Origin of the sequence: Chitinophaga sp. RAB17, from assembly GCF_052114225.1 — a bacterium.
Taxonomy (GTDB): Bacteria; Bacteroidota; Bacteroidia; order Chitinophagales; family Chitinophagaceae; genus Chitinophaga.
Window position 1 is genome coordinate 461,372 of the sequence record NZ_JBFREI010000002.1, and the last position, 115,343, is coordinate 576,714.

At 44.7% G+C, this 115,343-nt stretch carries 107 protein-coding genes and 1 tRNA gene (1 of these 108 cut by a window edge); 56 read left to right on the top strand and 52 right to left on the bottom strand.

What is annotated here, in order from left to right:
- Nucleotides 1–56: 56 nt before the first annotated feature.
- Nucleotides 57–635 carry a Crp/Fnr family transcriptional regulator gene (locus AB4Z08_RS07880; protein WP_441573180.1) on the bottom strand — a complete coding sequence of 193 codons (579 nt, stop codon included), beginning with the start codon at nt 633–635 and terminating at the stop codon, nt 57–59.
- 271 nt (nt 636–906) lie between these two features.
- Here AB4Z08_RS07880 and AB4Z08_RS07885 point away from each other — a divergent pair, with 271 nt between their 5' ends.
- Together AB4Z08_RS07885 and tssD are read left to right on the top strand one after the other, a co-directional pair.
- On the top strand, nt 907–1,599 hold the full coding sequence (locus tag AB4Z08_RS07885) for a response regulator transcription factor (protein WP_441573181.1): 693 nt from the start codon (nt 907–909) through the stop codon (nt 1,597–1,599).
- Between the two features lie 180 nt (nt 1,600–1,779).
- A complete protein-coding gene (tssD, locus tag AB4Z08_RS07890; RefSeq protein ID WP_133806803.1) occupies nt 1,780–2,169 on the top strand; it encodes a type VI secretion system tube protein TssD in 390 nt (129 codons plus the stop codon).
- 94 nt (nt 2,170–2,263) lie between these two features.
- Here tssD and AB4Z08_RS07895 read toward each other — a convergent pair whose 3' ends face one another.
- Complete coding sequence (locus AB4Z08_RS07895) at nt 2,264–2,974, bottom strand: hypothetical protein (RefSeq protein WP_441573182.1); 711 nt, start codon at nt 2,972–2,974, stop codon at nt 2,264–2,266.
- A gap of 81 nt (nt 2,975–3,055) precedes the next feature.
- Here AB4Z08_RS07895 and AB4Z08_RS07900 point away from each other — a divergent pair, with 81 nt between their 5' ends.
- From AB4Z08_RS07900 to AB4Z08_RS07920, 5 genes are all read left to right on the top strand, one after another.
- A complete protein-coding gene (locus tag AB4Z08_RS07900; RefSeq protein WP_441573183.1) occupies nt 3,056–3,610 on the top strand; it encodes a GNAT family N-acetyltransferase in 555 nt (184 codons plus the stop codon).
- 277 nt (nt 3,611–3,887) lie between these two features.
- Nucleotides 3,888–4,805 (top strand): helix-turn-helix domain-containing protein, encoded by a 918-nt coding sequence (locus AB4Z08_RS07905; protein WP_441573184.1) that lies wholly within the window; start codon nt 3,888–3,890, stop codon nt 4,803–4,805.
- A gap of 70 nt (nt 4,806–4,875) precedes the next feature.
- Complete coding sequence (locus tag AB4Z08_RS07910; protein WP_441573185.1) at nt 4,876–5,316, top strand: DUF6010 family protein; 441 nt, start codon at nt 4,876–4,878, stop codon at nt 5,314–5,316.
- Between the two features lie 467 nt (nt 5,317–5,783).
- Nucleotides 5,784–6,125: a DUF3817 domain-containing protein gene (locus AB4Z08_RS07915; RefSeq protein ID WP_441573186.1), complete on the top strand. Its 342-nt coding sequence runs from the start codon at nt 5,784–5,786 to the stop codon at nt 6,123–6,125.
- A 55-nt stretch (nt 6,126–6,180) separates the two neighbouring features.
- Nucleotides 6,181–6,609 carry a 5-fold beta-flower protein gene (locus AB4Z08_RS07920; protein WP_441573187.1) on the top strand — a complete coding sequence of 143 codons (429 nt, stop codon included), beginning with the start codon at nt 6,181–6,183 and terminating at the stop codon, nt 6,607–6,609.
- Nucleotides 6,610–6,646: 37 nt separating this feature from the next.
- Here AB4Z08_RS07920 and AB4Z08_RS07925 read toward each other — a convergent pair whose 3' ends face one another.
- Together AB4Z08_RS07925 and AB4Z08_RS07930 are read right to left on the bottom strand one after the other, a co-directional pair.
- Nucleotides 6,647–7,021 carry a hypothetical protein gene (locus AB4Z08_RS07925; RefSeq protein ID WP_441573188.1) on the bottom strand — a complete coding sequence of 125 codons (375 nt, stop codon included), beginning with the start codon at nt 7,019–7,021 and terminating at the stop codon, nt 6,647–6,649.
- 1 nt (nt 7,022) lies between these two features.
- Nucleotides 7,023–7,217 carry a hypothetical protein gene (locus AB4Z08_RS07930; RefSeq protein ID WP_441573189.1) on the bottom strand — a complete coding sequence of 65 codons (195 nt, stop codon included), beginning with the start codon at nt 7,215–7,217 and terminating at the stop codon, nt 7,023–7,025.
- A 65-nt stretch (nt 7,218–7,282) separates the two neighbouring features.
- On the opposite strand from AB4Z08_RS07930, the gene AB4Z08_RS07935 reads away from it, so the two are divergent.
- Nucleotides 7,283–7,891, top strand: a complete 609-nt coding sequence (locus AB4Z08_RS07935; RefSeq protein ID WP_441573190.1) for a TetR/AcrR family transcriptional regulator — start codon at nt 7,283–7,285, stop codon at nt 7,889–7,891.
- A 51-nt stretch (nt 7,892–7,942) separates the two neighbouring features.
- Here the strand turns inward: AB4Z08_RS07935 and AB4Z08_RS07940 are convergent, their stop codons facing one another.
- The 7 genes from AB4Z08_RS07940 to AB4Z08_RS07970 all read right to left on the bottom strand — a co-directional run bounded on the left by AB4Z08_RS07940 (nt 7,943) and on the right by AB4Z08_RS07970 (nt 12,208).
- Nucleotides 7,943–8,080, bottom strand: a complete 138-nt coding sequence (locus AB4Z08_RS07940) for a hypothetical protein (protein WP_441573191.1) — start codon at nt 8,078–8,080, stop codon at nt 7,943–7,945.
- A gap of 171 nt (nt 8,081–8,251) precedes the next feature.
- Nucleotides 8,252–8,389: a hypothetical protein gene (locus AB4Z08_RS07945; RefSeq protein ID WP_441573192.1), complete on the bottom strand. Its 138-nt coding sequence runs from the start codon at nt 8,387–8,389 to the stop codon at nt 8,252–8,254.
- Between the two features lie 269 nt (nt 8,390–8,658).
- A complete protein-coding gene (locus AB4Z08_RS07950; protein WP_441573193.1) occupies nt 8,659–9,042 on the bottom strand; it encodes a hypothetical protein in 384 nt (127 codons plus the stop codon).
- 307 nt (nt 9,043–9,349) lie between these two features.
- Nucleotides 9,350–9,436 (bottom strand) — tRNA-Ser (locus tag AB4Z08_RS07955).
- Between the two features lie 91 nt (nt 9,437–9,527).
- Nucleotides 9,528–10,220 carry an aquaporin Z gene (gene aqpZ / locus AB4Z08_RS07960; RefSeq protein WP_441573194.1) on the bottom strand — a complete coding sequence of 231 codons (693 nt, stop codon included), beginning with the start codon at nt 10,218–10,220 and terminating at the stop codon, nt 9,528–9,530.
- 138 nt (nt 10,221–10,358) lie between these two features.
- Nucleotides 10,359–11,411, bottom strand: coding sequence for an asparaginase (locus AB4Z08_RS07965; RefSeq protein WP_441573195.1), 1,053 nt, complete (start codon nt 11,409–11,411; stop codon nt 10,359–10,361).
- A gap of 26 nt (nt 11,412–11,437) precedes the next feature.
- Complete coding sequence (locus AB4Z08_RS07970; RefSeq protein ID WP_441573196.1) at nt 11,438–12,208, bottom strand: TatD family hydrolase; 771 nt, start codon at nt 12,206–12,208, stop codon at nt 11,438–11,440.
- A gap of 104 nt (nt 12,209–12,312) precedes the next feature.
- Between AB4Z08_RS07970 and AB4Z08_RS07975 the strand changes: the two genes are divergently transcribed.
- On the top strand, nt 12,313–13,230 hold the full coding sequence (locus tag AB4Z08_RS07975) for a hypothetical protein (RefSeq protein ID WP_441573197.1): 918 nt from the start codon (nt 12,313–12,315) through the stop codon (nt 13,228–13,230).
- Nucleotides 13,231–13,273: 43 nt separating this feature from the next.
- Here the strand turns inward: AB4Z08_RS07975 and AB4Z08_RS07980 are convergent, their stop codons facing one another.
- The gene (locus tag AB4Z08_RS07980; RefSeq protein ID WP_441573198.1) at nt 13,274–13,897 is read right to left on the bottom strand and encodes a polysaccharide deacetylase family protein; all 624 of its coding nucleotides are present in this window, start codon (nt 13,895–13,897) and stop codon (nt 13,274–13,276) included.
- Nucleotides 13,898–14,032: 135 nt separating this feature from the next.
- Between AB4Z08_RS07980 and gltX the strand changes: the two genes are divergently transcribed.
- Nucleotides 14,033–15,562 carry a glutamate--tRNA ligase gene (gene gltX, locus AB4Z08_RS07985; protein ID WP_441573199.1) on the top strand — a complete coding sequence of 510 codons (1,530 nt, stop codon included), beginning with the start codon at nt 14,033–14,035 and terminating at the stop codon, nt 15,560–15,562.
- 45 nt (nt 15,563–15,607) lie between these two features.
- Here gltX and vapC read toward each other — a convergent pair whose 3' ends face one another.
- From vapC to AB4Z08_RS08000, 3 genes are all read right to left on the bottom strand, one after another.
- Nucleotides 15,608–16,024: a type II toxin-antitoxin system VapC family toxin gene (gene vapC / locus AB4Z08_RS07990; RefSeq protein WP_441573200.1), complete on the bottom strand. Its 417-nt coding sequence runs from the start codon at nt 16,022–16,024 to the stop codon at nt 15,608–15,610.
- Nucleotides 16,021–16,239 carry a type II toxin-antitoxin system VapB family antitoxin gene (locus tag AB4Z08_RS07995; RefSeq protein WP_441573201.1) on the bottom strand — a complete coding sequence of 73 codons (219 nt, stop codon included), beginning with the start codon at nt 16,237–16,239 and terminating at the stop codon, nt 16,021–16,023. The genes vapC and AB4Z08_RS07995 overlap by 4 nt, the downstream gene beginning before the upstream one ends.
- A 97-nt stretch (nt 16,240–16,336) precedes the next feature.
- Nucleotides 16,337–18,007 (bottom strand): glutamine--tRNA ligase/YqeY domain fusion protein, encoded by a 1,671-nt coding sequence (locus tag AB4Z08_RS08000; RefSeq protein ID WP_441573202.1) that lies wholly within the window; start codon nt 18,005–18,007, stop codon nt 16,337–16,339.
- A 95-nt stretch (nt 18,008–18,102) separates the two neighbouring features.
- On the opposite strand from AB4Z08_RS08000, the gene AB4Z08_RS08005 reads away from it, so the two are divergent.
- The 7 genes from AB4Z08_RS08005 to AB4Z08_RS08035 all read left to right on the top strand — a co-directional run bounded on the left by AB4Z08_RS08005 (nt 18,103) and on the right by AB4Z08_RS08035 (nt 24,903).
- Nucleotides 18,103–18,522: a cobalamin B12-binding domain-containing protein gene (locus AB4Z08_RS08005; RefSeq protein WP_441573203.1), complete on the top strand. Its 420-nt coding sequence runs from the start codon at nt 18,103–18,105 to the stop codon at nt 18,520–18,522.
- Nucleotides 18,523–18,610: 88 nt separating this feature from the next.
- Nucleotides 18,611–19,453: a hypothetical protein gene (locus tag AB4Z08_RS08010; RefSeq protein WP_441573204.1), complete on the top strand. Its 843-nt coding sequence runs from the start codon at nt 18,611–18,613 to the stop codon at nt 19,451–19,453.
- 98 nt (nt 19,454–19,551) lie between these two features.
- A complete protein-coding gene (locus tag AB4Z08_RS08015) occupies nt 19,552–20,307 on the top strand; it encodes a porin family protein (RefSeq protein ID WP_441573205.1) in 756 nt (251 codons plus the stop codon).
- Between the two features lie 28 nt (nt 20,308–20,335).
- Nucleotides 20,336–21,511: a S41 family peptidase gene (locus AB4Z08_RS08020; protein WP_441573206.1), complete on the top strand. Its 1,176-nt coding sequence runs from the start codon at nt 20,336–20,338 to the stop codon at nt 21,509–21,511.
- A 43-nt stretch (nt 21,512–21,554) separates the two neighbouring features.
- Nucleotides 21,555–22,331 carry an enoyl-CoA hydratase/isomerase family protein gene (locus AB4Z08_RS08025; protein ID WP_441573207.1) on the top strand — a complete coding sequence of 259 codons (777 nt, stop codon included), beginning with the start codon at nt 21,555–21,557 and terminating at the stop codon, nt 22,329–22,331.
- A gap of 52 nt (nt 22,332–22,383) precedes the next feature.
- Complete coding sequence (gene fumC, locus AB4Z08_RS08030; RefSeq protein WP_441573208.1) at nt 22,384–23,784, top strand: class II fumarate hydratase; 1,401 nt, start codon at nt 22,384–22,386, stop codon at nt 23,782–23,784.
- Between the two features lie 126 nt (nt 23,785–23,910).
- Nucleotides 23,911–24,903, top strand: coding sequence for a 2-hydroxyacid dehydrogenase (locus AB4Z08_RS08035; protein ID WP_441573209.1), 993 nt, complete (start codon nt 23,911–23,913; stop codon nt 24,901–24,903).
- Here AB4Z08_RS08035 and AB4Z08_RS08040 read toward each other — a convergent pair.
- From AB4Z08_RS08040 to AB4Z08_RS08075, 8 genes are all read right to left on the bottom strand, one after another.
- Nucleotides 24,886–25,911 (bottom strand): sulfite exporter TauE/SafE family protein, encoded by a 1,026-nt coding sequence (locus AB4Z08_RS08040; protein WP_441573210.1) that lies wholly within the window; start codon nt 25,909–25,911, stop codon nt 24,886–24,888. The genes AB4Z08_RS08035 and AB4Z08_RS08040 overlap by 18 nt on opposite strands.
- On the bottom strand, nt 25,880–28,747 hold the full coding sequence (locus AB4Z08_RS08045; RefSeq protein ID WP_441573211.1) for a TonB-dependent receptor: 2,868 nt from the start codon (nt 28,745–28,747) through the stop codon (nt 25,880–25,882). Before AB4Z08_RS08045 ends, AB4Z08_RS08040 begins: the two co-directional genes overlap by 32 nt.
- A 402-nt stretch (nt 28,748–29,149) precedes the next feature.
- The gene (locus AB4Z08_RS08050; protein WP_441573212.1) at nt 29,150–29,803 is read right to left on the bottom strand and encodes a lipoprotein signal peptidase; all 654 of its coding nucleotides are present in this window, start codon (nt 29,801–29,803) and stop codon (nt 29,150–29,152) included.
- A gap of 60 nt (nt 29,804–29,863) precedes the next feature.
- The gene (locus AB4Z08_RS08055) at nt 29,864–32,368 is read right to left on the bottom strand and encodes a bifunctional UDP-N-acetylmuramoyl-tripeptide:D-alanyl-D-alanine ligase/alanine racemase (protein WP_441573213.1); all 2,505 of its coding nucleotides are present in this window, start codon (nt 32,366–32,368) and stop codon (nt 29,864–29,866) included.
- A 58-nt stretch (nt 32,369–32,426) separates the two neighbouring features.
- Nucleotides 32,427–33,395 (bottom strand): TerC/Alx family metal homeostasis membrane protein, encoded by a 969-nt coding sequence (locus AB4Z08_RS08060; RefSeq protein ID WP_441573214.1) that lies wholly within the window; start codon nt 33,393–33,395, stop codon nt 32,427–32,429.
- Nucleotides 33,396–33,518: 123 nt separating this feature from the next.
- Entirely contained in the window at nt 33,519–35,222 is a 1,704-nt protein-coding gene (gene gldG / locus AB4Z08_RS08065; protein ID WP_441573215.1) for a gliding motility-associated ABC transporter substrate-binding protein GldG, read from the bottom strand.
- Between the two features lie 22 nt (nt 35,223–35,244).
- On the bottom strand, nt 35,245–35,985 hold the full coding sequence (gene gldF / locus AB4Z08_RS08070) for a gliding motility-associated ABC transporter permease subunit GldF (RefSeq protein ID WP_441573216.1): 741 nt from the start codon (nt 35,983–35,985) through the stop codon (nt 35,245–35,247).
- Between the two features lie 62 nt (nt 35,986–36,047).
- On the bottom strand, nt 36,048–37,253 hold the full coding sequence (locus AB4Z08_RS08075) for an IscS subfamily cysteine desulfurase (RefSeq protein WP_441573217.1): 1,206 nt from the start codon (nt 37,251–37,253) through the stop codon (nt 36,048–36,050).
- 133 nt (nt 37,254–37,386) lie between these two features.
- Here AB4Z08_RS08075 and mce point away from each other — a divergent pair, with 133 nt between their 5' ends.
- Nucleotides 37,387–37,788 (top strand): methylmalonyl-CoA epimerase, encoded by a 402-nt coding sequence (gene mce / locus AB4Z08_RS08080; protein WP_441573218.1) that lies wholly within the window; start codon nt 37,387–37,389, stop codon nt 37,786–37,788.
- A 590-nt stretch (nt 37,789–38,378) separates the two neighbouring features.
- Here mce and AB4Z08_RS08085 read toward each other — a convergent pair.
- Both AB4Z08_RS08085 and AB4Z08_RS08090 read right to left on the bottom strand, forming a co-directional pair.
- On the bottom strand, nt 38,379–41,726 hold the full coding sequence (locus tag AB4Z08_RS08085) for a TonB-dependent receptor (protein ID WP_441573219.1): 3,348 nt from the start codon (nt 41,724–41,726) through the stop codon (nt 38,379–38,381).
- Between the two features lie 192 nt (nt 41,727–41,918).
- A complete protein-coding gene (locus AB4Z08_RS08090) occupies nt 41,919–43,199 on the bottom strand; it encodes a UDP-N-acetylmuramoyl-tripeptide--D-alanyl-D-alanine ligase (RefSeq protein ID WP_441573220.1) in 1,281 nt (426 codons plus the stop codon).
- 130 nt (nt 43,200–43,329) lie between these two features.
- On the opposite strand from AB4Z08_RS08090, the gene AB4Z08_RS08095 reads away from it, so the two are divergent.
- The 5 genes from AB4Z08_RS08095 to apaG all read left to right on the top strand — a co-directional run bounded on the left by AB4Z08_RS08095 (nt 43,330) and on the right by apaG (nt 46,012).
- Nucleotides 43,330–43,701, top strand: a complete 372-nt coding sequence (locus tag AB4Z08_RS08095) for a hypothetical protein (protein WP_441573221.1) — start codon at nt 43,330–43,332, stop codon at nt 43,699–43,701.
- An 18-nt stretch (nt 43,702–43,719) separates the two neighbouring features.
- The gene (locus tag AB4Z08_RS08100; protein ID WP_441573222.1) at nt 43,720–44,268 is read left to right on the top strand and encodes a YceI family protein; all 549 of its coding nucleotides are present in this window, start codon (nt 43,720–43,722) and stop codon (nt 44,266–44,268) included.
- A gap of 12 nt (nt 44,269–44,280) precedes the next feature.
- Nucleotides 44,281–45,228 (top strand): DUF5777 family beta-barrel protein, encoded by a 948-nt coding sequence (locus AB4Z08_RS08105; RefSeq protein ID WP_441573223.1) that lies wholly within the window; start codon nt 44,281–44,283, stop codon nt 45,226–45,228.
- Between the two features lie 50 nt (nt 45,229–45,278).
- Nucleotides 45,279–45,542, top strand: a complete 264-nt coding sequence (locus tag AB4Z08_RS08110) for a DUF4157 domain-containing protein (RefSeq protein WP_441573224.1) — start codon at nt 45,279–45,281, stop codon at nt 45,540–45,542.
- Nucleotides 45,543–45,625: 83 nt separating this feature from the next.
- Nucleotides 45,626–46,012 (top strand): Co2+/Mg2+ efflux protein ApaG, encoded by a 387-nt coding sequence (apaG, locus tag AB4Z08_RS08115; protein ID WP_106526994.1) that lies wholly within the window; start codon nt 45,626–45,628, stop codon nt 46,010–46,012.
- Between the two features lie 28 nt (nt 46,013–46,040).
- Here apaG and gldB read toward each other — a convergent pair whose 3' ends face one another.
- Nucleotides 46,041–47,078 (bottom strand): gliding motility lipoprotein GldB, encoded by a 1,038-nt coding sequence (gene gldB / locus AB4Z08_RS08120; protein ID WP_441573953.1) that lies wholly within the window; start codon nt 47,076–47,078, stop codon nt 46,041–46,043.
- Nucleotides 47,079–47,151: 73 nt separating this feature from the next.
- Here gldB and AB4Z08_RS08125 point away from each other — a divergent pair, with 73 nt between their 5' ends.
- The 6 genes from AB4Z08_RS08125 to AB4Z08_RS08150 all read left to right on the top strand — a co-directional run bounded on the left by AB4Z08_RS08125 (nt 47,152) and on the right by AB4Z08_RS08150 (nt 53,593).
- Nucleotides 47,152–47,850, top strand: coding sequence for a porin family protein (locus tag AB4Z08_RS08125; protein ID WP_441573225.1), 699 nt, complete (start codon nt 47,152–47,154; stop codon nt 47,848–47,850).
- Between the two features lie 99 nt (nt 47,851–47,949).
- Nucleotides 47,950–49,617 (top strand): NAD+ synthase, encoded by a 1,668-nt coding sequence (locus AB4Z08_RS08130; protein WP_441573226.1) that lies wholly within the window; start codon nt 47,950–47,952, stop codon nt 49,615–49,617.
- 142 nt (nt 49,618–49,759) lie between these two features.
- Entirely contained in the window at nt 49,760–51,028 is a 1,269-nt protein-coding gene (gene serS / locus AB4Z08_RS08135; protein ID WP_441573227.1) for a serine--tRNA ligase, read from the top strand.
- 141 nt (nt 51,029–51,169) lie between these two features.
- Nucleotides 51,170–51,718, top strand: a complete 549-nt coding sequence (locus AB4Z08_RS08140; protein ID WP_441573228.1) for a GNAT family N-acetyltransferase — start codon at nt 51,170–51,172, stop codon at nt 51,716–51,718.
- A 43-nt stretch (nt 51,719–51,761) separates the two neighbouring features.
- Nucleotides 51,762–52,847, top strand: a complete 1,086-nt coding sequence (locus tag AB4Z08_RS08145) for a ThiF family adenylyltransferase (RefSeq protein WP_441573229.1) — start codon at nt 51,762–51,764, stop codon at nt 52,845–52,847.
- 2 nt (nt 52,848–52,849) lie between these two features.
- Nucleotides 52,850–53,593, top strand: coding sequence for a sulfite exporter TauE/SafE family protein (locus AB4Z08_RS08150; RefSeq protein WP_441573230.1), 744 nt, complete (start codon nt 52,850–52,852; stop codon nt 53,591–53,593).
- A 67-nt stretch (nt 53,594–53,660) separates the two neighbouring features.
- Here AB4Z08_RS08150 and moaA read toward each other — a convergent pair whose 3' ends face one another.
- Nucleotides 53,661–54,632: a GTP 3',8-cyclase MoaA gene (moaA, locus tag AB4Z08_RS08155; protein WP_441573231.1), complete on the bottom strand. Its 972-nt coding sequence runs from the start codon at nt 54,630–54,632 to the stop codon at nt 53,661–53,663.
- A gap of 5 nt (nt 54,633–54,637) precedes the next feature.
- Nucleotides 54,638–55,009: a DUF7009 family protein gene (locus AB4Z08_RS08160; RefSeq protein ID WP_441573232.1), complete on the bottom strand. Its 372-nt coding sequence runs from the start codon at nt 55,007–55,009 to the stop codon at nt 54,638–54,640.
- Between the two features lie 79 nt (nt 55,010–55,088).
- Here AB4Z08_RS08160 and AB4Z08_RS08165 point away from each other — a divergent pair, with 79 nt between their 5' ends.
- Nucleotides 55,089–55,322 (top strand): MoaD/ThiS family protein, encoded by a 234-nt coding sequence (locus AB4Z08_RS08165; RefSeq protein ID WP_441573233.1) that lies wholly within the window; start codon nt 55,089–55,091, stop codon nt 55,320–55,322.
- Between the two features lie 123 nt (nt 55,323–55,445).
- Complete coding sequence (locus tag AB4Z08_RS08170; RefSeq protein ID WP_441573234.1) at nt 55,446–55,847, top strand: molybdenum cofactor biosynthesis protein MoaE; 402 nt, start codon at nt 55,446–55,448, stop codon at nt 55,845–55,847.
- A gap of 39 nt (nt 55,848–55,886) precedes the next feature.
- Here AB4Z08_RS08170 and AB4Z08_RS08175 read toward each other — a convergent pair whose 3' ends face one another.
- Both AB4Z08_RS08175 and moaC read right to left on the bottom strand, forming a co-directional pair.
- Entirely contained in the window at nt 55,887–56,486 is a 600-nt protein-coding gene (locus tag AB4Z08_RS08175; protein WP_441573235.1) for an NTP transferase domain-containing protein, read from the bottom strand.
- The gene (moaC, locus tag AB4Z08_RS08180) at nt 56,470–56,955 is read right to left on the bottom strand and encodes a cyclic pyranopterin monophosphate synthase MoaC (protein ID WP_441573236.1); all 486 of its coding nucleotides are present in this window, start codon (nt 56,953–56,955) and stop codon (nt 56,470–56,472) included. The genes AB4Z08_RS08175 and moaC overlap by 17 nt, the downstream gene beginning before the upstream one ends.
- A gap of 47 nt (nt 56,956–57,002) precedes the next feature.
- Between moaC and AB4Z08_RS08185 the strand changes: the two genes are divergently transcribed.
- From AB4Z08_RS08185 to AB4Z08_RS08195, 3 genes are all read left to right on the top strand, one after another.
- Nucleotides 57,003–58,211: a molybdopterin molybdotransferase MoeA gene (locus tag AB4Z08_RS08185; protein WP_441573237.1), complete on the top strand. Its 1,209-nt coding sequence runs from the start codon at nt 57,003–57,005 to the stop codon at nt 58,209–58,211.
- A 258-nt stretch (nt 58,212–58,469) separates the two neighbouring features.
- Complete coding sequence (locus AB4Z08_RS08190; protein WP_441573238.1) at nt 58,470–59,918, top strand: DUF1800 domain-containing protein; 1,449 nt, start codon at nt 58,470–58,472, stop codon at nt 59,916–59,918.
- A gap of 123 nt (nt 59,919–60,041) precedes the next feature.
- Nucleotides 60,042–61,247: a DUF1501 domain-containing protein gene (locus tag AB4Z08_RS08195; RefSeq protein WP_441573239.1), complete on the top strand. Its 1,206-nt coding sequence runs from the start codon at nt 60,042–60,044 to the stop codon at nt 61,245–61,247.
- Nucleotides 61,248–61,381: 134 nt separating this feature from the next.
- On the opposite strand, the gene AB4Z08_RS08200 is transcribed toward AB4Z08_RS08195, so the two are convergent.
- From AB4Z08_RS08200 to AB4Z08_RS08210, 3 genes are all read right to left on the bottom strand, one after another.
- Nucleotides 61,382–61,894 (bottom strand): hypothetical protein, encoded by a 513-nt coding sequence (locus AB4Z08_RS08200; RefSeq protein ID WP_441573240.1) that lies wholly within the window; start codon nt 61,892–61,894, stop codon nt 61,382–61,384.
- 123 nt (nt 61,895–62,017) lie between these two features.
- Entirely contained in the window at nt 62,018–64,069 is a 2,052-nt protein-coding gene (locus AB4Z08_RS08205; RefSeq protein ID WP_441573241.1) for an OPT family oligopeptide transporter, read from the bottom strand.
- Nucleotides 64,070–64,254: 185 nt separating this feature from the next.
- Nucleotides 64,255–65,973, bottom strand: coding sequence for a peptide MFS transporter (locus AB4Z08_RS08210; protein WP_441573242.1), 1,719 nt, complete (start codon nt 65,971–65,973; stop codon nt 64,255–64,257).
- 169 nt (nt 65,974–66,142) lie between these two features.
- On the opposite strand from AB4Z08_RS08210, the gene purD reads away from it, so the two are divergent.
- From purD to AB4Z08_RS08255, 9 genes are all read left to right on the top strand, one after another.
- Nucleotides 66,143–67,420, top strand: a complete 1,278-nt coding sequence (purD, locus tag AB4Z08_RS08215; RefSeq protein WP_441573243.1) for a phosphoribosylamine--glycine ligase — start codon at nt 66,143–66,145, stop codon at nt 67,418–67,420.
- Between the two features lie 364 nt (nt 67,421–67,784).
- Complete coding sequence (locus AB4Z08_RS08220; protein ID WP_441573244.1) at nt 67,785–68,822, top strand: rod shape-determining protein; 1,038 nt, start codon at nt 67,785–67,787, stop codon at nt 68,820–68,822.
- A 90-nt stretch (nt 68,823–68,912) separates the two neighbouring features.
- On the top strand, nt 68,913–69,800 hold the full coding sequence (gene mreC / locus AB4Z08_RS08225) for a rod shape-determining protein MreC (RefSeq protein WP_441573245.1): 888 nt from the start codon (nt 68,913–68,915) through the stop codon (nt 69,798–69,800).
- Nucleotides 69,797–70,306, top strand: a complete 510-nt coding sequence (mreD, locus tag AB4Z08_RS08230) for a rod shape-determining protein MreD (protein ID WP_441573246.1) — start codon at nt 69,797–69,799, stop codon at nt 70,304–70,306. Before mreC ends, mreD begins: the two co-directional genes overlap by 4 nt.
- Nucleotides 70,307–70,358: 52 nt before the next feature.
- The gene (gene mrdA / locus AB4Z08_RS08235) at nt 70,359–72,296 is read left to right on the top strand and encodes a penicillin-binding protein 2 (protein WP_441573247.1); all 1,938 of its coding nucleotides are present in this window, start codon (nt 70,359–70,361) and stop codon (nt 72,294–72,296) included.
- 30 nt (nt 72,297–72,326) lie between these two features.
- Nucleotides 72,327–73,613 (top strand): rod shape-determining protein RodA, encoded by a 1,287-nt coding sequence (rodA, locus tag AB4Z08_RS08240; RefSeq protein WP_441573248.1) that lies wholly within the window; start codon nt 72,327–72,329, stop codon nt 73,611–73,613.
- A 106-nt stretch (nt 73,614–73,719) separates the two neighbouring features.
- Complete coding sequence (locus AB4Z08_RS08245) at nt 73,720–74,466, top strand: MBL fold metallo-hydrolase (protein WP_441573249.1); 747 nt, start codon at nt 73,720–73,722, stop codon at nt 74,464–74,466.
- Nucleotides 74,467–74,688: 222 nt separating this feature from the next.
- Nucleotides 74,689–75,546, top strand: a complete 858-nt coding sequence (locus tag AB4Z08_RS08250; RefSeq protein ID WP_441573250.1) for an AraC family transcriptional regulator — start codon at nt 74,689–74,691, stop codon at nt 75,544–75,546.
- Nucleotides 75,547–75,586: 40 nt separating this feature from the next.
- Nucleotides 75,587–75,934 carry a nuclear transport factor 2 family protein gene (locus tag AB4Z08_RS08255; RefSeq protein ID WP_441573251.1) on the top strand — a complete coding sequence of 116 codons (348 nt, stop codon included), beginning with the start codon at nt 75,587–75,589 and terminating at the stop codon, nt 75,932–75,934.
- 54 nt (nt 75,935–75,988) lie between these two features.
- Here AB4Z08_RS08255 and AB4Z08_RS08260 read toward each other — a convergent pair whose 3' ends face one another.
- The 8 genes from AB4Z08_RS08260 to AB4Z08_RS08295 all read right to left on the bottom strand — a co-directional run bounded on the left by AB4Z08_RS08260 (nt 75,989) and on the right by AB4Z08_RS08295 (nt 82,837).
- Nucleotides 75,989–76,450, bottom strand: a complete 462-nt coding sequence (locus tag AB4Z08_RS08260) for a hypothetical protein (RefSeq protein ID WP_441573252.1) — start codon at nt 76,448–76,450, stop codon at nt 75,989–75,991.
- Nucleotides 76,451–76,479: 29 nt separating this feature from the next.
- Nucleotides 76,480–77,205 (bottom strand): hypothetical protein, encoded by a 726-nt coding sequence (locus AB4Z08_RS08265; protein WP_441573253.1) that lies wholly within the window; start codon nt 77,203–77,205, stop codon nt 76,480–76,482.
- A 99-nt stretch (nt 77,206–77,304) separates the two neighbouring features.
- Entirely contained in the window at nt 77,305–77,865 is a 561-nt protein-coding gene (locus AB4Z08_RS08270; RefSeq protein WP_441573254.1) for an RNA polymerase sigma factor, read from the bottom strand.
- Nucleotides 77,866–78,031: 166 nt separating this feature from the next.
- On the bottom strand, nt 78,032–78,997 hold the full coding sequence (locus AB4Z08_RS08275) for a transketolase family protein (protein ID WP_441573255.1): 966 nt from the start codon (nt 78,995–78,997) through the stop codon (nt 78,032–78,034).
- A gap of 52 nt (nt 78,998–79,049) precedes the next feature.
- Nucleotides 79,050–80,078: a UDP-glucose 4-epimerase GalE gene (galE, locus tag AB4Z08_RS08280; protein WP_441573256.1), complete on the bottom strand. Its 1,029-nt coding sequence runs from the start codon at nt 80,076–80,078 to the stop codon at nt 79,050–79,052.
- 24 nt (nt 80,079–80,102) lie between these two features.
- On the bottom strand, nt 80,103–80,981 hold the full coding sequence (rfbA, locus tag AB4Z08_RS08285) for a glucose-1-phosphate thymidylyltransferase RfbA (RefSeq protein WP_441573257.1): 879 nt from the start codon (nt 80,979–80,981) through the stop codon (nt 80,103–80,105).
- 159 nt (nt 80,982–81,140) lie between these two features.
- A complete protein-coding gene (locus tag AB4Z08_RS08290; protein ID WP_441573258.1) occupies nt 81,141–82,145 on the bottom strand; it encodes an anion permease in 1,005 nt (334 codons plus the stop codon).
- Nucleotides 82,146–82,186: 41 nt separating this feature from the next.
- Nucleotides 82,187–82,837, bottom strand: coding sequence for a DUF47 domain-containing protein (locus AB4Z08_RS08295; RefSeq protein ID WP_079469694.1), 651 nt, complete (start codon nt 82,835–82,837; stop codon nt 82,187–82,189).
- 180 nt (nt 82,838–83,017) lie between these two features.
- Here AB4Z08_RS08295 and AB4Z08_RS08300 point away from each other — a divergent pair, with 180 nt between their 5' ends.
- The gene (locus AB4Z08_RS08300; protein ID WP_441573259.1) at nt 83,018–83,848 is read left to right on the top strand and encodes a UDP-2,3-diacylglucosamine diphosphatase; all 831 of its coding nucleotides are present in this window, start codon (nt 83,018–83,020) and stop codon (nt 83,846–83,848) included.
- 272 nt (nt 83,849–84,120) lie between these two features.
- Nucleotides 84,121–84,522, top strand: coding sequence for a hypothetical protein (locus AB4Z08_RS08305; protein ID WP_441573260.1), 402 nt, complete (start codon nt 84,121–84,123; stop codon nt 84,520–84,522).
- A gap of 434 nt (nt 84,523–84,956) precedes the next feature.
- On the opposite strand, the gene AB4Z08_RS08310 is transcribed toward AB4Z08_RS08305, so the two are convergent.
- Together AB4Z08_RS08310 and AB4Z08_RS08315 are read right to left on the bottom strand one after the other, a co-directional pair.
- Complete coding sequence (locus AB4Z08_RS08310; protein WP_441573261.1) at nt 84,957–85,244, bottom strand: YHS domain-containing protein; 288 nt, start codon at nt 85,242–85,244, stop codon at nt 84,957–84,959.
- Nucleotides 85,245–85,339: 95 nt separating this feature from the next.
- The gene (locus tag AB4Z08_RS08315; RefSeq protein ID WP_441573262.1) at nt 85,340–87,400 is read right to left on the bottom strand and encodes a M13 family metallopeptidase; all 2,061 of its coding nucleotides are present in this window, start codon (nt 87,398–87,400) and stop codon (nt 85,340–85,342) included.
- A 205-nt stretch (nt 87,401–87,605) separates the two neighbouring features.
- On the opposite strand from AB4Z08_RS08315, the gene AB4Z08_RS08320 reads away from it, so the two are divergent.
- Genes AB4Z08_RS08320 through AB4Z08_RS08330 form a run of 3 tightly spaced genes read left to right on the top strand, consistent with a single transcriptional unit; the run spans nt 87,606 to nt 89,796 of the window.
- Nucleotides 87,606–88,079 carry a hypothetical protein gene (locus tag AB4Z08_RS08320; RefSeq protein WP_441573263.1) on the top strand — a complete coding sequence of 158 codons (474 nt, stop codon included), beginning with the start codon at nt 87,606–87,608 and terminating at the stop codon, nt 88,077–88,079.
- Nucleotides 88,080–88,092: 13 nt separating this feature from the next.
- Nucleotides 88,093–88,524: a group III truncated hemoglobin gene (locus AB4Z08_RS08325; RefSeq protein ID WP_441573264.1), complete on the top strand. Its 432-nt coding sequence runs from the start codon at nt 88,093–88,095 to the stop codon at nt 88,522–88,524.
- 15 nt (nt 88,525–88,539) lie between these two features.
- Nucleotides 88,540–89,796 carry a replication-associated recombination protein A gene (locus AB4Z08_RS08330; protein ID WP_441573265.1) on the top strand — a complete coding sequence of 419 codons (1,257 nt, stop codon included), beginning with the start codon at nt 88,540–88,542 and terminating at the stop codon, nt 89,794–89,796.
- A gap of 106 nt (nt 89,797–89,902) precedes the next feature.
- Here AB4Z08_RS08330 and pbpC read toward each other — a convergent pair whose 3' ends face one another.
- The gene (gene pbpC, locus AB4Z08_RS08335; protein WP_441573266.1) at nt 89,903–92,299 is read right to left on the bottom strand and encodes a penicillin-binding protein 1C; all 2,397 of its coding nucleotides are present in this window, start codon (nt 92,297–92,299) and stop codon (nt 89,903–89,905) included.
- A gap of 136 nt (nt 92,300–92,435) precedes the next feature.
- Between pbpC and AB4Z08_RS08340 the strand changes: the two genes are divergently transcribed.
- A complete protein-coding gene (locus AB4Z08_RS08340) occupies nt 92,436–92,780 on the top strand; it encodes a YciI family protein (RefSeq protein ID WP_441573267.1) in 345 nt (114 codons plus the stop codon).
- 4 nt (nt 92,781–92,784) lie between these two features.
- Nucleotides 92,785–94,050, top strand: a complete 1,266-nt coding sequence (locus AB4Z08_RS08345) for an RNA polymerase sigma factor (protein ID WP_441573268.1) — start codon at nt 92,785–92,787, stop codon at nt 94,048–94,050.
- Here AB4Z08_RS08345 and AB4Z08_RS08350 read toward each other — a convergent pair.
- Nucleotides 93,995–95,125, bottom strand: coding sequence for an alkene reductase (locus tag AB4Z08_RS08350; RefSeq protein ID WP_441573269.1), 1,131 nt, complete (start codon nt 95,123–95,125; stop codon nt 93,995–93,997). The two genes, AB4Z08_RS08345 and AB4Z08_RS08350, sit on opposite strands and share 56 nt — an antisense overlap.
- Before the next feature lie 172 nt (nt 95,126–95,297).
- On the opposite strand from AB4Z08_RS08350, the gene AB4Z08_RS08355 reads away from it, so the two are divergent.
- From AB4Z08_RS08355 to gap, 3 genes are all read left to right on the top strand, one after another.
- Nucleotides 95,298–96,179 (top strand): AraC family transcriptional regulator, encoded by an 882-nt coding sequence (locus AB4Z08_RS08355; protein ID WP_441573270.1) that lies wholly within the window; start codon nt 95,298–95,300, stop codon nt 96,177–96,179.
- Nucleotides 96,180–96,422: 243 nt separating this feature from the next.
- Nucleotides 96,423–97,292, top strand: a complete 870-nt coding sequence (locus AB4Z08_RS08360; protein WP_441573271.1) for an alpha/beta fold hydrolase — start codon at nt 96,423–96,425, stop codon at nt 97,290–97,292.
- 19 nt (nt 97,293–97,311) lie between these two features.
- The gene (gap, locus tag AB4Z08_RS08365) at nt 97,312–98,325 is read left to right on the top strand and encodes a type I glyceraldehyde-3-phosphate dehydrogenase (protein WP_441573272.1); all 1,014 of its coding nucleotides are present in this window, start codon (nt 97,312–97,314) and stop codon (nt 98,323–98,325) included.
- 87 nt (nt 98,326–98,412) lie between these two features.
- Here gap and AB4Z08_RS08370 read toward each other — a convergent pair whose 3' ends face one another.
- Nucleotides 98,413–103,995 carry an alpha-2-macroglobulin family protein gene (locus tag AB4Z08_RS08370; protein WP_441573273.1) on the bottom strand — a complete coding sequence of 1,861 codons (5,583 nt, stop codon included), beginning with the start codon at nt 103,993–103,995 and terminating at the stop codon, nt 98,413–98,415.
- 249 nt (nt 103,996–104,244) lie between these two features.
- Entirely contained in the window at nt 104,245–105,735 is a 1,491-nt protein-coding gene (locus AB4Z08_RS08375) for an ATP-binding cassette domain-containing protein (protein WP_441573274.1), read from the bottom strand.
- Nucleotides 105,736–105,828: 93 nt separating this feature from the next.
- Between AB4Z08_RS08375 and AB4Z08_RS08380 the strand changes: the two genes are divergently transcribed.
- Complete coding sequence (locus AB4Z08_RS08380) at nt 105,829–106,272, top strand: GNAT family N-acetyltransferase (protein ID WP_441573275.1); 444 nt, start codon at nt 105,829–105,831, stop codon at nt 106,270–106,272.
- A 74-nt stretch (nt 106,273–106,346) separates the two neighbouring features.
- Here AB4Z08_RS08380 and AB4Z08_RS08385 read toward each other — a convergent pair whose 3' ends face one another.
- The 5 genes from AB4Z08_RS08385 to AB4Z08_RS08405 all read right to left on the bottom strand — a co-directional run bounded on the left by AB4Z08_RS08385 (nt 106,347) and on the right by AB4Z08_RS08405 (nt 113,478).
- On the bottom strand, nt 106,347–107,174 hold the full coding sequence (locus tag AB4Z08_RS08385) for a DUF6048 family protein (RefSeq protein WP_441573276.1): 828 nt from the start codon (nt 107,172–107,174) through the stop codon (nt 106,347–106,349).
- A complete protein-coding gene (locus AB4Z08_RS08390) occupies nt 107,137–107,613 on the bottom strand; it encodes a DUF6452 family protein (RefSeq protein WP_441573277.1) in 477 nt (158 codons plus the stop codon). The genes AB4Z08_RS08385 and AB4Z08_RS08390 overlap by 38 nt, the downstream gene beginning before the upstream one ends.
- Nucleotides 107,614–107,638: 25 nt before the next feature.
- Complete coding sequence (gene uvrA, locus AB4Z08_RS08395; protein WP_441573278.1) at nt 107,639–110,518, bottom strand: excinuclease ABC subunit UvrA; 2,880 nt, start codon at nt 110,516–110,518, stop codon at nt 107,639–107,641.
- Between the two features lie 282 nt (nt 110,519–110,800).
- Nucleotides 110,801–112,063: a beta-ketoacyl-ACP synthase II gene (gene fabF, locus AB4Z08_RS08400; RefSeq protein ID WP_441573279.1), complete on the bottom strand. Its 1,263-nt coding sequence runs from the start codon at nt 112,061–112,063 to the stop codon at nt 110,801–110,803.
- Between the two features lie 341 nt (nt 112,064–112,404).
- A complete protein-coding gene (locus AB4Z08_RS08405) occupies nt 112,405–113,478 on the bottom strand; it encodes a fatty acid desaturase family protein (protein WP_441573280.1) in 1,074 nt (357 codons plus the stop codon).
- 276 nt (nt 113,479–113,754) lie between these two features.
- On the opposite strand from AB4Z08_RS08405, the gene AB4Z08_RS08410 reads away from it, so the two are divergent.
- Both AB4Z08_RS08410 and AB4Z08_RS08415 read left to right on the top strand, forming a co-directional pair.
- On the top strand, nt 113,755–114,771 hold the full coding sequence (locus tag AB4Z08_RS08410) for a LacI family DNA-binding transcriptional regulator (protein ID WP_441573281.1): 1,017 nt from the start codon (nt 113,755–113,757) through the stop codon (nt 114,769–114,771).
- Nucleotides 114,772–115,037: 266 nt separating this feature from the next.
- On the top strand, nt 115,038–115,343 hold the 5' portion of the coding sequence (locus AB4Z08_RS08415) for a GH92 family glycosyl hydrolase (RefSeq protein WP_441573282.1). 1,989 nt of this gene lie beyond the right edge of the window; the window shows 306 of its 2,295 coding nt (coding positions 1–306); its start codon is at nt 115,038–115,040; its stop codon lies off the right edge, out of view.

Consider the following 115,343-nt stretch of genomic DNA (forward strand, 5'->3'; position numbering starts at 1 on the left):
ATACAAAGGTATACTGCCGGGAATGGTGGAATTGTGTCAAACGTCACATTCTGTGGCTATTGGAGCCGGCGGCGGATGCGACTGAGTGTTTCGCGGGAGATGCCCAGGTAGGAACTGAGTTGTGTAAGAGATACACGTTGTATCAGTTCGGGGTGATGGGCTAAAATGGATTGGTATCTTTCTTCCGGGTTATTTTTTTTGAGCCAGTCGTTATGTGTTTCCTGTGTAATCAACAGGTGTTCCAGCCACTGGCGGCCAAAGACAACAATCCCGGGCGATATGCCGTAGAGACGGGACAGCTCATCTTTATGCCATCTCCATAAAGTAGTTGCCTCCATTGCCTGGATATTATATTCCGAGGAAACGTTGTTCCGCAGGCTGCTTAAGTTGGTTAAAAAGGTATTTTCAAAGTAAAATGAGGTGTTGGTTTCTTTTTTGCCATTGTCGTAAAACGCTCTGCAGGCGCCGGTTTCAATGAACCAGATATAGTGGCATCGATGACCTTCCTGTAGTAAATAGTCATCTCTTTTTACTATCTGTTGTTGTGCTCCATCTAAAAATAACGCCATTGCCCCGGCGTCCATGGGCGCTATGTGGGAGAGACTTTCCAGCAAATGTTGCGGGGTAGATTTCATAACATGAAGGTGCATTTGTTTTTTAAAAATACTCACAATTAGGTATTTGATTCCCATATACTTTAACATACCTTTGTGAAAATAATCTGATTTCACTTACCTCATTATAAAGTCATCCACCTGATTTAGTCAATCACCGTATTTTCTATCCCCAAAAAAGGGTCTCTTCTTCGTGAGGGACCCTTTCTTATTTTTACCTACATTTGTTCCAGGAGCATAGTAATCAACCAACGTCTAAGAGAAATTCCTATACAAGATTTATATCAGGTACATGATGGAGCACGCTGCAATTAGAAATGATGAATCCGGGCTGGATGATAAGTTGAACGCTTTAAAGTCCATAGACAAAGAACTTCCGGTAGTGGTAATAGTCATGAATGTATTGAAAAGCTACGTAGAGTATATGTCGCCACGGGGCTGCAGGGAATTAGGCGTTACGCTGGATGAGCTGCGGGAAATGGGGCCAAAGTATTACGATACCTTCTTTAATCCGCATGATGTGGCCGACTATGTGCCAAAAATAGTAGCTATGCTGGATGCACCGGCAGAAGCGAATATGATTGTTACTTTTTTTCAACAGGTAAGGATGGCGAGTTCACGGGACTGGGCCTGGCATCTGGGCTCTACCAGGGTATTTATACGGGATGCCAACGGGATGCCTACCCATGTAATTACCTGCGCTACTCCCATTGATCCGCTACACCACGTGACCAGCAAAGTAAACCGCTTGCTGGAAGAGAATAATTTCCTGCGMCGCAATCAGCATATTTTTGCCTCCCTTACCAGGAGGGAGAAGGAAATCCTGCGCCTGCTGGCGCTGGGACTGAGTGCCGCAGAAATTGCAGCAAAAGCCAGTATTTCCGAAAAAACAGCCGTTACCCACCGGCGTAATATTAAAGCAAAAATCGGGGCCCAATCCAGTTACGACCTGACCAGTTTCGCGCAGGCATTTGACCTTATATAGATATTATATATTATATCATTGGTGCGCTGAAATATAGTGCAGGTAAGCACTTTGACGGTGTCGGAAAAAATAACCCGCCATTTTTCTGCATGTAAACAGAAAAGTGTATTTTCATTCTGTATACCATATTTTTGTGCCTGTCTGTTGCGCCTTGCAATGGGCTTGTTAACCAGATAAATTATGTCTTTTAAAGCTGTTCTCAACATCGATGGGGAAGAAATGAATGTCCTCGAATGTAGGTTTTCATTTACCCAAAACACAGATCATAATGGAAAGCCCGCTGCCCGCCCAAAAGGAGGTTCCATTGATTTACTGATAGAGTCTGCCGGGGAAACCAGTTTGTTTGACTGGATGATCTCCAATACCCAAACAAAAAATGGCAGCATAACCTTCTTCCGGCGCGACTCTATGTCCAGGCTAAAGGAGCTGAAGTTTACGGATGCTTATTGCGTAGCGTATTCAGAACTATTTAATTCCAACAATGAGCAACCCTTACAAATTCAGTTAACCCTGTCGTCCCGGGAAGTGAAGTTGAATAACTCCACCTACCAGAACCCGTGGCCTGTATAGCGTTCGTTTTACTCCTGATCTTTTTAAAACAATAGCCTGAATGGACAGCCATTGCTGTGATCCATTCAGGCTATTGTTGTTTAAAAGAGATGAATTACCTGGATATGGGCTGTCCGTTTTCATCGAGCATCTCTATCACCGTTTTATTATCTTTATCTACATAGAGTTTTATTCTTGTTTTCCCTTTTTCATCACGAATAAATAAACCTACTTCTCCCCTTTTGGTTTTGCCTATAAACAGGCGTTCTTTCGTTAGTAACCCGGCATCTGCCATACGTTGTACTTCCCTTTCATAAACAGCATCATTTTTAAGTGCGGCGAGCGAATCAAACACTTTTGCTTTTGCCGACAAAGGAAAATCATCTGACTGATCCCATATTTTTAAACCGTAGGAGCGATCCTTTTTGTTGCCGGCCACATTCTCATCGTATTGTAGCTGCATGACCTGGTCATTTTTATATTGATCCACAGAATAAACCATGCCGGCAGATTGTTTGTCTGCTTCATATATGAGACCGCCACATTCATCACCCACGCCGTTGAAGAATATTATACCTGCAGGACGATCACGTTTAGGTATGTCTTTACCATCCATCATGCCAGGATGCTGCCGGGCTTTATTGGAGATCACCATTTTCAGCGTACCATCTTTCTCTACTACATTAATGCGTTCCACATCAATTTCCTGGAATTTCTGACGGGTAATATCTGGTCTGAAAGACATGAATAAAAATAAAGAGAAAATGACAGTAAGTGTGAGGGCATAGATCTTCAGTATCCTGACTTCTTTTAACAACTTTTCCATTAGTATAGATTTTGATTTTGTGCGTACAAATATAATTATCCGCAGCTTTTTTTATACCAGGATAATCGCTAAATTTAGTGCATGTTAACATTTGAATTTAACCCATACTCCGAGCTGACTACTTCCCGTTTTCTACTAAGAGCACCTGTATTATCTGATGCTCCTGAATTTGTTATTATGCGCTCAGATCCACTGGTCAATGAATTCCTTGACCGGTCGCCTACCGTTACCATAGAAGCCGCAGAAAAGTTCCTGGGAATGATAATGGCCAACATCAGCACCCATAAAAGCATGTACTGGGTTATCACGGAAAAAGATCATAACAGGCCCATAGGTACCATCTGCTTCTGGAACATAGTTCCGGAGCTGGACGAAGCGGAAATGGGTTATGAACTGCAGTCCGCATTTTTCGGGAAAGGTATCATGCAGGAAGTGATTCCTGCTGTGATCCGGTTTGGATTTGAAGTGATGCAACTCAGGAAAATTACTGCTTTACCTTTCGATGCAAATGTACGTTCCATCAAACTCCTGGAACGATTCCATTTTGCGATAGATGATGTACTCAGACAACGCCTCGAAAAAGAAGAAGATATGACGAGGATTTTATGTTATTCACTGACAAGTGATAAAGTATAACGGCAGCGGCTATCCCGCAAACAGCCGCCGCCATCGTTCGTTCCAGAATATCATATCATTTTAATGGCTTTTCGCTCCTGGTCTGCCACTGACGTTTCCGTATTTTTTGATACGCTTTAAAAGCCAGGAAAAGACATGAAGCAGTACATTTGAGATCAGAATTTTTTTGGATGAAATACAAGATAGAAGGCGTAGTTGCAATGGACTATCCGGAAGTAGTGACCGTATGGAAAGCATCTGTAAGAACCACACAGGCACTGGACAAAACACCTTACTCATGACGATCAGAAAGCCGATCGAAGTATACAATGCTGATGCCTTTACCAGTAAGTTCATGCATCCCCGGCAGGAGCTGGATGCCATGCTGAAGCCTGACTTTTCAAAATTTTTTATTGTGAAGCTGGAGGAGATGTATCGGCTGGTTACGCGTGCTGTGCCGGCATCGAGATCGGTGAATCACAGTTGCCTCTATGTTACGGCGGGAGAAGCCGTGATGAAAATAGGGAGTGAAACCTATACAGTTCATAAAGATGAGTTGCTGTTTGTACCTGCCGGACAGGTTTTTTCGTTTAAGGAAAATGATGTGAACAAAGGATATTTATGTCATTTTCATCATGATATGCTCATCGGGAAATTTACAAAAAATGATCCGCTGAAAGATTTTGAATTTTTGCGGGTGTGGGGAAATCCCATGATCAGCCTGGACAAACAAACAGCGAAGTTTGTATTGTACCTTTTTAAGCGCATACTGTTTGATTATACCCGGAATGGCATCAGTAACCTGGAAATTATACAACCTTACCTGATCACCTTGTTGTGTGAAGTGAAGCAACAATATACTTCCTTATCCGGAGGCCATCAACCGTCTGCGGTGAATATTACCAACCGGTTTAAAGAGTTCATCTTTTCCAACATCAAAACACTGCACCATGTGACGGATTATGCCGCACTGTTGAATATTACGCCTAACCACTTAAACAAGATGGTGAAAACGGTTACGCAGAAATCTCCCACCCGTTGGATAGATGAGGCGATTGTCCTGGAAGCCAAGGTGCTGCTTAGCCAGAGTGATTTGTCTGTAAGTGAGGTGGCAGGAGAAGTAGGGTTTGATGATCCTTCCTACTTTTCACGGTTGTTCAGAAAGTATGAAGGCATCACACCTTCTGATTTTCGTAAAATGATTGAAAAGTCCTGAAACTCCCTTCCTTCGTCCTAACAGCTGGTAGTGTCAACCCTGAACTTTGCGGTATAAAAAATCACAAAGAATGGAACCACATGCAGTGCCGCCGTTTACGATGATAAACGCTGCAGGAGCGGCTGGTGTAGCCGTAATATACATTGTGCTATCTTCTCTTCTCAAAGAACCTGTGCGGCAAAAATTCAATGCTATTATGATTGCTGGTGCAGGAGCGGCCTACCTTAGTGGTGGCCTTGGTTTATGGGAATTTCCTTTTTGTACATTGATGGCTATCGTTGCCTATCATGGATTGACCAGGTATTATTTTATCGGGATAGGCTGGTTGTTGCATACCTGTTGGGATATGGTACATCACTTATATGCCAACCCGATTATTCCTTTCAGCCCATCTTCTTCTGCCGGATGCGCTGTATGTGACAGCATCCTGGCGATCTGGTTTTTCTGCGGTGCTCCCAATGTGTTTCAGTTATTTGGTAAGAAGCAACCTTTGGTGTCAAATTTTAGTTGAATGTATATTTACTTGTTGTTCTTTCATTCCATTTTTCGATGGGGCGTGTTATTAAGCCTCTTATACGCGATTTACAGCGGCATAAGGGGTTGGGCTGGCAATACTGCTTTTACCAGGCGGGATGACAGCATCAGGCATATTACGGCCACAATTGCCCATATACAGCTGGCCATAGGGTATGTCCTGTATTTTAATAGTCCCCTGGTCAGTTATTTCAGGAGTCATTTTCACGAAGCGGTCAGGCAGTTCGACTTTTTATTTTTTGGGTTGATACACATTATACTGATGACGTTATCAGTAGTGTTGATCACTATCGGTTCCTCTGTTTCGAAACGGATGGATACAGATCATAAAAAGTTTAAAACCATGACGCTGTGGTTTTTGCTGGCTGTAGTTATTCTTTTTATTGCTATACCGTGGCCGTTTTCGCCGTTGGCAAACCGGCCATACCTAAGATCATTTTAACGATGCTGAAATTACTTGAAACAAAACCCGGACGACTTCGGGTGATCGCTTTCCTGGAAGGCATTTCTTTACTGTTGCTGGTGGGTGTAGGAATGCCATTAAAATATGTTTATCATGATCCGTCCTTTGTAAAAGCCTTGGGCCCTGTACACGGCTTGCTTTTTTTGTTTTTCGTGCTAAATACCATAAGCGTAGGAATTGCGTATAAATGGAAATTCAGCACTACTACCTGGAAGGTATTGTTGGCCTGTATTATTCCTTTTGGGACCTTCTATGTTGATAAGAAGATTTTATCAAAAATAAAGCCCCTGGAAGAGGAAAATGCTGCGCTTCGCCGGCTGTAGCCTGCCAGGATAAAATGTATGATGAAATATCATTATTTTCAGGTATCATTATTAAATGAGGAAAATACTACTACTAACGATTTCACTATTTGTTGCTGGCTTTTTGCAGGCGCAAAAAATTCAATCGGATAATTACGGCACCATTGGGAGTATTAGTAGCAGCGGTAAAATAGAAAACCGTAGCTATAGTTCAGTTGGTTACATTAAGAGCGATGGCACCATTCAGAATGGAAGTTACTCCACCATTGGCTATATTACCAGTAGTGGAGCCATTCAAAACAGCAGCTATTCTACTGTAGGATACGTTAAGGCAGATGGTACTGTACAAAATGCCAGCTATTCCACTATTGGTTATATTAAAAAAGATGGTACCGTTCAAAACAAGAATTATAGCACCATTGGTTATGCTTCCGGTATAAAGAAAGAATGGGCCGCAGTGGTATTTTTCTTTTTCCATTTTGAAAACATGGAGATAAAGAAGTAATCGCTTTACGAGCCTGGTGGGGTAGTGTGCATTTTCTTCAGGTGCCCTGAACGCTTTTAGTTAAACGCTTTCCATGGAAACGGTAATAGAATAAACTTCCGGCAAAATAAGTGACCACGTCCCACCAATCGCTGGTGTAACGGGAAGAAAACTGAGGCATGATCCATTCAAACATAACGGATGTATACGCTGCAATGAAAAGCAGGTAGTATAACGGGTAGGTATACCCATTGTTTCGGACAATAAACCTGCACGTAAATGTGAGGGTGATATGCGCCATGGCTGGTACTGCAATGAAGTCAGTCAGATAGCCATTCAGCAGTGGAACGGGCTGTTGCAGGTATCGGCACATATGAATCACTATCCACACCAGGCAGTAAGTAATAAATAAAGGATCGAATAATTTTTTCATCCTATAGTACAAACATGATGGCGCCGCCAAGTGTTAATGAAATAAGCAGGATCATTACCGCAAACAAATAGAAGCCACCTTCCTTGAGTATTTTTACCGGTACCCCATCAGTCGGTTTTATGGGTAGTATGCTATTTCTTAGCCGCTGAAATAGAGAAATATCCTCTGATGTCTGATCAGTTGTTTCGTTTTCCATTTCCTGTATTTAGAACAAATGTACTAATTATTTTAAAAATTAGATCATTTGTTCTAAATTTGTGTATGGACACGAAGGAACGCATCCTCAAAACCGCTATGGAACTGTATAACGACCAGGGCGTATATACTATCACCAGCAGGCATATTGCGGCGGAAATGGGTATCAGCGGGGGAAATCTGCATTATCATTTTAAGCATACAGATGAAATCATTAAAACCCTGTATGAGCGATTGTCGGTTGATTTTGACGCCATCATATTAGCCATTGCATCGTTGCCGGGTATTGATCTGACAACTGTAATGAGCTTCGTAGACCGGTCGTTTGAGTTGATGTATAAGTATCGCTTTATATTTTTACATTTTGTAGAGATAAGTATGCGTATTCCTGCTATTAAAAAGGACTATTATCAGCTCACGCAGCGAAGGGAAAAAGAGTTTCTGACGATATTTGAAAAATTTAAAGCTGATGGAATTTTCAGGAAAGATATACCGGCAGAAGTTTTACAGGCGCTCATTACGCAGATTTTTATTGTGGGAGATTTCTGGTTGTCAAATAATGAATTAACATTAAAACTGAGGGGGAGTAAGGCAATAGCACATTACAGTCATATTTTTTCCAGTATGTTTTATCCTTACCTAACGGCATCGGCGCTGAGCGGATTACATAAATAGAAAAGGGACAGCACGATTGCCTCCCTTTAAAAATTGAATGAGATACGAACATTAAATGATTGCTGTGGTCTCACACCAGAAAGTACGTGGCGGAAAAGTAGCTTTCTCCATTTTTTTATCACCAGGTTCAGATAGTTTGGAGATTTTCATTTTGCTGATGTCTAATTTTTTTTTGAGCTTCTTTTTCATAAAACAGGTTTTTCAGAAGAAATGTGGTTGCTTACTCTTTTCTGAAGGTTTTCAGCGGCCCCTTATGATAGCGGTGTAGTCACAGTGAAGCTGCAACAGGAGATTGGGAAATAGTAAAAAAGGATAGCCCGATGGCCATCCTTTTAAAAAAAATTGTGTGAGATACAAACACTAAACGAGCCCTGTAGTAGTACACCAGAAAGTATGTGGTGGAATAGTGGCTTTCTCCGCTTTTTTCCCGCCGGGTTCAGATAGTTTAGAGAGTTTCATTTTGCTGATGTCTAATTTTTTTTTGATCTTCTTTTTCATAATACGGTTTTTTCTAAAGAAATGTAATTGCTTACTCTTTTCTGAAGGTTTTCAGCGGCCCCTTATGATAGTGGTAAGTGTGCTGTATGTACATGGCGGGTAATACAACAATGAGTAATAGAAAGGATCGGGTTTAGATATACAAAGGTTTAAATTATCTGTTTTCTAATTTACAGATTTTTGTTGATGTAACGCCATATTGTTGTGTGTTATGACATTAAAATGGCTGGGAATCGGCGGCTACTGCCATATTTTTGCAGGGCGCTGGTTTAGTTAACAGCAGCGTTTATAGAACTATAGTAGTAGCTGGGTGTGCCGGAGGCAAACTTCACCGGGCCTTCAACGAGTAAAGATTCATCGGGCGTTTTTATCCGGATCTTCCACTTATTACTGCTGGGATGCCTTGCCTCAAGAGAAATGCTTATTCCCTTTTTTATCGTATCTGTTCTTTGAAAGATACCAATGCCCGAAATGTCCCAGCTTTTAGTGGGGCCGGCAGGGCCGCTGCCATATTTTATTTCGGTGAAAGGGATGGCTGTATTGGATTCCAGCTCATAAATGACGATAATTTTGTCGGGGTTATTTTCCTGGTCGTTCTTCATACAGGCGGTAAGACTCGTACTAAATATCAAAGCGAGGAAAACTTTTCTCATGAGATGATATGGTTTTAGGTTTCCATTTAAGTGAAGGCCAATGCTTCACACTTATATCTACGTAGCGGGAGGGTTATCCGATTTTACCTCCATACTATTTCTTAGAAAATTATTAGGGTGAAGGCCACCATTTCTTTTGGTCTGCTGAGCAGTGTTCATAATTTCCAGCGGGTGTCTCTAATAATAAAATGCCAAAGAATGTATAGCAGAAATAATGGGAGTAATGTTATTGTCAGGGAAACACTTTATTGCGGGAGATGGCGCAAATCAAAAAAGGGACAGACTTGCGTCCATCCCTTTAAAGCTGCGGAGAAGAAGGGATTCGAACCCTTGAAGCCCTTTCAAGCTTACACACTTTCCAGGCGTGCCGGTTCAACCACTCCCGCACTTCTCCGATTATCTTTTCCTGAGTAAAAATGGAAAGGTTGTTTTTTCCAATTCAGGGTTGCAAAGATAATCCTTTAGTTTATATTTCAAAAAAAAGTTTAATTCTTGTCGTACAGCTTCCAGATGCCTGCTCCTAAAAGCCCACCCACAATAGGTCCTACAATAAATACCCAGAGATTGGATAATGCTTGTCCGCCTACAAAAATAGCTGGTCCGATACTGCGGGCCGGGTTAACAGATACCCCTGTTACCGGGATGCCTACGATGTGAATCATGGTAAGGCACAAACCAATGGCGAGGCCTGCAAATGCACCATTGCCATTGTTTTTACTGGTACTGCCATGTACTACTACCAGGAAGATAGTGGTTAATACTATTTCGGCTACGAGACCGGTCACCAGCGAATAGTGATCTGGTGATCCCTGTTCTACCCCATTAGCGCCTAATCCGTTGGCGGCAAGGGAGTAGTCGGCCCTGCCCTGGGCAATAAAATACAGTACCGCAGAAGCCACAATAGCTCCTATGATTTGGGAAACAATGTACGCACCTGCATCTTTACCGGATATTTTTCCGGTAGACAACAAGGAAATCGTAATAGCGGGATTAAGATGGCAACCGGAGATATGACCAACAGCATAGGCCATAGTAACTACCGATAACCCAAACGCAAAAGCAATACCCAGGAATCCTACATGTGTGCCGGCTAACACCGCACTGCCACAACCCATAAATACTAAAACAAAAGTGCCAAAAAATTCTGCAATACATTTCTGAGATAATGAAACTGCCATAGAGAGGAAGATTTTGTGGTGATTGGAAATCGGGGAATGTGAAATTGGTGATAATTAAATTTAGCGCAAATATTCAAGATAAAAAAAAGCGGGAAGCACAACTAAAGTGTTTCCCGCTTGTATGCCTTTATGAGGAGCTTAATATACTTCGATAGGTGTTAACTCACCACGCAGCGGTGCTTCTATCAGCTTCCGGGCTTCCGCCGGTGAAAGGCCTTGTCCCAATACAAACATCAGTTTGGTGACAGCTGCTTCAAAGGTCATATCATGGCCGCTTACCACGCCGATTTCCACAAGATGCTGGCTGGTTTCATATTTTCCCAACTCTACGGATCCACCATCACATTGCGTAATATCTACTACCAGCGCACCATTATCGATTACCTTTTTAATGCTTTCAATAAACCAGGGTTGCGTATTGGTATTACCGCTACCAAATGTTTCCATGATAACGCCCTTCAGGCCAGACACGCTCAGAGTGGCTTCCACCGCCCTTCTGCTGATGCCCGGAAATAACTTCAGTACCGTAATATTTGTTTCCAGTTCTTTATGCACCTTCAGTGGTTGTGTAGGTGGTGGTAAAATGAACTGGTGCTTAAATTTAATATCAATGCCGGCTTCGGCCAGCTGAGGATAATTCATGGTATAGAATGCCTCGAATTTTTCCGCATTATATTTTTTGGAACGGTTACCTCTGAAAAGGGAGAAGTCAAAATAGATGCATACTTCCGGAACCAGGGATATATTAGTGCCGTTATGCCTGCTGCAGGCTATTTCCATGGCAGTAATGATGTTTTCCTTGGCATCCGTACGTATTTTGCCTATAGGCAGCTGTGAGCCGGTTAAAATAACAGGTTTCGACAGGTTCTCCAGCATAAAGCTCAGTGCAGAAGCAGTAAAAGCCATCGTATCAGAACCATGCAGAATCACAAACCCATCGTATCGGTCGTATCGGTCCTCAATAATACTGGCCAGTTCCACCCAGATCTCTGGCTGCATGTCTGATGAATCTATAGGCGGATTAAATGCGTACACATAAAAATCGATACCCATCCGGTAGAGTTCCGGTAAATTATTCCGTATTTCGTTGAATCCGATAGGGCGCAGTGCTTTGGTCTTATCATCATAGATCATACCCACTGTACCGCCCGTGTAAATAATCAGTATTTTACTCATTGTGCTAGTAGCCATTGCCTGCAAAGGTATTACCTAAACAGTTAGAGCATTTTGAATAATTTCCGGGCATTGCTGCTTGTTATAGCTGCTACGTCTGCTATTTTTAGATTTTTTATATCTGCCACCTTTTCTCCTGCCAGCGGGAGGTAGGCACTTTCATTGCGTTTACCCCGGTAAGGTACCGGTGCTAAATAAGGCGCATCTGTTTCCATTATAATGTGCGCCAGGTCTATTTCTTCCAGTAGTTTATCCAACCCTGACTTCTTAAACGTCACTACACCGCCTATACCCAGGTAGAAGCCCAGGTCAATAATTTCCTTTGCCTCGTCCAGCGTGCCGGAAAAACAGTGGAATACACCGCTTAAGCGGCCATCCTGCAAGCCCTTTACTTCGTTGATACATTCCCGTGTGGCTTCCCGGCTATGAATGGATACTGGTAGCTGGTATTCCCTTGCCAGCAGCAATTGCTCCTGGAAGGCTTGGTACTGCTGGGTTAACAGCGATTTATCCCAATAAAAATCCAGCCCTATTTCCCCAATGGCTTTGAACGGTCGTTGTTGCAGCCAGGCTTTTACCAAATCCAGCTGAGCGGCTACGTTCTCCTTTACATAGCAGGGGTGTATCCCCATCATGGCATATATGTGCTCCGGATGCCTGGCTTCCAGCTCCAGCATCCCTTCTATAGAACTCTCGTCTATATTAGGCAAAAACAGTTGATCTACTCCCGCTGCTATGGCCCGCGCTACCATCTCTTCCCGGTCTGCCTCAAATTCTTCGGAGTACAGGTGGGTGTGGGTATCTATCCAGCGCATAATAATTTATTTATTAAATTTGTAATTTCTTTAATATTTAAAGAATATCTTTATATCTACAAAGGTAAAGACCGAAAAACCTAATTGCTAATAAAACCTAAACTATGAAAAGCTATTTCAGTACAAATCGTGTGCTGGCGTGGACCATCACCGGCGTGGCAGTAGCCACTATTTTCTTTGCGTGTAAGAAGGAAGTAACCACAGACACCGCTCCCAACAACGAAACAGATAATAAGACGATCGGCGTGGTGCAACATGAAGCCGTGGTAAGCGCTATGTACAATGATTGGTTCGAAACAGTAGCCAGCGTAGGTATCGACCAGGGGATGTTTACCGGTCGCCAGGCAAATCCTAATGGGACTGAAATGGCGGATGTTCCCAAGCCCTCCTGCCCATCTTCTGAGTTGCTGGACGGTACAGGTGGTACCTGGCCTAAACGCGTAGCAATAGATTTTGGAGAATCCTGCCTCGACAGATTTGGCGTTTATCGTAGCGGCATCCTGAATGTGACATTCAGCGGCCCGCTTTTCAACCCCAACTCCACCATTACCGTGGAACCATCCAATTATAAGCTCAACGGAAAAGCCGTAGCCGGACGTTTTGTGATCAGTAACGCCAGCTTCAGCCTTACAGCTGGTATGCAGTATACAACAGAATTAACCGGTGGCAAAATAACCCTTGCGGATACACTGATCATCAATTATGCCTGCAAAAAAACGGTGAAACAAATAGCCGGCTTTGAGCTGGACAGGCCATTCAGAAACCTGTCTGATGATGTATACAGTGTAGACGGTACTGCCAGTCTTAGCTATGAGAAAGGGCCTGCTACAGGCCTTACGGCAACTTTCACCACACAGTCATCACTTATTAAAGCATGGAGCTGTCAGTATATTTCCAAGGGTAAACTGAAAGTGGACTTCAATAATGCTTCCGGTGTAATTGATTATGGAGATGGAACCTGCGATGATGTAGCGACTATAACAGTAGGTGATAAAGCGAAAGAAATTAAACTGAAACCATAAATTTTACCTGGTGCTGATACAGCCTTGTATCAGCACCAGATTATTATACGATTGCAGCCAGTTCATATTTTTGCTTTTTGCAATACTCCAGCACCCGTGGCAGCGCATATTCCAGCCGATCCCAGGCCTTGGTGCTGTCATGAAATACTACAATAGAGCCGGGTTGTAATTTAAACACCACATTCTGTACACAGGCTTCCCCGTTGAGTTCCGTGTCAAAATCACCACTCAGCAGATCCCACATAATAATTTTAGCCCCTGGAATCTTATTCTTTATCTGCCGGATCTGGAAAGGAGTAATCCTGCCATAAGGAGGCCGGAATAGCGGAGAGGGAATATACTTGGCAGCTTCCAGCACATTTTCCAGGTACTTTTCTGTATTTGTTTTCCAGCCATTCAGATGATTGTGGGTATGGTTGCCGGTAGCATGGCCCGCTTCCAGTATCTGCTGGTAAATGGTGGGGTGTTCCACCACATTTTTACCGATACAGAAGAAAGTTCCTTTTGCGTCATATTTGGCCAGCTGTTCCAGCACAAACGGTGTTGCCTGTGGATGCGGACCATCGTCAAAAGTGAGGTATACTTTGTTTCCGGCCGGAGACATATTCCAGACACAGCTTTTATACAGGGCTTTCAGGATGCCGGGTGTTTTAGTAAGATAGAACATAGCGCTATGGTGCTTGATACTGCAATATACTTAATGTGTGAAAGCGGGATATCGTATTAAAAAATTTTAATCTTCCGCATTTCTCCCCTCACGAATCACTGGGAGCTAAACGCTAAATCCTTATCTTTGTCGCCTATGGATCACAAAAAAGTAAGAGTGCGTTTTGCGCCCAGTCCTACTGGTGGCCTACATCTTGGAGGTGTACGCACTGTATTGTTCAACTATTTGTTTGCAAAACAGCACAAAGGCGATTTTGTGCTGCGTATTGAAGATACTGACCAAACCCGCTACGTAGCTGGTGCGGAAGAGTACATCAGCGAATGTTTGAGCTGGTGTGGCCTCACGCCGGATGAAAGTCCCGCGTTAGGTGGTCCGTATGGTCCTTATCGCCAGAGTGAGCGCAAGCCAATGTATCGCCAGTATGCGGAGCAATTGGTAAAATCCGGTCACGCCTATTATGCTTTCGATACACCGGAAGAACTGGAAAGTATGCGTGAGCGGTTGAAAGGCCCCGATAATCATTCTCCCCAGTACAACCACCTGGTAAGAGAAAAAATGCGTAATTCCCTCACCCTGTCTGATGCAGAAGTGCAGGAATTACTGGTGAAGAATACACCGCATGTTATCCGTATTAATATGCCTGCCGATGAAGAACTCACCTTTACCGACCTGGTACGTGGTGAAGTTACTTTTCATACTTCGCAGGTAGATGATAAAGTATTGCTCAAAGCAGACGGTATGCCTACCTATCACCTTGCAGTGGTTGTAGATGATTACCTGATGAAAATTACCCACGCTTTCCGCGGAGAAGAATGGTTGCCATCTGCACCAGTACATCTTCTGCTCTGGAAATACCTGGGCTGGGAAGCTGATATGCCGCAATGGGCACATCTTCCGCTGATCCTGAAACCTGATGGTAACGGTAAACTCAGTAAACGTGATGGAGATCGTTTAGGCTTCCCCGTATACGCTATGAACTGGACGGATCCCGCCACCCGGGAAGTGACCAAAGGGTTCCGTGAACTGGGCTTCCTGCCCGAAGCATTCATCAATATGCTGGTGATGCTGGGCTGGAATGACGGTACTGAACAGGAAATATTCTCTATAGAGGAACTGATTCAGAAGTTCTCCCTGGAGCGTGTGCATAAAGCCGGCGCTAAATTCGATTACGAAAAAGCAAAATGGTTTAACCATCAGTATATCCACCATAAAGACAATGAAAGTCTGGCAGCTCTTTTCCAACCAGTACTGGCAGAAAAAGGTGTTAGCGCAGATCCTGCCTATGTAGCCACGGTGGCAGGCCTGGTGAAAGAACGTTGTTACTTTGTGAATGAAATATGGGACCATGGTTTCTTCTTCTTCCAAAGCCCAACGAGCTATGATGAAGCCGCTGTAAAGCCAAAATGGAATGCAGATAAAGAAGCTTTCTTCACTGCCTGGTCTTCACAGCTGGATAGCTTAACGACTGCTCCTGCGGCAGATCTGGAAGCTGCTTTCAAAGCCCTGGCTGCTGAAAAGAATCTGAAAATGGGAGACGTGCAACTGCCTTTCCGCATCATGCTGACCGGTGGTAAATTCGGACCTCCTGTTTTTGATATCGTAGCTACACTGGGCATAGCGGAAACACGCAACAGGATAACAAAAGGATTGGAAGCTTTTAAGTAGAATTGTTAGTAGTTATATAGATAAAGGCTAAACGATGTGGATCGTTTAGCCTTTGTTATTTTGCCAGGTTTTTAGGCCGGTGTGAGAGCTGATTAAGTCAAAGTCGCTGTCGTTATGTACTACTTCCAGGTCAAAGCTCATGGCGTAGAAGGCAATAACACAATCATTACCACTAAGAATGGTAACGCCTTTTTTTCGGAGCCTCCTGTATAGTGTTCCGGCTCCCATAGCAGCCATCATATGAGGCAGTTCTAATTTGGTATGCCAACGGAGAATTTCTTTCAGCTTTGCATGTTGGGAATCTTCTTTAATCCCCTGTAAGAGCTCTTGCGCAACGACAGGCACAAGTGGTGTCTCAAGTTCATTTTCCAAATAATAGGTTAATAGAAGGGTTTGCGGCGTTTCTTTCTTCCCTGTATAGTCAATCCAAACGGATGTATCAAAGATAAGCGGATCGTTCATACACTTCGCATTTCGTTTAAATCACCATCCCAATAGATTTTACCCTTCAGGTCCAGCAATTCCCTGTTTTTGACGCCGACAATATATTTTCTTAGCGCTTCATTGATCACCTCTTCTTGTGTCTTTCCTTTATTAAGCTTCATTGCTTCTTTGATCAGCTCGGGATTTAAGTTTACTATGTTTGCTTGATTTACATTGTTTTTTGCTTTTGCCATAAAGAATGGTTTACTATTATCAATAAAAATACATAATAATATACACATAAAAAGGCCGGACAGTAACTGCCCGGCCTGCACTTTATTTAAAAAAATATTACTTCCCTTTTGCGCTTTCTTTCGCCCAGGCATCCTTCAGTGTCACTGTTCTGTTGAACACTACTTTTTCCGGTGTGCTATCGGGGTCTACGGAGAAATATCCTTTACGAAGGAACTGGAAACGTTCACCTGGCTTGGCTTGTAGTAAACCTGGTTCTACGAATGCTTCTTTGATAACTTGTAAGGAATCCGTATTAATCAGTGTTTTGAAATCGGCTTCTTCTGCAGCTGGATTTTCAGACGTGAATAAGCGATCGTAGATACGTACTTCGGCAGTAGCAGCATGTGCTGCACTTACCCAGTGAATGGTTCCTTTAACGGTTAGGCCGCTCTGGTCGCCACCACTTTTGCTTTCGGGTAAATAGGTAGCATAGATGGTGGTGATATTACCATCCGCATCTTTATCGAAGCTTTCACCTTTAATGATGTAAGCATTTTTTAAACGCACCATGTTACCGGGCCCGAGACGGAAGAATTTCTTAGGAGGATTTTCCATGAAATCTTCGCGTTCAATATACAGGGTGTTGCTGAAATGCAGGGTACGGGATCCTGCGCTTTCATCTTCCGGATTATTGTCTGCGGTCATTTCTTCTACTTGTCCTTCCGGATAGTTGGTGATCACCAGTTTAACCGGATCCAGCACTGCCATTACGCGGTTGGCGGTTTTGTTCAGCTCTTCGCGGATACAGAATTCCAGCAGACTCAATTCAATCATCTGGTCGCGTTTCTGTACGCCTACACGTTCGTTGAACATGCGGATGCTGGCAGGGGTATAGCCCCGGCGGCGTAAGCCGCTGATAGTAGGCATACGGGGATCGTCCCAGCCGCTTACATAATTTTCCTCTACCAGTTGTTTGAGTTTTCGTTTACTCATCACCGTATAGGTGAGGTTTAAACGGGAAAACTCGTACTGATGGCTGGGGAATATTTCCAATTCATTGATAAACCAATCGTACAGCGGGCGATGTGGAATAAATTCCAGTGTACAAATGGAATGGGTAATATTTTCAATGCTGTCACTCTGGCCGTGGGCGAAGTCGTACATCGGGTAGATGCACCATTTGTCGCCGGTACGGTGGTGATGGGCATGTTTAATACGGTACATCAGCGGGTCGCGCATATGCATATTAGGGGAGGCCAGGTCTACTTTGGCGCGGAGGGTTTTTTCTCCGTCTTTGAATTCTCCGTTACGCATACGGGTGAACAGGTCCAGGTTTTCCGCTACAGAGCGGCTTCTGGCTGGCGTAGGTGTGCCGGGAACTGTGGGGCTACCTTTGGCAGCGGCTATTTGTTCCGCAGTGGCGTCTTCTACGTAGGCCAGTCCTTTTTCTATCAACTTTACGGCATAAGCGTACAATTGCTCGAAATAATCGGAGGCATACAGTTCTTTTTCCCACTCAAATCCCAGCCAGTGGATATCTTCCTTGATAGAATCCACGTATTCGGTGTCTTCAGTTACAGGGTTGGTATCATCGAAGCGGAGATTGGTTTTACCGTTATATTTCTGGGCCAGTCCAAAGTTCAGTGCAATGGATTTGGCATGCCCGATATGCAGGTAGCCATTCGGTTCCGGCGGGAAACGCGTCAGTACACGACCATCATTTACGCCGTTCGCTATGTCTTCTTCAACAATTTGTTCTATAAAGTTGAGGGATCTTTCTTCGCTCATAGTGCTTTTTATCTTGGACGGCAAATGTACGAAAAAGCGGAAAGCTTATGCTTTCTGCTTTTTCGTACATTTACTTCCTTAATATGATAATTGGTATGGTCAACCCGTTAAATCGTCCTGTTCGTGTATTGGTAGCTAAAGTGGGCCTTGATGGCCATGATCGCGGAGCAAAAGTAATTGCGGCGGCACTGCGGGATGCCGGCATGGAAGTAATATATACCGGCCTGCGTCAAACCCCCGAAATGGTGGTAAATGCCGCCCTGCAGGAAGATGTGGATGCCATTGGGATCAGTATCCTCTCCGGCGCCCATATGACCGTATTTCCCAAGATTATTGCCCAGATGAAGGAAAAAGGGCTGAATGACGTGCTGTTGACCGGGGGGGGGATTATCCCGGATGAAGATATGGCAACCCTCCAGGAAATGGGGGTGGGTAAACTCTTCCCTCCGGGTACCAATACCAAAGATATTTCCGAGTATATCACCAGCTGGGTAGCCGCTCACAGAAATTTTTAAAAATATTTCGGGATCGCCGTAACATTTCTTTAACCGGGTCGTCTTCAGATTAGTAATCCACCAAATCTAAAAAACCACAACCCGTATTATGAATTATAAGTTACTCCCGCTTTCCCTGGTACTGTTGCTGATTGGTTGTAGCGTGTTTGCACAGGATAAGAAAGATTCAGTCAGCACAGCTGCCACTGATACCACGATAGAGAAAACAGTAGAAAAAACAACTGCCTTTACTCTTATTTTTGGCAAATATCCCAAGCACCGGGAAGGGGTATACGTTACCCACGGCGGAGAAGGCCCGTTGCTGTCTTTTGGCTCCATGAAAGACAATGGAGAACATGTCCGTAATATTCCGCGTTTTACGATCTTTTTTAATGTAGGCAGTAATTTCAATAAAGATTTCTCCAAAAACTTCGGCATTTTCACAGGCCTCAATCTTAAAAATATAGGGCTGATCTCCAAACCCGCCGATTCCCTGAAACTGAAACAACGGGTATATACTGTTGGCGTTCCGCTGGGTATTAAGATTGGCGATGTAACCGGAGGCAGCTTCTTCTTTTTTGCCGGCGGTGAAATTGATCTGGCCATTAATTATAAAGAAAAACAATTTGTGGATGGCGATAAGGTCCATAAATTCAACGAATGGTTCAGCGACCGTACACCACTGCTGATGCCTTCTCTTTTTGCCGGAATCAGGGTGAACCCGGGTTTCGGACTGAAAGTACAGTACTATCCCCAGAACTTTTTTAACCAGGACTTCAAAACAAAAGATAAAGGGGGCAACACCGTTTATCCCTATAAAAACCTGGAAGCAAACCTGATTTTTGTAACATTGGGATATAATTTTAGTGGCATCAATTATTTTAAAGTAAAGAAGAAAAGACACTATATGAAGATGAAAAGTGGCAAAGCAGAGTTTGAAGTAAACTATTAAGATAGATAAACGTTATTTTCAACTAACCGAAACTAATTAATAATTAGTTTCGGTTTTTTTTGTTTTGTCGACGCCAATATCACCAAAATGGAAACCATATGAAACGAAGTCTTATCTTTTTAGCCACGCTATTATTGTGCTATGATGCCGCACAAGCCCAGTTTGAAATAGGTGTATCCGGTGGATACAATAAAAACTACCTGCAAACGAGCAGCGGGTACCGGGCCTTTACTAAGTACGATGCATTAAGTGGTTTTGTAGTGGGGATTCCCATACAATATCATTTCAATGACTGGCTGGCCATTCAGGCCGACCCCTCCTACATTCAGAAGAATTATGAGCAAAGCCGGAATCATTTTTTTGACGGGATTTACCAGAAGAGTACCAACACTTACATCCAACTGCCCGTCATGGCCCATTTTTCTTTTGGTGGCAAAAAGCTGAAAGGCTTTTTCAATGCGGGTGGATATGGCGCTTATTGGGCCGGTGGCCGGATAAAAGGCGCGATGGCCAATGTGTTTAACAATGCGCCGGATCTTCCGGATAATCAGCAGGTCTACAATTTTTTTCAGTTCGACAAGGCCTATAATTATAACGAGAAATATACCTTCGACAGTCGCCGCGACCGCCGGATGGAATTTGGCCTGGTGGCCGGTGCAGGTATAGAATACCTGTTACAACAGAAATATCGTTTTTTTGCGGAAGCCCGCTACTATTACGGCTTATCTGATCAGCAAAAAAATTACATGATCAACCAGATCCCCCGGTACAACGACACCTATGTCATTCAGGCAGGATGTCTCTTCAACATCAAAAATATCTTCCATTCTTCCCAGGCCTCCGCTGCTGAATAATTTTTTGCTAACCTTTAATAATAATAAGATGAACCATCTTCATAAATATATGATTGCCCTCATTGTGCTGTTCTCTGTGGCTGCTTGTCGTAAAGAGATTCCACAAATAAATGATCCTTCAAACACCATCTCCGGCAACTTTAGTGAGGTATTCGATTCCTATTGGAATGGCATGAATAATAACTATGTGTTCTGGGATATTGACACGGTGAATTGGGACAATGTGTACAAACAATATAAACCCTTGTTTGCAAAGCTGAATTTGTATGACTCTGTGGATGTAAGAAAAGGATATACTTATTTTAAGCAGATGACTGCCGGGTTGGTGGATTCGCACTACGATCTTACTTTCAATGACTCCTGGCTTGCAGATTCTGCCAGCATCAATCCGGCTTACCAACGTAAATTGGCCAGCCCGGATTATCATGATCCCATCAGCATCTTTAATTTTTATAACGACATTCCTCAAAATTATCTTGATGCGGGCTCCAGAAAAGGTTTTACCAATACAGGTGATGGCAGGCAGTTTGTGGCCGTATCTGGTACTATTAATCAGAATACCTTGTATTTCTTTTGCAATGGATTTAGGCTGAAAGAGCTGTATAATACAGATACCACTAATGGTGTAAAAAGAGTATTGCAGTATTTCTTTGATAAACTACAGAGCACTGCTAACATCAAAGGTGTCATTATTGATGTGCGGGGTAATGGTGGCGGCGCTTTGGCCGATCTTGATTTTTTAGTGGGAAGAATGATAGATAAGCAACTGGATTTCGGCACTACCCGTTCCAAGCAAGGCAATGGCCGCCTGGACTATTCTCCCTGGGCGCCGGCTTTTGTAACTCCGCAGGCAGGGGCACGCAATATTACCGGACCTATAGTTGTGTTGGCGGATGCCTGGTCGGTAAGTATGGCGGAAATGACTACCATGGCTGTAAAGGCCCTCCCTAACGGACATTTTGTGGGAGAGCGTACCTGGGGGGCCAATGGCCCGCTGATCAATAACATATATTTCAACGGCGGACAGTTTAAAACAGATTATATCCAGCTGGCATATACCTCTTCCCTGATGCTGAAATACCGCGATGGTAAAATATACGAAGGCATCGGATTCCCTCCGGATGTAGAAGTGAAATATGATAAGGCAGCCCTGGACAGAGGGCAGGATAAGCAGCTGGAGGCGGCTATCGGGCTGATTCGTTAGGTTATTGAATATTGCTTAATATTGAGCAACTAAAAATTCGGCCATGTATCAAACGTTAAGCACACAACTGGAGAATAATATCCTGACGATTACGATCAACCGCCCGGAAAAAATGAATGCACTCAACCAGCAGGTGCTGGCCGAGCTGGCATTGGTGGTAGACGAAATTTATGGTAACAGGGACATCAAAGGAGCTGTTATTACCGGTTCAGGAGAAAAAGCTTTTGTAGCGGGCGCAGATATCAGTGAGTTTCTTACTTTATCAGATAAACAAGGAGAAGAGCTGGCGAAGAAAGGCCATGTGATTTTTCAACGGATAGAAAGCTGCCCTAAGCCCATCATAGCTGCGGTAAACGGTTTCGCCCTGGGTGGTGGTTGTGAACTGGCAATGGCCTGTCATTTCCGTATAGCCAGCGAAAATGCAAAATTCGGGCAGCCGGAAGTAAACCTCGGCCTGATTCCCGGTTACGGTGGTACTCAGCGCCTTACACAGCTCATTGGCAAAGGCAAAGCGCTGGAACTGATGATGACGGGTGACATGATTACCGCAGCAGAAGCACTGGCCTGGGGCCTCGTTAACCATGTGGTAAAGCTCGAAGAATTGCTGCCCAAAGCCATTTCCATCTTACAAAAAATACAAACAAAAGCGCCACTGGCCATTGCCCGCGTGATTAAATGCGCCAATGCCGCACTGGACAAAAATCAGGACGGATTTGAACTTGAACTGAAGGAATTCGGGGCCTGCTTTGCCACGAAGGATTTACAGGAGGGCGCCGCAGCCTTTATCCAGAAAAGACAAGCGAATTTTAAAGGAGAATAGCTTGCTGCCCTATCCGTAAAGCCGTACTTTTGTACCCTTAAAAGTTTAAGTCATGGAATTCAGAATAGAGAAAGACACAATGGGCGAGGTGAAAGTGCCTGTAAATGCCTATTATGGCGCTCAAACACAGCGCTCCATTGAAAATTTCAAGATCGCCCAGGATATCAACAAAATGCCGAAAGAAATTATCAAGGCATTTGCTTATCTGAAGAAAGCGGCTGCCATCACTAACGTGGAAGCGGGTGTGCTGCCGAAAGAAAAAAGTGATCTGATTGGTCAGGTATGCGATGAAATCCTGGAAGGTAAACTGGACGACCAGTTTCCACTGGTAGTTTGGCAAACCGGTTCTGGTACACAGTCCAACATGAACGTGAACGAAGTGGTAGCTTACCGCGCGCACGTATTACATGGTGGTCAGCTGACAGACAAAGATAAATTCGTTCATCCCAATGATGATGTGAATAAATCGCAGTCTTCCAACGATACCTTCCCTACTGCCATGCACATTGCTGCTTATAAAATGCTGCAGGAAGTAACTATTCCCGGTATTACAAAGCTGCGCGATACCCTCGCTAAAAAAGCGGAAGCATTTAAAAACGTAGTGAAAATTGGTCGTACCCACTTTATGGATGCTACCCCGCTTACACTCGGTCAGGAAATCAGCGGCTATGTAGCACAGCTGAATCATGGCTTAAAAGCGATCAACAATTCACTGGCTCACCTGAGTGAACTGGCATTGGGCGGCACTGCAGTTGGTACTGGTATCAACACGCCTAAAGGATACTCTGAAAACGTGGCAAAAAATATAGCCCTGTTAACCGGACTTCCTTTTATCACCGCTGAAAATAAATTTGAAGCGCTCGCAGCACATGATGCTATCGTAGAAGCACATGGCGCACTGAAAATGGTAGCTGTAAGTTTAATGAAGATAGCCAACGATATCCGTATGCTGAGCTCCGGCCCACGCGCAGGTATCGGCGAAATTCACATCCCTGACAATGAGCCTGGTTCTTCTATCATGCCAGGTAAAGTAAACCCTACCCAGTGCGAAGCACTCACCATGATTGCTGCACAGGTAATGGGTAACGATGTGACCATCAGCATTGGCGGTTCTAACGGACACTTCGAACTGAACGTGTTTAAACCAGTGATGATCTTCAACTTCCTGCATTCTGCCCGCCTGATCGGTGATGGTTGCGTAAGCTTCAACGACAAATGCGCTGAAGGTATCGAACCTATTGAAGCCAACATCAAAAAACATGTGGAAAATTCCCTCATGCTGGTAACTGCATTGAACACCAAAATCGGTTACTATAAAGCAGCTGAAATTGCGCAGAAAGCCCATAAGGAAGGAACTACCCTCAAAGAAATGGCCGTGAAACTGGGTTATGTAACCCCGGCTGAATTTGATGAATGGGTAGTGCCCGCTCACATGGTAGGAGAAATAAAGTGAGCTATTAGCCTTTAGCTATTAGCTTTTAGTGAAATGCAGCGAGGATTAGAAGTATATAAACTACTTTTATCCCGCTGCATTTTTATTTTGTGCTAACGACTAATAGCTAAAACCTAACAGCTAATCATGATGGATATTCTTTTTTATAGTGCCCAGGCTTACGATATAAATTATTTCAATCAGGCTAATCAGCAGGGATCGCATCGTTTTCGTTTCCTGGATGCCCCGCTGAATGAGGATAATACAGCACTGATAAAGGAAGAACAGGCAATCTGCATATTTGTAAATGATAAAGCAGATGCCACTGTCATCCATATATTGCAAGAGAAAGGTGTAAAATTAATAGCCCTGCGTTGCGCCGGCTTTAATAATGTAGACCTCAAAGCCGCTGCATCAGCCGGTATTAAAGTGGTACGGGTACCCGCTTATTCACCACATGCAGTGGCAGAACATGCGGTAACCTTACTGCTGGCACTCAACCGGAAAATATATAAATCGTATAACCGTGTACGTGATGGTAACTTTACGCTGAACGGACTGGAAGGATTTGATCTCTTTGGCAAAACTATCGGGGTAATAGGTACCGGTAATATAGGCGCCGTATTTTGCCGCATAATGCAGGGCTTTGGCTGCAAAGTATATGCTCATGATATTTACGAACAACCAGCCTTGCAGGAAGCAGGTGTGGAATATGTATCTATGGCCACTGTTTTTTCGAAGGCAGATGTGATATCACTACATTGCCCGCTGTTGGAAAGCACCCGCCATATTGTGAATGCACATACCATTGCTACCATGAAACCCGGTGTGGTATTGATTAATACCAGTCGTGGCGGATTGATTGACACGAAGGCAGTAGTGGAAGCACTCAAAAACGGGCATATTGGGGCATTGGGAATAGATGTATATGAACAGGAAGAACACCTGTTTTTTCAGAATTTTTCCGGCAGTATTATCCAGGATGATGTGCTGTCAAGATTAACCACTTTCCCCAATGTAGTGGTAACTGCCCACCAGGGATTTTTTACGAAAGAAGCATTAACACAGATTGCAGAGGTAACGTTAAACAATATACGTAGTTACGAAAAAGGAGAAGACCTCTTAAATGAGGTGAAGTAGCGTAGTAACGATAGTACGCAAACTCAGGATAATGATGAGGATACCTACCATGATCATGAGCGGTTTTCGTTTAGTTTTTCTTACCAGTATCGCTGCAAAAGGAGAGGCTATTACGCCGCCAATCACCAGACCTACAATTACCTGCCAGCTGGAGATGCCTGTAAATATCAGGAAAGTTGCTGCACTGGAAAGGGAGATGAAAAACTCAGCAGCATTCACAGAGCCAATGGTATAATGTACGGTACGGCCCTTGCTCAATAAGGTAGAGGTAACAATGGGCCCCCAGCCTCCGCCGCCAATAGCATCCATAAATCCACCCACAAAAGCCAGCGGTCCCAATCTTTTTGTTTTGCTTTTCCGCTTGTTTTTCTGGATGCCTTTTCGGATGACGATAATGCCCAGTACGAGTAAATAAGCGCTGATAAAGGGTTTTATCACATCACCGTCTATCTTGTCGGATAAGAGATAAGCGCCTGTAATGGCGCCAATCATGCCCGGAATCAACAGGCATAAGAAAAGTTTCTTGTTCACATTGCCCAGCTTGAAATGAGCAAACCCCGATGCCCCTGTGGTAAATACTTCAGCTACATGTACGCTGGCGCTGCTCACAGAAGGAGATACACCCAAGCCCAGCAACAGGGAAGAGGATGTTGCCCCGTAAGCCATGCCCAATGCACCATCTACCAGTTGTGCACATAAGCCAACAATAATATAAAACAACAACTCTGTTGTAAACAACGATTCAATGAACTGGTATATTTTGCCCTGAACAGCTGTGGGCGCCTGGAATCGATACAGCACCACCAATGCAATGACCACGATCAGCGATATGCCGGCAATCTGCCACCATTTGTAGGAGGACTGCTGCTTTGCTGTTACTGTGCCTGCTACGGCTGTAGATCGTGTAGTCATATCAGTTACATTGAGAGGTGAAGAAAACAGCGATGCAGATGGAATACCTGCATCGCTGAAATAATTATCTGTTAATCTTCTTGAAAACATTGTCATACGTTACCGTTAAGTAGTACAGTCCGCCGATAGTGGGACCACCTACATACTGGAAGTATTTGGAGTTCAGGATGTTGGAGGCACCCAGTTTAAAGGAGGTGTTGATCTTTGGTACGCGATAGGTGATCTGCGCATCCACCGTGTTGTAGGCAGGTACGTCGCCGTTGCCAAAAAGGTTCTGCCAGTAGAACGTATTCTGCCAGTGCCATACCACGTTAAAACCAATGTTCTTCACTACGTTACGATTACCCAGGCTCACGTTGGTAAACCAATCAGGCGTATTAAAACCAGGAATCAACGCATCGTCTTTGGTTTTGTCCTGTGCCAGTTTATTGTAGTTGGCGTTACCACTTACGGTGTAGCCTTTATAGATATCGTAGGTAACCGCCAGTGCAAAACCGTAGTTGTTTACGGTAGATTTACTATTTGTCCAAACGCGGTAGCGGTCTTGTTGTGCCTTGTCGAGCATCTGGTTCAGTACTGTCTGATCAGGTGTGTTTACGTTACCGGTTTTGGGTACCACTGCTTCTATTTGTCCGATGAAATGTTTGTAGGAGCTATAGTAACCGTCCAGATCCACAAATAATTTGTTGTCCAGCAGTACGGCTTTATAGCCTGCTTCAAATGAAGTAATCTGTTCAGGAACGATAGGATCCAGGTTAGCAACTTTCAGTATGCCGGCATTTTTTGCAGCAGCAGCATCTTTGGAGATGTGTTCCGCATTGATGGTTTTATTAACCGCTACGCCAAACGCATCTACTGTGCTGGTGAGGAAGGAGTTTTTGAAATAACCAAGTCCTTCTTCAATGAAAGCAAGACCGCCTACACGTCTAACCTGGCCGTTGTTTACGAAGGAGTAAGCTTCAAACAGGGAAGGGAAGCGGAATCCATTCTGCCAGGAAATGCGGAAGTTGTGTTTGTCTTTAATGCTGTAAACCGCAGCAATACGAGGGTTTATTTTACCATCGAACTGCTCATTTTTATCGTAGCGCAGGGAGCCGGTGAGCTTCAGTGCATCGTTGAAAAATGTTTTGCTGATTTGTGCAAAGCCACCATATTTTCCGTACCAGATATTTTTGCCACCTGGTGTGTTACGTTTATCAGCAGGACGGGAAAAATCTACGAAGTTGTTACCATCCGGGATAATTTCGTAGGTGCGGTAATCGGCGCCTACCAGTACATCGGCGAAGTGGATGTATTTACGCAGGTTCCAGGTACCTTCTGTATGGTAGAAACGGCTCTTTTGTAAGAGTGCGGCACCACCGCTGGTGTTGTTGGGATCTTTGGAAGTAGGGTAAATATCCCAGTCGTTGATGCTTTTAATTTTAGCTACCTGCGCATCAAAGGCAGGGGTACCTGGTGTCCATCTGCCGGCATCCGCAAAGGCGCGGGCCGCCTGATGGGCTGCAACGAGGTCAGAACCAGCTGTCAGCGCGTTGTTTAAGCCGGAGGTATAATCTGCCAGCCATTTTTTATCTGGTTTGAAAGATTTTTCCAGGTTATCCGCCAGCGGGTTCATGTTGTAAGAGTCTCCGGTATTTTCAATGGAGATATAGGATCTTACGGTGAAGTCCGGGTGTACCAGTTCCAGTTTTGCATTTTGTACGGTCACGCCTCTCAGGCCGATACGGTTACCACGTTGGAAAAATCCGTCCATTTCACCATAACGGTAGGAAGCAGATAACTCCAGTTTACGGGGTAAGCGGAAGTTAAAAGAGAAGTCGGCCTTTTTATTTTTTACGGTGAAATCACCTACTATATCTTTCTCCCAGTAGCCGGTGCGGTGTACGTTGTAGGCGCGTCCGTCTTTGTCGATTACCTGGAGGTTGGAGTTGTCCCCGTATTTATTCCATGCATCGTTAGCGATGTTGTTAGCGCCGCTTAGTTGCGGGAAATCAGGGTTGGCTTTTGATTGCGGGGAAAAGTCACTGTGGTTGTCTGCATACCAGTCGGTGCCCTGCATGTAGCTCAGGTTCACTTTCCAGGCAAACCAGGAAGAATAGGACTGTGCGTAACGTACAGCCGTTTCCGTGAGTAATTTGGCGCCCCCGTTGTCACCTACATGGTTTACGGCTACTTTCTGGTATACACTCACCCCCTGGTATTGGAAGGGGTTTTTGGTGATGAGGTTAGACATACCATTAATAGCGTTCATACCGTATAGGGCAGAAGATGCACCGGGTGTTACTTCTACGCTGGAAATATCCAGCTCCGTGGGTCCGATGGCGTTACCCAGGGGTACACCCAGTGTGGCTGCCTGGTTGTCCACACCATCTACCAGCTGCATAAAGCGGAAGTTGTTGGGAACGTTGAAACCACGGGTATTGAATACTTTAAAAGTCAGACCTGCAGTAGTCATTTGTACACCTTTCAGGTTGCCGAGGGCATCATAAAAGGTAGAAGACGGCGTTTCTTTCAGGGCCCGGATGTCCAGCTTTTCGATGGCTACCGGGGAGCGGAGCAGCTTTTCCTGCTGACGGGAGGCAGATACAACTACTTCATTTACCAGCAGTGATTGCGTATATAACTGGATGGCCAGTTTGCTGCTGCTGCTTTTTACATCAAATTCCTGGGGTTGATAGCCTATCAGCCTGAATACAAGTTTCAGGGGAAATTTGGCGTTGGTAGTTACTTCAAAATGGCCATTGGCATCTGTTTGTGAGCCAAAAGAGGTGCCTTTAATCTGAACAGATGCGCCGGGAAGGGCGTTGCCATGGTCATCTGTAATAGTGCCCTGAATTACATAGGAGCCATTGAGCTGTGCCTGTACTAGTACCGGACTGAATACCAATATTGCAAAAAGGTATTTTGCCAGTATAGGTAAGAACTTTTGCATAGTGTTGTCAACATTATAGATTCTGGAAAGATAAAATTGATAAGGGGACGTAAACCGTTGTCGTGCCTCAACATCGGGTAATACCAGCTTGTTTTGTAAAAGTTATTATCATATAGTCTATAGAATTAGTAGACAAATATAGTCCGGGTATTTTTCATTTCAAAGCAAATGGGCGTATTTATTGGAAAATTGCAGTGGGGATGATTGTAAACACGCCGCAGCAGGCGCTTTAACCCATTGGGAATGAGGACGTACCGGGCTGGGGGCCGGGCCGGAAATTTTTTGGGCGGGAGAGGAAAGGAATCATTTGAAGAGGTGATGATTGGGAATAATGGCTTGTCTCCAAAAAGAAAGCGTCCGCCAATGGCGAACGCTTCTCCCTATAAATATTTATAAAAAAAGTTAAGCTACATGATCCTTTGCCACCGGCTGCTCTATCTCTTTAGGCTGCATATGTTTGCCGAAAAAGCGTTTCTGGAACAACAGGATAGCCACTACACCAGTGGAAATAGCCGCATCTGCTACGTTGAATACAGGACGGAAAAACACGAAATAATCGCCTCCTTTGAAGGGTAACCACTTGGGTAAATAGCCTTCATAGATGGGAAAATACAGCATATCCACTACCCTACCGTGTAAAAAACTGCCATAGCCACCACCGGAAGGCATAAACTTAGCTACTTCGTAACCTACGCTGTCGTTGAAGATCAAACCGTAAAACATACTGTCTATCAGGTTACCGGCTGCACCAGCCAGAATCAGGGAACCGCAGATCAGCAGGCCTGTACTGTACTTTTCTTTAATAAGTTTCTTCATGTACACGAACCCTACCACTACCGCTACCAGGCGGAACATGGTAAGCAGAATCTTGCCAAAGTCGCCTCCAAACTTAAGCCCATAGGCCATTCCTTCGTTCTCAATAAAATGGATCCGGAACCAATTAGGGAAAATCACAAATTCCTGCTGCATAAACATATGCGTTTTGATCCAGAACTTCAGGGTCTGGTCAATGGCGAGGATCAGGATAACGATAAATACTACGTGACGATATTTCAACTGATATTAGAATTTTATCAAAAATAATAGTTTATTTCAAAGTCGAAGCCTGCAATATCATTATTCCTGGAAATATACCCTTTTTACCCGCTGTGAAATTCCTGTTAATATTTCATAGGGAATGGTTTCAGCCCAGGCGGAGAGCTCCTGTACGGACAAATCCTGGCCAAAAACAATCGCTTCATCCCCTTCTTCCACATCCGGAATATGTGTTACATCCAGCATCAGCATATCCATGGCTACTACGCCTACTACAGGCGCCAGTTTGCCCCGTACCAGCATTTTGCCTAGGCCCTTGCCCAATCTTCTTGGATAACCATCAGCATAGCCGATACGCACGGTAGCCGTAACGGATGGACCTTTGGCCACCCAGGTGGCGCCATAACCCACAGCATCGCCGGCATCCAGGTGCTTTAACTGCGCTACGGTGGTTTTCAGGGTACTCACATTACGGAGCTGATCCTGTATACCATTGCTGCTGTCGATACCATACATGCCGATGCCTAACCGTACCATATCCAGCTGTAAATCAGGATGGCGGGTGATAGCAGCACTATTGGAAATATGACGGATCACGGCATAACCCAGCGCTTTCTGCAATTCATGGCTCATATCATAAAACAACCGGCCCTGCTGCTGTGTGAACGCATCCTTCTCCGGATCTTCGCTCGCGGCCAGGTGGCTGAATATGGATTGTACTTTCATTAACGGGGTGGCCGTCAGTATTTGCGCCAGTTCTGCAATTTCACTCTTCACAAAGCCCAGTCTGTGCATACCCGTGTCCAGTTTAATATGAACAGGGAAATCTGTTTTGCCTGCTGCGGTCACTTCTTCCATAAACTGCAGTAATATCTGCATGGAATAAATTTCCGGTTCCAGGTTCCAGTGAAGAATGGCATCAAAACTGGCGGGTTCAGGATTCATCACCATAATAGGCATGGTAATACCTGCTCTCCTTAACTCCACACCTTCATCCGCATAGGCTACCGCAAGGTAGTCAACGCCATGAAACTGCAGGAGGTTGGCTATCTCAAAACTACCGCTGCCATAGGAAAATGCTTTCACCATGGCCATTAATTTGGTATTAGGCTTTAACAGCGACTGATACAGCTTTACATTATGTGATATAGCGGTGAGGTTAATCTCCAGGATAGTCTGATGCGCTTTCTGTTCCAGCAGTTTGCCGATACGTTCAAACTGAAATATGCGGGAACCCTTTACCAGTATGGTTTCATTCTGGAAGTCGTCCGCATTAAACTGTTGTATATATTCATCAGTAGTCGTAAAGAACTGTGTTTTCAGTCCTTCTATCTGCTGAAAGCTTTTCTTTTCACGGCCAATGTTTTTACCAATGGCAAGTAATTTATTGATGCCTTTTTTCTGTAACAGATCCGCTACTTCTTCATAGAGAGTAGCATCGCTCTTGCCACTTTGCAGGATATCGCTGAGGATAACAGTGCGGGTAGCGTGCTGCTGCTGCTGTTGGAGGAAGTCCAGGGCAATGGTTAAAGAACCCAGATCCAGGCTGTAGCTGTCGTTGATAACAGAGCAGTTATTAATACCCTGTTTCAGTTCCAGTCGCATAGCGATGTTGCTCAACTGATCCATCCGCTGTTGTATCACTGTTTCTTCCTTGCCCAGGTAGAGCATCAATGCGGCACAGTGAATGGCATTTTCAATAGAGCCTTCATCTACAAAAGGAATGGTGAAATGAAGTGGCTCCTGCTTGTAGAGGGCATCTATGCGGGTATGATTATCCTTTTTATCTACACTGATCACGCGCAGGTCGGCATCTGTTTTCCTGGACCAGGAGAATAATTCAGGGCCACCTTCCTGGTTTTCCTTTTTACCTACCTGGTTATGAAAGGCCAGCACACACTCATTCAGGGCAAGATAATCTTTGCAGTAAATGAGGATATCGCTTTTGGCAAATAATACCAGCTTCTCATTGATCTTCTGCCGGATATTTAAAAATCCTTCACTGTGGGCTTCACCGATGTTGGTGAAAATGCCGATAGTAGGCCGGATAATCTTTTCCAGGTTCACCATTTCACCGGGTTGTGAAATGCCCGCTTCAAAGATAGCCAGCTGGTGTTCCGGCTTCATTTGCCATACAGACAAGGGTACGCCGATCTGGGAGTTATAACTTTTGGGACTGCGTACGATGTTGTAATCCTTTTCCAGCAACTGGTACAGCCATTCCTTCACAATGGTTTTTCCATTGCTGCCGGTAATACCAATAACAGGGATATGAAAATGGTGACGGTGAAAGGCCACCAGTGCGTGCAGGGCTTGTAATGTATCTTTTACCAGGATGAAAGTGGCTTTCGGATATTTTTCCAGTGGCACAGGTTCGCTCACAATAAAATTACTCACCCCCTTGCGGTACAATTCTTCAATGTATTGATGCGCATTGCGCCGTGGGCTAACCAAAGAAATGAACAGAGATGTTTCGGGGAAGCTGAGCTTCCTGCTGTCCAATAAAAGATGGTCAATTTCAGAAAATCCGGTCTCTTGCAACAATTCCCCTTTCAAAGTCTTGTTGATGCTTGCTGCGTTATACACGTTTATCAGGTTTGAATAATCACTTAGCGGCCGCAAAAACATTGTCTACAGCTGCTTTTTACTTCTCTTCTGCTTCCGGTAATTTTTTCTTCTCATGATAGAGAGAATAGAGGATGGAACCTCCAAGGCATAGTATAATTACAATTAACGATACATATACCGGTATGTGAATATAACACTTTGCCAATACGGGTATGTGAACGAAAGATTCTATGAGCATTTTCAGTCCTATGAAAATAAGCACAATTGCAATACCCTGAGGTAAATAATCAAATTTATCTACCGCCCCTCTCAGTAAAAAGAATAAGGACCTGAGTCCTAATACCGCAAATATATTGGAGGTATACACCACTACTGGTTCTTTCGATATGGCAAATACAGCTGGAATAGAATCCAGTGCAAATATAATATCAGTGACCGCCAGCATTACCACTACCAATGATAACGTGGTGAGATACGCCTTATTATGTTTACGAATAACAAAACGCCCTTTTGGCTCTTCTGTTGTTACCCGCATATATTTATTCATGAACCGGTAAGCAAAATTTTCTTCCGGCTTGAATTCATCATCACTGTTGGCAGTAAACATTTTGTAACCGGTATACAGCAGAAACGCGCCAAAAATATACAGGATCCACTCGAACTGCTGTATCAGTACCACGCCCACACTGATAAAGATCGCTCTGAAGACAATCGCCAATATGATACCGATCAGTAACACCCGGGCATAGTATTCTTCTTTTATCTTAAAAAAACCAAATATGAGAATGAATACAAAAATATTATCCATGGATAATGACTTCTCCATCAGATAAGCACTCATAAAGCTGACTGCCTTTTCAGAACCATCTACAATCCACATGAATCCAAAAAACAAAACGGAGAGGCCTACCCAGAAAATGCTTTGCCATAGCGCGGTTTTGATACTAGTCTTCTCGTTTTTTTTACTAAATAAACCAAGATCAAAAATTAATGCAATGACTACCACAATAAAGAATATGAGATAGGTCCATTGTATGGATGTCATGTGACGATTTTTTTTATGAAGGAGCAAAGATAAGAAAACGACTGTTAGCATTTAGGAGTTAGCTTTTAGTGTTTCTGCCAAAGATTGTGTATAGAAACGCTAAAAGCTAATGTGTTGGCGGTATTAATCTGCGAATTTCCGTTGCCGTACAAACTGGAAAACCATTGCGAACAACAGTACCAGCCCAATAGGTACCAGGAAGCAGATCACCTGCCACTTGGTTTTTTCCTGCCTGATTTTTTCGTTATCAAGCAGGCGCAGCGTCAGTTCTTTGTTGCGCGCTTCCATGATGCCACTGTTGCCACTGAGGTATTCGAGGCAGTTGAGGAAAAACTCTTTATTGGCAAAGGCAAAGCCCGGGTTAAATTCGTTGATACCCATTTGCAATGGGCCTTCTTTACGGGACACGGCGTTGGCAATCAAATCACCGTCACTCACTACAATCATCTTGTTAACGGTATCGGTAGCATCCCGGAAAGGCTTGCCGGATGCCCGTTGCAGTTCACTTACTACTGCGGGATCCTGACGATTACGGAATAAAGATGTAAAGTGTCCTTCCAGCAAAACAGCTGTTGGCAGGTACTGTTGACGGTATTCGCGGGGATTGGGTTGTGTTTTTACCACGTCCCAGCTGATTTCCGCCGGCAGCCTGGTAGTACGGCTGTTGTGGGAAGTGGTCAGTAAAATAGTTTTCCGGACAGCGTCATTTTTTATCGTGTCAATAGAACTCACAAAACGACTCAGCACCATATCCAGATTTTTTACAATAGGATGCGCTTTGGTTGGCATGAGCATCGGAAAGTAGGGAAACGGTATCTGCTGTATCTGTGGCCGGTTACCCACGTTGCCCACCACCAGTGGCACTACATCGCTCTGCAGATCCATCACCAGGTCCTGGTTAATGCGCACGCCATAGCGGAACAGCAGGTCTTCGAGGTTTAATCCACGATCAACAGCTGCAAATTCATTGTGTTGATGTAAGCTGTCCATGGTAGCGCTGGACTCGTCAATAAACCACAGCACTTTACCGCCATTCATCACATATTGATCTATTTTGAGTTTGTCTGCATCGCTGAAAGTGCCGGCAGGCTTGGCAAAGAGGATCACATCAAATTCGGGTGAAATAAAGGAGGCTGCCTGTAAAGTAAGTGTATCCAGTGCGTAGTTGGTTTGCAGGGTACTCAGCGCATCATATACTTCTGCTCCCAATGATTCACCATGACCGAGCATATACCCTACGAGTGGCTTTTCTTTTTCCTGCAATTTGCTGATGGCGTTGGCAAACTGGTATTCCAGCAAAGCTTCCGAGTTGTTCATGGTTTGCAGCGGATCCTGTCCTCCCTGGTTCTTTAACAGGTTTACCCCCATCGTTTTCCCTTTATAGTGCACGAGTGCACCCGGGAAAATGAGTTTTTCCGCGAAGCCATCATTGGCCTCCTGCTGTACTTTCATATTAAAAGGCATGATGCCCTGTGCCGTCAGTTCTCCGAGGAACTTCATGCGGGCAGTATCTGTCATGCCCTGTCCGGGATTGATAAACGTAAACCGTAAGTTTTGTTTGCCATATTCACGGAACTCTTCCAGTAATTCGGTGGTAGCTTGTGCCAACTGCCGGAAGCTGGCGGGATAATCGCCTTTCAGGAAAACTTCAATATCAACCGGACTGTCCAGCTTCCGCAGCATTTGCCGCGTATTGTTGGTGAGTGTATATCTTTTTTCGCTTGTCAGATCCCATCTGCCATGAAAGTAAGCGGCTGCTATATTAATGCCCGTGAGTACCAGTATTACTGCTATTGCACGTTGTATGTATTTTTTTCGTGTAGCCATATCATTTAGTAAGGCAGGTCTTTTACCCGTTTTGCCAGAGTTTTCTTTGGAGGGATAATTTAGTGAGATAGAGCATCAGGCCGATGATGCTGATAAAATAGACGATGTCACGACTATCGATCACGCCACGGCTGATAGAAGTATAATGGAACTTGATACCGGCCATTTGCAGGTAATAATCTGCCCCGCCGCTGAAAGCAGGTATTTTGCTGATGGCATCAAAACCATTATAAAGTATAAAGCAGGTAAAAAGCGCAATGAGAAAGGCGATCATCGCATTGTTGGTTAAGGAAGATGACCATATGCCGGTAGCTGTAAATGTTGCGCCCAGCAGTAAAAGTCCTATATAAGACCCTATGATGCCGCCGGTATCCAGTTGTTGGGCATCTACACTTAACTGCCGGATGGCGAAATAATATACAATGGTAGGCACCAGGGAAATAAGCACAATGACCATGCTGCCCCAGAATTTACCCATTACGATCTGCCAGCCGGTGAGTGGTTTGGTACTGAGTAATTCCATGGTGCCGCTTTTAAATTCATCTGCAAAACAACGCATGGTGATGGCGGGGATCAGCAGGAGGTAAATGAGTGGCGCCAGGTTGAACAGCGGATCCAGGTTGGCGTAGCCGGTGTCGAGCAAACTGGTTTCCGGAAAAACGAAAAGTAATAATCCGTTTGCCAGCAAAAACAGGATGATGGCTACATAGCCGGTGACGCTGCTGAAAAACTGGTTTATCTCTTTCTTAAAGATGGCTAGCATGAACAGTTTGTAAGGATTAGGATATTAGTAAAGATACAAATATAGCTAAACGCTATTACCTTTTAGGCTATTGTATCGAGGTCTACACCATCTTTATACATTTCCCAGATGGGACTCATACTTCTTAGTTTATTGACCGCATCGGTAATGGTCTGGATGGCATAATCTATTTGTTCATCTGTGGTAAAACGTCCCAGTCCGAAACGGAGGGAGGCATGTGCGAGGTCATCGCTCAGGCCCAGTGCTTTCAACACATAGCTGGGTTCCAGTGATGCCGACGTACAGGCGGAACCGGTAGAGAGGGCAATGTTTTTATTAAAGCCCATCATCAGGGCTTCTCCTTCTACATACTTAAAAGACAGGTTGGTGGTATGTGGCAGGCGATGGGAAATGGAGCCGTTTACATATGACTGTTCCAGTTCCAGTAACGCTTTTTCCAGGTGGTCTCTCATGGGTGTTATCCTTGCAGTATCCGCCGTCATTTCTGCCTGGCATAGTTCGCAGGCTTTTCCCAGGCCTACAATACCGGGTACATTCAGGGTGCCGGAGCGCATGCCCCTTTCATGTCCGCCTCCATCTATCTGAGCGGTGAGTTTTACACGTGGTGACCGTCTGCGCACGTATAGCGCCCCTATTCCTTTGGGGCCATACATTTTATGCGCGCTGAGGGTGAGCAGGTCTATACCGTCTGTATTGACGTCTACAGGGATTTTTCCAACGGCCTGTGTGGCATCGGTCATAAACAGAACGCCATGCTTTCTGGCTATATCGCTGATAGCACGTATTGGCTGGATCACCCCTATTTCATTATTAGCATACATGATACTGATAAGGATGGTTTGTGGCGTAATGGCAGCTTCCAGCTCCGCCAGATCTATTTCCCCATCCCGGTTCACCGGTAGCCAGGTGACGTGCGCCCCTTGCTTTTCCAGGTGTTTACAGGTATCCAGTACCGCTTTGTGTTCGGTAACGGCGGTAATAATATGCTGACCTTTGCCGGCATACATTTCATATACGCCTTTGATGGCGAGGTTAACAGCTTCTGTCGCCCCGGAGGTAAATACGATTTCTTTGGGCTCTGCACCAATCAGCTTCGCTACCTGCTCACGGGCATAGTCTACCGCCTCCTCTGCTGCCCATCCAAACGGGTGACTGCGGCTGGCGGCATTACCATATACTTCCGTGAAGTAAGGTAACATAGCAGCTACCACCCTTGGGTCGCAGGGAGTGGTGGCATTGTTGTCCAGGTAAACAGGCAGCTGTAACATATTTATCTTTCTATTTATATTAAAATCCGAACCAAACAAATTTACAACATAAGTTCTATTTTTACCTGGTTAAGCATATTCCGAAAAAGCTTTACGGATACTGCATTTCAACTACATCGTTAAACTATTAAACATGCTCAGGGTAGAACATATTGGTATCGCGGTAAATTCATTGTCAGACTCCGTTCCGCTGTTTGAAAAACTGCTGAATACCAGCTGTTATAAACAGGAAGAAGTGAGTAGTGAACAGGTGATGACGGCTTTTTTTCAACAGGGGGAAACCAAAATAGAACTGCTGGAAGCAACCGGTCCAGGCAGTGCCATTGCTAAATTCCTGGATAAAAAGGGAGAAGGGATGCATCATATCGCTTTTGAGGTGGCAGATATTTATGCGGAAATGAAAAGATTACGGGAAGAAGGGTTTGTTTTATTACAGGAGACACCGAAAAAGGGGGCGGATAATAAACTGATCTGTTTCCTGCATCCAAAGCACAGTAACGGAGTTTTGGTAGAGATTTGTCAGGAGATCAAGTAGACATTTACTTATATATTTTAAATATAAATAATAATAAATTTTTTAACTTTTTTTCCATTTTAGCAATCCAAAGGAATTATCCCTTCGTAAGTAATTATGAAACACCCCCCAAAAGGGCACAAAAAGTTAAGACCAAAATTATTTTATAAATTTTTGAACAAATACATTTTCCATTACGTTATATCTACAAACACTCAAATACAAAAAAGAACGATACTCAAAATATTACAGGACTTAAGCTTTATAGATTATTAACAGTTTAAGTTTTAACGATTACTCTAAAGTTGGCATAGGTTATGAACACCTGCGGGTTTTTTAGCTTGCAGGTCTTTTTTTAAAGCTGCCTCTATACAAAGAGTGATTTAATTCATTAAAATCAGGAAATCTTCAGGGAGGGATAGTACAGATGCTATTTCTAGCTTTCATTTCTATTAACGCATAGTATATTGGAGAAATTGTTTGAGGAATGATTTTTATTATGCACGGGATGAACAGTCGTTATATTTTTTTTATGTAAAAGATAAAGTCATGTAAAAAGAGAAAGTCCGGATTACCCGGACTTTTCTCATTTTATACAATGTCTGTTTTTATTAATTAAATAAATACTTTATTCCCACCTGACCCTGCCAACGTGAAATCACGTTCGTATTATCTCTCCACGAATTAGTAACCGGGATCTGGTTAGCTGCATCCTGGTATGGGAAAGAGAAAGCGGCTGCATTGGTGGCGGCACCGGTAGGATCTTTAAACTGACCTTCATATTTCAGGAAAGAAGGTACATTAGGTATTTTGGAAATACCCCAGTTCTTATTTAAGAAGTTACCGAAGTTAATAATGTCGAAACTGATACGGATAGTATGCTTGTTTTTCTCCTTACCACTATATACAAAAATATCCTGCGTAATATTTACATCCATTCTCTTAGCGAAAGGTAATATCACTGCATTGCGTTCTGCATACTCACCGCGGTGACTGCTCAGATAACTATCCTGTTTAATGAAGTTATCCAACTGGTTCCAAATAATCGTGGCAGTGCGTTTATCAGCAGCAGTAGCTGGATCAAATCCTTTATCGCCATAACCTACCGGCACCAGTTTGATATCATTCCTGGTTTTCGGAATATAGATCAGGTCATTGTTCCCGCCGGAACCATCGTTATTCAGATCGCCGTTGTAAGTATAGGAAGTAGCGCTGTAAAGTACGTTCACACTAGGCGCGGCTTCGTAGATCATACCAACAGAAGTGGCAAAATGTTTAGCCCAGGTAAATCTGTAAGTAGCAGCAGCCACCACACGATGGGGCATGTAATAGTTGGAATATCCCAATACATTTTCATTGGGATCTCCCTGTACCGGACGATCACGCCAGTTGCTCTGTGCAATGGAACCTCCATCGTTTACGCTGCGTGCCTTGCTGTAGGTATAGGCTGCGCTCAGGTAAAGGTTATTCACATTTCTCTGCAGCTGTATAGTGGCAAAATAAGAGTATCCTTTACTGGTGTTACGCATCAGGATAGCATCGCTGATGTTGGGATTTCCCAGACTGGTACCTGCTCCGTAAATCTTTGAACCGCTGTAGCGGAGACGGTGATCAGGTGTACTGTCAAGCTGGAATCCGGTAGAAGGAAGATTTACGTTCTGGAAATATACGGCATTGATATCTTTAGAGTAATTGGCTTCCAGCGTACCGATGATACCCCATGGCAATTGACGATCTACAGCCAGTGTTACTTTTAATACCTGTGGATATTTAAAATTCCTATCGGTAACGGCTATATTGTATGATTTGGATAACTGTCCTGAGTTGTCACGATAGGTATTTGGATCAGGATTGAATGGATAATTAATAACGGGTGTAGTGGTGCTGGTTTGTGCGGTGAACGATCCAAACTGTACACCATTATTGCCTGCCTGGTTGCTGATCCATACCGCTGGTGGAGGCCCTGCAAATAAGCCGGCACCACCACGCAGCTGCGTTTTACCATCGTGAGTGATATCCCAGTTAAAACCAATTCTTGGTGAAATCAGTGGCGTGGTTTTAGGCGCCTGACCTACATCTATTTTTGCTCCATCTCTGAAAGTTAAAGTAGCCAGCGAATCATTTTTGTCAAATGTGCTGCCTATAACGGGCAAGTCTATACGTACACCATATGTAAAGGTAAAGAAGTTGGTAACACTCCATTTATCCTGTATAAATGCACCCAGTTCCAGCATGTTTACTTTGGCATAAGGGAAGGATTTATCCTTGGTGGTAGCATAAGATAATGCATAGCGGGATGCAGTAGACGGGCCGTTAGGTTTCGCGCTGGCATAGAAATCAGCCAGGGTATTGAAACGGTAGTTACCATTGTAGTTAGGGGCAAAACCATTCAGGAATGTTTTGTAATAATTTTGCGTACCGATGGTGATTTCATGTTTCCCCTTGTACATGGTAAAGATGTCGGACAACTGGAATACATTGGTGTTGAGCTTGTTGTTGTAAGTAAATGGCTCATATCCAAAGGCAGTATAGCTGGCGCCTTGTCCGTTCATAATATCCACCAGCGGGAAATTGCTTTCGGAGAGCGCTGCTCTGAAGTCGCGTAATGCAGAGTATCCAATCTGGAATTTATTGGAGGCGCGATTACCGATACGGGTATTTAATTCCGCAATGAATATGTTGAAATTATTGTTGATCGTATAGCCGCTACCGCTGAAGGGGAGACCTGTAGCGCTGGGCTGGCGGCCACTTCCAACAGCACCACCACCTGGTGCACCACTGTTGCTGGCAGGAATATCTTTAAACGATTTCAGGTAGCTGTATTTAAATGTAAAGGTGTTGTGATCGTTTACATTCCAGTCTACTTTAAAAGTAACTTTATCACTCTGCGTGCGATAGGTATAATTCTGATAGTCGCCCGGATTGTATCCGTATTGACTCATCAGGAATTTTTTGAGCGCATCCAGGGTATCTGCCACTGCCTGGGAAACGTTACCACCTGCTACACCACCAGGTTTGTTGGCAACAAGGCTGGTGGCCGGGGCTTTGATTCTTTCCTGTTCTGCACTTACAAAGAAGAACAGTTTGTTGGGAATAATAGCACCGCCGGCAGAGAAGCCGCGCATGTTGTAATTAAAATCCGGTTTAGGAACCGTGACAGTGCCTACCTTTCTACCCTGTAAGCCTGGCGTTTGTATGTAGGTGTACACTGATCCTTTAAAGGTGTTGGTACCGCTCTTGGTAACACTGTTGATACCTGCACCCGAGAAACCACCTTGTCTTACATCATAAGGAGATACGTTTACCTGTATCTGTTCTAAAGCTTCCAGGCTGATAGGCTGAGAAGAGGTCTGAGAGCCAAGTGTAGCCTGCAAGCCAAAAGAGTTGTTGAAGTTGGCACCATCAACGGTGATGTTGTTTAACTGGTTGCTTCTACCGCCAATATTCAGGCCATTGGCGGAAGGTGTTAATTTGGTGAAGTCCTGCATAGACCGGCTGATAGTAGGTAGTCGGTCCATCTGTGAACGGGTGATGACTTCCTGGCTTCCGGTGCGTGCTTTGTTAATCACTTTGTTCTGACTGATAGAAGTAACCACTACTTCTGTAAGTGTGCTGGTACTGGGTTGCAGGGTCACATCTGCTTTGTATTCCTGACCCAGCGACAGGGAAATGTTTTCCCGCTTTTCATCTTTAAAGCCAATGTAAGAGACGGTCAGTGTGTAAGGACCGCCTACACGGAGATTTGGTAAGTTAAAACGACCGTCTTTACGTGAAACGGTATTGTACTTTGTGCCGGTAGGTACATGTATAGCTACAATGCTGGCTCCTGGTACGGGACCTTCTTTACTGCCAATAATACCCGCAATATCTGCGGTGGTTTCCTGGGCAAACAGGGCATTAGGGATCAATAGTACGCAACAAAGCATACAAATGAGGTAACACCAAAGTTTTTTGTGCATGCGATTCAGATTTTGGTAAAGTTCAAATGACAGATTCAGGTATTAAAATTAATACAATTATGAAATCGTTAAGAAAATATTTGGATAAGCAGAAGGCAGAAAGCAAAAAGCTATTAAAGCGATTGATTGGAGCAAATATAGATCCTCTCTAATCAATCGCTTTAATAGCTTTTTGCTTTCTGCCTTCTGCTCCTACAGCAATACCTTCTCCATACCTGTGCTCCTGGAGCCTTTGATCAGAATGTATGCGTGTTGTAATTGTTGTTGCTGTAACCATTTTCCTGCTTCTGTTGCATTTTCCAGGAAGATATAAGGATGGTTTACCTTTTTAAAATCACCGCCTACCAATACCACGGCATCCCAGTGTGTGCGTTCCAGTAAGGTAATGAGGTCGGCATGTTCTTTTACGCTATCTGCTCCCAGTTCCGCCATGGCTCCCAACATCAGCACTTTTTTATCTGCCTGTATGCCTGCAAAGTTTTCAATGGCCGCCCTCATACTTGATGGGTTGGCATTGTAGGCATCCATGATGATGGTATTACTACCTTGTTGTATTACCTGTGAACGGTTGTTGGAAGGGGTATAATGCGCAATGGCCGGTGCAATATCTTTTTCCGGTACGCCGAAATGAGTGGCTATCGCTACGGCCGCCATTACATTGGGGAAGTTATAGGCGCCTGTGAGTTGTGTTTGTATAAATCCTACCTGGCTGTTGCCTCTTACCTGTACTGCCAGGAATGCGCTGTCGGCAATGGCTTCGCCCACATAGTCTGCTTCGCTGCTGCCATAAGTGATGATCTGTGGAATGCCGGTGGCCATTTCTATCAGGTAGCCGTAATCGTTGCATACAAACACAGTTCCGTTGTTGGCGCGTAAAAAATCATAGAGTTCGCCTTTCGCTTTTTTTACGCCTTCTTCGCTGCCAAAGCCTTCCAGGTGCGCTTTCCCGATGTTGGTGATCATACCGTGTGTAGGCAATGCAACTTTGCAGTAACCGGCTATTTCCAGCTGGTGGTTGGCTCCCATTTCTATAACTGCTATTTCCACATCAGGTTGTATACTTAAAATAGTCAGTGGTACACCAATATGGTTATTCAGGTTGCCAACGGTGGCATATGTTTTTAAGCCGGCAGACAGTGCTGCATTGACCAGTTCTTTCGTAGTGGTTTTACCGTTAGTGCCGGTAATGGCGAGAACCGGAATATTTAATTGTTGGCGGTGCCGTAATGCCAGCTGTTGCAGGGCTTCCAGGGCGTCGGCTACCAGCATCATCTTTTCCGGTACGGTAAAATAGGCCGCTTCATCTACCACTGCAAATGCAGCGCCCATTTCTAATGCTTTGGCGGCAAATTCGTTACCATTGAAATTCCCCCCTTTCAGCGCAAAGAAAATATCATTGGCTTTCAGTTTACGGGTATCCGTTTGTACCGAGCGGTGCTGCTCATAGATGCTGTATAGTTGTTCAATATTCACGGTCAATCTTATTTAGTGCAAAAATAAGTGGTTAATCATGTAATATAGCAGAATTTTATCTTCGTTTTGAAGCAACCAATTTAAATACTATCCCGTATAACACTTTCAGCAATCAAATATTGAAAAACCTATGACAAGGATTACTTTTTTTTTATTGGCCATACTACTGTTTGCTGCCTGTAAAAATGATCAGGCTCCCGCGCCGGTGAGTGGCGGTGTTAACTGCGATGTTGCCAAAATTACAACAGCTTATGCATTGGCTGCTATGCAGGCAAACTGTAGTAACCGTAACTGTCATCCGGGTGGGAACTCACCCACGGTGGCTGATTTTTCTACAGCAGAAAAGTTAAAGGCTTATATCAATACGCACCGTTCAACATACGAGTTGCGTGTTACCGGCCCACAGGCAGATATGCCACAGTCGATGGGATACCCTGCCCTTACACAGGGGATGAAAGATTCTATTGCCTGCTGGATCGCACACGGACTTCCGGATCAATAACTTTAAAAAAAGATAAACATGAAATACTGGCTGCTTTTGATAGGTGCATGGCTATCTGTGTCCGCTGCATCTGCGCAGGACGTGTATGCCTGCAAGAATACCCGTTTATCCTTTTTTTCTTCTTCTCCACTGGAAGACATAGAAGCAAAAACAGATAAAGGCGCATCTGCCATCAATGTAAAAACAAAAGATATTTTCTTTAAAGTACCCATCAGCACCTTTCAGTTTAAGAAAAAGCTGATGCAGGAACACTTTAATGAAAACTACCTGGAAAGTAATAAATATCCGTATGCTGAATTCAAAGGGAAAATTAATGAGGCTCCTGAATTCAGTAAAGACGGTACTTATCCGGTAACGGTAACAGGCACACTGAATATCCATGGCGTGGATAAAACGTATACTGCCAAAGGTACCATTACTACCCAGGGCAGTAACATCTCGGTTACCTCTACATTTAATGTGCGTGTAGCTGATCACGGTATTAAAATTCCTTCACTGGTCATACAAAATGTGGCAGAAGTAGTAGCCGTAACGGTGAACGCCATCTATACTCCTTACAGTAAATAATAGCATCGTTCCATGAAAATTATATCAACCATATTGTTATGCTGCATGATCAGCATGTATGTGCAGGCACAAAATAACCTGGACAAGCTTTTTGACTCAACCGGCATTACGCATACCAAAGTGCGGGATACGTATAAGTCTACCCGCATTGTGCAGGGACAATCCACGGAAATGCTCCGTAAACATGAGCTGGATTTCCGGGTGGCACACCGTTTCGGGGATGCTGGTGGCGAGTTTGGCGGTTCCAAAACGTTCTTCGGTACGGATAACTCCACGGATATCCGGATTGCTTTTGAATATGGTATCAGCGATAACCTGATGGTAGGTATCAGCAGAAGCAAGGGTGGAGGGGATTTACAGCAATTGTATGAGGGGCTGGTAAAGTATCGTCTCTTACAGCAAACCACCGATAATCATGTGCCTGTATCACTCGCATTATTCGGGAATATGGTGATCAGTGGCATGCCTTCCAGTACGGATATTAGTGCTGCCTCCCATTTTGCAGACGGATCTGACCGGCTGATGTATGTAGCACAGGCCATTGTATCAAAGAAATTTGCTGACAAATTATCATTGAGTCTGATGCCGACCTATGTACACCGCAACCACGTGGGATATATGGACATGAATAATATGTTTGCCCTGGGTGGTGCCGGTCGGCTGAAACTCAGCAAACGGTTGGGACTACTGGCTGAATATTATTATCCTTTCCGTACCCAGGAAAGTAAGGACTACTTCAAAGCCTCCAAAGGCATTACTTTCTATAACCCGCTTGGCCTTGGGCTGGAAATTGAAACAGGCGGCCACGTATTCAGCATAACCTTTACCAACTCCGCTGCTATATTGGAAAATCAGTTCATTCCTGAAACGACTACCTCCTGGTTACAGGGGCAATTCCGCTGGGGATTCAATATTTCCCGTAGATTTACGTTATTCGGGAAGAAAGATTGGAAAAAATAAGATGCCGCATACGTGAAAATTCGTGGTTAGCCAAAATTGCCGCCCGCTTTATGCGGGTGCAGTCTGTAGCCATGGTCCTGGGACGCACCATCCACTTACATGGAGCGTCCCGGGAACGCTTTTTATCGGATATTCCGTGGATGCGGCATGAGGCTTGCCATATAAAACAATACCAGCATTTTGGTTTTTTGGGATTTTTATGGAGATATATGTCCGAATACCTGCGCAAAGGCTATTATAACAATGCGCTGGAGGTGGCAGCAAGGGCCTCTGAGGCTGATCCCGCCATACTGGATAATATTGAAATAGTCTAAAGAATCGTTAAAGTGAGGCTTATATCAGATTTTTTCCAGCCACTGGTTTTATTTTTCTTATTTTTACGTTAAAGGTTGATTTTATGGTTAAGAAGGTAACAGAAGGCATCACCATCAGCGTGGAAACATTCTACCAGCCGGATTATTCAAATCCTATTGGAAGCGAATTCATGTTTGCTTACCGTATTACCATTGAAAATAATAACACTTTCCCTATTAAACTGCTCCGCAGGCATTGGTACATTATCGATTCCAACGGAACACACCGAGAGGTGGAGGGAGAAGGTGTGGTAGGTGTGCAACCATTGCTGGCCCCCGGTGAAACATACCAGTATGTCTCGGGATCTAATCTTCGAACGGAGATTGGCAAGATGTACGGTACTTATCAAATGGAAAACCAACTGGATAAGAAGATACTGGAAGTTAAAATTCCGGAGTTCCAGATGGTCGTTCCATTCAAATTAAATTAATTCCTGTCTTCGTTTAGCCTGTAATTCCTTATCGGGGCCTGTATTTTGAGGCTTTGAAAATCTCCGTCACATCTCTTGATTCCATTAATTGCTGCAAGGTGACCTCCTTGTGCTCATCCATATATTTTTTTATGATCTGCCATCCAACAAAATTGGCAATTTTACCGGGCGCACTCTCGGGCATGCCCTGGGTAGAAGGGCCATCGCCAATAAAATGTGTGATCTGCTGCCAGTCGCTGGAGTAAACCAGGTTATTTTGTACAAAAAACTGCCAGATCATCTGCTCGTTTTCCCGGCACCAGTCCAGCTGGCTTTTCGTATATCCCAGCTTGATAGTATCCGGCGTTTCCGGTAATACCTTGTCGAGGAAATACTGCTGCTTACCCGCTTCCATCATTTGTTCCAGCAGGTTACCGTTTTTCCTGGCGGGAGGATACAGCTGTTGCTGTATTACCTGCATACAGTTCACCGAAATATATTGTGGGGTAAACCGGTGGATCATATAATCCGGATAATCGGGGATCAGTGCATAAGGTGGGAAATCTTCCCCCATATACATATCCAGTCCGATTCCGAGTATAGAATCTACTGTAATGGCACCATAATTGGCTATCCCGGAAATAAAGGTGACTACCTTAGGCGGATGGAAAGCAGGAATATAGTACTTAATATGCCTGAAACACTGTGCCAGCTCTTCTTTCAGCTTTTCACTGTTGCCATATTTGGCAGCTACAGCTTTTTCCAGCTGCCGGAAGTCAGGCGTGGTCAGAAACAGGTGCAGTTGTTGTTGAACCGCCGCACTACTGTCGGAATAGGCGCCCAGGTTCATGATATCCGTGACATACAGCGGTAGAAATACGGGGTAGTCTGCGTGCAGCTTCGCCAATCCGGGCTGTATATGGTTGGTATCTATGGTAAAAAGGGCGGAGTCAAAACGCGACAGGCTAACGGTCATGGGTATATGACTTACATCGGGACCTTTTTTACCGGAATTGCAGGCTGCGGAGCCCAACAGGGCAACCAGGCAACTTATCAGCAGGGTATATTTATTAATGTAACTTTGCATCATTCTTAAAACTCATCTAAGGTAAAATTATTATTTACCTTGTATTATAAAAAATTACGAATTAGCATCATCTATGAAGAAGATCATCATTTTGCTGACTATCATGGGAATCGCGAAGGTCAGCATAGGACAGGACGGCTATAGTACTTTCAGGAGTAAAGTAAGACTGGGATTTACCGTAAATCCGCTGGTATCGATACTTAAACCACAGGAGTCGGGTGTAAACCGCAATAGTGCCAAAGCAGGATTGAACTTTGGACTGATGGCGGATTTTAACCTGAATGAAAGGGGCACTTATGCCTTGTCTTCCGGCTTCCAGGTGCTGTTGGCAGGTAGTAAGCTGAAGTATGATGGTGGTAAGGGATTGAGTGATTATAAGGCGAATCCGGCGGAATACAATATGAAGCTTACCTATATAGAAATACCTGTGGCATTGAAATTGAAAACATCGCCGGATGAAGGCGGCATCGGCTTCTGGGGACAATTTGGTACTTACCTGGATTTCCCGGTGAGTGGCCGTGCTAATGTGGTGACAACAAACGGATCTGTTAATCAAACCTTTGACCGGGTAAACATATTGCCGGAAATGAACCGGATTAATATAGGAATGCTGCTGGGCGCAGGTATAGAATATCCACTGGGAGGGAGTTTAACGGGTCTTGCCGGTATCACTTATCAGAACGGATTTGTAGATGTAACCCGCAATGGCAAATGGGATGATGGAAGAATAAATATGAATAGCTTCGCACTCAGACTGGGAGTATTTTTTTAGCTGTTAGCCATTAGCTTTTAGCTGTTAGATAAGAGCGAAGGGATAAAGAAGGGATAAAGAAGATTGCCATAATTTTTTTGAACAAGACTATTTTTTACTATGAATATTATACTGGCACAGCAGAATTATCATATTGGCAATTTTGAGAAAAACATTGCCAAGATCATTGAAGGAATCAACGCTGCAAAAGCCAAGGGCGCAGACCTTGTGGTGTTTACGGAATTATGTGTTTGCGGCTATCCTCCCCGTGATTTCCTGGAATTTGAAGATTTTATTGCGCAGAGTTATCGTGCTATTGATGTGATAAAGGCGCATGCTACAGATATAGCGGTGTTGGTAGGTGCGCCTGCCCGTAACCCGCAAAGGGATGGCAAAGACCTGTTTAATGCTGCCTGGTTTTTATATGAAGGAGAGGTGAAACAGGTGGTACATAAAACACTGCTGCCTACTTATGATGTGTTTGATGAGTATCGTTATTTCGAGCCATCCTACGAATGGAATATTATTCCTTTCAAAGGTAAAAAGCTGGCGGTAACAATTTGTGAAGATATCTGGAACCTGGGAGATAATCCGCTGTACCGTATCTGTCCGATGGATCAGCTGATTGCGCAGGAGCCGGATGTGATGATAAATCTGTCTGCTTCTCCGTTTGATTATGATCATGATGAAGACAGAAAAGAGATTATTCTCGCCAATGTATTGAAATACAAGATCCCTATGTATTACTGCAATGCCGTGGGATCTCAGACGGAAATTGTATTTGATGGGGGCTCTCTCATTTATGATGCACAGGGAAATATTGCAAAAGAACTGCCTTACTTCCAGGAGGCGATTGATGGGATGTTCCTGGACGCGCTCACTGGTAGTGACTTGCCGCCGGTAAAGCCTGCTGAATTTACGCCGCTGACGGAACTGGTATTTGATCATAATATTGACCGCATCTATGACGCATTGGTCATGGGGATCCGTGATTATTTCGGGAAGATGGGCTTTACCAAAGCCATTCTGGGATCATCAGGCGGTATAGACAGCGCCGTTACTTTGGCTATTGCCTGCGATGCGCTGGGAAAAGAAAATGTAAGGGCCATACTGATGCCATCTCCCTACTCTACCGAACATTCTGTAGATGATGCGGTGGCTTTATCCAAAAACCTGGATAACCCTTATGATATTATCCGTATCAATGACATTTACGAAAGCTTCCTGACCACGCTGGAGCCCTATTTCAAAGGATTGCCTTTTAACGTGGCGGAAGAAAATACACAGTCCCGCATACGCGGTAACCTGCTGATGGGACTGTCCAATAAGTTTGGATATATTCTCCTGAATACGTCTAACAAAAGCGAGTTATCTACCGGCTATGGTACCTTATACGGAGATATGGCCGGAGGATTGTCTGTTTTGGGAGATGTATATAAAATGCAGGTGTATTCCCTGGCCCGTTATATTAACCGGCACCAGGAAATTATACCGGTGAATATCATTGACAAAGCGCCGTCTGCAGAGTTGCGTCCTGATCAGAAAGACAGCGACAGCTTACCGGATTACGCTATACTCGACAAAATCCTGTATCAGTACATAGAGCGCCGTCAGGGGCCACGGGAAATAGTAGCAAAGGGCTTTGACTCCGCTTTGGTTTCGCGGGCCTTAAAGATGGTCAACACCAATGAATACAAACGGAATCAATTCTGTCCTATTATACGGGTATCTTCCAAAGCCTTTGGTGTAGGTAGAAGGGTACCGATAGTAGGGAAATACCTAAGCTGAACCAGCTTTAAGCCATTAGCTTTTAGCTTTTAGTAAATGCAGCGGAGATGATGTTTTGTTAATCTCAGCTGCATTTACTAAAAGCTAAAAGCTAATGGCTAAAAGCTATTTTAATATCTTTGCTAAAATTTGATCATACAACATGTTACAAGTACCGTTTATACGTCAAAATAAAGAATTAGTACTGGAGCGTCTGGCTTTTAAGAACTTTAAGGAGCTGGATGTAGTGGAAGAAGTGCTGGCACTGGACGACAAGCGTAAGAAGTTAACCCTTGAATACGATGATACACAGGCGCAGGTAAATAGTTTATCCAAAGAAATAGGTAAACTGATGGCGCAGGGAAAGAAAGAAGAGGGAGAAGCACAACGTGCTGCAGTAGCGGCATTGAAAGAGCGCCTCGGACCGGTGAATGATGAATTGAATGCCACTGAAAAAGCATTGCATGATACGCTGGTGAAATTGCCTAACCTACCTGCATCTATCGTTCCTGCCGGTAAAACACCAGAGGAAAATGTGGAAGTGCGCAGTGGTGGTAAAATTCCGGACCTGTATGATGGTGCCGTTCCTCACTGGGATCTGGCCAAACAGTACGACCTGATTGACTTTGAGTTAGGAAATAAAATCACCGGCAGCGGTTTCCCTGTTTTCAAAAACAGGGGTGCCCGTTTGCAACGCGCACTGATTCAGTATTTCCTGGATTACAATACCAGCAATGGATACACCGAATATGCACCGCCTTACCTGGTGAATGAAGCATCTGCCTACGGTACCGGTCAGCTGCCGGATAAAGAAGGACAGATGTATCATGCCACAGAAGATAACTACTATCTCATTCCTACGGCAGAAGTTCCGGTGACTAATATTTACCGGGATGAAATCGTAAAGGATACAGATCTGCCTATCAAAATGACAGCCTATACACCTTGCTTCCGCCGCGAAGCAGGATCTTATGGTAAAGATGTACGCGGATTAAATCGTGTACACCAGTTTGATAAAGTAGAAGTAGTACAACTGGTGCATCCGGATAAATCTTACGAAGCCCTGGACGAAATGGTGGCGCATGTGGAAACCCTGCTGAATCAGCTGCAACTGCCTTATCGTATTCTTCGTTTATGCGCAGGCGATATGAGCTTTACTTCTGCGATCACCTACGATTTTGAAGTATACAGTGCTGCCCAGCAGAAATGGCTGGAAGTGAGCTCTGTGAGTAACTTTGAAGCCTATCAGACCAACCGTATGAAAATACGTTTCAAGGAAAATAATGGTAAGCCACAGCTGGTACATTCCCTGAATGGCAGCTCTTTGGCATTGCCGCGTATCCTGGCCTGCCTGCTGGAAAACAACCAGACCGCTGAAGGTATACATATACCAACAGTGCTGCAGAGCTATTTCGGCAGCCATATGATATAAGTAGCATTACGAATTAAAAATTACGAATTACGGATTTGTGTGGAGATAGAAGCGAGTATTGATCTTCTCGTTTACCATCTACTCACAAATCCGTAATTCGTAATTTTTAATTCGTAATTCTTCCTCAAAGCACCCGTTCTCATGAAACATTTTCTGCCCAACGGCGACGAACTCATCATTCGCCCTCCCGAAATTAAAGATGCCGCCGCTTTGCTTGCCAGCTTTCAGCGCCTGACCCGGGAAACGGATTACCTGCTTTTTACGCAGAAAGAGTCGTTGGAGCTGGATGTCACCTCTGAGGAAGATTATATTCAATCCTACCTGGACAACCCCAATCAACTCCTGCTGGTAGCCACCGTAAAAGGCCGTATTATAGGGTCTATCAACGTCAATCACAGTGGACTTCATAAAAAGGCACATACCGCGGAAATGGGTATTGCGGTGGAAAATCAATGGAATAATATGGGCATAGGCCGCCGCCTTATTACCGCCATGCTACGCTGGGCAGAAGAACGTCCGGGACTGCACATGATTTATCTCCATGTTTTTTCACCCAATGAAAAAGCCATGCAGATATACCGCAATTTCGGCTTTATGGAGTGTGGACGCCTGCCACAGGCCATTGCTCAGAAAAACGGGGTCTATGCCGACCTGGTGACTATGTACCGGCAGATAAAACCACTGCCATAATTTCTCCCGAATACGATTAATTTTAAGGTTTAAATGAAACAGCATGGATCGATATGACCGTCAGACCCGGTTGGAAGGATTTGGGCCTGAAAAACAAGCTTTACTGCAACAGGCGAAAGTACTCGTAATAGGTGCTGGTGGCCTCGGTGTGCCGGTATTGCAATACCTTACCGCGATGGGGGTGGGGACGATCGGGATTGTAGAACATGATACCGTGAATGTAACCAACCTGCAAAGACAAGTACTCTATACCACGGCGGATCAGGGCATCTCTAAAGTGCAACTGGCAGCCTCCCGCCTGCAACAGCTGAACCCGGAAGTATCACATGTTATACACGATACCTGGCTGACTACAGAAAATGCACTGGAACTATTCCGTGCTTACGATGTAGTAGTAGACTGCTCAGATAATTTTGGTACCCGTTACCTTGTCAATGATGCCTGCGTGATTACCGGTAAACCACTGGTGTATGGCGCTATCTACAAATATGAGGGACAGGTAAGTGTATTTAATTACCAGGAAGGGGCTACCTATCGCTGCATTTTCCCGGAAGCGCCGGAAAGCGGTGAAATGCTCAACTGTAATGATATTGGCGTACTGGGTGTACTACCTGGACTGATAGGCTGTTACCAGGCCAATGAAACAGTGAAAGTGATTACAGGTATTGGCACTCCGCTCCGTAACCAGCTAATGACCATAGATACTCTGCATAATACCCAGATGGTATTTAATATTACGCCGGTAGCGGCCAACCGTCAGATTACGGCACTGCAAAATAATTATCAACAAACCGTTTGTGAAATGGAAGGTGTACAATCCTTATCTGTGCAACAACTGCAGGAGTGGCTGCGAAGCAGTACCCGCTTTATGTTGCTGGATGTAAGAGAAGAGGATGAGTGGGAAATATGTCATATACCGGGGTCCTTGCATATTCCGATGGGACGTGTATTGCAGCAGACAGATGCCTTGCCGGCGGAAGCACCTATTGCGGTGATTTGTCACCATGGCATGCGTAGCCGGGCGGTAGCACAGCGTTTAACAGAACTCGGTTTTAACCGGGTATATAATGTAGAAGGTGGCATTCATGCCTGGGCTAGTGTAATAGATGATCAGATGCAAACTTACTAACCGTGATCACAGAACTCTGTTTACTTTTTTTCCTGGTAGCATTGGCCTATTCTGCTGCCGGTTTTGGAGGTGGCTCCAGCTATCTGGCTATCCTGGCGCTGTGGAGCATAGATTTTCAGCTGATGAAATCCACTGCATTGTTATGTAATGTAGCCGTAGTGGTGGGTGGCGTTTATCACTTTTATAAAAGCGGACATCTGCCTTTGAAAAAGGCCTGGCAGCTGTCGCTGGTGAGCGTGCCGCTGGCTTTTCTGGGTAGTTACCTGCCTATGAAGCAGGCTACGTTTTTCCTGGTGTTGGGTATTGCGCTCACGCTGGCTGCCCTGGTAATGTGTTATCGCTTGTTTTTTGAGCGGGAGGAGCCCATTATCCCTGCTGAAAAGGGAAATGGGGTGGTATACGGTATTATTGGTGGCGCCATTGGATTACTATCCGGGATGACGGGTATTGGCGGCGGCATTTATTTGTCGCCGGTATTACGTTTGGGCAAGTACGACACGGCAAAGAATATCGCCGGACTAAGCAGCTTTTTTATCCTGGTAAATTCTATCGCCGGTTTAGCTGGTCAGGCCGCAAAACATGCAATCGTATTTGATCTGAAGTTTACAGGACCACTATTACTGGCCGTTATTGCCGGCGGGCAAATAGGTGCGCTGTTGAGCGCGAAAGTGCTGAAACCCAGGTGGGTAGCAGGTGCTACTGCGGTGTTGATTTTATATGCCGGCGTAAGAATGCTGATAAAGTAAAGCGGGTATTTGTTAATATAAAAGAGGATTTTCAATAGCCGGAGCCGGCAACGATCAGTGGCTGGCTTTATCCACCGATGATGGACATGCTTTCCATATTTTTTTCGGTGTGCTGCTGTTCTGCTTCAAATCCATTGGCAAACCGTGCATGTATGGCGGTTTGTATAGCAGGTAACAGTCCTTGTGCGTCATGCTGCAACATTTCTTTTATGTTCAATACATCATTCCCGTAGAGGCATGTTTTCATACTACCGGTGGCGGATATACGAAGCCGGTTGCAGGTACCGCAAAAAGTACGACTGTAGGCGGGAATAACGCCAATATTGCCTTTATGGCCGGGGATGTGATAATTGAGCGATGTAGAATGGGGGGCGTCGTTTATTTTCTGCAGCGGATATGTTTCACTGATAGTATCCAGTATTTTATGATAGTTCCAGGTGATACCAGAGAATGAATGTCCTTGTCCGTTAAACGGCATTTCTTCTATGAACCTTACTGAAAGCGCGTTGTCGCGGGTAAGTGCAGCGAAAGCGATGAGCTCATCTGTATTTACATTTTCCATCACTACCGCATTGATTTTTACCTGCATGTTATGCTGCAGCAGGCTTTGGAGTGTATCCATTACTGTAGTGAACCTGTTGCGGCGCGTTATCTGTACGAAACGTGCTGCCTGCAAAGTATCCAGACTGAGGTTGATGTTGGTGATCCCCAGTTGATGCAGTGCCGGAATATGCCGTTGTGTAAGTACGCCATTGGTGGTGATCGCAATTTCTTTGATCCCGGGTATTACTTTTATTTTTTCCAGCAGTGTCATCAAGCCTGGCCGTAGAAAGGGCTCTCCACCAGTAATTCTTACTTTGGAAATACCTGCTGCTGCGAGTATTTGCAGCAGGGAGATGATTTCATGATCGGTCAGTAATGCTGCTTTATGTACAAAATGCATATTTTCCGGCATGCAGTAGGTGCATCGGAGATTGCACCGGTCTGTTACCGACAGTCTAACGTAATCGATGGTACGATGATGAGCATCCGTGAGCATTTTTATCAGCAGTTTTGGCCGGCCATTGGATTATCGAATGACTGACTTTCGTCTTCGTTTCTCTCTGTGAGGCATTTAAAATCTTTTTCTACCAGGATTTTTAGTTCTGATCCGTCCGCATTGGGCAGAATGAGTTCAAATCCTACCTGCTCCGGTGCATACCAGTCGGCCAGGCGTGCAAGGGGTACCAACAGGTGAACACCGTCCTGTTCCAGTTTAATGATGGGATCCGTGATTTCCTTACCGCGTACGCAGAAATGGAGGATGCCGGCACCAATATGGGTGATAGATTCCACTTTGCCGGTAGTTTCCAGTAGTTCTATATCCGTTTTGTCCAGGCGATATCTGATGCTATTACCTCTTAACCGTATTTTCATGAAAAATGATTTAACTGCCGTATTAAAATTACTACTTTATCGGGGCTATATTGTAGTTTTAACCAACAATTTAACGAGTATGGGGATATTACTGTTTGGAGCAGCAAAGGATATTGCTGGTGTACCGGTGTTGGAGAAACCTGCACATATCACGGATGTGGCGGCGCTGAAGGCATGGCTTTATGAAGTGTATCCTTCCCTGCAACAGCTCAAATCCATGATGATAGCGGTAAACAGGGCTTATGCCACGGATGCGCAGCTGATTGGCGCCCGGGATGAAATTGCCGTAATACCGCCGGTAAGTGGGGGTTGAGGTGGACTTGATGTGGGGATGAGGTGGACTTGATGCGGGGATGAGGTGGACTTGATGTGGACTTGAAATGATGGAGTAAAGGGAGATAAAGTCCCATAAAACCTGGTTTTTAGTATTTATAAGATGGAAGTATTAATAAACATTAAAGAAATCATTACTGTGCAGGAAGCACTGGACTTTATACAAGCGCCGGAGTGCGGTGGAGAGGTTATTTTTGCCGGTACCGTACGAAATCATACCAAACAAAGGGAAGTTCTTAAACTCTACTATGAATGTTATGAAGCCATGGCAATATCTGAGATGCAGAAAATAGCCGGGCAGGTGCAGGAAAAGTGGGATATACAGAAGCTGGTGATGCTGCATGCAGTAGGAGATAAATATCCGGGAGATATAGCTGTAGTGATAGCGGTAGCCTCCGCGCACCGCGGTATTGCCTTTGATGCCTGTGAATATGTGATAGATACCCTTAAAGAGACGGTGCCTATCTGGAAAAAGGAATTTTTTGCAGATGGGGAAATTGTCTGAGCATTTTTAAATGTGCTCTCCTATAAAAGGCATCCCGATTTACAGCCCTAAGTTTGAAAGTACCGTTGCTTTTTCCTCTGGTGTATTTGCATTAAATTGCTCGGTGGCATATGGGTTTTGCAGCAAAGTAATATCCATGTTCAGCATGGTTTTGCGCGGACAATTTTTCCCGGCGATCACATTTTGCTGCAGTGCGGCTAATCCGGTGGGCTCCCAGATGGCGATCAGAGGCTCTGGCGAATCATTAAAAGGGCTTATAAAAGAAGTAGCTGATTTAGTGGCATCCCTTGATTGAATCAGTAATTCCAGGCTTTGTTTGCTGAGCAGGGGCAGGTCGCAGGCGAGTACCAGCCAGGCTGTTGCGGGTTGTCCTGCATGGGCACTGAGCAGTCCGGCAGAAGGTCCGCCGGAGGAAACGCTATCCGGTATCAGATGCGGATACGCGGAAAAGTTATCCTGCTGTTCTGTTCTGCATGAAATATATACTTCTGCTAAAAAAGATTGCAATAGCGTTACCAGGTATTGCCATTGCGGCATGCCATGATAAGCAATGCTGCTCTTATCTTCCTGCATGCGGGTGCTGAAGCCACCGCATAGCACCAGTCCTTTCAAAGGAGGCGTATTACCTTGTATAGTCATGTTTGCCACCTGTTTTGCTGATCAGTTTGGTTTCTCTGATAACCATATCCTGCGTGAGTGCTTTACACATATCGTAAATGGTGAGGGCTGCTAGGCTGGCGCCGGTGAGGGCTTCCATTTCCACACCTGTTTTACCCGTGGTTTTAACAGTGCAGCGGATAACTGCTTCTGTTTCTTCGAGTTGTATTTTTACATCACAACCATCCAGTAGTAAGGTATGACAAAGCGGAATAAGCTCCGGTGTTTTTTTTGCTGCCATAATTCCTGCAATGATAGCGGTTTGAAATACACCACCCTTGCGGGTTTGAATGTCCTGTCCCTGGAATTGGTCCAGCACTATCTGTGGTAAAAAAACACGACTCTCGGCAACGGCTATACGATAAGTATCCGATTTGCCGCTGATATCTACCATTGCCGGCCGACCGCTTTCGTTCAGGTGAGAAAAACCACCACTTGATTCATTGGACATAAAAGCATAAATTTAAACAAGTTCACCTTCCACAAAAGTAATTCAAAATGATGTTGACTGTTGCTGCTGCATTTAAGGCTGTCATACAAACTGTGCGGGACCTGGGTACCGAAACGGTGCCTTTTGAATCCGCCACCGGCCGTATTTTGCGGGAGTCTGTACTGGCCGACAGGCCTTTCCCGCCATTTGACCGCATCACCATGGACGGTATTGCTGTTAACTACGACAGCTTTGCCCGGGGGCAACATATTTTTGGCGTGGAAGACATACAGGCTGCGGGTATGCCGCAGTTGCAACTCTCCAATACGGCTAACTGCATAGAAGTGATGACAGGGGCTATTCTGCCGGAAATGACAGATACCGTTATTCCTTACGAACACCTGACCCCCTCTGAACACGAAGGTTTTCGCCGCTTCACCGTACATAAAGCCGTAAAAAAAGGACAAAATATTCATAGAATAGGATCTGATATTGCCACCGGCGCTGTACTCATCCCTCCTGGTACCTTGATAGGGCCTGCAGAAGCGGGTGTATTAGCTACTGTAGGTAAAACTAATGTGCTGGTCAGCAAACAGCCCAGGGTGGTACTCATTGCCACCGGTAATGAACTGGTACCTGTGCACACTACCCCGGCGCTTCACCAGGTCCGTATGTCTAATGTATACAGTATGCTGGCGTCATTAGAGCAGATGGGTATTAAAGCCCGTTACCTACATCTGAATGATGAAGCCGAAGAAATGCGGGAACAGCTGCAATCATTACTGGAGGAAACAGATATCTGGATCAGTTCAGGCGCAGTGAGTGCAGGTAAATTTGATTATCTCCCTGCTGTTTTACAGCAACTGGGTATGCAACAGGTTTTTCATAAAGTACAGCAAAGACCTGGAAAGCCTTTCCTGTTTGGGCGTTTCAATGAAGGTCCTGTCGTGTTTGCCCTGCCGGGCAACCCTGTTTCAGGATTTATGTGTTTTTACAGATATGTACAGCCATGGATACAGTCTGCTATGGGCGCTACTTTACAGGAACCTTGCTATGCGCAGTTATCAGAGAAAGTTATTTTTGATGCAGCACTGGAATATTATTTGCCGGTAAAACTGCAATCAGAACCCGATGGCAGGATGATCGCTATTCCGCAACCCTATCAGGGTTCCGGCGATCTGGCCAGTTTGTTGAAAGCAGATGCTTTTCTTACGTTGCCATCGGAAGAAAATGTTTTTGAAAAAGGAAGCACCTACCAGGTATGGCGCTTTCGTTAGGCAATAATCAAAGGATCGGAGGTTTTATACAACGATAAAGTATACACGCTGATGAAGAGATATTTCTTTGCCGTAACCCATAACGGCAATATTAACCCGCCGGCGCTGGAATGCTTTGATACTAAACCATATAGCTCACAACGATTCCGTATATACGCAAAGAAGTAAATGTTCTGCTTGCCAGAACAGCGAAACAAACAATAGCTGATCCTTTAAACCCGCCAGACATTTGGCAGTCTTATCATAAATAATTTGCTTATGGCCGAAGTTGTCCACAAAACCCAATTACAACATCTTGCCTGGCGCGCTGGCTTTGGAGAAACCCTCCCCGTTATCTCAGACTGGGAAAGTAGAAGGCGAAAAGAAATTGTGAATAAGGTGCTCATTGGCCCTGTAAAGAAACCGCCGATATCGGTGGATGTAGTGGCTGTTAGTGATCTTCCGGATTACCGGAAGCTTAAAACCATGACACCCGAAGAAAGGAAAAATTTGCGGGAGATGAATAACCAGGGCATTAAAGATCTGAATGTAGCCTGGGTCACTGCGATGATAAAAAGTGAGCATCCGCTGCGTGAGAAAATGAGTCTTTTCTGGCATGGTCATTTTGCGTGTCGTACACAAAATATATTATTTAACCAGCAATTGCTGGCGGTTATACGTGACAATGCGCTGGGAGATTTCGGCGACTTGCTGAGTGCAGTGTCCAAAAGCCCCGCGATGTTGCAATTCCTGAATAATCAGCAAAACCGTAAGCAACATCCCAACGAAAACTTTGCACGCGAAGTGATGGAGCTCTTTACGCTGGGAAGGGGTAACTATTCCGAACAGGATGTGAAAGAAGCGGCGAGATCATTTACCGGATGGGGTTTTGATGAAGGAGGTACGTTTGCATTCCGCGATAAACAACATGATGACGGTATCAAATCGTTGCTGGGGAAAGAAGGGAATTTTAATGGCGATGATGTACTGAAAATACTGCTGGAGCAAAAGCAGACGGCGAAATTTATTACTACAAAAATCTATAAATATTTTGTCAGCGAAACACCTGATGAAGCACGTATTGCAACGTTGTCTGAAAAGTTTTATCACTCGGGGTACAACATAAAATCGTTGATGCGGGAAATCTTTATGGCCGACTGGTTCTACGACAGCAGCATCGTTGGTAATCGTATTAAATCGCCCGTGGAGTTGCTGGTGGGTATTCGCCGGGCAATTCCCATGACTTTTGAAAAAGAGGAAACTATGTTATTGTTCCAGCGGGTACTGGGACAACTCCTTTTTTATCCGCCCAATGTGGCCGGCTGGCCAGGGGGACGTAACTGGATAGATAGTTCCAGCCTGATGTTCCGCCTACGTGTGCCACAGGTGATTTTATATTCTCAGGCATTTAATGTGATGCCGAAAGAATTAACACCGGAAATGGGAGAAGGCGGTAATTATAAAATGACTTTGCAGATCAATGATTTTCTCAAACGGCAATTTGCCAAAAAGGTAAATGCAACGATCGATTGGAGTCCTTATATACAGGGATTCAGCGATGTGCCCCGGGAAAATCTGGCCAACGAAATTGCCGGCATATTGCTGCAACAAACCAATCAGATTAACCGGTCTATGCTGGAGAAATATGCAGACAGCAGTAGCCGGGACAACTATATTAAAACGGTGACCATTGATGTGATGAGTACGCCGGAGTACCAATTGTGTTAGCTTTTGGCCTTTAGCAGTTAGCTTTTAGCTGGTTGCCAACAGATCAAAAAGTCAACAGCAACATAACGACAAAACGCAGTTCGCCGGAGCTGACTGCTAATGACTAATAGCTAAAAATATTATATGCTGATTCTTAACAGGCGTCGTTTTTTACAGGTGGGCTCGCTGGCTTCGGCTGCAGTGATGATGCCCAAATTCCTGAAAGCGTTGGAGAGAGGAGCACTGGTTCCTCCCGGCAACAAGATATTGGTGATTATACAATTGTCCGGTGGCAATGACGGACTTAATACCATCATACCCTATCGCAATGATATTTATTACAGCTCCAGGCCATCACTGGGTATCAAGAGAGAAGCGGCATTAGCATTGAATGATGACCTGGGTATACATCCTGCATTAAAAGGATTAAAAGCATTGTATGATGATGGATCACTAGGCATACTGAATAATGTAGGATACCCTAATCCTGATCGTTCACATTTCCGTTCCATGGATATCTGGCATTCCGCCAGTCAGTCAAATGAATACTGGTCTGATGGTTGGATAGGGCGCTATCTGGATGCGCAATGCAAAGGCTGTGATAAACCAACACAGGCACTTGAAATAGATGATACCCTGAGTCTTGCTTTAAAAGGAGATAATGATAAAGGGCTTGCCGTGACAGATCCAACGCGGCTCTTCGGGACCAGCAACGACCAGTATTTTAAAGAGCTGTTGCAACAGCATCCTGCCGGTGATGATCATCACAGCAACGTGGATTACCTGTATAAAACCATGGGAGAAACTATTTCTTCTGCTGCTTATATTCAACAGCAATTCAAAACGTATAAGTCGACCGAAGCTTATCCCAATACAGAGCTGGGTAAAAATCTGAGAACCATTGCCAACCTGGTGATGTCTGATATCAATACAAAAGTTTACTATGTATCGCATGGTAGTTTTGATACGCACGTAAATCAGCAGGATCAGCAGGCGCGGTTGTTTGGCCAGCTAAGCGATGCCCTGACGGTATTTACCGGCGACCTTAAAAAGAACAACCGTTTCCAGGATGTAGTAGTGATGACCTTTTCGGAATTTGGCCGTAGGGTGAGTCAAAATGCCAGTGGTGGCACCGATCACGGCACTGCAAACAATATGTTTTTGGTAGGCGGGGGATTAAAGCAGCCAGGATTTATCAATGAAGGCCCTGATCTGATGAATTTAAAAGATGGTGATCTGCAATATAAAGTGGACTTTAAGAGTGTATATGCCACCTTGTTAAGCAAGTGGCTGGGGGCGGATGACCGGGAAGTGCTCCGGATGCAATATCCGCACATGGAATTTATTTAGAGCTTTTAGCCGTTAGCTTTTAGCTTTTAGCAAAATGCAGGGGAGACCAGTATATACTGGTCTCCCCTGCGTTTGTTATCAATATTCATCTCCGCTGCATTTTGCTAAAAGCTAACAGCTAACGGCTAAAAGCTCTACTGGCTTACCTGTGTAATGATAGCTCTGAAATTACCATCTCTTACAGCTCTGGGTCCACCGGCGCCGGTGGTTTCTTTCAGTGTACCGGTAAAGGTACCTTCTACAGTAACGTTGTCTATACGTGTAATAGTGATATAAAAATCGGTACTTCCTTCTGAAGTGAGGGTGGTATAAGTACTGGCCAGCATCATCAGCATGCTGTTTCCTTTTTTAGTGGCCGCATACACACCTGCTTTAAAGGGCAGGGCGGCAGTAGCCAATGTAAAGGATACCTGGTCTCCTCCATAGGTTTGGCCAGTGAGCTCCATCTTGGGATAGTCATTATCCGGATTCTCATCTGTAAGGTTAGGTACGTAAATGGTGCCTTTGGGGCTTTCTGAAAGATAGATTTTGTTATCTAGTTTCATTGATATAAATCTGCGCTGGAGGCTATCGTCTTTTTTATCCTTTCCACAGGAAATGCTCAGCAATGTGATGGCGCTGAGCAGTGCGGTAATTAATATACGCATAGGTTATATTATAAACAGTTTTAATTATTCCGCGACTAAATTAAACATTTAAATACAAAAACGGATGCCGGTAATGGATTGTTACACCCAGTTACCGGCATCGCCCTTATCTTGAAAAGTTGGCTAATTAGCTTTACGTGCGGTGCGGTACAGGTACCAGCCCATAAACGCAAAAAAGGCGCAACCTATTATATAATAACCTCCCTGACCCAGGATATTGGTAAGTACTTCCTGGTTATTTAATTTGGCGAGTACCTCCGCAGACTTGTCGAAACCAGCCAGGATGGCGATGATAACGCCCGCCACTGCCCCACCGGCTACCAGCCCTGTAGCAAAGAGATTACCTTTACCCAGTTCTTCTTCTTCCGGAGAAACCTTTTTGTTGGCTTTCTTTTGTTTGTAGTCTACCAGGCCACGGATGGCACCACCGGTGAAGATTGGAAGTGTAGTAGACAACGGCAGGTAAGCACCTACCGCAAAAGAAAGAGAGTTTACACCACACAGTTCCATGGTAATAGACAGGAATACACCTACCAGCACAAATTGCCAGTCGAGGTTAAATGACAGGATTCCCTTGGCCAGTGTAGCCATGAGCGTGCCTTGTGGTGCAGGATAGTAGGAGCTGCCAATCGCATGATCTATTACACCATGCTTTATCATGTCTGCCGTAGGCTTATCTAAAAACTTTACTGTTAAACCAATAACGATAGAAGATACGATAGCGCCAATAAACAATGCTAACTGCTGATACATAGGCGTTGCGCCCACAATGTATCCGGATTTCAGATCCTGTGAAGTACCACCGGCATTGGCGGCAGCGATACAAATCATACCACCTACTACCAGGGCCATAGGCTCATATACTTTACCAGTCCAGCCTACTGCAATAAATACCAGGCAGGTCCCCATCAGCGTAGCGATGGTCATACCCGAAATAGGATTGTTGGAAGAGCCAATCAGGCCTACAATACGACTGGATACTGTTACGAAGAAGGCGCCAAATACCACTACCAGTAAACCTACCAGTAATTTTTTGCCGATAGAATCGCCTGGCAGCTGTGGCAGAAAAGCCATCAGCAGAATGAGGGCAAGACTACCAAAGAGTACCACTTTCAGGCTAAGGTCTTTTTCTGTTCTGGGTATACTTCCTTTTGTACCGGCGTTTTCAGAGCCATCTTTTATAGCACCTAAACTTCCTTTGAAAGAAGATATAATAGTAGGTATTGTTTTCAGCAGTGTGATGAAACCACCGGCAGCCACTGCTCCGGCACCAATTTGTCTTACATACGCATAATATACTGCTGCAGAATAGTCTGTAAAGGTATGGGTGAGCGGATTCCAGTTACCTTGTCCGCCTGGTGTTTGCAGGTTGGCCAGGTAGCCTATTTTCACCAGTTGGGTAGCAATAGTATCTGCGGGCAGCAGGGAAGCCAGCAACGGAATGAGTGCCAGCCACGACAGCACACCACCAGCTACCAGTACTCCGGCAATACGGGGTCCGATAATATACCCAACTCCCATGTACTCAGGTGTGATGTCAGCGCTGATTTTGGCAGAAGGGAAAAATTTACTGGCCTGTTTGGTCATGTATTCCGGTGTTTCCGCAATCACATGCAGGATCTTTTGAAAGATGGCATAAGCAAAGGCAAAACCGAGTCCATAGAAAGCTGTTTTGGCAAAGTCGCCGCCCTTCTCTCCTGCTATGAGTACGTCGCCACAGGCGGTACCTTCCGGATAGGGTAAGGTTTTATGTTCTTTTACAATCAGTGATTTTCGTAGTGGAATCATCATCAGCGTACCCAGGATACCTCCAAAGATGGCCAGGATGAGGATGGTAAAGTAGTTGAAGAACTGGGTGCCACCGCCGTCACTCAGGAATAAGAAGCCCGGGAGGGTAAATACTACACCGGCAGCAATGGATTCCCCTGCGGAGCCGGTCGTCTGGATAATATTGTTTTCAAGAATGGTGGTGTTGAAAAATTTTCTCCCTAAAGTAATAGCAATAACGGCAATAGGAATAGAAGCGGAAACGGTGAGACCCGCTTTCAGCGCCAGGTATACGGTAGCTGCGCCGAAGATAATACCGAAGATACAACCCAATAAAATAGACTTGAGTGTAAACTCCTTCATTTGTACGCCAGGTGGAACAAAAGGCTTGAAATTGTTGTCAGACATAAATGTATTTATAATTTACAGGTAGAATGTTGTACTATTTAATATAGTGAAAATACCGCATTAGTCGTGCAATGATACTAAATAGTCATATAGTTATACCACAGTATTAATATAAACGGTTCGCATAAAAAAAGAGGGAAGTGGATTTAAATCCGCTTCCCTCTTTCAATTATATGGTATTGTGCTTATCTAACGCCATGCATCCATTTTTTCAGGAAGCTGTTAGACAGGAACAATAGAACGGCAGCAGCACCTGGCAGGATCACAAACACCATGAAAAATTCATAGAGGTTGTGAATAGTGAAACCTGCAAAAGTAGGGTAATGTGCAGCCAGTTTAAGTTCGTGTAATTTATCAAGTTGTTGTGCGGTGGCGCTAATAGTACCATCCAGTATGCCTTTCAGGTCGATACCGTTTTTGGTAGCCAGCTCGTATTTGTCCATAGTAGGTGGAAGCAATGCGCCGAGGGTACCAGCCAGCGCGTAACCGGCGGCATTGGCCAGGAACCAAACACCCATCAGCAAAGAGGAGAAACGGTGAGGAGCCAGTTTAGACACCAGTGATAAGCCTATTGGGGATAAGCACAATTCACCGAGGGTGTGGAACAGGTACATCAGGATCAACCAGCTTACACCCAGTTTTTCACCAGCGCCCAGACTTTTCATTTGAATGGCAATGATGAAAAAGCCCAATGACAGCAATGCCAGTCCCAGTGATTGTTTTACCGGAGAAATCGGTTCCAGGTTGCGTTGTTGTAATTTCAGCCATAACCAGCTGAAAGGCAATGCAAATACGATGATAAAGATAGAGTTGGCGTTTTGTACAAGGCTTGGCGGCATGTCCCATCCAAAAATGCGGCGATCAGTTTGATAGTCGGCTATGAATGTGAGGGAGGATCCCGCCTGTTCAAAACAAGCCCAGAAGAAGATTACAAAGAATGCGACAAAGTAGATCACAGTTATTCTTTGTCTTTCTACTTTGGTAATAGATTTATCGGTAAGGATCAATACAGCAAGGCTGATACCAGCGGCATATATAAATGGATATATCCATGACTTGATTGGATTGGGGTCGATAGACAGGTAGTGAATACCGAAGAAGAGTACCACCATTAACACAAGTACGCCGAAGATAGCAGTAGTAGTGAAGTTGGCTTTGTCTGCTTCACCGCTGGCGGTAGTGCCGGTAGATTTGGAGAAGTCGGGTTTGCCGCCGATAGCTTCACCTGCAGGCGTTACTACATATTTATCTTTCAGGAAGTAAAAGAGGATGGTGCCAAGGAACATGGCGATACTGGCAGCGAGGAATCCCCATTTGAAGGCGCTAACCACTCTTACTCCAGTGGCTTCTATTTTCACATCGCCGAGGATAGGACAAATAGACATACCCAGGAAGGCGCCCATGTTGATGCCCATGTAAAAGATGGTAAAGGCAGAATCGAGACGGCTGTCATTTTTTGGATACAACTGACCCACCATAGAAGAGATGTTGGGTTTGAAGAAGCCATTACCTATAATGATTATAAAGAGTGCAAGCCATACGATCATTTTGGCGGTTTCGACGTTTGTGGCGTATAGGATGCCGCTAAGTACCATGAGCAATTGCCCGGTACCCATTACAAAACCACCTAATATAATACAGTTTCTGTTACCGAGGTAGCGGTCAGAGATGTAGCCACCCAGCATAGGGGTCAGGTAACATAATCCCAGGAAACCACCATAGATGATAGAGGAATCTGCTTCAGAGAAAGCCAGTGCATTTACCAGGAAGAGCGTTAACAACGCCCGCATACCATAAAAATTAAACCGTTCCCACATTTCCGTGGCAAATAATACGGAGAGCCCTTTAGGGTGGCCCTTCTGCGAGGCAATAGGGGACTCTTGTGCAACAGCAGTTTGCATCATAAATTGGTTAGTTTTAGCAATAGTTGTTTAGATTTCGAGAACCTTTAAATATGGCAAGTTAAATAAATTCGGTTATCTGCGTAAAAAAATGGTATAAATGCTCATTTTTTGCGCTTTTTTGATCTTTCTTTGCACTTTCTTTCGCATCTGCATTTATTAGGCAATTCATATGAACATACTATTACTTGGAAGTGGTGGTCGGGAACACGCACTGGCCCTTAAAATGTCACAAAGCCCGCTTTGCGGTCAACTGTTTATTGCTCCGGGGAACGCCGGTACCGCCCAATGCGGTAAGAACATAAACATGGGGGTGAGTGAGTTTGAAAAGATAAAGTCCTTTTGCCTGGACAATGCTATTGACCTGGTGATGCCTGGTTCTGAAGAGGCCCTGGTGAACGGGATCTATGATTTCTTCAAAAAGGATGCTGCCCTGCAACATATCCCGGTAATGGGTCCTTCACAGGAAGGTGCACAGCTGGAAGGAAGTAAGGCATATGCCAAGCTTTTCATGGAGCGGAACAACATTCCTACCGCTGGTTACCGTGAGTTTAACGTTGATAACTATGAAGAGGGAGTTGCTTACATTCAGCAGCACTCCTTACCAATCGTATTAAAAGCAGATGGATTGGCCGCCGGTAAAGGGGTGATCATCACTTCTTCTTACGAGGAGGCGGTAGCAGAATTTCAGCAAATGATTAAGTCTGCCAAATTCGGTGAGGCCAGCAAAACAGTGGTGATAGAAGCGTTTCTGTCTGGTATTGAACTGTCTGTCTTTGCCATTACCGATGGGCATTCCTATAAAATATTACCTGAAGCAAAAGATTACAAACGTATAGGAGAAGGTGATCAGGGGCTGAATACCGGTGGTATGGGCGCCGTATCTCCGGTACCATTTGCGGATCCTGTCTTCATGAAAAAGGTAGAAGATCAGGTGATCAGACCTACGATAGCAGGCTTGTCTAAAGAGGGAATTGTGTACAATGGCTTTGTCTTTTTTGGCCTGATTAATGTAGAAGGGGAGCCTTTCGTGATTGAGTATAACTGTCGTATGGGCGATCCGGAAACGGAAGTAGTAATGCCCCGTTTGAAAAATGATTTACTGGAGTTGTTCAATGCGGTAGCATCCGGCCAGCTGAATGAACAGACTATTTACGCCGATGAGCGTGCTGCAGCTACGGTAATGCTGGTATCAAAAGGATACCCTGAAGCATATGAAAAGAACAAGGTGATAAGTGGTATTCCGGCTCCAACGTCCGACCAGATTGTTTTTCATGCCGGCACCCGGCAGGAAGGCGATGAGGTACTGACCAATGGCGGTCGTGTATTGTCTGTTACTTCACTGGCTGCTAACCTGTCGATGGCATTGGCTCATTCTGTGCAAACAGCAGAGCAGATTACCTTTGAAGGCAAGGGTTATCGCCGTGATATCGGATTCGAATTTGTATAGTGATTTAGCGATTAGCTGTTAGCTTTTAGCAGCAAGGGATGTAAGCGGTAGTGAACCACTAAGATCCTAAGACACTAAAAGCCAACAGCTAATGGCTAAACGCGAACTGTTGATAGGAGAATACTACAGTTGGGAGGACTGGTACAGGACAATTGAAAAGCGGGACTTGTAAAGGCGTAATTTTAGGCAGTAGGAACAATTAAAACGGGGATATCCCGTTCATCTGGTCGGAGCATAAAGAGAGCAGTTACTATGCCGTTTGCACAACAAATAACTTTTTTTAATATTTAGCTGTATTATTGCAAGAATATCCATTTTTTGCATCGTATATTCGTTGGAATTATTCATTTTTGCATTCTAATTTTTGACCGTATCAACAATGGGATTTTTTAATTTTTTAACGCAGGAAATCGCGATTGATCTTGGTACAGCGAACACGCTGATAATTCATAATGACCAGGTGGTAGTGGACGAGCCTTCCATTGTAGCGATAGAACGGGCTAGTGGCAAAATTGTGGCAGTTGGAAAGAAGGCCATGATGATGCACGAAAAAACACACGAATATCTTCGTACTATACGTCCCCTGAAAGATGGCGTGATAGCGGATTTTAATGCCGCAGAGGGAATGCTCAGGGAACTCATAAAAATGGTTTATCCAAAGAAACCATTATTTGCTCCAAGCTGGCGGATGGTGATCTGCATTCCTTCCAGTATTACGGAAGTGGAAAAGAGAGCCGTGCGTGACTCTGCTGAACAGGCAGGCGCGAAGGAAGTATACCTGTTGCATGAGCCGATGGCAGCTGCACTGGGTATTGGTATCGATGTGGAAGAACCGGTAGGTAATATGATCATTGACATAGGCGGTGGTACCACCGGTATTTCTGTGATTGCCCTGGCAGGTATTGTTTGTGACCAGAGTATCCGTATTGCCGGTGACGAGTTCACTGCTGATATCATGGAAGCCCTGCGCCGCTATCATAGCTTGCTGATCGGTGAAAGAACGGCAGAACAGATCAAAATACATATCGGATCTGCCCTGAAAGAACTGGACAACCCACCAGATGATATTCCTGTTAATGGACGAGATCTGGTAACAGGTATCCCCAAACAAATCATGGTATCTTACCAGGAGATTGCGGAAGCCCTTGACAAATCTATCTTTAAGATCGAAGAAGCCATCCTGAAAGCGCTGGAAACAACGCCTCCTGAGCTGGCATCAGATATTTATCGTAGAGGTTTATACCTGACCGGCGGCGGTGCTTTACTGCGCGGACTGGATAAACGTCTTACCCAAAAAATCAAACTGCCTGTGCATGTAGCGGACGATCCGTTGCGCGCTGTGGTAAGAGGTACTGGTATTGCGTTAAAGCATGTTGGTAAGTATCCGTTCCTGATGCAATAAAACTATTTTGATATTTACGGATTTGGAGATGTTGGTCAAACAACGTTGAAAAGTCCGTAAATCTCTAAATCTCAAAACCAGTGCGCGCTTGTGCGAAATTTAATCATTTTCTTTAGGCGATACTTTAACTTCTTCTTATTTCTGCTGCTGGAAGTGATTTGTCTGGTATTGGTGTTCCAGCATAATAATTTTCAGCGAACAGCCTACCTCAGTTCCGCTAACGATGTCAGCGGTAAGTTATATGACAAGTATAATAATGTGCAGTACTACTTTCACCTGAAGTCGACCAACGATAGCCTGGTGAACGAAAACATGCGACTGCATAATGCCCTGCGAACCAGTTACGACAGCATGATTACCACCAATGGGGTGAAAATCGATACGGTTCGTCAGTACAGCGATGATACTACCCATAAAGTCATAGGCACACAGATCCGCCGCTATGAATACTTCTCTGCAAAAGTGATCAATAACTCTATCAATAAACCTGTTAACTACATTACCATTCACCGCGGCAGCCTGCAGGGTATCCGTCCTAACATGGGCGTTATCAGCAGCAGTGGCGTAGTAGGTGTGGTAAGAAGTGTGAGTGATAACTATTCTGTGGTACTGTCCATGTTGTCCAAATCCAATTCCGTATCCATCAGTGCCCGTCTGGGACAAGGGAAGGAAATGGGATCTGTACACTGGGATGGTGAAGATGCGGGCTATGCGCTGTTGAAAGATGTACCCAAAAGTGCAAAGATCCACAAAGGTGATACAGTAGTAACCAGCGGTTTCTCTGCCCTGTTTCCTGAAAATATTCCTATCGGTTATGTGGAAAACATTGCTGTAGGAGATAAAGCCAGCACCTCGTTTACTATCCGGTTGAAATTGGCCACCAATTTCTTTAACCTGCAATATGTGTATGTGATAGAAAACCTGCTGAGAGATGAACAACAACGATTGGAAGATTCAACGTATAAGTTGATTAAATGAGTATACTGTTAAGAAATATAATCCGCTTTGTGCTCCTGTTGCTGATACAGGTGTTTGTGCTCAATGAAATATTGCTGCATCAGCTGGTGAGCCCATATCTATACATGCTTTTTATACTGGCACTGCCCTTTAATCTGCCACGCCCGGCGCTGATGCTGATGGGGTTGCTGATGGGGCTTGCATTGGATATGTTTATGAATACTCCTGGTATGCACGCTGCAGCCTGTGTATTCATCGCTTATCTGCGCCCGTTTATTATCAATATCCTATCGCCACAGGGTGGTTTTGAAACTACCCAGAAAACGCCGTCCATGACCAGCATGGGCGTATCGCAATTTCTCATCTATGCTGCGATCCTGGTATTCCTGCACCATGCTGTCTTTTTTTCACTGGAAGTATTTGGTACGGGCAATGTACTATACCTTTTAATGAAGATCGTTTTTTCAACACTGGCCAGTCTTTTCCTGATTGTACTGTATGAATTGCTGTTCTTCTCGAAGAAATAGTTTCTGCTTTTTAACGTAGGTTTGTAACTTAAATATATCCGTCCTTAATAGCATGTCAGTATTTAATCAGCCCAGGAAGAGAGTAATACAGATGATTATACTTGGGATGGTAATTCTGATCATCACCAGGTTATTCTTTCTGCAAATCGTCGAGAAGAAATACGCCAAGCTGGCGGATGCCAACGCCGTGCTGCGTAAGGTTATATATCCCAGTCGTGGTATCATTTACGACCGGCAAAACCGTAGTATCCTCGGCAATGACGTATTGTACGATCTCGTAGTAACTCCTGCCAGCGTAAAGAGCATCGATACCGGCTATCTCTGTAATATCTTAAAAATAGATAAAGACGAATTCAAAAAACGTATTATCACCGCCATCGTTAAAAACGGGCGGGTAAGACAATCCGTTTTTGCTCCTCTGCTGGCACCGGAAGTATTCGGTCAGCTGCAGGAAAGCATGTACCTGTTTTCTCCCGGCTTTGAACTGGTGCCCAGGCAAATCCGCTCCTACCCTTATGCTGCTGCAGCCAACATTCTCGGGTATATTGCGGAAATCTCTCCGGCCATGTTAAAAGATACTGCGAACTATAGCTCCTACAACTCCGGTGATTACCTCGGTTTCACAGGTTTGGAGAAAACCTATGAGCCCGTGCTAATGGGACAACGCGGTATACAATACCTGATTAAAGATAATCTCAACAGACCACAGGGTGCTTACGAAAACGGGGAATTTGATAGTGCTGCGATAGCGGGTAAAAACCTCCGCCTCTCCCTGGATATAGAATTACAGGTACTGGGTGAAAAATTAATGAAGGGTAAATCGGGTAGTATCGTAGCCATAGATCCGCAAACAGGCGGCATCCTGGCCATGGTGAGTGGTCCGAGCTTTGACCCTAACCTGCTTACAGGTCCGTACAGAAGCGCCAACTTCAGCAAACTTTATACAGATACCACTAAACCACTCTTTAACCGTGCCATCCAGGCTACCTATCCTCCCGGCTCTACTTTTAAGCCAATGATAGCCCTGGTAGGACTGGATGAAGGGGTTATTACTCCCAGCTTTGGTTACCCCTGCGGAGGGGCTTATTATGGTTGTTCACGACCTATCAAGTGTGAGCACCATGATGCCGGACACGCCGCCAACCTGCGACTGGCACTATCGCACTCCTGTAACTCCTATTTTTCGCATGTATACCGCTTAAGCGTGGATGCCGGCAAATTCGGAGGAATTAAAGTAGGTGGTATGCAGAAGTGGGCAGATTATATGAATAACTTTGGCTTTGGACATAAAATAGGCGTTGATATTCCCAGTGAAGGGCGCGGACTAGTACCAGATAAAAAGTACTATGACGCACGCTACAAAGGCAGTTGGAATTCCTGTACCTCCGTATTCCTCGGGATAGGACAGGGTGAATTGTTGTTAACTCCCCTGCAAATGGCCAACGCCATGTGTATTGTAGCCAACCGTGGTTCCTACTATATTCCTCACTTTGTAAGCAGTATCGATAACGACAATACCCATCTGCTGGATAAGTACAAGCAGAAACACGAAGGAGCGCATATTTCTGATTCTGCCTACAGTGCGGTAATTCACGGTATGACAGATGTGGTGGAAAGTGGTACCGGACGTATTGCACAGATTGAAGGGATTACCATTGGTGGTAAAACCGGTACAGCAGAAAACTATGGTATCGTGAATGGTGTCAGGGTTAAGTTGAAGAACCATGCCATGTTCGTGGCCTTTGCACCTGCCGAGCATGCCCGTATAGCCATTGCCGTAGTCGTGGAAAATTCGGGTTTTGGTGCAAAGTATGCGGCGCCTATTGCCAGTTTGATGATGGAAAAATACCTGAAGGATAGTATCTCTACTAAACGTCAGCCGTTGTTGAAGAGTGTAATGGAAACCGTAACAATAGATCCGGCAATGTTGGCGAAATCGCACCTGGACTCATTGAATAGTAATGCCATCATCAAGAAAAAGAAGCCTTAACCAATCATCGAATAAACCGATTAATTTATAATGAACCGCTCGCAAGCCAAACTGACACAAGGGATAGACTGGCCAATAGTTGGCCTGTACCTCGCATTGGTGATCATCGGCATTATGTCCATTTTTGCTGCGGAATACCGGGGGGATGACAATGTATGGCAGGATATTATTCATCCTGGTAAAAACTATTCCCGTCAGTTGATCTGGCTGGGGATATCGTTGGTACTGGCGGCTATTATCTGGCTTACGGACAGTAAGTTTTTTACAGCCACTGCTAACCTGGCGTATGCGGGAGGGCTACTACTGTTGTTATTGGTACTGGGAATAGGTAAAGACGTAAAAGGGTCGCATTCCTGGCTGGTGATCGGCGGATTCCAGTTTCAGCCGGCGGAGCTGACCAAACTATGTACTAACCTTGCACTGGCCAAATACCTGTCATCGCAGGAAACCGATTTTACCAAACTACGATCGCGGCTTATTGCGGCGGCGCTCGCACTTATACCTGCAGGCATCATCATCTTGCAGGATGAAACAGGATTGGCGCTGGTATACTTTTCCTTCTTCCTCGTGATGTACCGGGAAGGGTTACCTGGTGTGTTACTGGTGATTGCATTTTCGGGTATCGTACTCGTATTGTCGGCCCTGTTAGTGGACCGAACGGTGCTCTTTTCCATATTTACCGTCATTACCGCACTGGTCATCTATTTCAGCCGGCGCGAAATAAAGCGAAAGCGATCGAGGCTCGCAGTGATCCTTGGCGTGTATGCTTTCTGCGCCCTGTTTGTGATGTTTATCGTTCCTTTTGCATTTACCAAAGTACTGAAGGACTACCAGGTACGCCGTATTGAAGTAATGCTGGGTAAAGAGAATGATCCCAAAGCGACTTATAATACCCGGCAGAGTATGATTGCGATTGGCTCTGGTGGATTCTGGGGTAAGGGATACCTGAAAGGTACCCAGACCCGCTACGATTTCGTACCTGAACAGAGTACTGACTTTATCTTTTGTACAATAGGGGAAGACTTCGGCTTCTTCGGAAGTGTGATATTCCTGGCTATTTATGTGGCGCTGCTTTTCCGGATCATTTTTGTGGCGGAGCGACAGCGATCGACATTTACGCGAGTCTATGCCTATGGGGTCGCGAGTATCATCTTCTTCCATCTGGCCATTAATATCGCTATGACTATCGGTCTGGCGCCGGTAATCGGGATTCCTTTGCCGTTAGTAAGTTATGGCGGGTCATCACTCATGACGTTTACCATGTTGATATTTATATTACTTCGCCTGGACGCAGACAGGCAGATGGTATTGAGATAGCTTTTACAGTTGGCTTTTAGCCTTAAGCAAAAATGCAGTGGAGATGGCAACATCTTCGCTGCATTTTTGCTTAAGGCTAAAAGCCAAAAGCTAGTATCTTTGCAAAATGGCACGTATTATTCCATTATCAGAAGGGTCATTTACCGTAGACGGGACCAAGAAATTCCTTCCCTTTAAGCTGGGAACAGATAGCATGCAGGATCGCCCGCATGGTTCATTACTGGTAGAAATACAGCCGTTCCTGGTAATCACTGACCGTGATTATATTTTATTCGATACAGGTCTGGGATTTCGCAATCCGGATGGCGTATTACAAATTCATCAGCATCTGATAGATCATGGCATTAATCCCATGGAGATTACCAAAGTGCTGATGAGTCATTTACATAAGGATCATTCCGGTGGTGTATCTTCAGAAGATCCCATTACCAGGGAGCGCACCCTTACTTTTCCCAGTGCTACCTACTATGTGAATAATGAGGAGATGTTGTATGCATTGGAGCATTCTGGTAAATCGTATCTCGCAGAAGACATTATATTATTACAGCAACGCGATAATGTGGTGTTTACTACCGGCGATGGCACTATAGATGATTATATACACTATGAGGTTACCGGGGGCCACTGTCCTTATCACCAGGTATTTTTGATAGATGACGGAGAAGATAAAGTGTTTTTTGGAGGAGATGTGGCGCCACAGATATCCCAGATGAAAAGTCGTTTTGCGGCCAAATATGATTATGATGGCAAGCGTAGTATGGAGCTCCGGCAGGAATTCCTGGAACGTGGTAAGCAGGAAGGCTGGACGTTTCTATTTTATCATGATACCAAAGAACCTTTTGCGAAGTTCTGATAACTTTAGCGGAGGGGCTTAACAGACAAAAGACCATCCGCTAAAATCCATTCGCCGATGACTTTCCGCGATAGTCTAAAAGCTAAAAGCTAACCGCTAAAAGCTATTCCATAGCTTCAGCGGATGGGCTTAACAGACAAAAGGCCATCCGCTCAAATCCATTCGCTAATGACCCTCCGCAATAGTCTAAAAGCTAAAAGCTAACCGCTAAAAGCTATTCCCATGTATACCTTGTTTGATACTCTGGCGCTCACCGGGCAGCATGAAATTAAGACATGGCAGCAGCAAGGCCAAAGTTGGGCTTCGTATAGTCATTATCGTGAACAGGCCACTCATGAGCTATACATACCGCATACGGTATTGAATCTGATTGTAGCAGGAGAGAAAAGAATGTATGATGGCAAACAGGTGCATGTACTGCATGCCGGCGATGCCTTGCTGATTCCGGCCGGGACGTTGCTTTGTTCTGAAATATTGCCTCCCCGGCAACAGTACAGCAGCATTAACCTGGTGATACCGGATGAGGTAATACTGGCAGAACTGACAAATAAAAGAAGGCGCCGGGAGGCTTATACCAAAGCGCTCACTACCTTACCGGCAGATCCGCAGTGGCATTACTTTACACAATCGTTATTACCCCATTTTTCAGCGGAGCATCCGGCTCCTGACCATTACGAAATTATTTCCCGGGCCTTATACCTGATCAATAAAAATGAATCGATAAGCGCTATGCTGGCCAAAGCGGTGAAATACCCGTTGCCGGAGGTGATGGAAAAGTTATGTACAGCGTTGCCGGAAGTGAGGCTGATGGAGGAAATGGCGGCTATGGGACATATGAGTACAGCTACTTTGAAACGTCGTTTCCGGGAAATATATCATTGCGCTCCTATGGGATGGATATGGGAAAAGCGGTTACAGATGGCGGGGTTTCTGTTACGGACCACGCAGCAGCCGATTCCTGAAATAGCCTATAGTACTGGTTTTGAGGATATCACTCACTTTTACCGGCAGTTCCGGCATAGCTTTAAGATAACGCCACTACAATGGCGCAATATGGAAAATGATCTTTTCAGCAAATAGTCCGATGGGCTAAAGCGCTACATTGCAGGAAAAAACAGTCATGCAAAATCTGACCAACTTTGGCGAAGCCTGGCTCCGGGCATGGAATTCACACGACCTGGAAGAAATTTTATCGCACTATGATGCGGACATCCTTTTTTATTCTCCTCTTATCAAAAAGATTAACAATGATCCTTCAGGTTGTATCAGGGGAAAGGAAAACTTACGTGCTTACTTCAGTAAGGGGTTGGCAGCTTATCCCAACTTACATTTTGAGTTGTATCATATCCTGGAAGGAGTCAATTCAGTGGTGCTTTATTATAAGAGCGTGAATGATATGCTTAGTGCGGAGCTGATGGTGTTAAATGAAAAGGGGCTGGTATGTGAAGTGAGGGCGCATTATAAGTAAGAATTACGAGGTATGAATTACGAATTACGGGCTTCCAATTCGTAGTTCGTAATTCTAAAATCTTCTCCTTGGGCCTCCGCCCTGCCCCATTCTGTTCATTCGTTGTCTGTTCACATGATTGATCATGATGGTCCGGAACTCTCTTTCCGTTTTGAAAACCATACCTGCTTTCCGGCCGGGCAATACCCGTTGAAACTCTGTATTGTAGCGGGATCGGATGTCCAGCATTCTTTTTTCGTAGGTGAGTTCCTTATCCATATTTCTGCGGGCAGCATCATCGGCGTTGTCGGAGGATAATTTTTCCTGGTCTCTTTTCTGATGACGTTCCGCAATAAGTTGTTCTACTTCGCGGGTATAGTTATTATATACAGGTAAGAATTTTTGTGCTTCTTCCGTGGTGAGATCGAGTTTTTTGGATAGGTATTCTATCTGAATAGCTCTTATTTTTTCAGCAGCATCTTCGGATGGGGGCTGTTGTGCGCTACTGACACCCATGGTGGACAGTAGCACTAACATTGCAATCCATATAAAGCTAAAACGTTTCATCATTTCTTTTCAGGTAACACTTCCTTTGATAAATCTGTTTGTTGCAGGTATTTTTCGATGGCTTCCAGCGGAACGGCTTCGTTTAGCTGGTTTTGCACCGGGGTTGATTCCACAGAAACGGAGGATGCAAAAATAGCATCATTATCAAAGGGATCGGTGTGGGTTTGCAGGTATTCAACGATATCTTGGTCGTTAAGGTCTTCCAGTTGTTTTTCTATTATTTTACCATGGGTATTATCCTCGGATATCATAAACAGGATGGCGCTGCTACCCATTAAAGCGGTTAAGCAGGCGGCTACTGTCCATTTTATCCAGGTACTGGCCTTGTTCCGGTGTACAACCCGCAGTGGGGTGGCTGGCAGCAGGTGATTGACCTGCAGGGATTCAAAATAGCCTTCGGGCACCGTAAAAGGGATCTGCCTTGGTATCGCAGCCAGGAAAGGAGAAAGGGATGCCAGTTCTGATGACACAGAGCTGGTCTCTTCGGCTTTGATGCGTTGCATGATGGACTGTGGCAGCCCATCAAAATAACCGGCAGGAATGGTTGGGTTTTGTTGAACAGCAGGCGTGCCGGAACGTAAGTTTTCCAGTTGAATTTGCAGCATGATAGCAGCAGGCAGTTGTTCAAAATAGCCTGCCGGCACCGTAAAAGGTGCTTCAGCGGGCCAGTTGACATCTGGTGCTATCTGCATTAATTCGTTCGCTATGTAGGTCTGCTTGTTCATATACTGTTTTTTAGACAGTGAAGGGATTTAATAGTTTAATGCCATTTTAATCTTTTGGTAAATTTCTTTAAAAATTGCTTAAAATAAATATTTGTAAAATTATATGTCAGCTCCTTTCCGTATGTATTCTTCGATCTTTTTTACGGCATGGTGATAAGAAGCTTTCAGGGCGCCTTCGGACGTTTCCAGCACTTTACTCATTTCTTCGTAAGGCATTTCGTCATAATAGCGCAGGTTAAATACAATCCTTTGTTTATCGGGTAAACTGAGTATGGCTCTCTGTAGCTTCCATTCCAGTTTATTCGGGTCAAACTGGGGATCTGCCCTGAGTTTATTGCTTAAACCGCTTTCGACTTCCGACAGGGAAATAGATGTTTTACGTTTTTGTTGTTCCAGGAAAGTCAGACTTTCATTGGTGGCTATTTTATATAGCCAGGTATATAATTGTGCATCCTCCCGGAAGTTTTCCAGGTTTTTCCACACTTTTATGAATACATTTTGCAGCACGTCATTGGCATCATCGTGATCCATTACCATTCTGCGAATGTGCCAGTAAAGCCTTTCCTGATACTTCTGGATGATCAGGGTGAACCCTTTCTCCTTTGTATCAGATACGCGGTATAATGCTAATAATGTTTTATCGTCCTGTGAAACGGCCATAGGTTAAATGGTTCTTAACAGGTTATATTTAGATGAATATAAATAAAAACCCACTCATGAGACCAATACTTTCACAGAAAGTTTAATATAGAAAAAAGATTAGCGAAGACAGTAGCGGGTATCCGCTTCCATCTTCGCTAATCTTTTAATCAAATATAAAATTGCGTTATGCTTTCTTTTTTCTCGCCATTGCTTTTTCAGCAGCTGCCACGATATGATCTGCGTCCAGGCCATATTTTTTCAGCAGATCCAGTGGTTTACCACTTTCGCCGAAAGTATCGTTGGTACCTACATATTCAATAGGAACGGGGATATGGCGGGAAGCTACCTGTGCAATGCTATCACCAAGACCACCGAGCACGTTATGCTCTTCAGCAGTTACCGCACAACCGGTTTTAGTGAGGGAGGCAATAACAGCTGCTTCGTCCAGTGGCTTAATAGTGTGGATGTTGATGATTTCAACGCTGTATCCTTTTTCTTCCAGCACTTTACCTGCTTCGACAGCGATCCACACCAGGTGGCCGCAGGCGAACAGGGTAATATCTGTTCCTTCGTGCAGGATCTGCGCTTTACCTACTTCAAATTTCTGGTCTTCTGCGGTGAAATTAGGCCATTTCGGACGGCCGAAACGAAGATATACCGGACCTTCATAATCAGCGATAGCGATAGTGGCTGCTTTGGTTTGGTTGAAATCGCAAGGTACGATTACAGTCATTCCAGGCAGCATTTTCATCATGCCGATATCTTCCAGGATCTGGTGAGTAGCGCCATCTTCACCCAGGGTAAGACCTGCGTGGGAAGCACATATTTTTACATTTTTATTGGAATAGGCTACTGACTGACGGATCTGGTCATATACCCTACCGGTAGAGAAGTTGGCAAAAGTGGTAGTATAAGGGATTTTGCCGCCAATGGTTAAACCAGCTGCAATACCTATCATATTGGCTTCAGCGATACCTACCTGTACAAAACGATCAGGAAATTCTTTAATAAATGCGTTCAGTTTCATGGAACCGAGCAAGTCGGCTGTCAGTGCAACTACATTAGGGTTTTTACGACCTACTTCCAATATACCTTCACCAAACCCGCCACGGGTTTCTTTTTCATTTAGTGGTTGAATATCTTTTACCATTATGGTCTTTTTAAAATTGAAGTATAAAAGTAAACATTAAAAAGTGATGATCCTAGTTACTCAGCACTTTATTACGAAGGCTTACTTCCCATTGCCAGGCAGTGCGCATACTGTCTTCTATACCTATTTCGGGTGACCAGTGGAGCTTTTCTTTGGCTTTGTTGTTATTGGCATAAATAGAGATGACATCGCCTTCTCTACGTGGGCCGGTAGTATAATTCAGTTTAATACCGGATATTTTCTCAAATGCCTTGATGGCTTCCAATACGGTTACGCCGTTGCCGGTACCCAGGTTGAAAATCTCGCAGTTGCTTTCGTTGCGGTGTTCAATCAGGTATTGCAATGCTTTCGTGTGTGCATTGGCGATATCCATTACATGAATATAGTCGCGTACGCAGGAACCATCGCGAGTATCGTAATCGGTACCAAAAACGGTCATTTTAGGGATTTTCCCAATGGCTGTCTGGGTGATTACAGGTACCAGGTTATCCGGTTTGCCCAGTGGCAGTTCGCCTATGAGTGCGGAAGGATGGGCACCTACCGGGTTGAAATACCGGAGCAGTATAGACTGGGTATCATTTACCCGGCTATAGTCTTCAATGATCTGTTCACCAATTTGCTTAGTGCGGGCGTATGGTGACTGTGCTTCACCGAGCGGTGTTGTTTCCACTACCGGTAAGTCTTTGGTATTACCATAAACAGAGCAGGAAGAAGAGAATACCAGGTTAGGTACGTTATACTCTTTTACACATTTGAGCACATTGATAAGAGAAGTCAGGTTATTCTGAAAATACATCAGGGGCTCTGTAACAGATTCTCCCACTGCTTTCAGTGCTGCAAAATGGATCACACCAACGATATCTCTGTTTTCATGAAATACTGCGTTGGTATCTTCCAGGTTACAAAGATCTACTTTGTAATTGCGTACCTTTTTCCCGGTAATTTTTTCAATACCGTCTAATAATTGGGTGCTGCTCCTGATGTTACTGTCTACAGACACTACATCAAATCCATTATTGATCAGATCTACAATAGTATGTGCGCCGATATAGCCACACCCACCCGTAACGAGAACCTTCATGATATTTCAGATTTACTTTATTAGTTATTTCAGAATATTTTTTTGTTTGAGTACTGTTTCGAGGTATGCCCCGTAGCCGCTTTTAAGCAAAGGTTTTGCCAGTTCTTTCAATTGGTCACCATTGATAAATCCTTTACGGAAGGCAATTTCTTCGATACAGGCAATTTTTATTCCTTGTCTTTGTTCTATCACCTGTACAAACTGTGAAGCCTGCATCAGCGAGTCAAAGGTACCGGTATCCAGCCACGCTGTACCGCGGGGTAAGATAGAAACTTTTAATTTTCCACGTTGTAAATATTCTTTGTTGACGTCTGTAATTTCGTATTCACCACGCGGGCTGGGTTCCAGGTTTTTAGCAATTTCGACTACGCTGTTGTCGTAGAAATAGAGGCCTGGTACGGCATAATTTGACTTTGGCTGTTCTGGTTTTTCTTCAATGGATAATACTTTCATATCATCTCCGAATTCCACCACGCCATATCTTTCGGGGTCTGATACCTGGTAGGCGTATACGATACCGCCATCTGGATTGGCATTGTGGGCCAGTTGGGTCCCGAGGCCGGCGCCATAGAAAATATTGTCTCCCAATACGAGTGCTACGCTATCCTTACCGATAAATTCTTCTCCTATCACAAATGCCTGGGCCAGTCCGTTGGGATTTGGCTGTTCTGCATAACTGAGATTCAGCCCAAGTTGTTGCCCGTTACCAAAAAGACGTTGAAAAGCGGGCAGGTCATGTGGTGTGGAAATGATCAGGATATCCTTTATTCCCGCCAGCATCAAAGTAGACAGCGGGTAATAGATCATTGGTTTATCATACACCGGCATTATTTGTTTGCTGATAGCATACGTAATGGGGTGCAACCGGGTGCCGGAACCGCCGGCCAGGATAATTCCTTTCATTTGCAAGATCAATTTTTGATGGTCACTAACTGGTAGCTTTCTAAATCAGTAGAAAACCGCACAAAAATAGCGGCTCTGTTTCAAATAGCATGTTTTTTTTATAAAAAAAAGCTCTCCGTAAAGACCGGAGAGCTTTTCAAATATTCTAATGATCATCTGTTAAATAAAGAAATTTACGATGAAATAGGTGAAAGCAGCCAGTAATCCACTGATGGGAATAGTTAAAACCCATGCCCATAGGAGGGAAACGGTTACTCCCCAACGAACAGCAGATAATCTTTTAGTAGCACCTACCCCCATGATAGCACCGGTAATAACGTGAGTGGTACTGGCAGGAATACCCAGGTGTTCTGTGAGGAACAGGGTAATAGCACCGGACGTTTCCGCGGCAACACCTTCCAATGGTGTTACTTTGGTGATACGTGTACCCATGGTTTTTACGATTTTCCAACCACCACTCATTGTACCGAGTGCGATACAGGTAAAGCAGGCCAGTGGCACCCAGTCTGGCATTTCCTTGATACTGCCGATATAACCGGCAGATACCATGGCAGCAGAGATGATACCCATTACTTTTTGTGCATCGTTACTACCGTGTCCAAGGCTCAATGCAGCGGAAGATGCCAGCTGCAGGCGTTTGAACCAGCTCTCTGCGCGGTAGGGATTTGCCTTACGGCAGATATTTACAATGATCAGGGTAATAATAAAAGCCACGACCATACCTATCAGCGGTGCCAGTACGATGAAATATACGGTAGGTAATACTTTATGAAAATTGATTACATCAATATTGCCATGGGAGGCAGTTACTGCTGCACCAATGAAACCACCGATCAGTGTATGGGAGGAGCTGGAAGGGATGCCCAGCCACCAGGTAAAGAGGTTCCAGGTAATTGCAGCCACCAGACCGCAAAGGATTACTTTCAGCGTAATGAACTGTTCAAATACGGAGCTGGCTACAGAATTGGCTACTTTGAACTCGCCGATGATATATTTGGCAATAAAAAAAGCCGCAAAGTTGAAAACTGCGGCCCAGAGTACTGCCTGAAATGGCGTCAGTACCTTGGTCGACACAATTGTGGCGATAGAATTGGCGGCATCATGGAAACCATTGATATAGTCAAAGATGAAGGCCAGTATGATAATTACTACTAATAAAGTCATGACTTAGGGAGAATTATGCGTTCAGAACTGTATTTCCCTTATCAGGAGTACTTGATAATAATGGTTTCTATTACATTGGCGCAGTCTTCGCACTTGTCTGTAGCGATTTCCAGGGCCTGGTAGATTTCACGCATTTTAATCAGTTCTGCCGCATTTTGTTCGGTGTCGAACAAATCGGCGATGGCCATGTCATAAATGTCATCAGCATGGTTTTCCAGGCTGTTGATCTTTACGCAGGCATCAGTAATGATGCGCATATTCTGCATATTGCGCAGTTCGGGGATAGCTTTAGCAAGTTCCAGTACACCCAGGTGGATTAATTCAGCGAGCTTACGGATGCTGTCGTTGATGTAATGTACTTTGTAGAGGTCCATTCTTTTGGCGGAACCATGGATGTAATCAGCTACATCATCCAGTGTGGCAGCCAGGTAGTGAATGTCTTCCCGGTCAAATGGGGTAATGAAGTTTTGTCCGAGTTCTACAAATATGCGGTGGGTGTAATCGTCATTTTTGTGCTCCAGGCGCTCTATCAGATGCACTTTATCTTTCCTCACGGCCAGATCAGTAGTGGCAACCAGCTCATTGAGCACAGTGGCCATTTCTACAAGATTGGAAGCTACGTCTTCAAACAAAGAATAAAATACCCGGTCTTTCGGCATGAATAGTTTAACAAAAGAATTGAAGCCTCCCATACGTTTGAGTTTATAATTTGCCGCAAAATTAGCTTTCTCGATCTATCCCTACCAGCAAAAAACGCGAATTAATAATTCCTTAACACTGGATTAATATAAAAGTAATATAGCGATTTTTCCTTTGCATAGAAAATTATACTCATAAACAGGCTGCCTACAACCTGTACATACCGCCTATAAATGTCAGACAAACGCCCATTAGATATTGCCGTCATCTCAGATGTACATCTGGGAATTTACGGGTGCCACGCCAAAGAACTGATCCAGTACCTGGATAGTATTGAGCCGCGGATACTGGTACTGAACGGGGATATTATCGATATCTGGCAATTTAGTAAACGTTATTTCCCAAAAGCGCATACCAAGGTAATCCGGAAAATCCTGAAGATGATTGGCAAAGGAACCGAGGTGTATTACCTGACCGGGAACCATGATGAGGCACTGCGTAAATACGCCGGCTTTGAACTGGGTAACTTTACKATCGACAACAAGCTCGTGCTGGAGGTAGATGGGAAAAGGCATTGGTTTTTTCATGGCGATGTATATGACGTGACCATGAAAAATTCCAAGTGGCTGGCGAAACTGGGAGGTAAAGGGTACGATCTGTTGATTATCCTGAATCGCCTGGTGAATAATGTACTGGAAAGCTTTGGCCGGGAAAAGATGTCTTTTTCCAAAAAAGTGAAGCAGGGCGTGAAAACGGCCGTTAAGTTTATTTCCGATTTTGAACAAACAGTTGCTGAAATCGCAGCGGATAAGGATTTTGATGTAGTATGCTGTGGGCATATCCACCAGCCGCTGATCAAAGAGATGCAGGTGGGCGATAAAACGGTGACTTACCTGAATTCAGGTGATTGGGTAGAAAGTCTTACATCTCTCGAATATATAAACCAGCAATGGACCCTGTACCAGCACCCTGTTACCAAATCCAAAATTGTACTGGCGGAAGATGAGGATGATGCTGCTAACGACTGGGACGCCACCCGTATCATTACTTTCCCCGGAAGCTGATGCCTGTGTGCGGCATGCTGCCGGATTGCTGCTGCCCCGATTACTTTTACCGTAGCATCGCTAAAGTCACTGCTTAGGTGTTGTTTTCAACAGTACCTAAGCAGCGGATATTTATTACATTTATATTTTTATTATATATTTATATTTAAATATTATTTTCACAAAATCATAACAAGCGCTTAATATTAAATTAAAAGTAGACTACTAAGTTTGCCAGAGAAATAATTAAGTGTGACGATAGTGTACATTTAAAAAAGCAGAAAAACAGCTAGATGAAAGTATTGAAGTTGCATCCTTTGATGACGATCTCCCTATTGCAAATGCAGATCCAGCGTTTGCTCTTTTGCAATGTGGCAGTGTATGTGCGTAACTCGCTGGCAAATGCTTTTGATACCCTGAAAGAAGCCGGCTTTGAAGAGGAGATCCTGATAGAGTTCCCGATAGATGAAACGCTGAGCTTGCGTGAATTTGAGGAAGAAGTGGAAGAACGGTTTAATTTTTCACTGGAATTGTGCAATAAGGACAACAAACCTTTTATGAACAAGAGCCAGCACTTATTCCAGATAGCCAGCCCTGCGGCTGATAAGAAGGAAGACCGCAACTATCAACTGGATATTTCCCTGGATATGCTGATGAATAATAACCGGCAGTCGCCCCAGCAGAATATGTGGTAACTGTTTCCTGTTTTTTATAATATTCCGGCAGATGTATTTCTCCGGGTCTGTTCTTTAACCCGTATCCGTTTTCTCCTTTTCGTATGTTTGTAGCCGTTAGCCCCTGATAAATAAAATCACCAATTAACATGCTGGTAATATTCTCTTAACAATGTGGTAATGTCATGCCAATACTTTTGTCAATGGAATTAAAGAAGTATTGAAAAATTAAAGAAGTAGCAAAGTATAGGAAACCTATTTTGTAACTGTATAATTAATACAGTTTTGTTAACTGTTCGCCCATATATTCACTGCTTACGGAAACATACTTATCATATTTCTTCACCATGTCATTTTCACAAATTTTGCAATAGTTGTATTTTATACAATAGATTCATAAACTGAACCCAATACCGCCCGGGTTTCTACCCGGACGGTTTTTATTAGTTACGGGATTATTTTCCCAGTTTAGCCATGTATTTTTCCGGTGCTTTTTCGAATACGCCTTTGCAGGTAACGGAACAGAAATGCAGGGTATCTCCTTTATACACCGCCCATTCTTTATAACTGGTATCATAAGGCATCTCACATACAGGGTCTGGTAATTTGCCATTGGCATCTGCTACCGGCTTCTCTGTTGTCGCGGCAGGCGTTGCCGGCATTGCATTGTTTTCAGCAGGTTTGTTTTGTTGGGCACAGGCAAACAGGAATAATGCGCTACCGATGAAGAATATATATTTCATACTATTTTTTTACGAAGGTATTGATAAAAAAAATTACGGATTTGTAAGAAGCACCTGCTTCTTACAAATCCGTAATACTATAAGGAACTGCGTTATTACCAGATAACTACACGGTCAGCTTCGGGTAAAACCATTTTATTGCCGGGAGCACAACCCCATGCTGCCTGGAATTCAGCCAGGTGAGGTAATGGTCCGTTGATGCGGAATCTTGCCGGTGAGTGTGGATCTGTCTGGATCTGATTACGGAGGGCTGCATCGGTAATGTTACCATGCCATACCTGTGCCCAGCCCAGGAAGAAACGTTGCTGCCAGGTAAATCCATCGATAGGTTTAGGTTCGCCCTTGCCTGCAAAAGATTTCACCAGTGCATGATAAGCCAGGGTTAAGCCACCCAGATCGGCTACGTTTTCACCAATGGTCAAAGCGCCATTTATTTTGAAACCAGGTAAAGCTTCCAGTGTGCTGAAGTAATCAATGTAACGTTTGGTGAGCTTATCAAAGTTTTTACGATCAGCTTCTGTCCACCAGTTTTTAAGGTTACCTTCTGCATCGAACTGAGAACCCTGATCATCGAAACCATGGGTAAACTCGTGACCTATTACAGCAATGATACCGCCGTAGTTGATCGCATCGTCTGCATTAGGATTGTAGAAAGGAGGCTGGAGGATACCTGCAGGGAATACCACTTCGTTGTTTAAAGGATTGTAATAGGCATTTACCGTTTGAGGAGTCATACCCCATTCGCTTTTGTCTACTGGTTTACCTATTTTTTTAATATTTTCATTGTGCTCATACAGACTTGCTGCTACTACGTTTTCCAGCAGTTTTCCTTTTTCAATATTGATAGAAGAGTAATCTTTCCATTTGTCAGGATACCCGATCTTATAAGTAAAGGAAGATAATTTTTTGTGTGCCATCAGTTTGGTAGAATCACCCATCCAGGTGAGTTTGTCGATTCTTTCACCATATACTTTGCGCACATTTTCGATCATTTCAGATACTTTCTGTTTGCTGCTTTCCGGGAAGTATTTCTTGGCAAACAGTTTACCCAATGGCATTCCCATTTTACCATCTGTAGAACGGATAGCGCGTTCGGCACGGGTTTTCTGTGCTTTCTTACCTGTCATGACTGTACCAAAGAAATGGAAATTTTCTGTGTCAAAAGACGCAGGCAAATAACCAGCAAATTGGGTGAGCAACTGCCATTTGGTGTATGTTTTGAGTGTTTCTATCGGGATGGTCTTCAGCAGGCCTCCCGCTTTGGTCAGATATTCTTTGTTCTGGAGTACAATTGTATCTGTTTTAATATCCTGTTTGGCAGCGAAGTTATCCCAATCAAAATCGGGAGCCAGTTTTTTCAGGTCAGCGTAAGTGGATCTGTTGTAGGTTTTAACCGGATCGCGGAGTTCTACATTGGTGAGCTGAATGTTGGCCAGTTTGGTTTCAAATTCGAGCACTGTTTTACCAGGATTAGCTTCCGTGAAGCCAGCCAGCTTAAACATTTTGTCTACGTGCGACAAAAATTCGTTGCGTACATTTTTGGTAGCAGAATCCTGTCTTTCGTAATAGCTTTTTTCACCCAGGCTTAAACCAGCTTGTCCCTCGTACAGTACATTCATTTTACTGTCTTTCGCATCTGCATCTGCACCGAATCCGGTAAAGGTGGATACACCGATTTTTTGCAGTTCGCCGGTTACACTGGCCCAGTCTGCCAGTGATTTGATGCCATTAATTTTATCCAGGTAAGGCTGGAGGGGGGTGATGCCGCGTTGCTCAATGGTAGCGGTATCAAGAAAAGAAGAGTAATAATCTGCGATTTGTTGTTCTTCTGTACCTTTTTTCAGGTCTGTTTTGCTGGTGATGTCAGCAATAATTCCTTTGAGGCGTACTTCCTTGTTTTCTTTATCGAGGATATTGAATGCTCCCCAGCGACTTTCGGTAGATGGTATAGGATTATTCTTTTTCCAGTTTCCATTTACGTAATTATCAAAATCATCGCAGGCTTTGGCGGTGGTGTCGATATCGGCCAGGTTAAATGCCGGCACCTTCGCGGAGTCTGCTGTTTCTCCCTGGTGCGAGGAGCTGTTGGAATTGCAGGCTGCAAAAGTAACCATGGCAGCCAGCAACGGTAGTTTTACCGCATTGGTTTTGTTCATATATAAAACAGGTTTAGTATTTAAAGTTATGGAAAAGGGGTCATGTTGCGGCAAAGGTTTTTTATGAACGGCAATCTCCGCCGTGGTGGTGCAATGGATCAATTCCGATAATCTCTAAATAATTAGGTAGGTTTGTGTTACGTAAATTAAGATATAGATGGATTTCAGGTTTAAATTGTACAGAATCACAACAGCACTAGCATTGATGATATCTGGGTTTTCTGCATTTACGGGTCTTTCCATAATGCTGTACCAGGGGATTAATACTCCCTCTTTACTGGGGTTGTTGCTGTGGGGAGCCTGTTTCATTCATAGCGTTTTATCCTTATATCTGCAGCGCAGTCTGTTGATACCAGAGTTGCCCCTGAAAGAAAATACACCAGGCGGTATCCGTATCATGGGGGTGATAGAATTGTTCTTTTCCTCTTTAATAGTAGTGGCGGGACTGGCATTGATCAGTTTACCAGACAATATTATCAAGGACCTGAAGGCGATGTTACCATCTCCGGAGGAACAAAAGGCCATTACACGTCAAAGTGTACAGGTTTTAGGGGGAATTTGCCTTTTTATGGGTATTACCCTATTGTTGAACGCGATTTTGTCTTTCCGCTACCTGCGTCAATGGCAGGAAAAGCAACAGCATATCGACATCGCAGAAGAGGAGCCAGAAGCAGAATAAAAAATATCGGGTTATGGAAAAGCGGGAAATAGCCAACAGAGACGACATACAATCATTGATAGACAGTTTTTATGAGAAAGTGAAAGCCGATGAACTGATCGGTTTTATTTTTAACGATGTGGCAAAAGTTGACTGGCCGCATCATCTGCCCATTATGTATGATTTCTGGGAAAGCCTGTTGCTGGATGGCAGCAACTATGGCCGTAACGCCATGGAACCTCATTTTAAACTGAATAAGCTGGTGCCCCTGCAGCCAGAATATTTTGACCGCTGGCTGGAGTTGTTTGAAGCTGCTGTAACCACCCTTTTTACTGGAGAAAAGGCTACCCTGGCCATTACCCGTGCCAGGTCCATCAAGGAAATTATGGCGTTTAAAATGAACCAGATCAATCATCCGGGCACCGACAAAAATATCCCGCTCGTTAACCCGGGCAATCACCAATAAAACAATAAGTGTAGTATGCAACCATTAGCGGAGCGGTTAAGACCGGTAACGTTGGATGAACTGGTGGGGCAGGAACATCTTACCGGCAAGGACAGTATTTTAAGAAAAGCGATCGCGCAAGGTATGATCCCTTCGATGATTTTGTGGGGTCCTCCGGGTGTTGGTAAAACTACGATTGCCAATATCATTGCGCATACACTACAGGTACCTTTTTACACCCTCAGCGCCATTTCGGCTGGTGTAAAGGAAGTGAGGGAGGTGATTGAGATGGCAAGAAGACAGCAGCATGCCGTGTTGTTTATTGATGAAATTCACCGTTTTAATAAGTCCCAACAGGATGCCCTGTTAGGTGCCGTAGAAAAAGGTATCATCACCCTCATTGGTGCTACCACCGAAAACCCTTCCTTCGAAGTAAATGCAGCGGTATTATCACGCAGCCAGGTATATGTACTCAAGCCACTGGGCAATGATCAGTTAATGACATTGTTGCAACAGGCGATGGAGCGCGATGAATGGTTACGCAGCAAAAGCATTGAATTAAAAGAAACCACTGCCCTGTTTAATATTTCAGGGGGAGATGCCCGTAAACTGCTTAATTTGTTTGAACTGGTAGTGACCACTCTCCAGGAAGATCCGATCGTTATTACAGATAAGAAAGTGATGGATATTGCGCAGCAACGGGTAGCCATTTACGATAAAAGCGGGGAACAACATTATGATATCATTTCCGCTTTTATTAAATCTATTCGTGGCAGTGATCCGAATGCAGCATTATACTATCTCGCCAGAATGATTGATGGCGGAGAAGATGTAAAATTCATTGCACGCCGGTTAGTAATCCTGGCATCAGAAGATATCGGCAATGCCAATCCCAATGCGCAGTTGCTGGCTACCAGCTGTTTTCAGGCTGTCAACCTGATAGGTTACCCGGAATCAAGAATTATCCTCTCGCAATGCGTTACTTATCTCGCGGCTTCTGCTAAAAGCAATGCCGCTGTTACGGCCATCAGCGCAGCACAATCGATCGTAGCCAAAACCGGTGATCTGCCTGTACCAATGCATATCAGAAACGCCCCTACGAAAATGATGAAGCAGATGGGATATGGAGATGGATACGCCTACGCACACAGTTACGAGAATAATTTTGTAGTGCAGGAGTTTCTGCCGGATGCAATTAAAGGAACGAAGTTCTATGAACCAGGGAATAACCCAAGGGAAGAAGAACTGAGGAAGTATCTGAAGAATTTGTGGAAGGAGAAGTATAATTATTAGAGAATTACGAATTAGAAATTACGAATTACGGATTTGTGGGTAGATGTAAACGCCGATGTTGTCAAATACCATCTACCCACAAATCCGTAATTCGTAATTCATTCTTTTACTCCCGCTCCTTATCTAAAATTTCAAATGTTTGTTCTACCCTTTCCCCATTCTCATCTACTAACGTAATCGTATGTTTCCCAGCTGCAGGGTGTAATGCCATCTGATGAAATTCAGCAGTGGTACCAATAAAGTTGTTGTCCAGGTGCCAGAATATTTTAGCGGAGCTGTTGCGGTGTGTGGCCGTAAAGATCGTTTGACCGGGCTTTCCATCAATTTCTACGGGTACAAATATTCTCGCGCCGGGTCGTGGATAAATCAGCTCCATTGGAGCCTTGTCCTGCCCGAGTGATGCCAGGCACTCCGGTTTGTATGGAGGTAGCTGTTGATAATAATTTTTACTGCGATAATAATATTCCTGAGAAGGTGGTAATACAAACCAGGATTTATGCTGCATAAATTGAGGCGACTCACAGCTTTCTGTAACGCGCCACTGGCCGGTTCTGTCGAGGTGGATTAACTGGTGATACGGACAGATACCTGCCCGCATACCTGCTGCCGGGACATATATAGAATCTCTTTCTTCGCATAATTCACTGGCACGGAAGCTGCTTTTACGGCAGACTTCTATCTTTTTCATTTGGGCATAAGGGGTGTTGAACCATCCGCTGGTATGCAATAAGCGGAATACATCAAACAATATGGGTGCTGCGGTAGACACGCCAATCAGTCCGGGGCGCCCTTCCCCATCGGCATTACCCACCCATACACCTACCACATATTGCGGTGTAACGCCAATAGCCCATCCGTCACGAAAACCAAAGCTGGTACCTGTTTTCCAGGCAACACGCTGTGAGGAGGAGAATTGCTGCCATAGTAATTCTTCCCCTGGCCGCATCACTTCTGTCATCGCCTGAAAGGCATACCAGATAGATCCTGCATCCAACAGCCCGTCTTTGCTCAGTCCATATTTCGAAGGACGTTGAATATTCTGCCGGTAGTTAGGTGGATGAATATCATCCATATCGTATTTTCCTTTGTATTGGTCCATGTGCAGCAACGTGCGGGCCATGCTGGCATACATACCACACATTTCCCACAGCGTAGTTTCTCCTCCACCCAGGATCAATGACAGGCCGTAATGGTCTGCCGGTTTATTGAGTGTAGTAATTCCCATTTTCTGTAATAAGGAATGGAACCGTTCGTAGCGGTACTGTTGCAACATGCGCACAGCAGGTATATTCAATGACCTTGCCAGTGCACGGGATGCCGGCACTGCCCCATCGTAACCCAGATCAAAATTTTGCGGGGAGTACCCGGCAATTTGTGTGGGGATATCAGGAATCAGGGTATTAGGCAGTATCAGACCATCATTCAACATGGCGGCATACAGCACCGGTTTCAGGGTGCTGCCGGGACTCCTTCTTGCCTGTACAATATCTACGTGGCTTTCCAGCTCCGGGTCAGAAGGATTATAGATGTTACCAACATAAGCGAGGGTGTTACCGGTTTCTACATCCAGCACCAGTACGGCGGCATTGTTAATGCCATTGGCTTTGTAAGCGTTATGATATCGTTCTGCAATGGCAGTGGCGTTGTGTTGCAGGTCAGCCACCACTGTGCTTTGAATGCGGGTGGGGGCATCGGATTTTTGTTGCAGGTGCTCTTTACGGAAAAGGTCCAGTAAATGCGGCGCTTCCTGGGGCAGCGGCAAAGGCTGATCCGGTAAGGGTTCCAGTTTGGCCAGCTGGCAGGTAATGCTATCGATGGTATGCTGATGATACAATTTCGTCAGCAGTTGATTACGTTTATTCAACAACGTTACCCTGTTACGGCCCGGGTGCACGAGCGCAGGACTATTTGGAAGAACGGCCAGGGCAGCCATTTCTCCCCATGATAACAAATCTGCTTTACGACCATAATAACGCCAGGCTGCTGCCTCCAATCCTACTACGTTGCCGCCGAAAGGCGCATTGGCAGCATATAAAGCAATGATCTTCTTTTTGGATGCAGCAAACTCCAGCCGGGTGGCCAATACCCCTTCCACCAATTTTTGCCAGATGTTGCGGGGTTGATTGCGCGACAGGCGTATCACCTGCATGGTTAATGTACTGCCGCCACTCACTACTTTTTTGCCCCGTATATTTTGGTTAACAGCCCTGGCTATCGCAATAGGATCCAGGCCCCAGTGATAATAAAAACGCTTGTCTTCATAAGCAACAATACATTGCTCAAATTTTTGCGGTACATGTGCGTTGTAGGGAAAGCGCCACTGCCCATCCGGTGCTATACTGGCATTGAGCAAATCACCGTTGCTGTCTTCCAGCACATAGGAAGTGGCAGCCGTAAAAAGCTGTTTGGGTAAACAACAATAATATGCGATGAGGAGAATGCCTGCTGCTGTCAGCCACCATTTCTTTTTAAGGCACCATTGTTTGAGTGTATATAGCTTCATCGGGGAATCCGGGTAATAATTTTGTGTGTTCAAAGATAGGGTTAACTTTATAAGTGATACCCATCGGCAAAAAAGTTATTTGTCCCCATCGGAAAGGTTCAATCGTTGTAAGGATGAATCAACAAAATTTATCATCATGAAAGAGTTCATATTAATTTTCAGAAACAGCAAGGATTCCCACGACAATCCATCACCAGAACAACTACAGGAAAGGATGAACTGGTTGGGAAGCATTGCTGCCCAGAATAAGCTGGCTGACAAAGGAAACCGTTTATCTGCCAGCAGTGCTAAAACTGTGAAACCCAATGATGTGGTAACAGATGGCCCTTACACGGAAATCAAGGAATTTATCAGTGGGTACATGATTGTAAAGGCTGGGTCTATTGAAGAAGCAGTTGAATTAGCCAAAGGTAACCCGGTGTTAAAAATGGGCGGAAATGTGGAAGTACGGGCCATATTAGCACCAGGAGAAAAAAGTTAAGCGGATGGCAGAAAAGGCCGCCACATACCAGGAGCTTTTGCCTCACTTATTCAGATTGGAGTATACCAAGATGACGGCTGTATTATGCCGTCATTTTGGCCTGAAACATATCGAGATCGCTGAAGATATCGCCAGCGAAACATTTTTAAAAGCTATGGAAGCATGGGGGATACATGGTATTCCTGAAAACCCAACTGCCTGGCTTTATACGGTCGCAAAAAACAAAACCAAAGATTATCTCAAGCGGATCACTATTTTTGAAACACATATCAAAGGCGCCATTACAACAGCGGATATTGAGGCGGAACCCGATTTTGAATTTACCCCGCAAACCATTACGGATAGTCAGCTGGCAATGATTTTTGCGGTGTGCAATCCCAGCAATTCAAAAGAAGCGCAGATCTGTTTAGCCCTTCAGATTCTTTGCGGTTTTAGTGTTGAAGAAATAGCAGATGCGTTTCTCACTAAAAAAGAAACGATCAAGAAAAGGTTGCTGAGAGCAAGGGCGAATCTCCGCGATGATAATTTTCAGATAAAGGTATTGGAACCTACTACGATGGCGTCAAGACTGGATACTGTTTTGAGAACTTTATACCTGTTGTTTAATGAAGGATATTTTTCTACTTCCAGTAATCACTCCATCCGCAAAGACCTTTGTTCAGAAGCGATGCGGCTTACACTTATTTTAACAGAAAGCACATTGGTCAATACTACAGAAGCCAATGCACTACTGGCTTTGATGTGTTTTCAAAGTTCCCGTCTTGATGCAAGGGAGAATGATTCGGGAGAAGCTATTTTGTATGAGCAGCAGGATAAAAGTTTGTGGAGTAAAGAATTGATTGAGAAAGGAAATTATTACCTGGTCAATGCCTGCACCGGGAATGATATTTCAAAATACCATCTGGAGGCAGGCATTGCTTATTGGCATACTACTCCCACAGATGAACATAAATGGGAGCATATCTTACAACTATATAATCAACTTGTCCTGATAGAATACTCTCCTATGACCGCGCTGAACAGGACATTTGCTTTTGCAAAAGTTTATGGGAGCAATCAGGGGATAAAAGAGGCGGAAAAGCTGCAGCTGATGGAACATGATTATTACTATGCGCTACTGGCTTACCTATGGGCCGACACAGATACTGATAAAGCCATCAGCTATTACCATAAAGCAATCACACTCAGCAGATCTGTTACCACACAAAAAACGCTTAGAAAAGCCATTGAGGAACTCCAGGGGACGAAGCTTCCGGATGAGGATGAATGATGGGGAAATCGATATACCCGGTATCGCCTCCTTCATAAAAGATATTGACATCGGCTTCGGTTAATGGTGTATTGTGACGGAATCTTTCGACCAGGTCTGGATTCCCTATAAAAGGTTTACCGTAGGCGACAAGATCGGCCAGATCTGCTTGTAACAAGGCTTCACCGGAATCGGCTGTTTGTCCGCCTGCCACTATCAACAGATTATGGAAGCGTTGGCGTACCTCCCGGATATAAGCAGTAGATATACTTGGTAATCCATTCAGCGGTTGGCTGGACAAGTGGATGTATAATATTCCTAATTGCTGTAAGGCATCGGTGATATACTGATGTGTGGCAGCTTCTTCTACATAGGCAGGTAAATCATTGAGGACAGCGAAAGGAGATAACCTGATGCCGGTACGTTCCTTGCCGATAGCGGCTGTGACACCTTCCATGATTTCCAGCAGAAATCGGCTGCGGTTGACGATGCTACCACCGTATTCATCTGTTCTCAGGTTGGTGAGGGGATGCAGGAACTGTTCCGGAAGAAAGCCATGTGCGCCATGTATTTCCACTCCATCAAAACCGATAGCTATGGCGGCAATAGCGGCCTGGATATGTGCGTCTACCATCGCTTTTACGCCGGAAGTACTTAATACTTCCGGTTCCGGCATCGGATGATGCTCATTTCCGGGGGTGCGGATGCTTTCTTCTGCTTTCAGGGAAGAAGCACCTACCAGTGGTACGCCGCCTTCCTGGTTGAGCGGATGTCCTATCCGGCCGGTGTGTACCAGTTGCACAAATATTTTTCCGCCCCTGGCGTGTACTTCGTCTACTACTTTTTTCCATGCAGCTTTTTGCGCTGCATTATAAATGCCTGGTGCATTCAGATAGCCGAGACCGTTAGCCGCAACGGCACTGTTTTCAGCAATGATTAAACCAGCGCCTGCTCTTTGTCCGTAATATAGTGGTGCTGAAGGGCTGGGAATACCCTGGTCAGAGCGGCGTCTGCTCATAGGAGCCATCACTACCCGATTTTTAAAGGTGAATAAAGGGGTAACAAGCGGCGACAACAATTTTTCTCTCGTATTCATGATCTATTGTGATTTTCTGATGACAAAATTACATAGGGGAGTCACGACAGAACAGTGATAAAGAGAGGTTTCTTTTGTAATTTCACAGGTTACAGGGCATAAGGTGGGGTACCAGTTTTGTGCACCACATGATGGATGCAGTCCATATATCATCTTATAAAGGCAATCAGTTATGGAGCGTAAAGAGTTGCACCGCCCGTTTGAGGTACATGTATCAGATATGGAATGCTGGAAAGAGCGTCCGCTGATTTATCATTTCTTCGAGATTGTACAAATCCTGGAGGGGAGCGGTGTGCGCACGACTAACCTGAATGACTTTCCCTACGAAAAGGGAAGCATCTTTCTCTTTACACCGCTGGATTGCCGCGGATTTAATGCCACTACTCCTACGCGCTTCTGCTCTATCCGGTTCTCGGAGGTTTTCCTGGGACAGTATAAAAATGCACCTGACCGGGCACGGATTGTTCAGTGGCTCAAGCAACTGGAACATATCTTTTCTCACCATAACCGTTTTCAGCGGTTGTTGGTAAAAGATGCAGGTGATTGTCAGATGATTAGCTCGCTGATTAATAATGTGGTGCAGGAGTATCAGCAGAAGCAGGCTTATCATGAAGAGAACCTGCAGCATTTTGTGACGCTGTTACTGAATATCCTGGCCCGCAACGCATCCGATAATACAAATGCGGGTATCACCGCTACCGGTCAGGAAACAGAGCCACTGATTAACCGGATGCTGTTGCATATCAGGCAACATATCAGCGATGCGGAAAAATTAAGAGTGGATTATCTGGCTGCTCACTTCAATCTCTCTGCAAATTATGTAGGTGAGTATTTCCGGAAACTTACGGGCGAAAGTTTACAGCATTATATTACACAGTATAAAATAAATATGGTGCAGCAGCGCCTGGCTTTCAGCACGCTGACCGTTAGCCAGATTGCGGGAGAGCTGGGCTTTACCGATGAAAGCCATTTAGGACGACAGTTCAGGAAACACAGCGGGGTGAGTCCGCTGGAATACCGGAAAAATGCCCGTCCGGTAGGAAATCAGCAATAACTGCTGCCCAATTGTATACTCCGCTTACTAATAGGTCGATAATGAAAGCACCGTGATGTTTCTTCTTCTTTTTTTAAATTTTTTTAAGATATATTTTGTACCAATTGGTAAAATATATATCTTTATACCAGAAAATTACTCCAGATGATATACAAACCAAGCTACCCGCAATAACTGCATCACATATCCGCTAACACTTTTTTTTAATTACTATTGTACCAAATAGTACAAAATTAAACACACATGAAAACACTCACTACTACCAGCGTTTTATACAAAACAGTTACAGTTAACAACCTCGACATTTTTTACCGGGAAGCAGGGCCCGCAGATGCACCGGTGATATTGCTTTTACACGGCTTCCCTTCTACCTCTCATATGTACCGGGACCTTATCCATGACCTGGCGGACAGGTACCACGTGATAGCTCCAGATTATCCTGGATTTGGCCAGAGCAGTATCCCTGCATTAACAGCATTCGACTATACTTTCGATAACCTCGCAGTGGTGATGGAACAGTTTATTGACACCCTTGGCTTAACAAAATTCACCTGGTATTTGCAGGATTATGGCGGCCCTATTGGTTTCCGCATTATCACTAAAAGACCTGAGCTGGTAGAAGCCCTGGTGATACAAAATGCGAATGTGTATGATGAAGGATTAGGCCCCGATGTACAGATCATAGGAACATTGCAACATGATGAAAAAGCTTTGCTGGCAGCGATCGCAGATAAATTAACGCTGTCAAGGATTAAGGAAGAACATGTGTTTGGCGCTGCTGACCCGGAACGTGTGAGCCCGGACGGCTATGAGCTGGCGCATTTTTATATGGCCAGACCTGGTGTAGAAGAAATACAGATCGCGCTGTTCCTGAACTATGGTACCAATTTCCCAAAATACCCGGAATGGCAGCAGTACCTGCGCACACAGCAACCACCTGTACTGGTAGTGTGGGGTAAAAATGACAAGATCTTCACCTGGCCCGGTGCAGAAGCATATAAAAGAGATGTTGAAAATGCAGAAGTCCATCTGCTGGATGGTGGCCATTTTGTACTGGAAGAATATCATGAAGAAGTAGCTGCATTGATACATGATTTTTTAAGAAAATTATAATCACCTAAAATATTGAGATATGTCTGACACTAAAATTGCCATTAACGGCTTTGGACGAATTGGAAGATTGTTTTTTCGTGAAATGTACAACGAGGAAGGCATTGAAATAGTGGCGATCAACGATTTAACAAGTCCTGCTGTATTAGCACACCTGCTGAAATATGATACTGCCCAGGGCAGATTTGAGGCAACAGTCACCGCAACTGCAGATGCGATACAGGTAAACGGAAAAGAAATAAAGATTTATGCAAAAAGAAATCCCGCTGAAATACCCTGGGGACAACATGCAGTAGATGTAGTACTGGAAAGTACCGGTTTTTTTACAGACAAAAATATGGCCGCCGCCCATCTCGAAGCAGGCGCCAAAAAAGTAGTCATCTCCGCACCTGCTACAGGTGATATGAAAACCATTGTGTATAATGTTAACCACGCTACTCTCGATGGTACGGAAACTATTATCAGCTGTGCTTCCTGTACCACCAACTGCCTGGCTCCCATGGCACAGGTGCTGGAGGATACATTTGGTATCGTAAATGGATTGATGACTACCATACACGCCTATACGAATGACCAGAATATTCAGGATGCCCCTCATGCTAAAGGAGATCTGAGACGCGCCAGAGCAGCGGCACAAAGTATTATTCCTACCAGCACCGGCGCGGCGAAGGCAATCGGTTTGGTATTGCCCGCCCTAAAAGGCAAACTGGATGGTACTTCACAACGGGTACCGGTGATAGCCGGATCACTCACTGAACTAACCGTTACCCTTAACAAAAAGGTAACGGTGGATGAAGTGAATGCCGCCATGAAAGCCGCCGCCAACGAGAGCTTCGGATATAACACCGATGAGATAGTGAGCAGTGATGTGATTGGTATTAATTATGGTTCTCTCTTTGATGCTACACAAACAAAAGTATTATCTGCCGGAGAACAACAGATTGTGAGGGTAGTGAGCTGGTATGATAATGAGATGAGTTATGTATCGCAGTTAGCAAGGACCGTAAGGTATATTGGGGAAGCTTTTAGCCGTTAGCTTTTAGCTTTTAGCAAAAATGCAGCGGAGAACATACTATGTTCCTCGCTGCATTTTTGCTAAAAGCCAATGGCTAAAAGCTAATGGCTACTTCACTACTTCCACCCATTTGCCTGGTTGGAAAGCATGAATGGTATTATCATACATCGCTTCGCAGGAGGTAGCCGGTAAATAGTACCTGCCCAGGTAAGCGGCGTTCAGCAATACATTATAAGTACGCCGTTTATTTTCTTCAATGTTGAAATAAGTATATACTCTGTCATCACGGATATCCATATACGTAGATGGGGAAGAATGGAAAGCGCTATCATTATCCATTAAACGGGTATTGAGGATTTCCCATCCGGACGGGAAGATTTGTGATAATGCCATTTGTTCGTAGTAACCGCGTTTACCCGGGTTATTGATGGTCACCGTAGCCATGAAGTCACTACCCTGTCTGAGGGTCGCCGGGTCAATTGGTTTGCCATCGCGGGTACTGTAGCTTACCTGCATACCCAATACATCCGGGTTGTTGCTGGCAACCGGTTCCTGACCGGCATCCGGTTGTCCCTGGAGAATGAGTCTTACATACAGTAAGTTCTGTCCGTTATTCTGGATGCTGATATTGCCCGTATTACCGTTGAAGGTAATTGGTATCTGCGTAACGAAAGATTGGCCATTTACGGTGCCTTTAACGCCGTTTAACGTATAGGCAAAGCTTATTTTGCTGCCACCTTTGTTTTCTCCACAGTATTTGGCAATGGCAATGAGGGAATAGGCAGTGGTTTGTGTGCTGTACCACTGGTCGTTTTGAGACAACTGCGCTGCAATTTGTTTTACCATTTCACCGGCACGGTTGCGTTGGCCGAGGATGGTAATCGTTTCCAGTATCATCGCCTTATCGCGCAGATCGGAACCAAAGGTACCTCCTAATTGTGTGTATGGTTTTACATCAGTAGGCAGATTCTGTACCAGCGAATTTGCCACTTCCGGTTGTCCGGACAGCTTATAAGCCGCTGCCAGTCTCCATTTGGCAGGAGCAGATAAATACTTGAATTCCTTTAAGCGGTTCATCGCACCTAACTCCGGCGACTTAGCCAGTGCCAGCAGGTACAAACGATAAGCCTGTGTAAGGTCGCCGCCGTAGAAGTTCAACGTACTTGGTGCCCAGGTACCGGCTTTATTGCGCTGGTATTTTTTCCACTGATCCAACAGTCCCGGAGGCAGTGTATAACCCTTAGCCTGCGCCTCTATGAGGAAATGGCCGCCGTAGTTGGTACCCCACTCATCAGAGTTACCTTCTCCCGGCCAGTAGCTGAAACCACCATCGGAAGTCTGGAAACTCTTCAGGCGATTGATACCAGCTTTTACATTACGGTCTATTTCTGCCAGCTGACCTTCTTTTACATCCATCAGCTGATTCAATACCAACTGTGGGAATACGCCTGAAGTAGTTTGTTCAATACAGCCATGCGGATATTCTATGAGGTAGCGTAAACGCTTGCCCAGGTTGAGCGATGGAATAGTGGATACTTCCAGTACACCGCTGTTGGTACCTGCCATGCCAACGGGGCTGAAGGCCGACTCCCAGCTTCTGTTACCCTCCAGCGTATTTTCAATGATATTGGTAATCACCGGATTGGGATTACGTACATTCAGTTCTATATTTTCTTCTGCTCTTTCTGCACCACTGCTGGCCACTACTTTTATTTTAGCAACGCCTGTTTGTGGTCTTACTTTTACATCAAAGTAAACCAGCTGTTCTCCCGGCTGGGTGAAGGTGACTGTTTTTGTACGCTCACCCACTATTTCCAGCAATGGACTGGTGCTGATGGTAACACTGGCACTACGGATATTGGGTTCCAGGCCAAATACGGTGACAGGCACCTGTATGGTTTCTGATGGTCCCAGTACACGTGGTGCTGTGGTGAGCAACATCAATGGTTTTTTGACTGCTACTGCTTTTTCCGCAAAGCCATAGGCGCCGTCCTGACCGGCTACTACCATTGCTTTTACAGAGCCGATATATGGAGGCAGTTTGAATTTATGTGTTTGTTTTTGTCCTGTTTTCAGGTAGAAAGGACCCATATATTTCACCACCGGTTTGAAACGGTTGGCTTTGGCGCTACCGGCATTTTTATCCAGCCCTTCATCACCACCAATGCTCAGGATACGATCCATATCTGCGCCCCAGGCGCCTATTACAAAGTCGTAGAGATCCCAGGTTTTTACGCCCAGTGCTTCTCTGGCATAGAAGGCGCTATGTGGATCCGGTGTTTTAAAGCGGGTAAGATCCAGCAAGCCTTCATCTACAATCGCGATGGTGTACGTCATCGGTTTACCATTGCTTTCGCTCACGGATATACTGGCTTCTGTTTCAGGCTTCAGCTTATCCGACATGGTGATCACCGGTTTCAGAATGGTACCGGGATCTTCTACTGAGATCGGAATGGTACCATACATACGGATGGGCAGATCGTTCAATGTTTGCGCATGTTTTTGCAGCAAACTAACGTTCACGTATATATTAGGCGTCATGTTTTTTTCCGCCTTGAATTTGAAAGTCGTTTGCCCCTGTTTGGTAGTGATCCAGTAGGTCTTTAATACTTTGCTGCCGGATTCAATACTTACCAGTCCACGTCCACCTTCACTGCTGGGGATCGTCAGGGTAATATCATCACCGGTTTTATATTGTTGTTTGTCGGAAGTGAACACCAGCATTGAGGCCTCCGCAGGGTTATCTTTCTGCATTCTTTCTGCCCAGCCCGGCCAATCGATATACACCGATTTACCGGCGGTATGTCCGCTTTGCAGGTCTTTCACCCTTACCAGGTACCTGCCCCAGTCTGGTGAATTTACCTGGAGATTCCACTTACCCCTGCCATCCTGCAGGGTAACAGTTTCTTTGCTCAGCAGTTGATTGTAGCTGTCCTGTGTGAAGTTGGAGTAGTCATCTTCTTCCCCTTCATCCCACCACCATCTCCATTTTATTTTGTATACTTCTACCTGTACTTCACGACTGCCTTTGGTGAGATTACCGTTGCCATCCACATCTACCAGGTCAATGGTATGAGGTCTGTCTGTGAGCAACATACCGGTGGTACGGTCACCGGCAGGCATACGTAAACCAGCGTAGGAAGTAAAGGGATTATAAGGCATGGAGAAATGATCGATACTGAAATCGCCTCCCGGCTCAAATACTTTTACTTCGAAATTGGCTTTCAGTTGTCCCGGCGCCACTTTGCCCAACTGTATGTCGGCATTGACAGGCGCTGTTCCATTCTCATTCAGCGGACCTTCGAAAATGGTTTTATTTTCTGCATCGAAATGTGTTACCGGATCGTCAAAGGAGTAATCACCAAAGTTTTTGAAACTGGTGGTTCCCTGTACGAGTGATACATCTACTTTTGCTTTGAGATGCTGGGCGGTAGCACCAAACAGCCACATGGCAGATAGGTTACCGGTAGAACTACCTTTCGACAAGGATATGTTATTGCCGAAATCCATTTTTATTTTAAGGCGGTTAGGCTTTACGGTTTCTATGCGTACATTTTTCTGGAAGGTGGCGCCGCCTACTTTTACTTTGGCTACCCAGCTGCCGGTAGGATCATCCGGTGCAGTAGCAGTAGCAAAGCTGTAGAAGCCATTCAATCCTTCATGCTGATTAATACGCTTGTATAGCTGTCCTTTTGGATTGTATAATTCCAGTGTTACGGGGTGATCAGCGGGGAGTTTCTGCCCTTTGTCTTCCAGTATAAAGGTGAGATAAACAGAATCACCGGGGCGCCATACACCACGTTCGCCATACAGGAAGCCTTTGATACCGTTTTGTACTTCTTCTCCTTTTACGTCGAAGCGGCTCAATGGCAATGAACTTCCATCATCCAGTTTGAGGTAGCCTCTTTCATTTTCTTTTTTGGCAATGAGCAGGTAAGGCTTACGTTTCAGGTCAAAGGAAGCCAAGCCTTCACCATCACTTTTAGTTTTAAAGATCACCTGGTTCTGGTAGTCGAGCAGTTCCAGTTCCACGCCTATCATGGGTTTGGTATCGCGTATATCTGTTACCCCTACTACCATGCTGTTGTCATTTCCTCTTTTTGCAATGAGGCCAATGTTGGAAGAAATAATATTGCGGGAAGCCCATTTGTCTTTGCTATAGTAAGAGTTAGAGCAGGCATCGTTACGGCGGTCCCAGTTATACCCGTATGGATAGTAGCTATCATAACGCTGCCAGAAGGAGTCGTCATCGTCAATTTTTTCTCCGCCATAATATTCTTCCTCGCCTTCTTCCCCATCAGAAGATGCTTTATCTCCGTCTTTCGTGGTATCTGCAGTGCAGGCGGTCATGGCGTATGACTTACGGAAACCTATGGTGATACGATAAATAGCGCCAGGTTCCGTACGTAACATCTTATCAAGATCCAGGAAGAAGCGGTTTTTCTTATGCAGGTTCACCGATTTATCCACATCGAGACGAATTGTTTTTTCTACTACGGGCTTGCCTACACGCCGTAACTCCTGGCTGCCATCGAGGTCGTTGCGTTGGAGGTATTGTGGTACATTGTTTTCGTAAATTTTGATGATGGTAACATCTACTGCGTTGAGGTTTACGGCTTCAAACGGCATCACCAGTTTGTTGCTTTCCGGCAGGATCACTCCTTTGCCCGGGATGGTGACAGATGGCAGGGTGTTTTCAAAATTTACGTTGGCACTGAATGTTTTGCCTAAACGTTTATCCGTGATGTTGATCACGCCTTCATTCACAATTACATTATAATTTCCTTCCAGTCTGGTAGGGGTATATACGCTTACTTCGCTGCCATCTACGGTATAACGCAAATCGCTTTGTCCGCTGATACCAATCAGGCCTTCGAGTGTTTGTGCCATACTGATGGGATCGGAGAACTGTACCAGCAGGTGTTGTTCCGGATCGGAAAGGGCTTTGACGTCTAATACTTTAAAGTCACCGATAGCGGGAACTTCGGTGGTGCTTTTACCGGCATTATCTACTTTAAGGGAGGTGCCATTCCAGTTCAGCTCCAGGTTGCGGGCGATATTGGAACGGGCAATATTAGCGATGGTAAACCGTGAGGTGCGTTCGGTGGCATTGTGTTGCCAGGTAATGGGCAGGCCTTTACCGGCATATTGCGCGGTCAGTATTTTTTCAATGGCCTGTGGATCTTCCACATCGGCGGTGTAGATGGCGCCGGTGCAGGTCATGCGGTCCAGGGTGTTGTTGGTACTGGATTTTAGTCCGAAATTTTCTATAGAAAAAGACGGCTTAATGATCTTGAATTCAAAATCAAAGGCTTTGAGTTCTTTGGGAACATCGAGGATTTTGCCCAGTTTAAAAGTGGCCTGGTAGGTTTTACCAGGTTGCAGATTTTCGTCTGGTCTGAACTCAATGGTGGTAGCGTCTATCCAGTACGACTTACCCTTGATGGAAGGTGAGAATTCGAATACTTCCTTATCCAGGGGCTCGTTTTGGGTGTGCGTTACATTTGTTTGCCCGGTCAGATGAACGCGGACAGCGCTCTGTTTGGAAATGATACCTGCGGTATATGCCTCTATATATCTGGCAAATTCCGGGTTCATTTCTTTTCGGGTGGTACGGCAACCACTGATCACAAACAGGGCGGCCATGAAAAATAACGCTGCTACAGCAATAAGCCGTTTTGATGGGTGCATCAGGAATGGTGATTAGGGTGATTAACTATTAGGTGCGAATGTCGGGAAATTTTCGCGAGTTTTTGTCTTGGCGCAGGATTATGCTGATTTTGATGATTTCCCGGATTTTGTTCCCTGGGATTTTAAAGGCTTAAAAGATTTTAGAAGATGGAGCAACGTTTGGCCCTTTTTATCTTTCAAAATCATATAAGCAAAAATCCGAAAAATCATCAAAATCAGCATAATCCTGCGCCAAGACAAAAGCTCGCACTATACCATTTCGCCTTTATTCAGGCGTATGAATTTATCTACGCAATCGGGGAGTTCATCTTCATAGTGTGTTACAAAGATGAGGGTAACAGGCATATGTGCACAGAGTTGTTCTATTACTTTTTTGAAATGTAGTTTTTGTTGTGCGTCCAGTCCCTGGCAGGGTTCATCAAAAATCAGCAGGGGTGGATTTTTCACGAGGGCCCGGGCCAGCAGGGTAAGGCGTTGTGCGCTTTCTGATACCTGTTTGAACGGGCTGTTTTCGTGTGCGGATATATTGAGTACACTCATCCAGTCGCGGGCGATTTGTTGCTGTGCCGGGGTGGCCGGTTTAGTACTGCCTATTACATCGGAGAAGCCGGAGCATACTACCTGCAGGCAGTTATCCCGGGAGGTGAAATACTGATGTAGTTCGGGAGATATGAAGCCTATTTTTTTCTTGATATCCCAGATACTTTCTCCGGTGCCGCGTTTGCGATCGAAGAGCCATAGTTTGTTGGCATAAGCCTGTGGGTTGTCTCCGTTTACCAGGCTGAGTAAAGTAGATTTTCCGGCGCCATTAGGCCCCAGTAACGCCCACTTTTCGTTAGGCTTTACCGTCCAGTTGATGCCGTTTAGGATAGTGTTTTCACCATATTTAATATGGATATCTTCCATGCGAACGATGGTGTCAAAATGGCTGTCCTGGCTATTTTGCACCAGTGTCGCTATTTTATCGGTTTCCATTTCAGGCAGGGAAATATCCACCGGAGCGGGTAAGGGTAGTCCGATAAATTCGCTACGTGTATACTTCCCTGTTATAGCAGCATTTTCCAGGGTGAGTACATGTGTAATATGATCAGGGATTTCATTGGGAGCGGTGGCCAGCAATACGGTGGTGCCACCAGCAATGATTTCATTGATCATATGGCTRAAATCTTTACGGGCCTGTACATCCAATCCTATATAGGGATTATCCAGTATGAGCAGCTGTGGTTGCTGGAGGAGGGCACGTGCAATCATTACCCGGCGGGTTTCGCCATTGGATAATTTGATGAGGCGTTTCTCCATCAGGGGGGCAATACGAAGTGGTTGCACGAGTGCAGGTACCTCTGTGATTTCCAGGTATTCCATCACGGTGGGGGAATTATCGGCATCCATGCTGTTGAAGCGTTGCTGATAATAGAAGTCGGTAGTGGTGTTGGAAAGGTTCCGGAAGGTATGATGATGTCCTACCATGGCTATCAGGTTGTGATAGTTAAACCATGGATCGGTAATAGTATGCCGACTGCAATATTCGTCATAAAAATGGTAATGGATACTTCCATTAATAACATTGAATTTGCCGAGCATGGTATTCAGCAGGGCGGTTTTACCAGAGCCACTGGGGCCGGTAATCGCCCATTGTTCACCTTTATTAATCTGCCAGCTAAGGGTATCAAATAATGTTTTGTCGAGATACCTTACGGTAATATGTTCCATGGAGAGGAACGGTGTTTGCTTATCTGTCATAATTTGGACGATTGGGCTAAATATTCATCTATCAGGGATAAAATTAGCAGTATTATTGAAAGCATCCAGTAAATTTATGACAAATAAGAGGGTATGATTTGGAAGATAAAATCCTTTGAGGAACTAACTGTAGCAGAACTCTATGCCATCCTGCGTTTGAGAAGCGAGGTGTTTATCATAGAGCAAAATTGTGCGTATCAGGATCTGGACAATTCGGATCAGAAAGCGTTGCATTTAATGGGCACGGATGATAGTGGTCAGCTGCTGGCTTATACCCGTATTTTTGCGCCTGGTATTAAGTTTACGGAGGCGTCTATAGGCAGGGTGGTTACCTCTCCTTTGGCCAGGGGCCAGGGTGCTGGCAGGGAGCTGATGGAGCGTTCTATACTGGAGTTACAGCAACATTATGGCAAGATACCTATCAAAATAGGCGCTCAGCAATATTTACAGCGTTTTTATACTTCATTGGGTTTTGAACAAACCAGCGATACTTACCTGGAGGATGGAATTCCTCACATTGAAATGCTTCGTTTATAATGCGCATGTAGCTTACTCAGGGTAAGGCTGATCATTATCAAAATCAGCATTATCCTGAGTAAGACAAACTTCGCTTATCGTTTCGGTATTTTTTTCTGCTTCACCTCCACCTTTGGCGTATGTTCCTTTATGCGATAAAAAGGAATGACATAGGAAACAGTGTATTGTACGTCAAACACTGCTCCTTTGGAGCCGTTGCCAAAACCGGGGATGACCAGTGGGGTCATTTCATCAGTTTTTACATTGTTGATCAGGATACGTTCCCGTAAATTCCAGCCCATAAAGAAGTTCTTGAAAATTTCTGCTTTCAGGCCAACTACAAGTTCTATCCAATGTGCATTTACATTTGTTTTAGGAAGACTGCCGGTGAGATGATCTCCCCAGTAGGTATTCTTGATGGTGTAGGATGGTACCTCATAGCTGAAATGGGAGAATCCGTAACGGATCCCGGTATAGAACATATTTTTCTCGGAGGGGTATTGTCTTTTCAGGAAGTTATAGTCTACACCCAGTGTTACAAATGCGCCACTGCCTTTATAGGTGTAACTGGTATCGCTATACGGTGTGCTGGTAAATCCGCCTTCAAACGCTGCATACAGATTGCTGTTGATACGGGCATCTGCTACAACGGTGACTTCTTTTCTATATGGATAATAGATGGCGGAAACGATCCGGCTGAGGTCCAGGCCTACCCGAATGCCGCCCGGAATATACCAGGAGCTGTCTATATGGGGGACGATTAATTTCTTAGCAGTATCAGCCACCATTTTATGGGTGGTATCTGCTTTGATTGTTTTGTGTAAGCTATCCGGTTTCGTAGCTGTCGGCTTGTTTTGGGCCATAGCAGCAACGGAGAGCAGGATACTACTTAACAAAGAAATATAACAAAAGATGCGTGTCATTGCTGCTGGTTACGGACTTATTATTAATCGAAACAGAATCGATGGTATGCATGGTAGCGATTACGGTATCCAGGTTAAAGTAGGTACCAAATCCACAGCCGGGAGATATAAAATGTTTCACACGGGAATACCGGAACGTGATGGTATCTGCTACGGCTGCAGAATCTACTTTCACATAAAACCGGGAACTGTCGGCTATCGGAGACAACTGAAAGTACATATCCGATAGTGGCTGCCTTCTATAGATGGTATCTCTTCCAAGTGCGTATGCCGTTACTTTAGGCATAACGGTATCCCGGAAAATATTGAGACTGTCGCGCTTAAAATGGGTATGCAGATCGTTACGCAAGGTTTGATCGCATACTTTTGTTTCATTTTCGCAGGCAACGATGCCGGCGAAAATGAAACAGGTGAGTAATATCTGGTAAATGCTTTTCATTGATTGCTTACAAGTTGGCAAGATATTAAATTCCCAGCTCCTTTTTGAGGAATCGGGCGGTATGGCTCTCTTTACAGGTACTTACCTGTTCCGGTGTGCCCGTACATAAAATGGTACCACCACCTCCGCCACCTTCCGGCCCCAGGTCTACCACATAGTCTGCCATTTTGATTACATCCAGGTTATGTTCTATGACCAGTACGGTGTTACCACGGTCTACCAGTTTATACAGCACTTTCAGGAGTAGTTGTATATCCTGGAAATGCAGACCTGTAGTAGGTTCATCGAGGATGTAAATGGTTTTTCCGGTATCTTTTTTGGAAAGTTCGGTTGCCAGTTTTACCCTTTGGGCTTCGCCTCCGGAGAGGGTTACCGCCGATTGACCGAGAGTGATATAGCCAAGTCCTACATCCTGCAGGGTTTTTATTTTACGGTAGATCCATGGTACCGGCTGGAAAAATTCCACGGCTTCATCCACAGTCATATCCAGCACATCAGAAATGGACTTGCCTTTGTAGCGTATTTCCAGTGTTTCGCGGTTATAACGGCGACCGTTACATTTTTCGCAATGCACATATACATCCGGGAGGAAGTTCATTTCTATTACGCGCATACCACCGCCTTCACAAACATCACAGCGGCCGGTTTTTACGTTGAACGAAAAGCGGCCTGCGTTATATCCCCTGATTTTGGCTTCCGGTACGGAGGCAAACAGGGTTCTGATATCGGTGAAAAAGCCACAGTAGGTAGCCGGGTTGCTGCGTGGTGTACGGCCAATGGGCGACTGATCTATTTCTATTACCTTATCTATAAACTCCAGTCCTTTGATGCTCTTATAAGGCATCGGCACCATCTTGGAGTCGTAGGCATGTTTGGAAAGAATGGGATACAGGGTTTCGTTGATCAGGGTAGATTTACCGCTGCCGGAAACGCCGGTTACACAAATGAAAGTGCCTAATGGCAGTTTCAGGTTTACATTCTTCAGGTTATTGCCGGTAGCGCCTTTCAGTTCCAGGGAGTTACCATTGCCTTTGCGGCGCTGGGCGGGTATTTCCGAGGCTGTTTTGCCATTCAGGTATCCGGCAGTAGGTGTATTGAGTTTAAGGATGGCTGCGGGTGTACCTTGTGCAATGATTTGTCCGCCGTGGATACCGGCGCCGGGGCCAATATCTACCAGGTGATCGGCATGCAGCATGATATCTTTATCGTGCTCTACTACGATCACGGTGTTACCCATTTCTTTCAGGTTGCGGAGGGCATCTATCAGCTGCATATTATCGCGCTGATGCAGTCCTATACTGGGTTCATCCAGTATGTAGGTAATCCCCATCAGTTGGGATCCGATCTGTGTGGCGAGTCGTATGCGTTGGGATTCGCCACCACTCAAACTACGGGTAGGCCGGTTCAGTGTAAGATAATTCAGACCTACATTGAGCAGGAATCCCAGTCGTTCGCGGATCTCTTTCAGGATATCTTTGGCGATGGCATTCTGTTTTTTCTCGAGGCGGTCTTCGATATTACCAAACCAGGCCAGGAGTTTATCCAGATCCATGTTACCGAGTTCGGAGATATTTTTTTCATCGATCTTAAAGAACAGGCTTTCCTTTTTAAGGCGGGCGCCGTTACATTCCGGACAGGTACTCAGTTGCATAAAGCCTTCTGCCCAGCTGCGTACGTGATCGGAAGAGGTATCGTTAAAATAACGGCGTACCATATTCACGACCCCTTCGTATTCAGTCGCATATTCTGTATTGCCGCTACCTTCATCGTAGGCCATGTCTACTTCCAGCTTACCGTTTTCATCGCCAAACAACAATACGTTGAGGGCTTTCTGCGGGATGGCGGAAATAGGAGCGGTTAAGGAGAACTTATATTTTTTGGCGAGTTGCTGTACCTGTTTAAAGGTAAAGGTGTCGCGGGCTTCCCCCAGTGGTTTGAGGCCACCGTCTGTAATGGATATGCTGTAATCAGGAATGATTTCGTCCATATTGATCTGGTAAATGGTACCAAGACCTTTACAGCGCGGGCAGGCACCATAGGGTGAGTTAAAGGAGAAGGTGTTGGGACTGGGCTCTTCGTAGGAAAGGCCGGTGTCTTCACACATCAGTTGTTTACTGTACTGGCTTACCTTATTGGTATCGTGGTCCATGATAAACAGGAGTCCTTTACCCATGGTGAGCGCTTTTTGTACACTCTGACTGATACGGGTGCGGGCATCTTCCTGCACTTGTATACGGTCTATTACCAGTTCAATGTCGTGGATTTTGTAACGATCCACCTGCATTCTTTCTTTCAGGTCCTGTATTTCTCCGTCTATCCGCACTTTGAGGTAGCCTTGTTTGCGTACCTGTTCAAACAGTTCCCGGTAATGGCCTTTACGTCCGCGCACGAGTGGGGCGAGGATGGCCAGTTTTTTATTTTTATAGTTTTTGAAAAGATGCGCCAGTATTTCTTCTTCAGAGAAGCGCGTCATGGGTTTATTGGTATTATAGGAGTAGGCTGTGCCGGCGCGTGCATATAACAGGCGCAGGAAGTCATAGATCTCCGTAATGGTACCAACCGTAGATCGCGGGTTTTTATTGGTAGTTTTCTGTTCTATAGAAATAACGGGAGAAAGACCGGTGATTTTATCCACATCGGGCCTTTCCATATCGCCAATAAACTGACGGGCATAAGCGGAAAAGCTTTCCATGTAGCGGCGTTGTCCTTCTGCATAAATGGTATCAAATGCCAGGGACGATTTCCCACTGCCGCTGATGCCGGTGATGACTACCAGTTTATTTTTGGGCAACTCCAGGTCCAGGTTTTTCAGGTTATGCTCCCGTGCGCCAAAGATGGCTATTTGTTCATCTGCCGGGGCTTGCGCAACGGAAGTAGCGGGTACATTCTCTTTTTTCTTTGCCATAATAATAAACTACTAAGCTACGGCATAATTGGGAATTTTGAGGAGTTGAGTTGCTAAGTTTTTTAGCGAAGGGGATCGTCTTCGGCGATTGTCTTTATCAGGATTGGGATGATTAACCGTGATTGTTCTGATTTTCCTGCGTTTTGTTGTTTAAATATTTCGGGGAGATAAAAGTGGATATCCGCTTCTATCTCCCCGAATCTTGTAACATGCTACAGCATCAAAATCAGGATAATCATCTTAATCCTGATAAAGACAATCGCCGAAGGCGATCCCCTTCGCTTAAGCTTTATATTTTTTGAATACTACAATTGCATTATGTCCACCAAAACCGAAAGTATTACTCATCGCAACATTTACCACACGTTTCTGTGCTGTACCGAGGGTCAGGTTCAGATTGGTGGGGATACCTTCGCCCAGTATGGAGGTGTTGATGGTAGGAGGAATGATATCTTCCTGGGTAGCTTTGATGCAGGCAATGGCTTCAATAGCGCCGGCGGCTCCAAGCAGGTGACCTGTCATGGATTTGGTAGCACTGATATTGAGTTTTGGTGCATGGTCACCGAAAGCGGTGACGATCGCTTTCAGTTCACTGAGATCACCTACCGGAGTGGAAGTAGTGTGGGAGTTGATATAGTCTACATCTGTAGTAGCTATTTCAGCATCTTCCAGTGCCTGTTCCATACCTAAGCGTGCGCCCATTCCTTCCGGATGGGTAGCAGTGAGGTGGTAAGCATCGCAGGTCATAGCGCCGCCAATCATTTCGCCATAGATGGTAGCACCTCTGGCAATAGCGTGTTCATATTCTTCCAGGATGATGGCACCGGCACCTTCGCCCATTACGAAACCATCGCGTTCAATGTCAAACGGACGGGATGCATGGGTAGGATCCTGGTTGCGGGTAGACAATGCTTTGAGGGCATTGAAACCGGCAATACCAGCACGGGTAACCGGAGCTTCAGAACCACCTGCTACAATAGCATTGGCTTTACCGAGACGAATGTAATTGAAAGCATCTACCAGTGCACTTGTTGAAGAGGCACAGGCGGAAACAGTACAGAAGTTAACACCCATGAAACCGTATTTCATGGCTATCTGACCTGCTGCAATGTCACATATTAATTTAGGTATAAAGAAAGGGTTGAACTTAGGTACAAAGTTAGCCTGAGTAAATTCAACGATCTGTTCTTCGAACGTGAGCATGCCTCCATTACCGGAAGCCCAGATCACACCTATTTTAGTTTTGTCAATTTCTGCATTGTCAAGACCAGCATCCTGTACTGCTTCCTGCGCAGCCGCCATAGCGTACTGAGTGAAACAATCCATTTTGCGGGCTTCCTTCTTTTCCATATATTTTTCCACCTCAAATCCTTTCACTTCACAGGCGAATTTTGTCTTAAACTCTGTGGTGTCAAATTTAGTGATGGGGCCGGCGCCACTAACGCCTGCCTTCATATTGTTCCAAAAAGTATTTACATCATTCCCGATAGGTGTTAATGCTCCCAAGCCGGTAACCACAACCCTTTTCAGTGTAACAGTACGCATATTTTTTACTTTAATAAAAAAAGTTAGAGCGCAAATTTAGTTACTTATTGTTATGATTAAGCATATTCATTAAGATAATATAATATAACTTTTATGATCTTGCGTTAAAACCCAGTATTGGTAAGGGTTTGTGCGTATAGGCGGGCGGGATCTGACAGTTCTCTTACTAATTTGGAAACATTTATTTAATTAAAATGTCTTTCTGCAAGAGAATTGTAATAAAGAATTACGAATTAAAAATTACGAATTACGGATTGGTGGGTAGATAAGGCAAATGTTGATCATCTGCTACTATCTACCCACCAATCCGTAATTCGTAATTTTTAATTTGTAATTCTTTATTAAGCGGCTGCTACGACCACCGGTTCCGGCAGGGTGGTAATTTTGCGGGTACGTTGTTTTAAGAAGGAGATAATTTCGGCATCCGTCTGGAAGCGTCCTCCGATGTTCACAAAGTGTTTTGCCAGCAGATCATAACGTTTGCCCATCAGGTAAGCCCATACATGGAGAAAGTGAATGCTGTCAAATACGATGGCATCGTTGGTGATATATTCATCCAGTGTTTTGGTGAAATATACCGGATGTTCTGTCCAGTGCATGCTGGGCTTTACGTGATGACTGATGTGATAGCCATCGTTCCAGCACTTGTGGTTATATTTTGTATTGATACAGGTAATACTGTTTTTATAGGAGTTTTCCGGATCTTCCGCATCAACAAAAGCGTGCTGGGCCCAGTTGCCCACCATCATGATAACACGGGAAATAAGGAAGGGTAATATAAATACCACAAAAGTGGCAGGGAAATTAATAAAGGATAATCCTATGCAAGCGGCAATAAACAGCACTTCTCCCCTTACCAGTTTCACCATCAGCTTTGTTCTTTTTCTCTGCAGGTGATAACGGGCGGTATCATACACGCCCTGTGTGACAAAGTTAAACAGGTATAAAAGGAAACTACGGAGTGAGTCGCGTTGGTACATCATGGTACAGCTGTCGTCGTCCGGCATATTATTTTCCGGATGGTGCATACCGATATGATGGGAATAGTAGCCCTCGGGTGTTTGTCCGAACAGGGGGCCAATAAACCAGGGCAGGTAATTATTCCAGAACTGGTATTTTTTTATAAAGAACACCCGGTGGCTGGTGCAGTGTAGCATCAGGCCAAAGGGACCCTTGAAAGTAAGGTTGTTGAGAAACTGATAGGCTATAGCAGCAGTCCACCATATCCAGTTGTTCATACCTGGTATATACATGATGATAGCCAGTGGCCAGAGCGTCAAGGTAATTTTAAAGGTCAGGTATACGAAAGGAAGATCGCGTTCATCTCTGATCCAGCTTTTAAAAAKACGATCAAGTGAAGTTTCATGGTTAGGCTTTACGTAAACTGGATCTGTTAGTTGTGAAAGAGACTTCATACGCACTTATTGTGTTTACTACAGTTGTAATAATGTTGGCAAAAAAGGAGCCGGTGAATTACTATAACGTGCCCCAGGGAGATATATTATTCCGTGCAGGTTAACCGAAAGATAACCATTTTTTTCTTCCCTGGTAGTAATTACGGGTATTTTTGTAATTTCCGTTCCAGTGTGTATCTATCAGATGGAGGAAACCCCGAATATTATAACTGTCGGGTGATGTGAGATGTTCCTGTAATATCCATTTCATATATATGCCAAAACCAATCACTATACATGAAGAGATTAACCCTTAAAGATGTTGCAAAAATGGCCGGAGTGGCGCCTTCCACTGTTTCGTTCGTATTGAACGGAAAGGGGAAACAAATGCGTATCCGCGATGAGGTGGCCACCAGGATTATGCAGGTGGCGGAGAAGTCGGGTTATGAACCCCACCGTATGGCGGTGAATCTTCGCACCGGGCAATCCAAAACGCTGGGACTGATTGTAGAAAGCATCTCCGGAAGCTTTTTTGCCAGTTTGGCTAAAACTATTGAAACCGAAGCAGAGCGGAGGGGCTATAATGTAGTATACTGTAGTACCGAAAATAACGCCCAGAAAGGCGGAGAGCTGATCCGCATGCTGGGCCGGCAAATGGTAGACGGTTACCTGATCACCCCTGCTCCCGGTATGGAAAAGGAAATACAGCACCTGGTACAGCAGCATAAGCCGGTAGTGCTGATGGATAGCTACTTCCCATCTATCAAAACGCCGTATGTACTGATCAATAATTTTGACGGGGTACAACAGGGCATGAAACACCTGATCAGCAAAGGATTTACCAAAATAGCCTTTGTAATGGTAGATGTAAAGCTGATACAGATAGAAGAACGCTTACGCGGTTATGTGACGGCCCTGAAAGAACATAAGATACCCGTCAGGAAAAAATACATCCTGCAACTGCAGTATCACAAGCAGCGGGAAGATTCGCTGAAGGAGCTGCAGGACTTTATGGAAGCCAATCCTGAGCTGGACGCTATCTTTTTTTCTACCAACTACCTGGGTATCCTGGGACTGGAGGTCATTGCCCGCATGGGATTGAAGATGCCGGATGATATTTCCGTGCTCTGTTTTGATGATCATGACATCTTCCGTTTATATCCACCGGGAATTTCCGTGATAGAGCAGCCAATTGAAGGTATTGCCAAAACAGCCATAGACCTGCTGATGCACCAGTTGGACAAAAACAGCGGCCCGATGAAGAAAACTGCGATAGAGTTACCAGGGAAATTCATTTTGAGGGGCTCGGCCTAATGGCGCCGGGCAGGTATCTGCGTAGCTGGCAGGATACCTGCCCTTCCCGGTCTTGTCTTGTGAAAAAAGCATTAAATACTTGCAAATGCTGGAAAAATATTTATACTTTTAGTACCGGCTTTCGAGTGACGAGAAAAAAGGATTCGTGGAATCTTTTTTTTCTATACCTATGCTAAATCGATTTTGTTAAAATTTCACGTTAACTTACGCAAGCTTTGCTTGTTAATTAGCGAAAGGATCATTTTTGTTGTTTATAATATCTAATCATGAAAAAAGTTGGACTGTTAGCAGCCGCTTTATTATGTCTGCATGGTGCGTATAGCCAAACAGTAAATAAAGTAGCTGAACCGGCGGAATGGGTAAACACCCTGATGGGCTCCGATTCCAAGGTGAGCTTATCAAATGGTAATACTTATCCTGCTATTGCCCTGCCCTGGGGAATGAATTTCTGGATGCCACAAACCAATACCATGGGGAATGGCTGGGCTTATCAATATACCGCTGATAAGATCAGGGGATTCAAACAAACACACCAACCCTCTCCGTGGATAAATGATTATGGACAGTTTGCC

Coding starts and splice junctions, on each gene's coding strand:
- AB4Z08_RS07880 (WP_441573180.1), bottom strand. CDS start 635: ATGAAATCTACCCCGCAACATTTGCTGGAAAGTCTCTCCCACATAGCG.
- tssD (WP_133806803.1), top strand. CDS start 1,780: ATGTCTTTTAAAGCTGTTCTCAACATCGATGGGGAAGAAATGAATGTC.
- AB4Z08_RS07895 (WP_441573182.1), bottom strand. CDS start 2,974: ATGGAAAAGTTGTTAAAAGAAGTCAGGATACTGAAGATCTATGCCCTC.
- AB4Z08_RS07900 (WP_441573183.1), top strand. CDS start 3,056: ATGTTAACATTTGAATTTAACCCATACTCCGAGCTGACTACTTCCCGT.
- AB4Z08_RS07905 (WP_441573184.1), top strand. CDS start 3,888: ATGACGATCAGAAAGCCGATCGAAGTATACAATGCTGATGCCTTTACC.
- AB4Z08_RS07910 (WP_441573185.1), top strand. CDS start 4,876: ATGGAACCACATGCAGTGCCGCCGTTTACGATGATAAACGCTGCAGGA.
- AB4Z08_RS07915 (WP_441573186.1), top strand. CDS start 5,784: ATGCTGAAATTACTTGAAACAAAACCCGGACGACTTCGGGTGATCGCT.
- AB4Z08_RS07920 (WP_441573187.1), top strand. CDS start 6,181: ATGAGGAAAATACTACTACTAACGATTTCACTATTTGTTGCTGGCTTT.
- AB4Z08_RS07925 (WP_441573188.1), bottom strand. CDS start 7,021: ATGAAAAAATTATTCGATCCTTTATTTATTACTTACTGCCTGGTGTGG.
- AB4Z08_RS07930 (WP_441573189.1), bottom strand. CDS start 7,217: ATGGAAAACGAAACAACTGATCAGACATCAGAGGATATTTCTCTATTT.
- AB4Z08_RS07935 (WP_441573190.1), top strand. CDS start 7,283: ATGGACACGAAGGAACGCATCCTCAAAACCGCTATGGAACTGTATAAC.
- AB4Z08_RS07940 (WP_441573191.1), bottom strand. CDS start 8,080: ATGAAAAAGAAGCTCAAAAAAAAATTAGACATCAGCAAAATGAAAATC.
- AB4Z08_RS07945 (WP_441573192.1), bottom strand. CDS start 8,389: ATGAAAAAGAAGATCAAAAAAAAATTAGACATCAGCAAAATGAAACTC.
- AB4Z08_RS07950 (WP_441573193.1), bottom strand. CDS start 9,042: ATGAGAAAAGTTTTCCTCGCTTTGATATTTAGTACGAGTCTTACCGCC.
- aqpZ (WP_441573194.1), bottom strand. CDS start 10,220: ATGGCAGTTTCATTATCTCAGAAATGTATTGCAGAATTTTTTGGCACT.
- AB4Z08_RS07965 (WP_441573195.1), bottom strand. CDS start 11,411: ATGGCTACTAGCACAATGAGTAAAATACTGATTATTTACACGGGCGGT.
- AB4Z08_RS07970 (WP_441573196.1), bottom strand. CDS start 12,208: ATGCGCTGGATAGATACCCACACCCACCTGTACTCCGAAGAATTTGAG.
- AB4Z08_RS07975 (WP_441573197.1), top strand. CDS start 12,313: ATGAAAAGCTATTTCAGTACAAATCGTGTGCTGGCGTGGACCATCACC.
- AB4Z08_RS07980 (WP_441573198.1), bottom strand. CDS start 13,897: ATGTTCTATCTTACTAAAACACCCGGCATCCTGAAAGCCCTGTATAAA.
- gltX (WP_441573199.1), top strand. CDS start 14,033: ATGGATCACAAAAAAGTAAGAGTGCGTTTTGCGCCCAGTCCTACTGGT.
- vapC (WP_441573200.1), bottom strand. CDS start 16,024: ATGAACGATCCGCTTATCTTTGATACATCCGTTTGGATTGACTATACA.
- AB4Z08_RS07995 (WP_441573201.1), bottom strand. CDS start 16,239: ATGGCAAAAGCAAAAAACAATGTAAATCAAGCAAACATAGTAAACTTA.
- AB4Z08_RS08000 (WP_441573202.1), bottom strand. CDS start 18,007: ATGAGCGAAGAAAGATCCCTCAACTTTATAGAACAAATTGTTGAAGAA.
- AB4Z08_RS08005 (WP_441573203.1), top strand. CDS start 18,103: ATGGTCAACCCGTTAAATCGTCCTGTTCGTGTATTGGTAGCTAAAGTG.
- AB4Z08_RS08010 (WP_441573204.1), top strand. CDS start 18,611: ATGAATTATAAGTTACTCCCGCTTTCCCTGGTACTGTTGCTGATTGGT.
- AB4Z08_RS08015 (WP_441573205.1), top strand. CDS start 19,552: ATGAAACGAAGTCTTATCTTTTTAGCCACGCTATTATTGTGCTATGAT.
- AB4Z08_RS08020 (WP_441573206.1), top strand. CDS start 20,336: ATGAACCATCTTCATAAATATATGATTGCCCTCATTGTGCTGTTCTCT.
- AB4Z08_RS08025 (WP_441573207.1), top strand. CDS start 21,555: ATGTATCAAACGTTAAGCACACAACTGGAGAATAATATCCTGACGATT.
- fumC (WP_441573208.1), top strand. CDS start 22,384: ATGGAATTCAGAATAGAGAAAGACACAATGGGCGAGGTGAAAGTGCCT.
- AB4Z08_RS08035 (WP_441573209.1), top strand. CDS start 23,911: ATGATGGATATTCTTTTTTATAGTGCCCAGGCTTACGATATAAATTAT.
- AB4Z08_RS08040 (WP_441573210.1), bottom strand. CDS start 25,911: ATGACAATGTTTTCAAGAAGATTAACAGATAATTATTTCAGCGATGCA.
- AB4Z08_RS08045 (WP_441573211.1), bottom strand. CDS start 28,747: ATGCAAAAGTTCTTACCTATACTGGCAAAATACCTTTTTGCAATATTG.
- AB4Z08_RS08060 (WP_441573214.1), bottom strand. CDS start 33,395: ATGACATCCATACAATGGACCTATCTCATATTCTTTATTGTGGTAGTC.
- gldG (WP_441573215.1), bottom strand. CDS start 35,222: ATGGCTACACGAAAAAAATACATACAACGTGCAATAGCAGTAATACTG.
- gldF (WP_441573216.1), bottom strand. CDS start 35,985: ATGCTAGCCATCTTTAAGAAAGAGATAAACCAGTTTTTCAGCAGCGTC.
- AB4Z08_RS08075 (WP_441573217.1), bottom strand. CDS start 37,253: ATGTTACAGCTGCCTGTTTACCTGGACAACAATGCCACCACTCCCTGC.
- mce (WP_441573218.1), top strand. CDS start 37,387: ATGCTCAGGGTAGAACATATTGGTATCGCGGTAAATTCATTGTCAGAC.
- AB4Z08_RS08085 (WP_441573219.1), bottom strand. CDS start 41,726: ATGCACAAAAAACTTTGGTGTTACCTCATTTGTATGCTTTGTTGCGTA.
- AB4Z08_RS08095 (WP_441573221.1), top strand. CDS start 43,330: ATGACAAGGATTACTTTTTTTTTATTGGCCATACTACTGTTTGCTGCC.
- AB4Z08_RS08100 (WP_441573222.1), top strand. CDS start 43,720: ATGAAATACTGGCTGCTTTTGATAGGTGCATGGCTATCTGTGTCCGCT.
- AB4Z08_RS08105 (WP_441573223.1), top strand. CDS start 44,281: ATGAAAATTATATCAACCATATTGTTATGCTGCATGATCAGCATGTAT.
- AB4Z08_RS08110 (WP_441573224.1), top strand. CDS start 45,279: ATGCGGGTGCAGTCTGTAGCCATGGTCCTGGGACGCACCATCCACTTA.
- apaG (WP_106526994.1), top strand. CDS start 45,626: ATGGTTAAGAAGGTAACAGAAGGCATCACCATCAGCGTGGAAACATTC.
- gldB (WP_441573953.1), bottom strand. CDS start 47,078: ATGCAAAGTTACATTAATAAATATACCCTGCTGATAAGTTGCCTGGTT.
- AB4Z08_RS08125 (WP_441573225.1), top strand. CDS start 47,152: ATGAAGAAGATCATCATTTTGCTGACTATCATGGGAATCGCGAAGGTC.
- AB4Z08_RS08130 (WP_441573226.1), top strand. CDS start 47,950: ATGAATATTATACTGGCACAGCAGAATTATCATATTGGCAATTTTGAG.
- serS (WP_441573227.1), top strand. CDS start 49,760: ATGTTACAAGTACCGTTTATACGTCAAAATAAAGAATTAGTACTGGAG.
- AB4Z08_RS08140 (WP_441573228.1), top strand. CDS start 51,170: ATGAAACATTTTCTGCCCAACGGCGACGAACTCATCATTCGCCCTCCC.
- AB4Z08_RS08145 (WP_441573229.1), top strand. CDS start 51,762: ATGGATCGATATGACCGTCAGACCCGGTTGGAAGGATTTGGGCCTGAA.
- moaA (WP_441573231.1), bottom strand. CDS start 54,632: ATGCTCACGGATGCTCATCATCGTACCATCGATTACGTTAGACTGTCG.
- AB4Z08_RS08160 (WP_441573232.1), bottom strand. CDS start 55,009: ATGAAAATACGGTTAAGAGGTAATAGCATCAGATATCGCCTGGACAAA.
- AB4Z08_RS08165 (WP_441573233.1), top strand. CDS start 55,089: ATGGGGATATTACTGTTTGGAGCAGCAAAGGATATTGCTGGTGTACCG.
- AB4Z08_RS08170 (WP_441573234.1), top strand. CDS start 55,446: ATGGAAGTATTAATAAACATTAAAGAAATCATTACTGTGCAGGAAGCA.
- AB4Z08_RS08175 (WP_441573235.1), bottom strand. CDS start 56,486: ATGACTATACAAGGTAATACGCCTCCTTTGAAAGGACTGGTGCTATGC.
- moaC (WP_441573236.1), bottom strand. CDS start 56,955: ATGTCCAATGAATCAAGTGGTGGTTTTTCTCACCTGAACGAAAGCGGT.
- AB4Z08_RS08185 (WP_441573237.1), top strand. CDS start 57,003: ATGATGTTGACTGTTGCTGCTGCATTTAAGGCTGTCATACAAACTGTG.
- AB4Z08_RS08190 (WP_441573238.1), top strand. CDS start 58,470: ATGGCCGAAGTTGTCCACAAAACCCAATTACAACATCTTGCCTGGCGC.
- AB4Z08_RS08195 (WP_441573239.1), top strand. CDS start 60,042: ATGCTGATTCTTAACAGGCGTCGTTTTTTACAGGTGGGCTCGCTGGCT.
- AB4Z08_RS08200 (WP_441573240.1), bottom strand. CDS start 61,894: ATGCGTATATTAATTACCGCACTGCTCAGCGCCATCACATTGCTGAGC.
- AB4Z08_RS08205 (WP_441573241.1), bottom strand. CDS start 64,069: ATGTCTGACAACAATTTCAAGCCTTTTGTTCCACCTGGCGTACAAATG.
- AB4Z08_RS08210 (WP_441573242.1), bottom strand. CDS start 65,973: ATGATGCAAACTGCTGTTGCACAAGAGTCCCCTATTGCCTCGCAGAAG.
- purD (WP_441573243.1), top strand. CDS start 66,143: ATGAACATACTATTACTTGGAAGTGGTGGTCGGGAACACGCACTGGCC.
- mreD (WP_441573246.1), top strand. CDS start 69,797: ATGAGTATACTGTTAAGAAATATAATCCGCTTTGTGCTCCTGTTGCTG.
- mrdA (WP_441573247.1), top strand. CDS start 70,359: ATGTCAGTATTTAATCAGCCCAGGAAGAGAGTAATACAGATGATTATA.
- rodA (WP_441573248.1), top strand. CDS start 72,327: ATGAACCGCTCGCAAGCCAAACTGACACAAGGGATAGACTGGCCAATA.
- AB4Z08_RS08245 (WP_441573249.1), top strand. CDS start 73,720: ATGGCACGTATTATTCCATTATCAGAAGGGTCATTTACCGTAGACGGG.
- AB4Z08_RS08250 (WP_441573250.1), top strand. CDS start 74,689: ATGTATACCTTGTTTGATACTCTGGCGCTCACCGGGCAGCATGAAATT.
- AB4Z08_RS08255 (WP_441573251.1), top strand. CDS start 75,587: ATGCAAAATCTGACCAACTTTGGCGAAGCCTGGCTCCGGGCATGGAAT.
- AB4Z08_RS08260 (WP_441573252.1), bottom strand. CDS start 76,450: ATGTTAGTGCTACTGTCCACCATGGGTGTCAGTAGCGCACAACAGCCC.
- AB4Z08_RS08265 (WP_441573253.1), bottom strand. CDS start 77,205: ATGAACAAGCAGACCTACATAGCGAACGAATTAATGCAGATAGCACCA.
- AB4Z08_RS08270 (WP_441573254.1), bottom strand. CDS start 77,865: ATGGCCGTTTCACAGGACGATAAAACATTATTAGCATTATACCGCGTA.
- AB4Z08_RS08275 (WP_441573255.1), bottom strand. CDS start 78,997: ATGGTAAAAGATATTCAACCACTAAATGAAAAAGAAACCCGTGGCGGG.
- galE (WP_441573256.1), bottom strand. CDS start 80,078: ATGAAGGTTCTCGTTACGGGTGGGTGTGGCTATATCGGCGCACATACT.
- rfbA (WP_441573257.1), bottom strand. CDS start 80,981: ATGAAAGGAATTATCCTGGCCGGCGGTTCCGGCACCCGGTTGCACCCC.
- AB4Z08_RS08290 (WP_441573258.1), bottom strand. CDS start 82,145: ATGACTTTATTAGTAGTAATTATCATACTGGCCTTCATCTTTGACTAT.
- AB4Z08_RS08295 (WP_079469694.1), bottom strand. CDS start 82,837: ATGGGAGGCTTCAATTCTTTTGTTAAACTATTCATGCCGAAAGACCGG.
- AB4Z08_RS08305 (WP_441573260.1), top strand. CDS start 84,121: ATGAAAGTATTGAAGTTGCATCCTTTGATGACGATCTCCCTATTGCAA.
- AB4Z08_RS08310 (WP_441573261.1), bottom strand. CDS start 85,244: ATGAAATATATATTCTTCATCGGTAGCGCATTATTCCTGTTTGCCTGT.
- AB4Z08_RS08315 (WP_441573262.1), bottom strand. CDS start 87,400: ATGAACAAAACCAATGCGGTAAAACTACCGTTGCTGGCTGCCATGGTT.
- AB4Z08_RS08320 (WP_441573263.1), top strand. CDS start 87,606: ATGATATCTGGGTTTTCTGCATTTACGGGTCTTTCCATAATGCTGTAC.
- AB4Z08_RS08325 (WP_441573264.1), top strand. CDS start 88,093: ATGGAAAAGCGGGAAATAGCCAACAGAGACGACATACAATCATTGATA.
- AB4Z08_RS08330 (WP_441573265.1), top strand. CDS start 88,540: ATGCAACCATTAGCGGAGCGGTTAAGACCGGTAACGTTGGATGAACTG.
- pbpC (WP_441573266.1), bottom strand. CDS start 92,299: ATGAAGCTATATACACTCAAACAATGGTGCCTTAAAAAGAAATGGTGG.
- AB4Z08_RS08340 (WP_441573267.1), top strand. CDS start 92,436: ATGAAAGAGTTCATATTAATTTTCAGAAACAGCAAGGATTCCCACGAC.
- AB4Z08_RS08345 (WP_441573268.1), top strand. CDS start 92,785: ATGGCAGAAAAGGCCGCCACATACCAGGAGCTTTTGCCTCACTTATTC.
- AB4Z08_RS08350 (WP_441573269.1), bottom strand. CDS start 95,125: ATGAATACGAGAGAAAAATTGTTGTCGCCGCTTGTTACCCCTTTATTC.
- AB4Z08_RS08355 (WP_441573270.1), top strand. CDS start 95,298: ATGGAGCGTAAAGAGTTGCACCGCCCGTTTGAGGTACATGTATCAGAT.
- AB4Z08_RS08360 (WP_441573271.1), top strand. CDS start 96,423: ATGAAAACACTCACTACTACCAGCGTTTTATACAAAACAGTTACAGTT.
- gap (WP_441573272.1), top strand. CDS start 97,312: ATGTCTGACACTAAAATTGCCATTAACGGCTTTGGACGAATTGGAAGA.
- AB4Z08_RS08370 (WP_441573273.1), bottom strand. CDS start 103,995: ATGCACCCATCAAAACGGCTTATTGCTGTAGCAGCGTTATTTTTCATG.
- AB4Z08_RS08380 (WP_441573275.1), top strand. CDS start 105,829: ATGATTTGGAAGATAAAATCCTTTGAGGAACTAACTGTAGCAGAACTC.
- AB4Z08_RS08385 (WP_441573276.1), bottom strand. CDS start 107,174: ATGACACGCATCTTTTGTTATATTTCTTTGTTAAGTAGTATCCTGCTC.
- AB4Z08_RS08390 (WP_441573277.1), bottom strand. CDS start 107,613: ATGAAAAGCATTTACCAGATATTACTCACCTGTTTCATTTTCGCCGGC.
- uvrA (WP_441573278.1), bottom strand. CDS start 110,518: ATGGCAAAGAAAAAAGAGAATGTACCCGCTACTTCCGTTGCGCAAGCC.
- fabF (WP_441573279.1), bottom strand. CDS start 112,063: ATGCGTACTGTTACACTGAAAAGGGTTGTGGTTACCGGCTTGGGAGCA.
- AB4Z08_RS08410 (WP_441573281.1), top strand. CDS start 113,755: ATGAAGAGATTAACCCTTAAAGATGTTGCAAAAATGGCCGGAGTGGCG.